Origin of the sequence: Bradyrhizobium cosmicum, from assembly GCF_007290395.2 — a bacterium.
Taxonomy (GTDB): domain Bacteria; phylum Pseudomonadota; class Alphaproteobacteria; order Rhizobiales; family Xanthobacteraceae; genus Bradyrhizobium; species Bradyrhizobium cosmicum.
This window is the reverse complement of sequence record NZ_CP041656.2, coordinates 225,433-337,332: the sequence shown is the minus strand read 5'-3', so window position 1 is coordinate 337,332 and position 111,900 is coordinate 225,433. Positions and strand designations below refer to the sequence as shown.

Here is a 111,900-nt window from a genome sequence, read left to right as displayed (position 1 = left end):
AGAAGCCGTAGATTCGCATCAAGGGCCCCTTCGGCAGATCATCACCAAGCTTCCAGGTGTCGCGGGCGAAGATCAGCCGCACGGCGGCGGACCAGGCGACGCAGACGAACACGATCTTGAACAGCCGCTCCGGCGCGTAACGCGCGACCACGCTGCCGACGACGACGCCGATCAGGATCGGCAGCCACCAGACGCGCAGGATGCCCAGGTCGACGGCGCCGCGCTTGTAGTGCGCCTGAAACGAGCGGATCGAGGTCGGGATGATCACGGCAAGCGAGGTGCCGACGCAGAGCGGCATGCGTACCTCGAGCGGCACGCCGGCGATCCGGAAGCATTCGTAGAACACCGGCACCAGGATCGCGCCGCCGCCAATGCCGAACACGCCGGCCAGGAATCCGGAGAGCGCGCCGGTTGCGATCAGCAACAGCGCGAGCTCGACGATCTCCCTGATATCAAGACCTGCAATCACCCCTGACCTGCCCCGGCGACTGGTCGCAACCTCTCCGATTCGTCGATCCCGGGGCTGCGCGTGGAGCTTTAGGCGATCTGATTCCCGCGGTCGACACGCTCCACCTCCCGGCTGGGGTGGATTGCAGGATGCGCATATCCACCATCGGGCAGACGGGATCGGCAGGAGGCAAGCTCAGCGCCATTCGACAGGCCGGCGTGGTGACGGACGGCCGCTCTCAACCTGCCTGGACGGCGTGGTCCGTTTAGAGGCGTTCCAATAGTAATTTCAATGCATCGGACGCCAATGGAACCTATGAATTTAGATTCCTTACTTGGTTGGCGGGCCAGCCTGCTGGTATACCAAGCCTCTGATTGGGCTTGGTTCATCAAGGCTGTAGTGCTGAACCATCGTTCGATTTATGGCGAATTGGTGATTGCGCAGGCGAAATCGACTCCGTAAATAGAGCCGACCTTCCGCGATCCCCATGTGCCCCACGCTGGGCCGCAATAAACATCAAAAGCCCATGACCGCACGGATCGAACGACCGCTTTCACCCCATATGCAAGTCTACCGCTGGACGCTGACGATGGCGCTGTCCATCGTCCATCGCGCCACCGGCGTCGCCCTTTATGTCGGAACCCTGCTGCTGGTCTGGTGGCTGGTTGCTGCGGCCTCAGGCCCCGCCGCCTATGCCCATGTCCAGGCCTTCACCGGCAGCATCATCGGGCGCCTGATCGTGTTCGGCTACACTTGGGCGCTGATGCACCACATGTTGAGCGGCATCCGGCACTTCGTGTGGGACCTCGGCTACGGCTTCAAGGCCAACGAGCGCGAGGCCCTGACCTGGGGCGCAGCGATCGGCGGCATCGCGCTGACGGTGCTGGTCTGGATCATCGCCTACGCGGTCGGAGGTGGAAAATGAGCGCAGCCGATACGCCGAAGCGCAGCATGCGCACCCCGCTCGGCCGCGTCCGCAATCTCGGCGCCGCCCATTCCGGTACATCCGACTTCTGGCGCCAGCGCCTGACGGCGGTCGCGATGACGCTGCTGATGATCCCGGTGATCGTGGTCATCATGATGCTCTTCGGCCGCAACCAGGCCTTCGCGGCGCAGACCCTCGGCTCGCTGCCGATCGCCATCATCATGCTGCTCTTCATCGTCGCCAGCACCTGGCACATGAAGATCGGCATGCAGGTCGTGATCGAGGACTACGTTCACAACGAGAAGCTGAAGCTCGTGTCGATCATGCTCAACAATTTCTTCTCGGTCGCCGTCGCGCTCGCCTCGACCTACGCGATCGTGAAGCTTTCTTCCGGAGTGTAACCCATGGCCGCTGAGACAAATGGCAAGGGCAACGGCGCTCCCGCCACCAACGGAAAAGCCTATCCGATCGAGGACCATACGTATGACGTCGTCGTGGTCGGCGCCGGCGGCGCGGGCCTGCGCGCCACCGTCGGGTGCAGCGAAGCCGGCCTGAAAACCGCCTGCATCACCAAGGTGTTTCCGACCCGCTCGCACACGGTCGCGGCGCAGGGCGGCATTTCCGCCTCGCTCGGCAACATGCACAAGGACGACTGGCGCTGGCACATGTACGACACCGTGAAGGGGTCGGACTGGCTCGGCGACCAGGACGCGATCGAATACATGGTGCGCAACGCGCCCGACGCGGTCTACGAACTCGAGCATTGGGGCGTGCCGTTCTCGCGCACCGAGGACGGCAAGATCTACCAGCGTCCGTTCGGCGGCATGACCATGGACTTCGGCAAGGGCCAGGCGCAGCGCACCTGCGCCGCCGCCGACCGCACCGGCCACGCCATGCTGCACACGATGTACGGCCAGTCGCTGCGCCACGCGGCCGAGTTCTTCATCGAGTTCTTCGCCATCGACCTGATCATGGACGACCAGGGCACCTGCCGCGGCGTCATCGCGCTCAAGCTCGACGACGGCACGCTGCACCGCTTCCGCGCCCAGACCGTGATTCTCGCCACCGGCGGCTACGGCCGCGCCTACGCCTCCTGCACCTCGGCACATACCTGCACCGGCGACGGCGGCGGCATGGTGCTGCGCGCCGGCCTGCCGATGCAGGACATGGAGTTCGTTCAGTTCCACCCGACCGGCATTTACGGCTCGGGCTGTCTCGTCACCGAAGGCGCGCGCGGCGAAGGCGGCTATCTCGTCAACTCCGAGGGCGAGCGCTTCATGGAGCGTTATGCGCCCTCCGCGAAGGATCTGGCGTCGCGCGACGTCGTCTCGCGCGCGATGACCATCGAGATCCGCGAAGGCCGCGGCGTCGGCAAGAAGAAGGACCACATCTTCCTTCACCTCGACCATCTCGATCCCGCGGTGCTCGCCGAGCGCCTGCCGGGCATCTCAGAATCCGCGAAGATCTTCGCCAATGTCGACGTGACGCGCGAGCCGATTCCGATCGTGCCCACGGTCCACTACAACATGGGCGGCATCCCGACGAACTATCACGGCGAGGTGCTGACCAAGAAGGACGGCGACGACAACGCCGTCATCCCCGGCCTGATGGCGATCGGCGAGGCCGCCTGCGTGTCCGTGCACGGCGCCAACCGCCTCGGCTCCAACTCGCTGATCGACCTCGTCGTGTTCGGCCGCGCCGCGGCGCTGCGCCTCGCCGAAAAGCTCACGCCCAATGCCAAGCAGCCGGAGCTGCCGGCGAACTCGTCCGAGCTCGCGCTCGGCCGTCTCGACCGTTACCGTTACGCCTCCGGCGGCACGCCGACCGCGAAGCTGCGCGAAGGCATGCAGCACGTGATGCAGAACAATTGCGCGGTGTTCCGCACCGGCGACATCCTGAGCGAAGGCCAGAACCTGATCGAGAAGGTCCACAGCGGCATCACCGACATCGGCGTCTCGGACCGCTCGCTGGTGTGGAATTCAGACCTCGTCGAGACGCTGGAATTCGACAATCTGATCGCGCAGGCGGTGGTGACGATGAACTCCGCCGCAAACCGCACCGAGAGCCGCGGCGCGCATGCGCGCGAGGACTTCTCCGATCGCGACGACAAGAACTGGATGAAGCACACGCTGGCCTGGCTGGATGATGCCGGCAAGGTCAAGATCGAGTACCGCCCGGTTCACGACTACACGATGACCAACGACGTGCAATACATCCCGCCGAAAGCGCGCGTGTACTGAGCGAACAGCGAAGGCCTTAATCGAATGGTTGAATTCGCACTTCCGAAGAACTCCAAGATCACCGGCGGCAAGACCTGGCCGAAGCCCGCGGGCGCGACCGACGTGCGTGAATTCCGCGTCTACCGCTGGAATCCGGACGACGGCAAGAATCCGAGCGTCGACACCTATTACGTCGACACCAACGACTGCGGTCCGATGGTGCTGGACGGCCTGATCTGGATCAAGAATCACATCGATCCGTCGCTGACGTTCCGCCGCTCCTGCCGCGAAGGCGTCTGCGGCTCCTGCGCCATGAACATCGACGGCCAGAACACGCTGGCCTGCACCCGCTCGATGCACGACGTGAAGGACGGCGCGGTCAAGATCAATCCGCTGCCGCATCAGCCCGTGGTGAAGGACCTCGTTCCCGACCTCACCAATTTCTACGCGCAGTATGCTTCGATCGAGCCGTGGCTGAAGACGACCTCGCCGACGCCGCAGAAGGAATGGCGCCAGAGCCACGAGGACCGCGAGAAGCTCGATGGCCTCTACGAGTGCATCCTCTGCGCCTGCTGCTCGACCTCATGCCCGAGCTACTGGTGGAACAGCGACCGCTATCTCGGCCCCGCCGCGCTGCTCCAGGCCAACCGCTGGGTCTCGGATTCGCGCGACGAAGCGACCGGCGAGCGCCTCGACAATCTCGAGGACCCGTTCCGCCTCTATCGCTGCCACACCATCATGAACTGCGCCAAGGCCTGCCCGAAGGGCCTGAACCCGGCGGAAGCCATCGCCGAGCTCAAGCTCAAGATGGTCGAGCGGCAGATCTAGACGTCGCTCACACTTCGACGCCGGTCTTGGCTGGCCTGGGAATAACCTCCCGCTTGCCGGCCGGTGGAGGCGCTGCCGCCGCGCCGCCTCTTGGGGTCCCGTGATCGATGGCCCAGCGCAATTGGCGGTCCGTCGCGCGCAGCTTGATCTCGCTCGAAGCGAGCGCAGCGAGATTGGCCAATATCTGCTTCTGGGTGTCATCCAGCGTGCGCGGCCGGGTATCGATCACGCAGAGCGAACCTAGCGTGAAGCCGTCCGGATCGATGACCGGGCAGCCGGCGTAGAACCGAAACCCCAGTTCGCCAGACACAGCCGGATTGTCGGCGAAGCGCGGGTCGGTCGCGAGATTCTCGGCGACCATGATATCCTTCTGCAGAATGGTGTAGTTGCAGAACGCCCAGCCGCGCGGCGTCTCGACCAGATCGAGCCCGTAGCGCGACTTGAACCATTGCCGGGTCGGCGTGAGCAGCGTCAGCAGTGCGACCGGAGCGTCGAGGCTGCGGGCAGCCAGCCAGGTCAGGCGATCGAAAGAATCCTCCGGCGGCGTGTCGACAAGGCCGGAGCGTTCAAGCGCGAGAAGACGCTGGCCCTCATTGTCCGGAAAGGGAAACGTCGGCTGCGTTTCGAACGGGACCGGGTGCTCGACGGCGCCCCGAAGCGCGGTTTCGATCGCCGCCGGTAACGCGGGTAATCCGTCGACGAACACCGTCGTCCCGGTGTCGAGGCCGGCTGTGCCGATCTTCCACTCTGCCGCCGAGCGGCCGACAACCAGAATCTGGGTGCGTCCGAGCGCTGGATCGGAGCGCAGACTCTCCAGCACGTCCAATCTGGCGGAGCCCGACTGTTCGGCTTCGATCACGACGGCGGCCGGCGACCGAGAGCCGATCGCGAGCAGCGCCGCGTAGACGTCCGTGTAGCTCTCGACGACACAATCATTCACCTTCGCCAGAGCCGCTTCGTAATCGGCGATGCGTTCCGGGCGCGCGATGGTGATCACCCGCGCGGAAGCAAACATCGGCGGGTGGCTGGGACCGGATATCACCGCGAGAACGTCTCGGCGGTAGACCCGGCGATGCCCTCCCGGGGTTTTCCAGGAAGGGATCGTACCGCCTTCGATCAGAAGCTGCGCGGTGCGAATCGAGACGCCCAGGATCTTGGCAGCCTCCGCCGTCGTCAGAATTTCCTTGTCCATCCAGTCCCATCTCCGCCCACGACCGTGCGCCGGCCGCCTCGTCCCAGGCCTCACAATGTCGTGCTCCCGCTCCTGTTGACAAGAGGGAGCGGCTCCTATTTTGATAAATTTGATGATAATGATAGATTTGATACATTTGATACACTGCCTTCGCGCCGCTTGGCGGATGCGAAGGGCCGTGGCTCACCCTTCTATTAAGAAGAGAGCATGCCCCAGGCCAAATCCTCCCTGCCAAGACGTGGAACCGTCCGAGCCCGGGAAGACCTGCGCCTCGGCCGAGAAGCCCCCGAAACATCAATCGCGGAAACCGCGCGATCCATGACGCCCTTCGCCGGCGTCAGCTTTCCCCGCCGGCGGCGAGCCTTTTCCATTTCCCCATCGGCGCCCGCCCGGAACATCGCGTTCCCCGGCGCCGCCCACTGCCCTGGAGTATCCCCGTGAACGACTCTCTCCCCTCAGATCTGCCGGAATTTGCGGACCGCGTTGCCGCCAATCAACATCGGCTCAACGAAAATCCCCGCGGCAGCTACGACTTCATCGTCTGCGGCGCCGGCAGTTCCGGCTCGGTCGTCGCAAGGCGACTTGCCGAAAATCCGTCCGTCGAGGTCCTGCTGATTGAAGCCGGCGGCGGCGACGAGGTGCCGACCGTCATGGAGCCGGCGGCCTGGCCAGGCAATCTCGGCAGCGCGACCGATTGGGGTTTTGTTGCGGAGCCCAACCCGCATCTGAACGGGCGCGCGCTTCCGATGTCGATGGGCAAGGTTGTCGGAGGCGGGTCGAGCATAAACGTGATGCTGTGGGCGCGCGGGCACCGCAGTGATTGGGACTTCTTCGCCAAGGAAGCCGGCGACGAATCCTGGGGCTACGATGCCGTCTCGGACATCTTCCGGGAGATCGAGAACTGGCAAGGCACGCCCGATCCGCGCCATCGCGGCACCGGAGGCCCGGTCTACGTGCAACCGTCACCCGATCCCGGACCAGCGGCGATGGCGATGCTCGGCGCGGCGAAAGAGATCGGCATTCCGACTTTTGAGAGCAACAACGGCGAGATGATGGAGGGCGAAGGCGGCTGCGCCGTCACGGATATCCTTGTCCGTAACGGCAGGCGCCACTCCATCTTCCGCGCCTATACCTATCCATTCCTCGATCGGCCCAATCTCACATTGCTGACCGGCACGCAGGTCTCCCGCGTTCTGCTCGAGCGCGGGAGGGCCGTCGGCGTCGAGGCGGTGCGTAACGGTCGGACGCTGCGGTTCAATGCGGCCCGGGAAGTTGTGCTCTCGCTCGGAGCGATCCAGACGCCGTCGGTGCTGATGCGCTCCGGCATTGGCGATGAGAACGAGCTTCGACCGTTTGATATCCCCGTGGTCCGGCACCTGCCGGGTGTCGGTCGGAACCTGCAGGATCACGTGTCGTTCGGATGCATTTGGGAATATCGCGAGCCGATCGCGCCGCGCAACACCGCCAACGCGGCGACTCTGTACTGGAAATCCGATTCCGCGCTCAAAACCCCCGACCTGCTATTCTGTCAGGTCGAATTCCCGGTGCCGAGTCCCGAGACGGCTGACCGGGCGCCGGCCCACGGCTGGACGATGTTCGCCGGCCTCGCTTTGCCGAAGAGCCGAGGCAGGGTAAGGCTTCGAAATGCCGAACCGCTGGCAACGCCGCGGATCGAAGCCAACATGCTGTCACATCCTGACGACGTGAAGACGGCGATCGCCTGCGTCGATGTTTGCCGTGCGCTCGGCAATACCCGTGCCTTCGAGCCGCTGGTGGCGCGCGAGTCGTTACCCGGTCCTCTCGGCGCCGCCGAGATGGAGCGCTTCGTGCGCGACTCCGCAGTGACCTACTGGCACCAGACATGCTCGGCGAAGATGGGACGGGATGCAATGTCCGTGGTCGACAGCAAGCTCAGGGTGTACGGCATCGATCGGCTTCGCATCGCCGACGGCTCGGTGATGCCGCGGATCACCACTGGGAATACGATGGCGCCGTGCGTCATCATCGGAGAGAACGCGGCCCGCGCGCTCCGCGACGAACACGGCATCTGACCGCAGCACGTCGGTAGCGCGTCCGACAGCGGATGTTCCGGCGTCCACTCCATCGCTCTGTATGCGAATTGCGCCCCTTGCCGAAAGATGCAAAGGGCGTCGCCCCGGAACCGAAGGGAACCGTTTGATTTCCTTTACGTTGTCTGCTCATGCAAAAGCCGGCCGGAAAGCGCGAACAGGGCAAGAAGCCGCCCATCGTTGAAATCAAGGGTGAGGACGGCGACGAGATCACGCCGCCGCCGCCGGAGCTGGTCGACCCCGACCCGGAGCTGTCGCCCGAGGAGGCCGAGCAGGCGCGCAAGGATTATCTGCTGACGCGGTTCTGGATCAGCGCACGCGGCTTCTGGGGCCGCCATGGCGATCGGCTGGCCTGGCCGTTCTCGATCGGCCTCGCCGCACTGATCGTCCTGACCGTCGCCTTCCAGTACGGCATCAATGTCTGGAACCGCGCGATCTTCGACGCGATCGAGAAGCGCGATGCGTCAACCGTGTTTCATCTCACCGCGGTGTTCTTTCCGCTCGCGATCGGCAGCATCGTGCTGGGCGTCGCGCAAGTGTTCGCGCGGATGGGCATCCAGCGGCGCTGGCGCGCCTGGCTGACCAACAGCGTGCTGACGCGCTGGCTCACGAACGGGCGCTACTACCAGCTCAACCTCGTTGGCGGCGATCACAAGAACCCCGAATACCGGATCGCCGAGGATCTGCGCATCGCGACCGACTCGCCGGTCGATTTCCTCGCCGGCGTCACCTCGGCAATGCTCTCGGCCGCGACCTTCATCGTGGTGCTCTGGACCATCGGCGGCGCGCTCACCGTCACGCTCGGCGGATCCACCATCACCATTCCCGGCTTCCTCGTGATTGCCGCGATCCTCTATGCTGCGATCGCCTCCGGCTCGATCTTGGTGATCGGCCGCCAATTCGTGCAGGTCTCCGAGGACAAGAACCAGGCCGAGGCGGATTTCCGCTACACGCTGACGCGCGTGCGCGAGAACGGCGAAAGCATCGCGCTGCTCGGCGGCGAGGAGGAAGAGCGCGACGGCATCGACCGCAATTTCACCGGCGTGCTGCGGCAATGGGCGCGGCTCGCCGGGCAACACATGCGCACCACGCTGGTGTCGCAGGGATCGAGCCTGGTTGCGCCGGTGGTGCCGCTATTGCTCTGCGCACCCAAATTCCTCGACGGCAGCATGACGCTCGGACAGGTGATGCAGGCAGCCTCGGCCTTCACCATCGTGCAGAGCGCGTTCGGCTGGCTGGTCGACAATTATCCGCGGCTGGCCGACTGGAACGCCTGCGCGCGCCGCATCGCCTCGCTGATGATGTCGCTCGACGGTCTCGAGCGCGCCGAGCAGGGTGACGGCCTCGGCCGCATCAAGCGCGGCGAGACCAGCAATGAGACGATGCTGGAACTGAAGGACCTCTCGGTCACGCTCGACGACGGCACCGCCGTGGTCGGCGAGACCGAGGTCGCGATCGAGCCCGGTGAACGCCTGCTGGTCGCCGGCGAATCCGGTACCGGCAAGAGCACGCTGGTGCGTGCCATCGCCGGTCTCTGGCCATGGGGCGGCGGCAGCGTCAATTTCCATCCGGACCGGCGACTGTTCATGCTGCCGCAGCGGCCCTACGTGCCGTCCGGCAGCCTGCGTCGCGCCGTCTCCTATCCCGGCGCCGAAGACGACTGGACCGTCGAGGAGATCGGTAAGGCCCTGCACAAGGTCGGGCTCGATCATCTCAAGGAGAAGATCGAGGAAGAAGCGCCGTGGGACCAGACGCTGTCCGGCGGCGAGAAGCAGCGCCTCGCCTTTGCGCGGCTGCTCTTGCACAACCCTGATATCGTCGTGCTGGATGAAGCGACCTCTGCGCTCGACGAGAAGAGCCAGGACAAGATGATGCAGATGGTCACCGACGAGCTGCCGAAGGCGACCATCGTCAGCGTCGCGCACCGCGTCGAGCTGGAAGCCTTCCACAGCCGCAAGATCGTGCTGGAGCGCCGCAAAGGCGGCGCCAAGCTCGTCAGCGACATCGAGCTGATCCCGCGCAAGGGCAAGCGCAAGCTGCTCGGGCGATTCCTGCGGCAGCGCAAGGCGCCGCCGAAGAAGGTGGCGTGACGCTGTAGCCCGTTGGAGTCCCCGGCAAAACCGGCTATGCATTCGCCGCTTGCCGTGAGGACCCTTGCTTGACGCCCGACAACGCCCCTTCATCCGCGCCATTCGGCGCGTTTGCGCCGAACGCGGCGCAGGCTGCGATCATTCGCCTCGCGACACAGTCGGGCTTGAAGCGCGGCGCATTCCGCCCGTGGATGTCGCGGCTGGTCAATCTGCTGCGCGGCGGTCCGGTCGACGTGGATTATCAGGGCGCCTCATTTCGCTTCCATCATCAGGGCAGCGCGACCGAGCGCGGCGCGCTGTTCAACCCCCGCTACAATCTCGACGAGCTCGACTTCCTGCGCCAGCACACCCCGGCGGGCGGCACATTCGTCGACGTCGGCGCCAATGTCGGCACTTTTGCACTGGTAATGGCACGGCAGGTCGGGCCATCAGGCAAGGTGGTCGCGATCGAGCCGCATCCGCTGACGTTTGGGCGGCTCGCGTTCAATCATGCCGCATCGAAGGCAATTCAGGTGCGCCTGGTGCAGGCCGCAGCCGGCGACAGCGACGGCGAGCTGATGATCGAGAGCGGCGGCGGCAATCTCGGCGCCACGCATGTCGTCACCGGCACGGCGAGCACCGATGCCATCAAGGTCCCGTCGCTGCGGCTGACGCGCATCCTCGACGAGGCCGGCGTGACCCAGGTCGATTCGCTCAAGATCGACGTCGAGGGATTCGAGGACCGTGTGCTGATCGGCTTCTTCCGCGATGCGCCGCAAGCCCTGTGGCCGCGCGCGGTGGTGATCGAGCATCTGTCACAAGACGAATGGCAGCAGGATTGTATTGCCGACATGGTCGCGCGCGGCTTTACGATCGCGCGCAGGACGCGGAGCAATACGTTCCTGTCGCGCTGACGGCGGACAAGGGAGATTTGCGATGATCGACCATCTTGGTATTTCCGTCTCCGACTATGAGCGCGCGAAAGCTTTCTACGCCAAGGCGCTGGCGCCGCTCGACTACGGCCTGATCATGGAAGTGACGGCGGAGCAGACCGGCCACGTCGCGTCCGCGGGCTTTGGAGCCAACGGCAAACCGGACCTCTGGTTCAGCGCCGAAGGCGCGATGAACAGGCCGGTGCACATCGCGATTCTCGCCAAGGACCGTGCCACGGTCGATGCCTTCTACAAGGCGGCCATGGCGGCCGGCGGCCGCGACAATGGCGCGCCCGGCATCCGCCCGCACTATCATCCAAATTATTACGGCGCGTTCGTGCTCGATCCTGACGGACACAACATCGAGGCCGTCTGCCACGCGCCGGAATAGATTGGTTCATCTTCCGGCAGGAACATCGTTCCGCCGACGCCGTTATCGTTCCTTGCAAGAAGGAGCACGATATGGCCAACGACAATGCACGCGACACGGATCGCGTCTGGGATCTGATGAAGAAGATCGGGTTCGCGATGCTGGTGACGCGCGACGGCGACAAGTTGCGCGCGCGGCCGATGAGCGCCTATCTCGACCGCGACGCCAACACGATTTTCTTCCTCACGGACGCACGGCGACACAAGGACGAGGAGATCGAACGCAATCCGTCGATCAATCTGTCATTCGCAGATGCCGGCAGTCAGAAGTATGTGTCGCTGACGGGCACGGCGGTGGTGTCCAACGACCGCGCCAAGATCAAGGAGCTGTTCTCGACACCGGCGAAGGCCTGGTGGGACAGCGCGGAAGATCCCAACATCCGCGTGCTCAAGATCACGCCTGACGACGCTGAATATTGGGATTCGCCGGGAACGGTGATTTCCTACGTCAAGATGGCGGCTGCGGCGGTGACGAACACGCGTCCCGACCTCGGCGAGAACCGCAAGGTGTCGCTGTAATGCCGATCGAACCGCCCGAGATTCCGCCCTCGACGCCCGGCACACCGACCGAGCCGCCACCCGGGATCCCGCCGGGAAATCCGCAGCCGGAAATCCCGGCGCCGGTGCGCGAGCCCGGCGAATCACCGCAGCCCGACGAGCTGCCGGGACGTGGACCAGAGGAGATTCCGTCGCGCGGGCCGAACGGGCCGCTGACGCCGAATCCGGCGACGGATGCCGGATTGTCACAGACGCGCGCGTGAAGCGATTGCAAGATTCATCTGAATGCGTAATGAACAGCGATGTTTTAAGTAACTTCGCATGAAGAAATAAATCGAGCAGCGTCGCGCCCCACCGCCACAATCCGGCCTAACGCGTATCCGTTCATCGTCGAGCGACTATTCACCCGACTTCGTTCAAGAACCTTCCGGGGATTCACTCTCATGACTCATCTTCGCTTCGTGCTGCTTGCCACGACGGCTCTCACCGCGATGCAATTCGTAAGCTCCGCATCGCATGCACAAGGCACCGCAGCGCCGATCGTGATCGCGCAGGGCGGCCCGGCAGGCGAAGTCGGCCCTGACGGAAAACCGAAGCAGCCACCGAAGGGACCTGCAGCACCGCCGCCGCCCGCGGCCAGGCCGCCGGCTCCACCGCCGCCGCCCGCTGCAGCTCCGCCGCCGCCTCCCCCGCGACCGACCGCGCCGCCGCCCGCGGCTGCACCAGCTCCGCGCCCGGCCGCGCCGCCTCCGCCGCCCCCGGCACCGTCACGTCCAACGCCGCCACCCCCGCCCGCTGCGACGCATCAGGCACCTCCGCCGCCTCCGCCCGCGGCTGCACCGAAGGCACCGCCTCCGGCCGCGGCTCCGCAGCAGCATGCACCGACGCCTCCTCCGGCGCCTTCCTCGGCGCCGCCGGCACGCGTTGCTCCGGCGCCCACGCCGGCAGCTCCGCCACCCCCGCCGCCGACCACGCGCGCGACACCGACCCCACCGCCGCCCCCGGCTTCACCGCCGCCGGGACGAACGCCGCCTGCGCCGACGCCGGCGCCGAGTGCTGCGCCCGCTCCAACGGCAACACCGGCTCCGGGAGCTACGCCGCCGGGCCGCTCCGGTCCGCCGCCGGCCGGTGCACCGACGACCGTTCCGGGCGCGACGCTGTTGCCGACCGGCACGCCTCCGGCTGGCGCCGGTGGACCGCCTCCCGCACGTCCTGGCCAACCGCCTGCTCCCGCGGGATCACCGACGCCTGCCCCGGGCGCAACACCCGCACCTGCGGGCACGCCGCCTGCTGGTGGTGCTCCGACCCCGCCACCAGGACGTCAGGGTGGTCCTGGTACGCCGCCGCCCGGCGGGCCCGCTGCCGGTGGCCCCGCAGCCGGACCTGCTGCCGGCCTCCCGCCCCGGCCGCCGGCGCCTCCCGCTGGTGCCGCAGCGCCGGGTACCGTGCCCGGTTCGGCGGCGGCAACGCCGCCGCCCGGCAGGACCCAAAACGCTCCGCCGACCGTTTCGTCGGCCTTCCGCGCCGCGCCGACAGTCACTGCGCCGCTGCCACCCCCGCCGCGTCCGCCGCAGCGTGACCTGACGCCGCTCGCGATCGGTGCAGGCGTCGTCGCCGGCGCCGTGATCGGCGCGACCATCGCCGACTACCGCAACCAGCGCCGCGAGACCGTCGAAGGCGGCCGCACCGTCTACACCGAGCCGGATCGCATCATCATCCGCGATCCGGGCGGGCAGACCTATGTCCGCGGCAACGATCTCTATCGCTTCCGCTATGGCGCTCGCGACATCCGCACCGAGACCATCGGCGCCGATACCCGCACCGTCGTGATCCGTCCCGATGGCAGCGAGATCATCACCGTGGTCGGTCCGGACGGGCGGTTGCTGCGGCGTATTCGCAGGGACCCTGCCGGCCGCGAGATCATCATCATCGACAACAGCTATCGTGATCCGCAGTCGGTCGGCGGCTTCTATGTCGACGCGCCGCCTCCGGTCGTGAACATTCCCTATGATCGCTATATCGTCGACGCCCAGGAGGCTTCGCCGGAGGTGATCTACGAGACGATGGTGGCTCCGCCGGTGCAAAGGATCAATCGTCGCTACACGCTCGACGAGATCCGCTACAGCCCGAATGTTCGCATGCAGATGCCGAGCATCGATCTCAACACGATCAACTTCGAGACAGGATCGTGGACCATCCCGCCGGACCAGGCGGCAAAGCTGCAGTCGATCGCGGACGGTCTCAACCGTGCGATCCAGGCCAACCCGCGCGTGGTGTTCCTGATCGAAGGTCACACCGACGCGGTCGGCAACGACGTCGACAATCTGTCCTTGTCGGACCGTCGTGCGCAGTCCGCGGCCGAATTGCTGACCCAGCAGTTCGGCGTGCCCTCGGAGAACCTGACCTCGCAAGGCTACGGCGAGCAGTATCTGAAGGAGCAGACGCAAGGGCCAAGCCTGATCAACCGGCGTGTTACGATCCGCAACATCACGCCGCTGCTCAATGGCGGACAGGCCTCGCTACCGCCGCCCCCGCCCGGCACCGCGCCGCCGCGCTGAGGCGAAGCACACGACTACAAATGGCCGGGAGCAATCCCGGCCATTTTCGTTTGAGCCGCACGTGCTACTGCCCGGCGGCGAGGCCGAGCGCTTCGACCATGACGCGGAAGACTTCGGTATTGTCCATCGAGCCGTGCACACGCTCGCTGCCCGGCCCGGTCGCCGTCAGGATGACGTCCTCGCCCGAATGCACGCTGGCACCGATCATTGCCGACAGATTGCCGGGACGCAGCACCGCTCCCGGGACATCCCTGTATTTGTCGTTGGCCTTGAACGACCCGTCGTCGGCGGACTTGATGGTCGGCTCATTGGGATTGTCGAGCTTCGGGCGGAAGGTCTCGTAGTGGTCTGGCAGGCTGGCCGAGAAGATGGCGAGCCGGCGGCTCACATCGACGCGTGAGGGATAGCCTTCCGCGTCCGGAGCCGGATAATTCGGGAATCCGGCCTGCTCATAGACGCCGACGCGCTCCCGCAGCGGCACGTTGGGGGTCGTGCCCATGTCGTCGTTGACGGTGCCGACCAGGCTGTTGGGGTGATTGTGGTCCGCCAGCACCAGGATGAGAGTGTCGTCGCCGCGCGCACGCGCCCAGTCGCGCGTCTGGCGCACCGCATTGTCGAGCATAATGGTGTCGTAGACCGCCCGCTCCATGTCGAGCAGATGCGCGTATTTGTCGATTAGTCCTGACTCGACCATCAGGAAGAAGCCGGTCTCGTTTTTTGAGAGGATGGTCAGCGCCGCCTGCACCTGCTCGGTCAGGTCGGGCTGCTCCGGAAACTTCTTCACGCCGCCGCCCCTAAGGAATTTGCGGTCGAGCACGCCATCCATGTTTCCAGTAGCGAACAGCCCGAGCAGCCTGCCCGCCTCCGGCTTTGCGGCAGCAGCGCTGAGCTCGCTTGCGGTCGTCGCGACCTGATAGCCTGCGTCGCGGAACTTCGCGATGTAGTCGGCCTCGTCCTTGCGTTTGGAGCCCGCCGCCGACTTCGGCAGGAAATTTGCGCTGCCGCCGCCCATCAACACATCCGGCTTCGCGGTAAAGAACTGTTCGACGATCTCGTCATAGGCGGCGCGACGGCGCGTGTGCGCGACCATCGCGGCCGGCGTCGCGTCTTCGATCTCGGTGTTGGTGACGATGCCGATCGCCATGCTGTGCCGCCGCCTGGCAAGGCTGGTGATGGTTTCGACCCTGGGATCGTCGAACGGGCTGGCGGTGCGGTCCGCATAGACACCGAGCGCGTTGACGGCGCTCTTGTGGCCGGTCGCGTAGGCACTGGCCGAGTTCGCGGAGTCCGTGATGATCGAGTCCGAGCCAGCGGTCGCCACCAGCGCCATATGGGGCATGTCGTCGATCGCGAGCTTGCCGCGGCTCTTGCCCTCCACGATGCCCTTGGACAGGATTCGGGCCGCGACCCGATGCGCCGGCGACATGCCGTCGCCGATGAACAGGATGACGTTCTTCGCCTTGCGCGGCCCGGTCTCGTAAACCGTCCATGCGATACTGCGCTGATGCGTGCCGTCGCTCACGTCCACCGTGACGCTGCCGGGCCTGGTCAGCGTGACGTCGCGCAGGATCAGCGCCGACTGGTCCTTGCCATCCTCGCGCTCGACGAAGGTCCCGGCGCGGCCGAACACGCCTGCATAGTCCGCGCCGTTCACCGTCACTTTCAACCTGGCCGGATCGACCGGCCCCGGAAATTCAACCTTGAAGTCGAATTGCGCGCCGGCCAGAATCTCGGCGCGATCGATCGGATAGACCGTCTGCGCCGATAATGACGACGTCCAACAGAGGACGATGAGAGAGGCGAGTGCCGATCCCTTGACCATGCTCGATGCTCCGCGATTCCGTTCCGGATGGGAGCGGAAGCCTAGCGATCGCGCATGACACCGTCATTAAGCCGAGCGTCGCCCGGTCGGGCGACGAAAGCCTCAGCCCTTGTCGTTCTCGAGCCGGAAGATCTGCGAGCCTTCGCTGCCCGACAGCAGGCCCGTGTCGGTGTAGAGCTTCAGCTTGGTGCGCGTGTCGGCGATGTCGAGGTTGCGCATGGTGAGCTGGCCGATGCGGTCGGCCGGCGTGAAGGCGGCGTCCTCGACCTTCTCCATGCTGAGCCGCTCCGGCGCATAGGTCAGGTTCGGGCTCTCGGTGTTGAGGATCGAATAGTCGTTGCCGCGGCGCAGCTCGAGCGTCACCTCGCCGGTGACGGCGCGCGCGACCCAGCGCTGCGCGGTCTCGCGCAGCATCAGGGCCTGCGAATCGAACCAGCGGCCCTGATAGAGCAGGCGGCCAAGACGCATGCCGCTGATGCGGTACTGCTCGATGGTGTCCTCGTTGTGGATGCCGGTGACGAGGCGTTCATAGGCGATGTGCAGCAGGGCCATGCCGGGCGCTTCATAAATGCCGCGGCTCTTGGCCTCGATGATGCGGTTCTCGATCTGGTCGCTCATGCCGAGGCCGTGACGGCCGCCGATGGCGTTGGCTTCGAGGAACAGCGCGACGGGATCGGCGAACGTCTGGCCGTTCAGCGCGACGGGCTGGCCTTCCTCGAAACGCACCACGACCTTCTCGGCCTTGACGTTGCAGTCGTCACGCCAGAACGGCACGCCCATAATCGGGCTAACGATCTTGATGCCGCTGTCGAGGCTTTCGAGATCCTTTGCTTCGTGCGTGGCGCCGAGCAGATTGCTGTCGGTCGAATACGCCTTCTCGGCGCTCATCTTGTAGGCAAAGCCCTGCGCGGTCATGAAGGCCGACATCTCGGCGCGGCCGCCGAGCTCGTCGATGAACTGCTGGTCGAGCCAGGGCTTGTAGATCTTCAGGCCCGGGTTGGTGAGCAGGCCGTAGCGGTAGAAGCGCTCGATGTCGTTGCCCTTGAAGGTCGAGCCGTCGCCCCAGATGTTGACGCCGTCTTCCTTCATCGCCGCGACCAGCATCGTGCCGGTGACCGCGCGCCCGAGCGGCGTGGTGTTGAAATAGGTGATGCCGCCGGTCGAGATATGGAAGGCGCCGGACTGGATCGCAGCGATGCCTTCGTGGACGAGCTGCGTGCGACAATCGACGAGGCGGGCTTTCTCGGCACCGAACTCCATCGCCTTGCGCGGGATCTCGTTGTAATCGGCCTCGTCAGGCTGGCCGAGATTGGCGGTATAGGCGTAGCAGCGCGCGCCCTTCTGCTTCATCCAGAGCAGCGCCGCGCTGGTATCGAGACCGCCGGAAAAAGCGATGCCGACTTTCTCACCCTTGGGCAGGCTTTTCAGGATCGTGGTCATGGCGCTTCCAATCGGGTCTCAAAGGGCTGATGTCAGGGCGGGTTTGACCGCGCGAATATCAAATTTCGCGGGGCTCGGCACGCATTTAATGCCTCAGACCGAGGGCTCGGCGCCCGTCTTGCGGCCGAACAGGCGCTGGCGGAGCCGATAGGTGGGCATGTTCAGCCGGGTCAGGGCGGCATCGACCGCAGCGTCCGAGAACCGGGTCCGCGGCCAGCGGTAAATCAGCGCGTAGGCAAACCAGATCACGACGAAGGTGACGAGGCCGGCGATCGACACGTCCGTAAAGAAATGCCCGCCGAAGGCCATGCGGAGCCCGCTGGTGACGAGACCGAACACCACGGCTGCAGCATAGGCGAGTGGCCGCCAGGCCGGCGGCGCCAGCGCGGCCGGCGCCAGCGTCCAGAACGCGGTCGCGCCCTCGCCCGAGAAGAACGAGCAGTTGCGTGCGCAGTCGCCGCGCGGATCCCACCACGGCACGAACTGCTGGTCGCCGGCAAACTGCGTCACCACCACCGGCCGCGGCCGGCCCCAATAGGTCTTGAAGGTGAGGTTGGTGAGAATGCCGGCCGACAGGATGATCGTGACCAACAGGAACACGATCGCGCGTCCTGATACCATCAGCGGCCGGTCGGGCCGGATCATCTTGACCACGAGCGCGACCAGCGGCGGCAGCACGAACGCCCAGGCGACCCACATCGCAGCATCACGCGCAAAGCCCGCCCAGCCATTCAGCTTGAGCGGAAACGTCTTCGTCTCGGGGTCGAAGAACAGCGCGGCGAGCTTGAGGTCCAACTCGGGATAGAGGCCGAAAACGATGCCGATCACGAGCCACAGCGCCAGGGCGATGAAGAGTCCAGTCCGGTTCATGGCGCGCGGTTTAGCGGAGTGAAGCGAAGATGAAAACCCCGGGAGAAGTGCCCATCCTCCCCTGGAGGGGGAGGATCGATCGCGCGGAGCGCGAGCGAGGTGGGGTGATTTCTCCTCTCGGGCAGTGTTCGACGCGGACAGACCGTCACCCCACCCCGCTTCACATTTCGCTTCGCTCAATGTGAAGCGACCCACCTCTCCAGCGGAGGGTAAGAAATCACCGCGCATCGCGCCTTGAATTCGACGGCAGCGGCGGAGGCGGCTTGAGTGGCGGCAGCGGGATGCGCCAGGCCCCCGCATTGCGGCCGGCAATCAGCCAGTAGACCACGCCGGCGACGATGCCGGCACCGGTCATGATTTCGAGGTGACGCCGCACGATGCCTTCGAACTGAAACGTATCGGGGTGGAAGGGGACGAGGCCGAGATAGCAGGCGAGCCCGACGACGCCGCCGCCAAGGGCATAAGCGAGCGCGCTGCGGATGTAGAACGCCTCGGTGATCGCCACGACCACCATCGCCGGTACCAGCGCAAAGCCGGAGACGAAGATGAAGCCAAAGCCGAGCAGGATGTCGATCGTGCCCTGATCGACGGGGCCTGCGCCGAGATCGGCGAATTCAGGAAACAGCAGCGCCACGACGACGATCATGCCGCCGACGAAGCAGGCGGCGAGAAAGCCGATGAAGATGACGATGAGGCGACCGATCAGGGACATGACGGGAAAGCCAATTCAGCCGTCATTGCGAGGAGCGTAGCGACGAAGCAATCCAGACTGCCGCTGTGGAAATAGTCTGGATTGCTTCGCTGCGCTCGCAATGACGAGGAGGCGAGAGCGCATTGTCAATCTGTCATCGCCATGGCGCGTAGCGCCTGGCGTTCGCGGACGCTGAGCTTTTCGGTCTCCGATTTGAGCTGGCCGCAGGCGGCGAGGATGTCGCGGCCGCGCGGGGTGCGCACCGGCGAGGAATAGCCGGCGTTGAAGATGTATTCGGAGAATTTTTCGATCTGGTCCCAGTCCGAGCATTCATAGGCGGTGCCGGGCCAGGGATTAAACGGAATCAGGTTGATCTTGGCGTGAATGCCCTTGAGCATCTTCACCAGCAGCTTGGCATCGTCGAGCGAATCGTTGACGCCCTTGAGCATCACATATTCGAAGGTGATGCGGCGGGCGTTCGAGGCACCGGGATAATCGCGGCAGGCCTGCAGCAATTCCTTGATCGGATATTTGCGGTTGAGCGGCACCAGCTCGTTGCGCAATTCGTCACGCACGGCATGCAGCGAGATCGCGAGCATGACGCCGATCTCCTCGCCGGCGCGCACGATGTTCGGCACCACGCCCGAGGTCGACAGCGTGATGCGGCGGCGGGAAATGCCGATGCCTTCATTGTCGCCGACGATCAGCAACGCATCGCGCACCGCATCGAAATTGTAGAGCGGCTCGCCCATCCCCATCATGACGATGTTGGTGACGCGGCGCGTGCCGTCCTCGCGATCGGCCCAATCGTTGAGACGATCCCGCGCGACCATGATCTGACCCACGATCTCGCCCGCCGTGAGGTTGCGCACCAGCCGCTGCGTGCCGGTGTGGCAGAACGAGCAGTTCAGCGTGCAGCCGACCTGCGAGGACACACACAGCGTGCCGCGATCGGTCTCGGGGATGTAGACGCACTCGACTTCGTGCGCCTTCTGGACATTGTCGCCGCTCGGCAGCCGCAGCAGCCATTTGCGGGTGCCGTCGTTGGAGATCTGCTCGGCGACGACTTCGGGGCGGTCGACGGTGAAATGCTGCGCGAGCTCGGCGCGAATGCCCTTCGAGACCGACGTCATCTCGTCGAAATTCCGGGCGCCGCGGAAATACATCCAGTGCCAGAGCTGCTGCACGCGCATCTTGCGTTGCGCGGGCCCGACGCCGATCTCGCCGAGGCGATCGGCAAGCTCGGTACGCGACAGGCCGATCAGCGACGGCTTGGCCGGCGGCACATAGGTTTCGAGCGGAGTCTTCTCCACCAGGATTGCGTTGTGCGGCTCGGTCGTTGGTTGCATTGGTTGCCTGAGATTGCTGCTGTTCGTCATGCCCGGGCTTGTCCCGGGCATCCACGTTCTTCTTAGCGCGTGGATGGCCGGGACATCAGGTGCGAAGACGCGCTTCGCGCTTTAGCCCGGCCATGACGACCGAAATTGTGGAACCGGCCCTATATAGCAATCGAAACTGTTGATTGCGACCTTCTCGACCGCAGCCTTAACGCCGGCAATCCTGCGAGATCCGGTCCAGCGCCTGGGCAAGACCCTTCAGCGAGAAGGTGTCGGTCGTCTCCGTGCCCTTGGCCGAAACGCCCTTGACCACGAGATCGGCGGATTTGCGCATGGCCTCGACCATCCGTTCCTCCTCGGCGGCGTTCTTGATCCAGAGCCCGTCGCCCTGCGTGTACATCGCGAAGGCGGCGCCCCCGACCTCGACCGATGATTCCGAGCCCGGCTTCAGCGCGTAGCCGATCATGACCGAGACTTCATTGTTTACCTTCTCCGACGGCCGGGTGGAGACGAAGGCATAGGCGGGATCGCGCGGCCGGTTCGGCGGGTTGGTCTTCGATGACGACGGCTTGGCCAGCGCAAAGCAGACTTTCTTGCCGTTGGGCGTCGCCGAATAGGCGCCCCAGGTGCCGAACTGGCCGATCAGGGTCGGCTCGGCACCGCCCGCAACTGCCGCGGGTGGGGCTGCCGGCTTGCTCTCCGGTTTTGCGGCGGTCTTTGGTGCCGTATTGGCCGCCGGCGCGGAGGCCTTCGGTGCGGCTTTTGGCGCCGGCGGCGCCGTCTGTGCTCGCGCGGAATCGATGATTCCGACGGCTGTCACGCCAGTCATCAAAGCTAAAATCAGCACCCGCCACATGCTCGAGTGGTTCCCTCAATATTGTGACTGGAAGATGGCCCGACCGCGCGTTGTCCCCGGAGCAGGGATAACCGGGAAAGCCCAATTTGGGAAGGCAGTTAGCGGGTCAGCCCGTCCGTCATCCCTTGGATCGCACGGCGCGCTGCTCGGACCATTGCGCGTCGGTCCAGCGCAACAGATCCTCGGCGCCGGAACTGCGCAAATGCGCGCCACCGTCGATGACCACCATCTCGCCATTGATGTAGCCGGCGCGGTCCGAAACCAGGAAGCTGGCAAGGTCGGCGAGTTCGCCGTGCTCGCCGGTACGGCCCATCGGGTTACGCGCGGTCCAGCCTTCGTCGCGGCCCTCCGGGCGAAGCTGGCCGGATGCGCCGGCTGTCGGGAACGAACCCGGCGCGATCGCAACGGTGCGGATGCCCTTCGGACCCCACTCGACCGCGAGGCTCTTCGTCATCGCCAGCACCGCCGACTTCGCCATTGCCGACGGCACGGTGAAGGCGCGGCCGGTGATGGTCGAGGTCGAGAGGATCGAGAGCACGACGCCGTTGTGCTCGCCGTCGATCCAGCGCTTGCCGGCGGCGAGCGTGCAGTACATCGCGCCATGCAGCGTCGGCGCGAGGATCGCGTCGGCCGCGCGGAAGGACAGGTGCTCGCTCTGCGCGATGAAGGTCGCCGCAGCATTGTTGACGAGAATATCGAGCGGCGCCTCGCGCCAGATCGCGTCCATCATGTTCTCGACGGCAGCCCCGTCGCGAACATCGCAGGCGATGGTGGTGACCTTGCCGCCGGTCTGCGCGCGCATCTCGCTCGCCGTGGCCTCGAGCCGATCGAGCTTGCGACCGCAGATCACGAGTTCGGCGCCAAGCGCGAGGAAGCGCGTTCCCATCGCCGCGCCGAGACCCGAGCCGCCGCCGGTGACGAGGATGCGCTTGTCCCTGAGCAGACCTGTTTCAAACATCGTTTGAATCCCTTGTTTTCTTCTTGTTACGTTGTTGCGAGCAGCGAAGCGACCCGGACTATTTCCGCAGGGCGGATTCTGGATTACTTCGCTGCGCTCGCAATCACGCGAGGATAGGCCTGCGCGTCGCTTTGGGCAAAGAATCCGGATTGTCGCCCGGGCCTAAATCCGGCAGAAACGAGCCAACTATAATTCCACTCGAAACGCCCAGTACTTCTCAAGAAGGTACCGCCATGAAAGCCATCCTCTGCTCGCAATATTGCCAGCCCGACGACCTCGTTCTGGCTGACATCCCGGATCCGGTGGCAGGCCCCGGCGAAGCGGTGATCGCGATCAAGGCGGCGGCGCTGAATTTCTTCGACATCCTGATGATTCAGGGCAAGTACCAGATCAAGCCGCCGTTCCCGTTCTCGCCGGCGGCCGAAGTCGCCGGCGTGATCGAGAGCGTCGGTCCCGGCGTGACCGAGGTGAAGGTCGGCGACCGCGTCGTCGCCTCCTGCGGCCACAACGGCGCGCGCGAGAAGATCGCGCTGCCGGCGGCGTCGATCGTGAAGATCCCCGACAATCTCGACTATGACCGCGCGGCCGGCATCATCATCATCTACGGCACCGCGCTGCATGCGCTGGAAGATCGCGCCAGCCCCAAGCCCGGCGAGACGCTCGCGGTGCTCGGCGCGGCCGGCGGCACCGGACTTGCCGCCTGCGAGCTCGGCAAGCTGATGGGCTTGAAAGTCATCGCCTGCGCTTCGTCGGACGAGAAGCTCGAATTCGCGAAAGCACATGGCGCCGAGCTGACTCTGAACTACGGCAAGGAAGACCTGAAGGAAGGCCTGCGCAAGCTCACCGGCGGCAAGGGCGTCGACATCATCTTCGATCCCGTGGGTGGCACGTATGCCGAGCAGGCGCTGCGCTCGATCGCCTGGGAAGGCCGCTTCCTCGTGATCGGCTTTGCCGCCGGCGACATTCCCAAGATGCCGCTCAACCTCGCGCTCTTGAAGGGCTGCGACATCCGCGGCGTGTTCTGGGGCGCCTGGACCCGGCAGAATCCGGAGAAGAACCGCGCCAATCTCGAGAAGCTCGTGAAGTGGACCGCGGAAGGAAAGATTTCCTCGCATGTCGACCGCACCTTCCCGCTGGCGCAGACCGCCGACGCCCTGAAGGTGCTGGCGGGACGCCAGGCCATGGGCAAGGTGATCCTGCATCCGTGATCGCGAAGCCATCGCGACGCGGCTTCAACACACGCAACTGTCGTCGCCCGGCTTGACCGGGCGACCGAGTATTCCAGAGATACCCGAGATTTAACCGATGGCCCGCGGCGTACTGGATTCCCCGCCTTCGCGGGGAATGACGGTGAGTACGGGACGCGCAGTCGTGCCCACCGTCGCCCGGTAGAATTCCCCTCAACCATCGCCGCTGAAATTGCGGTGCATTCCGCCGCGTCGCCGTAATCAAACCCAAATATCTCCAGATTCGCGCAAACGGCCGTCGTCTTTTGGGCTGAATCGGACGGCGATTTACCGGTTCCAGTTTGCGGGGCGCTTCTGGACAACAACAAGAAGACTGAAGCCGGGACTGCCCCTGCGTTGCGTCAGTAATGGGGAGCATCACCATGGAGACGACGGCATTCCGTCCGTCCAGGGAGTCGCGGGCGTTCGACTCCGATCAATTCGCATCACGTCCGCCTGCCAAATCCTATATCCGTGCGCGGGCCGCACGGGCCGATCTATCCGACGATCCAATGCCACTGTTCCTGTCCGATCCGCTGGGCGAGCCGGATCCGCGGGAATATGCGCCGCTGGGGCTGCGTTCCAGAACAGGGATGCTCCCGCGCCTTTTCGCGGCTGCGCTCGCGATCTCCGCCACGGCAATCCTGACCGTCCTGTTTCAGGCCGATCTGCGAAATCTCATCGCCGACAACACCGGCAAGGCTTCCGAGCAGGCCGCCGCTCCGGTCAATCCACCCGTCGCGCGGCAGGCCCCGCTCAAGGATCCCGCTCGCGTGACCAACACGAAGCTGGCGAGCGCCGATACACAGAACCACCCTGCACCGCCGGCGCCGAGCCGCGAGGCGATCGCAAGCGCCTATCAGATTGCGCTGCAAGCCCAAGCGCCAATCCCCGTGCCTGCGGTCGCACCTGTCGCAGCACAGCCGGCACCGCCCGCGCCTGTGAGGACGCTCGACGCCGACACGCTGACAGGGCTGATGACGCGCGCCAGGAGCATGATCGGCGTCGGCGACATCGTCGCGGCGCGCCTGCTGCTCGAGCGCGCGGCCAACGCGAACGACGCAGCGGCCGCGCTGCTGCTGGCGCAGACCTATGATCCCGCGGTGCTGGGGATCAGCGACGCGCGGAGCGTCATCGCCGACGCGGCTGTAGCAAGCGACTGGTACCAGCGGGCCGCAACGCTCGGATCGGCGGAGGCGCAGCAGCGCCTTGCCCGGCTTTCGAACTAGACATTTCCAGGGGACACATCATGCGTAACGCTTTGAGCATGGCGCTTGCCGCCATCATGACCATCTGCGCCTTCGCAGCGCGTGCCGAGCAGACCGAATACGATCCGGCCAAGGTCTCCGACAGTTTGAAGGCGATCTTCCAGTTCGGATCGACCTCGACCAAACAGGCACTGAACGCCAACACCGTCACGCTGATCACGGGCACGATCGGCGGCACCTATGTGCAATTCGGCGCCGATCTCGCCTCCGTGCTCGACGACGGCAACAGGATCCGCGTGCTGCCGATCGTCGGCCGCGGCTCGGTGCAGAGCGTCGCCGACATCCTGTTCCTGCAGGGTGTCGACCTCGGAATCGTCCGGGCCGATACGCTCGACTATCTCGAGCGCAAGGGCTTTGCCAAGGACATCAAGCGGCAATTCACCTACGTCACCAAGCTCTACAACGAGGAGATGCAGGTGATCGCGCCGAAATCGGTGGCGACGCTGAAGGACCTCGAGGGCAAGACGGTCAGCGTCGACCTGCCGAACGGCGGCACCTTCGTCACCGCGCTCACCGTGTTCGAGCGTCTCGGGATCAAGGCGAAGTTCGTCTATGTCGAACAGCGCATCGCGATGGAGAAGCTGAAGGCCGGCGAGATCGACGCCGTCATCGTGGTCGGCGGCAAGCCGTACAAGTCGGTCTCGACCTTCGGCAATGACGGCCGCTTCCATCTCGCGAAGGTCGACTATGCCAAGCCGCTCCAGAGCGATTATCTGCCGGCGACGCTGACGGCCAGGGACTATCCCAACCTGATCCGGGAGGGCGAGAGCGTCGACACGATCGCGGTGCCCGCGGTGCTGGCGGCCTACAATTGGGCGCCGAACACCGAGCGCTACCGCAAGCTTGCGCTGTTCGTGGACGCGTTCTTCACCAAATTCCCTGCGCTCCAGAACCCGCCCTTCCATCCCAAGTGGAAGGAGGTCTCGCTCTCGGCGCCGCTGTCCGGCTGGAACAGATTGCCGGTGGCGCAGCAATGGCTCGACAAGCACGGCGTCGAACCGGTGACACGCCAGCGCTTCGAGGCGTTCTTGAAGCAGAGCCCCACGGCCGCCAAGGTGACCGATACGGACAGGGAGGCGCTGTTCAGGCAATTCCAGGCGTGGGACGCGGAGAAGGCGCGGGCGCAGGCGGAGAAGAAGTGAGGGTTGTCATTGCGAGGAGCGAAGCGACGGAGCAATCCAGTCTCTTTCCGGGGAGGCAGTCTGGATTGCTTCGCTGCGTTCGCGATGACGAGCAGCAAGCAACTACGCGACGTCCGAATCGCCCTCATCCACCCCGCGCTTCAGCGCGGCGCGGGCGGCTTCGCGGTGCTCCGACGTGATGTGGCTGGCGACCATGCGGAGCGCGGTGGCGAGCACGGCGGCGTCATCGGTGAAGCCGAGGATCGGCATGACGTCGGGGACGAAATCGAACGGCAGGATGAAATAGGCGATCGCGCCCAGCAGCGACGCCTGGACATGACGCGGCGTCTGCCGGTCGAACGCACAGTAATAGGCGGCGAGCAGATCTTCCGCGAAGGGCAGTTGCGAAGCGACGCGCTTCAGCTTGCGCCAGAAGCGGCGGCGCACGCTCTCGCGATCTTCCGCGAGCCGATCGGCCGGCTCGAAACCGACGCTGTGTTCGGCTGCCATGGTCCAAGACTCTCCGTTCGGCCCGGCGGCCGATGGCCGCAGCGAGCGCTGATCACAACATGGGGAGGCGGCCGCTCTCCGCAAGATGTCAGCCTGGTGTCAGCTTGGCGAAGGCATTCATGGCCTGGGCGAGCGCGATATCGAGCTTGGTGACGCCGCCGGCGTCATGGGTCGACAGCACCACCTCCACCGTCTTGTAGACGTTACGCCATTCGGGGTGATGGTCCATCTTCTCGGCAACCAGCGCCGCGCGGGTCATGAAGCCGAAAGCCTCGTTGAAATCCTTGAAGACAAAGGTTTTCCCGATGGCGTCCCGGCCCTGAATGTCAGTCCAGCCCGGGATGGCGCCCAGTGCCTGCTTGCGTGAGTCCGCCGTCAGCCGCTCTGCCATGATAGCCTCCGTTTTCAGGGGAACTTTACCCTAACACCGTGCGTAGGGCCCGGGTTCAACCGGGATTTCGTCCATCCGCTAACCATGACGGAGATGTAACCCCGCCGGACAAGAAATTTGCTACAATTGCGGGCGTAAATCGCCGGCCAAGATGAAACTGAGCCTGAAGCGCCTGTTTGGGAGATCGATGACCGGGGGATTGGACCTGGCCGAAACGCCCTCTCCGCCTTCGCCGCGATCCGCGGCGCGGAAGACGGCACTCGTGTCTCTGGCGCTGGTGCTGGCCATCATCGGCGCGCTGGTCGGCGGCTACTACTTCGCCATGCGGCCGGTGTTTTTGAAGATCGCGGTCGGTCCTGCCAACAGCGACGACGTCAAGGTCGTGCAGGCGCTCACCCAGGGGTTCGCGCAACACAAGAGCTACGTCCGACTGCGCCCGGTCCAGACCGACGGCGCCACCGCCAGCGCCGATGCGCTCGCGGAAGGCAAGGTCGATCTCGCCATCGTGCGCGGCGACGTCGACGTGCCCAAGAATGCGCAGGCGGTCGCGACCCTGCGCAAGAACGTCGTGGTGCTTTGGTCCGTGCCCGCCAAAGGCAGGAAGAAGGGCGCGAAGATCACCAAGATCACGCAGCTCGCCGGCCATCGCATCGGCGTGGTCGGCCGCACCCAGGCCAACGTCAACCTGCTCAAGGTGATCCTGCAGCAATACGGCGTCGATCCCGCCAAGGTCGAGATCGTGCAATACCCGGCCAACGAAGCCGCCGAGGCGATCAAGGCCCAGAAGGCCGACGCCTATCTCGCGGCCGGCCCCGTCAACAGCAAGATCACCGCGGATGCGATCGCCGCCTCGGCTAAGGATGTCGGCACGCCGAATTTCCTTGCGATCGATTCGGCGGATGCGATCGCGCAGAACCATCCGGTCTACGAGGCCGCGGAGATTCCCGCAGGCACCTTCGGCGGCTCGCCGGATCGGCCGGACGACGAGGTCAAGACCATCAGCTTCTCGCACCACATCGTGGCGCGCAAAGGCCTGTCGGAGACGACGGTCGCGGCATTCACGCGGCAGCTCTTTGCGGTGCGCCAGCAGCTGGTGACGGAATTCCCGCTGGCCGCGAAGATCGAGACGCCCGACACCGACAAGGATGCGGTGATTCCCGTGCATCCCGGTGCCGCCGCCTTTGTCGACGGCGAGGAAAAGACCTTCCTCGACAAATACAGCGATTACATCTGGTGGAGCCTGATGGCGCTCTCCGCGATGGGCTCGATCGGCGCCTGGTTCGCGGGTTATCTGAAGAAGGACGAGCGCGACAACAACAGTCATCTGCGCGAGCGCCTGTTCGACATGATCGCAGCGGCGCGCAAGAGCGAGACGACGGACGAGCTCGACCAGATGCAGACCGAAGCCGACGAGATCCTGCGCGACACGCTGCGCTGCTACGATCACGGCGCGATTGAAGAGGGTGCGCTTACAGCCTTCAACATCGTGCTCGATCAGTTCCACGCGGCCGTTGCCGACCGCAAGGCGGTGCTGTTCACCATGCCGCAAAACCCGCAGCGCACAGGCCCGCAATTCAGGGCCGCCGGCAACGCGTAACCGCCGCGTCACATTGTCCTAATATAGCTTTCTCCGTCATGCCGGGGCGCAAAGCGCGAGCCCGGAATCCATCTCACGCCGCACGCTTGGAGGAATGGATTCCGGGCTCGCGCCTGACGGCGCGCCCCGGAATGACGGCGCACCCTGCAAGCTCAACCTCGAAACAGAATTGCCATGAAGATCAAATTCTCCCGCCGCCGCTTCCTCACCACCAGCGCCGGGGCGCTTGGCGCGATCGCGATGCCCTATCTCTCGCGTGCGGCGGACCGGCCGGCGGTGACACACGGCGTTCAGTCGGGCGACGTCACCGTCGACGGCGGCGTGGTCTGGGCGCGCGCCGACAGGCCCGCGCAGATGCTGGTCGACGTGGCGACGACGGAGTCGTTCAAGGACGCCCGCGCGCTGCCGCCGATCGCCGCGCTGCCCGAGAGCGACTTCACCGCAAAGATGCTGATCGAGAACCTGCCGGGCGGACAGGACATCTTCTACCGGATCCGCTTCCGCGACCTCTCGCACACCGCGGTCGAGGGCGAGCCGGTGATCGGACGCTTCCGCACTGCTCCCGCCGACCGCCGCGATGTCAGCTTCGTCTGGGGCGGCGACGTCGCCGGACAAGGCTGGGGCATCAATCCGGAAGACGGCGGCATGTTCACCTTCTCCGCGATGCGCAAGCATCGTCCGGATTTTTTCCTGCACTCCGGCGACACGATCTACGCCGACGGCCCGATTGCATCCGAGGTGAAGCTCGCCGACGGCAAGATCTGGAAGAACGTCACGATCCCGGAGAAGGCCAAGGTGGCCGAGACGCTGGACGAGTACCGCGCCGCGCACAAATACAATCTCACCGACGACAATCTCCGCGCCTTCAATGCCGAAGTGCCGATCTTCGTGCAGTGGGACGACCACGAGGTGACCAACAACTGGTCGCTGTCGAAGGAGCTGCCGGCGACCTACAAGGAGCGGGACATCGCGCTGCTCGCCGCGCGCGGCGCGCGCGCGTTCCACGAGATGTATCCGATGCGTGACAGCATCAGCGAGCCAGGACGCGTCTATCGCCAGATTTCGTACGGGCCCCATCTCGACGTGTTCATGCTCGACGAACGCAGCTATCGCGGCCCGAACGGCCCCAATCTTGAAACCGCTTACGGTCCCGCGAGCTATTTCCTCGGCCCGGACCAGATCGCATGGCTCAAGCGCGGCCTGCTGAATTCGCGCGCGACCTGGAAGGTGATCGCCTCCGACATGCCGCTCAGCCTCGTCGTCTCAGACACGCCGAAGGGCGGATCTGAAGCATTCGCGCAGGGCGACGGCCCGGTGCGCGGCCGCGAGCTCGAGATCGCCGACCTCCTGCGCTTCATCAAGATGGCGCCGATCAGCAACACGGTATGGCTGACCGCGGACGTGCACTACGCCGCCGCGCATTATTACGATCCCAACAAGGCGCAGTTCCAGGATTTCGAGCCGTTCTGGGAGTTCGTCTCGGGCCCGCTGCATGCGGGCACCTTCGGCCCGAACGCGCTCGACAACACCTTTGGGCCGGAGGTGCGCTTCATCAAGGCGCCGGGCAAGGACAACCAGAACCTGCCGCCATCCGCCGGCATGCAGTTCTTCGGCCACGTCAAGATCAACGGCGCCTCCGGCCAGATGACGGTGACGCTGCGCGACCGCGCCGACGTCGCGCTGTGGTCGATCACACTCGATCCGAAGACTGCCTGACGCTCGAGGGAGCTCAGCCGCCCGTAACGGCCGATCAGGCGCCTCGCCTGCGTAGCGCGGTCTCCAGAGCGTCGCTCGAGCAGGGCTTCTGCAGCCGCGGCCGCGCCTTGAACGCGGCCGGGATGCTGGTCTCGGCGCCGTAGCCCGTCACGAACACGAAGGGAATTTGCGCGGCCGTCAGCCGTTCGGCAACGGCAAAGCTCTTCTCGCGGCCAAGCTCGACGTCGAGCAGCGCGAAATCCGGCGCACGCGCCGCGATCGCGGCCAGCGCCTGCGCCACCGATCCCACGGTGCGCACACTGGTGACGCCAAATCCGAGCAGGCGATCCTCGAAGTCGATCGCAATGATCGGATCGTCCTCGACGATGAGAACATCGGCGGGGACATCGGCCAAGCCGTCCGGGGAAGCAGGTATCATGATCCTGGCTATCGAGGTCTGCATCATTTTCCGATCAGGACCGCCTCAGTCCGACGCCTGCGCCCAGCGCATCGGAGGGTTCCCGGAACGAAACTCACCACACAACAGTTTTGACGTCTGTCCACTTGTGCACACAGCGGACGAACCGACCTCGTTAGTGTCCAAGGGAGAGCAGGGGATTTACGATGGACGTGCGCACCAGCAAGACAACCGAGGTCGACAACCGGCCGGCCAACAATCTGCTGCGACGTTTGAACCCCGCGGACTACGCGCTGCTTGCGCCGCACGTCACCGTGGACGACGCGGCGGCCAACGAGCTGCTCTACAATCCCGGCGACGATGTCCAGGTCGTGCACTTTCCCTGCGGACCGGCGCTCGCGACGTTCCTCGTGCCCAATGAAGACGGTCGCGACGTCGAAACCATTCTGGTCGGCCGCGAAGGCGCAGTGGGCGGAATCGTCAGCGAGGGATTTCTGCCGGCCTACACCCGCATCTGCGTCAAGTTCGGCGGCCCGTTTGCGCGCGTCAACGTCGCCAAGCTGGAAGCGGCAAAGCTTCGCTCGCCCTCGCTGCGCAACATCTTCGCCCGCTACGCGGACTGCATGCTGGCGCAGATCTTCCAGTCCACCGCCTGCAACGCCATCCACTCGATCGAGCAGCGCACGGCGAAGTGGATCCTGGCGGCTATGGAGCGCACCGGCGACGAGAGCAGCGTGCCGCTGACGCATGAGCAGCTCGCGACATTGCTCGGCGTCGGCCGCAGCTATGCCAGCCGCGTGCTGCAGTCGTTCAAGGCCGAGGGTGTGCTCGACACGCGGCGCGGCTCGATCCTGGTCCGCAACCACGATGGCCTGCGCCTGCGGGCCTGCCTGTGCAACGACGCCGTGAAGATGCATTTCGAGGAGGTGCTGCGGGGGGTCTATCCGACCGACGAGGCGACAGACAGAACGCTCTAGTTGCTCCAGCGCGCTCCCTGCTTCATCTATGGAAGGATGCCGGCGTTCGACGCCGCACGTCCACCGTGTTAGCCTCGCCGCGCATGAGCGGGGCATTCCTTCACACGAGCTTCGATATCGCCGCGTGGCTGGCGGCGGGTGCGGCGGCATACTGGGTTACGCGACGGGATTTGCGGTTTCCGGCGCAATCTTTCGAGCTGCCCTATGTCGCTACCCTAATGTTCGGTGCCGGCGTTGGCGCCTATCTGTTCGGCTCCGCCAATCTGTGGCTGTCTGGCCAAGCCGGCATTGCCCGCTCGGTCGAGGGCGCTCTGGCCGGAGGTATAGCGGCGATCGAGCTCTACAAGTGGTCGGCAGGCATCCAATTGCGCACCGGCGCGCGGTTTGCGCTGCCGCTGGCCCTCGGCATCGCGATCGGACGGTTCGGTTGCTATCTTGCCGGCCTCGCCGACTTCACTTACGGCACACCGACTTCATTGCCCTGGAGCCATGATTTCGGCGACGGCGTTCTTCGCCATCCCGTGCAGCTCTACGAGAGCGCAGCAATGGGCCTGTTTGCGCTGTTCTATGTGCTGGCGGTCTTGAACCGGAACGCGTTCGCGATCACCAATGGTTTCTACCTGTTTCTCCTCTACTATGGAGCGCAGCGCTTCCTGTGGGAATTCCTCAAGCCCTATGGCGCGCTGATCGGCCCCCTCACCCTGTTTCATCTGCTGTCGCTGTCCATCCTGCTCTACGCCGCGGCCATGCTGGCAACGGCGCCCAAAGCGAGACCGTTGCATGAACGCGCCGTTGCGTAAGTCCCGCCCCTACATCTTCTGGGGCCAGACCCAGTCGCTTTGCGAGATCTGCCTGAAGCTGGTGCCGACCAAGATCCAGATCCTCGACGACCAGGTCTGGTACGAAAAGCGATGCCGGGAGCACGGCGTCCAGTCGACGCTGGTGTCCACCGACGCGGCCTATTGGCGCCTGTGCAAGGATTTCATCAAGCCGGGCGACCGCCCGCTGCAATTCCAGCACCGCACCGAATTCGGCTGCCCCTATGATTGCGGCCTCTGCCCCGACCACGAGCAGCATTCCTGCCTCGCGCTGATCGAGATCACCGAGCACTGCAATCTTACCTGCCCAGTCTGTTTCGCCGAATCCGCGCCGACGCGAACCAGATTCACCCCGCTCGCGACGGTCGAGAAGATGCTCGACGCGCTGGTTGCAAGCGAGGGCGAGCCCGATCTCGTGCAGATTTCCGGCGGCGAGCCGACGCTGCATCCGGACTTTTTCGCGATCCTGGACGCCGTGCGCGCCCGCCCGATTCGCCATGTCATGATCAACACCAACGGCCTGCGCATCGCTCGCGACAAGGATTTCGTGGCACGGCTCGCCGAGAACAGACGCGGGCTGGAGGTCTATCTCCAGTTCGATTCGCTCCAGCGCGACGCGCTGGTCAATCTGCGCGGCGCGGACCTGCGAAAGATCCGCCAGCAGGCACTGGAAAATCTCGAGCATTTCGGCGTGTCGACCACGCTGGTGGCGACCATCAAGCGTGGCGTCAATGATGCGGAGATCGGCGATATCGTGCGTCACGCGCTGACCTGGACATGCGTTCGCGGCGTCACGCTCCAACCGGTGCAGGATGCCGGCCGCAACGAGAATTTCGATGAGAAAACCGACCGCATCATGCTGTCGGAAATTCGCAAGCGCGTGGTCGAGACGGGCGTATTCGGCGACAAGGACATGATCCCGCTGCCCTGCAACCCCGAGAGCATCTCGATCGGCTACGGCCTGCGCAATGGCGAGAAGGTGCTGCCGCTGACCTCGCTTATCCCGCAGGAGCAGTTGGTCGCGGTGATGCCCAACACCATCAGCCCGGAAAAATATCCGATGCTGCGGGAAAAGTTCGTCGACCTGTTCTCGCTGTCGTCAGGCCCGCTCAACACCTCCGAGCGTATCTGCGAATTGCTGTGCTGCCTGCCGAGCTTTCAGGTGCCGGAAGGGCTCTCTTACGAGAACGTTTTCCGCGTCACCATCGTGCAGTTTCTAGACCGCTTCAACTTCTGCGTCGGCAACGTCAAACGCAGTTGCATCCATTTCGTCACGGAAGAAGGCGCGATCATTCCGTTCGACACCTACAATCTGTTCTACCGGAACGGAAAGATCGACGGTATCCGCGCTGCGCTGGCAGGGCAGACCTATCGGGAAGCGGGGCAAGGTGAGGAGGTGCTGCGATGAGCGACGCGACCCAGCCCCCCGTGCCCCCTCCGTCGACGGAACCGCCCTATAAATATGTTCCTCCGCCACCGGATCAGCGAAGCGGTTGCGCGACGGCGATCATGGTCGTGTTCGGCGTGATCCTGCTGCTGCCCGGCCTCTGCGCCCTGATTTTCGCCGCCGGTTCAATCCAGTCCTCAAACTTCGATACCGGCCTCCTGCCCTACCTCGTCATCGGACTGCTGGTGGCATTTGTCGGCATCGTGCTGATCCGGACGGCGACTAAAAATCAATGAGCAATTCTGACCACGCCCCCGACAAGCCGCCGGCCCTCCCCCGGCAGGAGCCGCCCCAACGCAGCGGCTGCCTTACCGCCCTCATGGCGATCTCGGGGGTAATCCTGTTGCTGCCGGGCCTCTGCGCGCTCCTGTTCGGGGGTCTCTCGATCTCCGACCGAAGCCAGATTGGTTCCGACATCGCGCCGCTGATCTTTCTCGGTCTGGCGGTGGGAGCGGGCGGAGTCGGCCTGATTTGGGCGGCGATCAGGAGGCGACGCAGCTAAGTCCCGGGGATTCCCGGACAAAATTCAATCAACCAAGGCCCAAAGAACGCATTGTTTTTTGGCGGTTTTTGCCTATATTGCGCCGCAACGCATAGGGTGCCCGGTCGATATGGCCGGGCTTCCTTTTTGGGCGGAAAGCGCCCCGTTTCCAGTCTTCCAGCGTTGTTTCGAAATAAGGTCCCGGCTTGACCGGCGAGATCGCGCTTAACCCATTGTCCGACCGCAAAGAAGCTCACCCATGAACCTTCGCAACATCGCCATCATCGCCCACGTCGACCACGGCAAGACCACTCTGGTCGACAAGCTGCTGCAGCAGTCCGGCACCTATCGCGACAACCAGCGCCAGGTCGAGCGCGCGATGGATTCCAACGATCTGGAACGCGAGCGCGGCATCACCATTCTGGCCAAATGCACCTCGGTGCATTGGGAAGACACCCAGATCAACATCGTCGACACTCCCGGCCACGCCGATTTCGGCGGTGAGGTCGAGCGTATCCTGTCGATGGTCGACGGCGTGATCGTGCTCGTCGACGCCGCTGAAGGCCCGATGCCGCAGACCAAATTCGTGGTCGGCAAGGCGCTCAAGCTCGGCCTGAAGCCGATCGTCGCCATCAACAAGGTCGATCGTCCTGACGCCCGCATCTCCGAAGTCGTCAACGAGGTGTTCGACCTGTTCGCGGCGCTGGACGCTACCGACGAGCAGCTCGACTTCCCGATCCTCTATGGGTCGGGCAAGAACGGCTGGATGGCTGACTCGCCGGACGCATCCCATGACGTCGGCATGAAGCCGCTGTTCGATCTCGTCATCAAGCATGTGGCGCCGCCGGTGGTCGAGGAAGGTCCGTTCCGGCTGCTCGGCACGATTCTCGAGGCCAACCCCTATCTCGGCCGCATCATCACCGGCCGCATCACATCCGGCACAGTGAAGCCGAACCAGGCCGTGAAAGTGCTGTCGCGTGACGGCAAGCTGGTGGAAACCGGCCGGATCAGCAAGATCCTGGCGTTCCGCGGCCTTGAGCGCCAGCCGGTCGATATCGCCGAAGCTGGCGACATTGTCGCTATCGCCGGACTGCCCAAGGGCACCGTGGCCGACACGTTCTGCGATCCGTCCGTCGAGATCCCGCTGCAGGCGCAGCCGATCGATCCGCCGACCGTATCGATGTCGTTCATCGTCAACAACTCGCCGCTCGCCGGCACCGAAGGCGACAAGGTCACCAGCCGCCTGATCCGCGATCGCCTGTTGCGCGAGGCCGAGGGCAACGTCGCGCTGCGCGTGGTCGAGTCCCAGGACAAGGACGCGATGGAAGTATCGGGTCGCGGCGAATTGCAGCTCGCGATCCTGATCGAGACCATGCGCCGCGAGGGCTTCGAGCTCTCCGTGTCGCGCCCGCGCGTCGTGTTCCAGAAGGACGAATCTACCGGCCAGACCCTGGAGCCGATCGAGGAAGTCGTGATCGACGTCGACGAGGAGCATTCCGGCGTCGTCGTGCAGAAGATGAGCGAGCGCAAGTCCGAGCTGATCGAGATGAGGCCGTCCGGCGGCAACCGCCTGCGCCTGGTGTTCTACGCGCCGACCCGCGGCCTGATCGGCTACCAGGGCGAGCTGATGACCGACACCAAGGGCACGGCGATCATGAACCGCCTGTTCCACAACTACCTGCCCTACAAGGGCCCGATCCAGGGCCGCCGCAACGGCGTCCTGATCTCCAACGACCAGGGCGAAGCGGTCGCCTATGCCATGTTCAAGCTGGAAGACCGCGGCCCGATGATGATCGAGCCCGGCTGGAAGGTCTACAAGGGCATGATCGTCGGCGAGCACACCCGCGACAACGATCTCGAAATCAACGTGCTCAAGGGCAAGCAGCTCACCAACATCCGCACGACCTCAAAGGACGAGGCTGTGCGCCTGACCCCGCCGATCCGCATGACGCTCGAAAAGGCGCTCGCCTATATCGAGGACGACGAGCTGGTGGAGATCACGCCGAAGTCGATCCGCCTGCGCAAGAAGCACCTCGACCCGAACGAGCGCAAGCGCGCGGAAAAGTCCAAGGAAGCAGTGGCGTAAAGCCACTGTCTCGTGCCCCGGACGCAGCGCAGCACGCCAGTGATGCGCTGCTGAGCCGGGGTCCAGTATTCTCACCACCTGCACATCACCTTGGGTCCCGGCTCTGCGGAGCGGCGTTACGCGCCGCACCGCGTCCGGGACACGAGAGCTGTGTATTTGGCCCGCTTCAGCACACCCCGCGAACGTGCTAGAGCCCGCCCATGGGCTCCCTCCCCTCATCCGTTGACGTCGCCATCATCGGCGCCGGTGCCGCCGGCATCGGAGCGGCGCATGCGCTGGCTGGCTCCGGTCTTTCCGTGATCGTGCTGGAGGCCCGCGACCGCCTCGGCGGCCGGGCCTGGACCGTGCAGGCCTCGCCGGACGTCACCTTCGATGTCGGCTGCGGCTGGCTGCACTCGGCGGACAAAAATTCCTTCGTCGCTATCGCACGAAAACTCGATTTCGAGCTCAACAAGGACCTGCCGCCCTGGCGCGAGCGCGCCTTCGGCAACGCGTTTCCGAAAGAGAAGCGCGACGACTTCATGCGCGCAATGGACGCGTTCTATCAGCGTCTCTGGCAGGCCGCGCAAAACGGCAGGGACGAGCCCGCGAGCCGGAGCCTGGAGCCCGGCAATCGCTGGAACCCGATGATCGACGCGATCTCGACCTACATCAACGGCTGCGAACTCAAGGACATGTCGACGCTGGACTGGGACGCCTATGAGGACAGCGACCTCAACTGGCGCGTCCGCCGCGGCTACGGCGCCCTGATCGCCGCCTATGGCGCGCCCTGCCCGGTGGCGCTGAATTGCAACGTCACGCTGATCGATCATTCCGGCCAGCGCATGCGTCTCGAGACATCGCAGGGCACGCTGATCACGGACAGGGCGATCGTGACGGTGCCGACCAATCTGATCGCGGACGAAGCCATCCGTTTCTCGCCGCCGCTCCCGGCGAAAGTCGATGCGGCGGCCGGCCTGCCGCTCGGCGTCGACGACAAGGTGACACTGGCGCTTGGCGACGCCGAAGCTTTCCCGAAAGAAGGCAACCTGCGCGGTGCCACCATGCGCACCGAGATGGGCACCTATCACATCCGCCCGTTCGGACAGCCCTGCATCGAAGGTTTTTTCGGCGGCAGCTTTGCCCGCGCGCTGGAAGATGCCGGCGCGGGCGCCATCGCCGCGCACAGCATCGACGAGATCGCAGGCTTTCTCGGCAACGACATCCGCAGCAAGCTGAAGCCTCTCTACGAGTCGCGCTGGGCCCATGATCCGTTTGCGAGAGGATCGTATTCGCACGCCCTGCCTGGACACGCCGGCGACCGCGCCGTGCTGGCCGCGCAGGTGGATGGACGGCTGTTCTTTGCCGGCGAAGCGACGTCGCCAAATTTCTTCACGACGGCGCATGGGGCGCGGGATAGCGGCGAGCGGGCGGCCAAGGAAGTGCTGGCGGCTCCAGGCAAGCCGTAACCACGCACTCCGTCATTGCGAGCACAGCGAAGCAATCCAGGGTCTTTCCGCGGAGACACTCTGGATTGCTTCGTCGCTTCGCTCCCCGCAATGACGGGCTACTCGATCACCCGTGACCGCAAATCAGCATCGGGCACGAAGCACGCGTCGTACTTTCCAAAAATGCGATAGCGGTTGCGCGCGATGAGATTGTACACGAGGTCCCGCAGCGGCTTCGGCGCGGCGAATAATGCGCGCGTCCAGGCCCATCCCGGCAGATTCGACAGCACCCTCAACGCTGCGTCCGACTTCGTGTACGCCTCGCCGCCGTGGACCACGGCATTGGTGTCGGGGTCATCGGGATCGATACCGAGGTTGCGCGCGAGCTTCGCACCGTAGTCCGACTGGATCGGCGTGAAGCGAAACCGCTTCGCTGTGTCGCGTTGTGCAACGAACCGGACCCAGCGCGAGCAGAAGATGCAGACACCGTCGAACAGGATCACGTCATCGTCGGGCCATTTTTGCATCATGGTTTGTGCGACCTGGCAGACTTGGTTTGGTTGAGGGCGGCGTCGAGCGCGCCGCCGGCGGCTTTGACGCCGGCATTGCTCTCGATCATCCAATGGCCCTCGCTGCCTGCGGTTGGGATTGTACGGAAATCGACCTTGCCGCCACCGCCGCGAAACGCATCCGCCAATTTTTGCGAGAACGCCGGCGCAAAATAACTGTCATTGGCCGCAACAAGCCATGTGACCGGAATGCGCGCCGCCTTGCCGAACCCGGCCGCAGCCGCAAGCAGCGTCTGCGGCGCGCAGATCCGGTTTGCCTCGTCATTGGCATGGCCGCCGCGTCCCGGCGCAAACGCGATAATCGCGGAGATCACCTTCGGATCGGCGCCGGCAAGCGCCAGCGCGCCCCAGCCGCCGGCTGAATGGCCGATCACGACGGCGGCATCCTTGCGAACAAAATCCTGCTTTTGCAAAAACTCCAGTGCGCGCGAAATCTCGTCGGCGGTGGCGCGCGCAGAACGCGCGTAATCCGCTTCGTCGCAACCGCCCTGATCCTCGACATAGCGCCCGCCGGTAGAGCCATGGCCGAGCCGCTCCGGCACCAGCACGGCGAAACCGCGCGCGACCAGAAACGCTGCGAGCGCGCGGTATTCCGGCTGCGGCATTTGCGCGCGACGCAGCACGTTCTGCGTCGAGGCATGCGCGATGACAGCGAGCCGAAACGGACCCGCGCCGGGCGGGCGGAACAGCAGCGCATGCGCGGCGGTGTCGGTATCAGGTGACGGCACGCGCCACTCTTGCCGGCGAAACGGTTCGCCCTCCGCTCCCGATGACCCAAGCGTGACCTGTGCGCACAGAGGCGGCGCATTCAGCAGGAACAGCAGAAGCAGGAGCACGAGGGCGTTGAAGAGCCGCATAAATTGCCGAAGGCGAACACGGACAGCGACAACCAGACTAGTCGGAACGAATCAATCCGGGCGGACTTTCTGCGCTGTCATCGCCGTCCATTCGTTGTCGCAAGGCAGTTTTGCACCGACGCATGGCAGGCAGGTACCCTTCGAAACGGCGCGCTGTCTTTTTTCGGTACAACATGGCTAAAAGACTGATGCAGAAAGTCCACACGTTAACCGATAATTAACGATAGGTCTTGCCGCCGGCGCGGCGACTTGGTTTGATCACGCCCATGAGCACAACCCTGATCGAGGTCCGGCCGGCCAAAGCTGCAGATGCAACTGCGGTGGCGTCCACCCATGACGAAGCCTGGCGTTCCGCCTATCAGGGCATCATTCCCGGCGGCGAACTGGAGAAGCTGATCAACCGCCGCGGTCCGCAGTGGTGGGACAGCGCCATCCGCAAGGGCAGCCGCGTCAGCGTGCTCGTGTTCGGCGACAAGATTGCAGGTTACGCCAATTACGGCCGCAACCGCGCCCGCAGCCTGCATTTCGACGGCGAGATCTACGAGCTGTACTTGCGTCCCGAATTTCAGGGTCTCGGCTTCGGCCGCCGCCTGTTTACGGCTGCGCGCCGCGACCTGATGCAGAGCGGGCTCAAGAGCATGGTGGTGTGGGCGCTCTCGGACAACGATCCCGCCACCGAGTTCTATCGGGCGCTCGGCGGCCGCATGGTGGCGCGCTCCTCGGAGCGGTTCGGGCCGAAGTCGCTCGACAAGGTTGCCTTCGCCTGGACCAATTGAGCTGCTGAAGCTCTGGCCGGCAGTGTTCCCCATCTGTCGATACCGTTGCCTTTTGCGCCGGTGATCGCTGGATTCATTATTTCACAAAAACGCGATGGATTGGCCGGCCAAGCCCGCGTATGACAGCGCCAAAATCGCTGCCGGGCGCGATTTAACCTCGGCAACAACGGAGCCTTGAATGCGTATCGATGCGGTCTCGATCGGGAAAAATGTCCCCCACGACGTCAACGTCATCATCGAAGTCCCCGTGGGCGGCGAACCGATCAAATACGAGATGGACAAGGAAGCCGGTACGCTGGTGGTCGACCGCTTCCTCTACACGCCGATGCGTTACCCCGGTAACTACGGCTTCATCCCGCACACGCTGTCCGATGACGGCGACCCCTGCGACGTGCTGATCATCAACACCCGCGCCATCATTCCCGGCGCCGTCATGAGCGTGCGCCCGGTCGGCGTGCTGTTCATGGAAGACGAAGCCGGCGGCGACGAGAAGATCCTGGCGGTGCCGTCGTCGAAGCTGACGCAGCGCTACGACAAGGTGAAGTCGTACTCCGATCTGCCCGACATCACGCTGCAGCAGATCCAGCATTTCTTCGAGCACTACAAGGATCTCGAGCCAGGCAAGTGGGTGAAGATCCTGCGCTGGGGCGGCCCGGAAGATGCGCAGAAGCTGATTCTCGAAGGCATCGAGCGCGAGAAGAAAAAGAAGGGCTGAGCTTTGGTGTCCCGGACGCGATACGGCACCACAAGCGCGTTTACGCGCGTCTTCGACGCGCTATGGTGACGCGTCGCAGAGCCGGACCCAGAATGCCGCGAGCATGGGCCCCGGCTCTGCAGCGCACCGTTTCACGCTGCGCTGCGTCCGGGGCACGAGAGTTTGCTTACACCGCCGGCTTCGGCAGCCCCGCGATCGCGCAGGCCGCGCGCAGCGTATTCACCAGCAGGCACGCCACGGTCATCTGGCCGACGCCGCCCGGCACCGGCGTGATCGCGCCGGCGACGGCGAGTGCTTCCTGATAGGCGACATCGCCGACGAGGCGCGTCTTGCCATCCTCGTTCGGAATACGGTTGATGCCGATATCGATCACGGTCGCGCCCGGCTTCAGCCAGTCGCCACGCACCATCTCAGGCTTGCCGACCGCGGCATAGACGAGGTCGGCGCGCTTCACGAGCCCGGGCAGATCGCGTGAGCGCGAATGCGCGATGGTCACCGTGGCGTTCTCGTTCAGCAGCAGCTGCACCAGCGGACGGCCGACCAGATTGGAGCGGCCGATGACGATGGCGTTCATGCCTTCGAGCGAAGCGTGAACGCTCTTGGTCAGGATGATCGAGCCGAGCGGCGTGCAGGGCGACAGCGCCTCGAAGCCGCCGGCGAGCCGGCCGGCATTGTTCGGATGCAGGCCGTCGACATCCTTGGCGGGGTCGATGGCGTTGATGACAGCCTCGGTGTTCAGCCCCTTCGGCAACGGCAGCTGCACCAGGATGCCGTGCACCGCCGGATCGCGGTTGAGCGTTGCGACAACGGCCAGCAGGTCCGCTTGAGACACGTCGGCCGGCAGCTTGTGCTCGAACGAGGCCATGCCGGCGGCCTGGGTCTGGGTGTGCTTGGAGCGGACATAGACCTCGCTGGCGGGATCATTGCCGACCAGCACCACCGCGAGGCCCGGCACCAGATTGTGCTCGCGCTTGACGCGGGCGACCTCGTCCGCGACGCGGCCACGGAGCTCCGCGGCAATGACTTTTCCATCGATGATCTTGGCGGTCATGTCAGTTCCCTCAGTCGGTCGATTTGGCTGATGCGAGCTGGCGCAGGGCTTCGCCGAGCCGCACCGGATCTCCGTCGACCGCGATCTGCTTCAGCCGCGAGGTCGCCCCGGACAGCAGTCTTACAGCGGCCTTGGGGACACCGAGCGATTTCGCCAGCAGCACCAGAACGGCCTTGTTGGCTTCGCCGCCATCGGCGATCGCGCGCACCCGCACCTTGAGCACGCTGCGGCCATCGGCCAGTTGCTCGATCCCGTCGATGGCGTCGCGGCCGCCGCGCGGCGTCACCCGCAGCGCGATGCTGATTCCTGTGGCCGCATAGCGCCAGGGCTCTTTCGCAACCAAGGCGCTCCCGCCTGCTTAGATCACGTTCGGGTAGATGTAATACAGGATCACCCGCTCGATGAACATGATGAGCAGGATCAGGATGATCGGCGAGATGTCGAGGCCGCCGAGGCTGGGCAGGAAATTGCGAATCGGCGCCAGCACCGGCTCGGTGATCCGGTACAGGAACTCCGCCACCGCCGAAACGAACTGGTTGCGGGTGTTCACCACGTTAAAGGCGATCAGCCAGGACAGGATCGCGGAGGCGATCAGCAGCCAGACATAGAGGTCGAGCACGATGATGACGATGTCGAGAACGGCACGCATGATTTTTGCAGACTCTGGCTTTTGAACGCTGTCGGCGGTCCGGGATTGACGCCTTTTGCTAGATATCGGTTCCGTCAGGCCCAAACAAGGGAAGTCGGTGCCGGGATGGCTAAAACCGCCTTTACACCCGTCCTTGACTTGACCTTGCCGGGGACTTAAATGGCGCCCGGTTGTCGGCCGCATTAACCAGAGCGGCCAGCAAAGGGGCCATAGCTCAGCTGGGAGAGCGCGTCGTTCGCAATGACGAGGTCGGCGGTTCGATCCCGCCTGGCTCCACCAGCCTTCGCAGGCTACGCCTGCTTCGGCTCGGCAAGCCGCTTCGTAGCGAAGGCTGCCGCGGCGTAGCCCGAAGGGCGAGGCCGGGCTACCTCCTCAGATCCCCGCCCCCTACTTCCCCGTAAACCTTGGCGGCCGCTTCTCCATGAAGCTGGCGACGCCCTCTCGGAAATCGCTGCCGTTCAGCGCCACCATCATCTCCCGGTTCGCCTCGATCGTGGCCTCGGCCAGAGTCTGGAACGGCACTTCGTAGAGCTGCCGCTTGATCACGGCCATGGCGCTCGGGGACACCATGTCCGCGAGGTCGCGCGCATAGGCATAGGTCTCCTCGCGCAGCTTCTCCGGCGAGCAGAGCCGGTTGACCAAGCCGATCCGCAGCGCCTCGTCGCTTCCCACGCGGCGGGCCGAGAGCAACAGGTCCATCGCATTGGCGTGGCCGACGATGTGCGGCAGCATCCAGGACATGCCGTGCTCGGCGATCAGGCCGCGCCGCGCGAAGGCTGTCGTGAACACGGTATTGTCGGCGGCAAAGCGCAGGTCGCAATAGAGTGCGTGGACGAGGCCGATGCCGGCGGTGGCACCGTTGAGCATGGCGATGACGGGTTTTCCAATCGACGGATAGAAGCCATAGCGCGTCTGCCAGTCCGGACGGCGGTTCATGTCGAAGGGCGGCAAATTCGACGCGCGCCTGACGTCATTGGGATCGAGCCCCTTCAGTGCATCCATGTCGGCGCCGGCACAGAAGGCGCGGCCCGCGCCGGTGAGCACGATGACGCGGACATTGTCGTCTGCGCTCGATGCTTCCATCGCGTGACGCACGTCGCGCTCCATGATCGGCGTCCACGCATTCATGCGATCGGGGCGATTGAGCGTGATGGTCGCGATCTTGTCGCTCACCTCATAGAGAATGTGTTCATAGGTCATGACGCTCTCCCTTTGGCTGCCGGCACGCGTTCGCGCGCGCTCGTTAGGAATGAGCCTAGCATATCCGGGGAAGGAGCAAGGGCTTGCGCCAGGAGCCTGCGTGAAATCGCGACTATTCGGCGGCTTGGGCCAGCACCGGCCGGCGCGCCAGCCAGCCGTCGATGAAATGAGCGAGCCAGGCGCGTTCGGCGGCATCGTAGACAGCACGATCCGCGAAATGATGATGCCGCTGCCGCGCGCCCGGCGCGCTGAGACCGTCATAGCCGCGCGTGGTCCAGCGATGCATCATCGCGTAGGTCACATCAGGATGAAACTGCACGCCAAAGGCATTGCTCGCGCGGAATGCCTGAACCGGAAAATCATCGCCCTCCGCAAGCAGCTCAGTGCCAACGGGCAGCTCGAAGCCTTCGCGATGCCAGTGGTAGACCTGCGCCGGCCAGGCCGGGCAGAGCGCGTGCCCCGCGGCAGTCGGGCGGATCGGGTAGTAGCCGATCTGGGTCAGCGCCTGCGCATGCGGCGCGACGCGGGCGCCTAACTGCATCGCCAGCATCTGCGCGCCAAGGCAGATGCCGAGAAATGGCCGCTGTTCGCGAAGCGGAATTTCGATCCAGTCGATCTCCCGGCGGACGTAGTCGTCGGGATCGTTGGCGCTCATCGGGCCGCCGAAGACCACGGCGCCGGCATGCCGGTCGAGTGTCTCTGGCAGAGCATCGCCGAAGCGGGGACGGCGGATGTCGAGGCGATGGCCGAGCGCGCGGAGCGCATTGCCAACGCGGCCGGGGCTCGAAGATTCCTGATGCAGAATGATGAGAACCGGCAACTTCGTTTCGGAGGCGGCCGTGCCCGGCGTCCTTCTCGTGAAGGGCACCACCTCTGCGCCACCAAACCTGTTCGTCCGGAACGACATGGCCTCTGCGAGTGCTATCGGTTCAGACCATCAGCATAGCTAAGTGATGGTTAACATCGTGTGAGTTCGCGCACACACGCATCCGCATGAAGCAAGCTCCGGGCCACTACGGACGCTTTAGTGTCTCTGCCGCTGGAACCGACTGGTGGCGGACAGGATGAAGCCGCGCGGAAAGAAACGCAGCGCGAACGGCACGATCTTGATGCCGAGACCGGGCAGCACCGCCCGTTTGTTGGCCATCAGCCCACGATAGGCCTGGCGCGCAACATCGGCGGCGGGAACGTTGAGAAGGGCCGTATTGTGTCCGGACCCGACGCGGGCGCGGGCCTGGAATTCGGTGGGCACCGGACCCGGGCAAAGCACCGTGACACGAACCCCGCGCGGCGCGAGCTCCGCCCGCAAAGCCTCGGTGAGAGAAATCACATAGGCCTTGGACGCGTAGTAGACCGCCATGCCAGGGCCGGGCAGAAAGCCGGCGACAGATCCGACGTTGAGAAGACCGCCCTTGTTCCTGATAAGCTGATCGGTAAATCGCAGCGACAGATCCGTCAGAGCCCGGACGTTGACATCGACGATGCCAACCTGTTCGGCGCGATCGCACTCGATTGCATCGCCGAACACGCCGAAGCCGGCATTGTTGACGAGATGATCGAGCTCGACGCCTTCGGCGGCGAGCGCGGCGGCGATCTTCTCGCCGGCGTCGGCTTGCTGGAGATCGCAGGCGATCACGATCGGCTTCTTGCCGCCCTTGGCAGCAAGCTCGTTCGCGAGCGTCTCCAGACGGTCCGCCCGCCGCGCCGTCAGCGCCAGACGGTGTCCGTTCGCGGCGAACACACGCGCCAGCTCCGTGCCTATGCCCGCAGAGGCACCAGTGATCAACGTTACCCGTTCAGTCACGATCGAAGTCTCTTGAATTGAAGTTTTTTCGCCCGGCAATGGTGGAACGAGAGCATAGGCCGTGCGCGACAGGCAAGCGGCGCTGACAGCATGGCGGCTTGAGCGGGCGACAGGGAAAGCAGGAAAACCGCGGATTCGACGGGGAATCCGGAAGCCGGGCGGCCCGAGCTACATTAAAGTTTCGTCATGTGGTCCGCACAACCGGCAATATCGCTGGGGTGGCGGGGTTCAGCCGCCGACAGCGCCGTCCTTGACCTGGCCACCGACCCGGTCCGCGACCGCATGCTTCAGGTCGATCCGGTCGCGCTGCGAAATCCCCAGCAGGTCGGACGCCCGCCAGACCACGTTGTCCTCGAACTCGGTGACCTGGCCGTCGGCATAGACCAGCTCCCACATCATCTGGACGATGCGCTTGCGGCCCTCTTCGTCGAGCGAGCGCATGATGACGCTGGTGAAGTGATAGAGGTCGACGGCCTCGCCCTCCACCTGGGTCGCATCCGCGATCAGCCGATCCGCAGTGCCGCGATCGAGCCCGAAATGGCTTTCGATCAAATTGTGCAGCTTCCGCTGCTCGGCCGCCGTCGGCTGACCGTCCAGCGAGACCACGTGAACCAGCAGCGCGGTCGCCGCCAGCCGGTAGTCGCTGTCGCCGAATGCGCGGTCCCCGGCCTGGGGCGCAACAATGTCGGCGATGAATTGGCGCAAGCCGTCGAGCATAGGGTCCTACCGAAGTCGATGAAGCCGCTGGGGTGCGGCGTTACCAGCATTATATGAGCAGGAAACTCAACCGGCGCAACGTGCGTCAGTTCCGCGCGCTGCATTACGTTTCGGCAATCCGGGCGCCGGCATTCCGGGGCGCGCAAAGCGCGAATCCGGAATGACCGGTTAAGGCTCACCGGATCTCGTACACCACCATCTTGTCGGCGATGCCGCGCAGCGCGGCCTGCTTCTGGATCGGCCTGATTTCGTGCTGCTTCAGCACCTCCGCCACGGCCGGTGCATCCAGCACCGGGCCGGTGATGTGGATCTCCTGCGCGGTCGACAGGCTCTGCACGCGGGCGGCGATGTTGACGGTCTGACCGAAATAATCCTGCCGCTCGTTGAGCATCACAGCGAGGCAAGGACCTTCATGAATGCCGATCTTGACGATGAGATCGTCGGTGCCGCGCTTCTTGTTGAGCTCGTCCATCGCCGCGCGCATCCGCAAGCCGGCGACGATCGCGTGCTCGGGGCGAACGAAAGTCGCCATCACGGCATCGCCGATCGTCTTCACCACCGCGCCCTTCTCGGAAGAGATGATCTCGAGCAGCGCGTGGAAATGCGCGCGCACGAGATCGAAGGCGGCAAGATCACCGACGCGCTCGTAGAGCGCGGTCGAGCCCTTCAGATCGGTGAACAGGAAGGTCAGCGACGTGATCTGCAGACGCTGGTCGAGGCTGAGATTGTCCGCCTTGAACACGTCGCGAAAGGTCTGGTTCGACAGCATCCGCTTGGCGGTGAGGAACGGCTTGCGCTTGCCGATGAGGTGATGAAGCGCCTCGGCCGCGATGAACACCGACGGCAGCACGCGTACGCCGGCCTGGTTCTCCAGCGACAGCCGCAACGGTCCCGGCCGCATGGTCGTGGTCCCCGTCGGCGCCTGCACCCTGTTGTACATGATGGCGAGCTGCTGACGGTCCTTGGTCGGCTCCCCCTGAACGTCGATGAAATGAGCGGCGTGCGTCACCGGCTCGAAGATGATGATGAAGTCGTTCGGCAGTTGCAGCGACATGGTCGCCTTTTCACCCGCCGGCAGCTCCATCGTATCGAGCGTCACCTCGTTGGCGAGCGTCGCGAACGATTCCTTGTTGAAATCGACGCCGGAACTCCAGAACACCTGCCTGAAATAGTCCCACACGGGAAGCGTATCAGGATCGTGCGCCGCGATGCGCCGCACGCGCGGATTTACGGTGAAGGACACCTCGACCTGATCGTCGACCGAGGCCTTGTAGCCACAGGCGCAGAGCGCGCAGTGATAGTCGTCGGGCTTGAGCGCCTTCAGGGTCGAATGCGCCCCCAGCACGCCCCCGCAGCCCGGGCACAGCACATTCCAGCCGAGATCGAACAACCCGAGCCGCGCCGAATGCAGGAAGCCCGAGATCGCCCGCTCCTCGTCCAGACCGTGCTCCCTGGAAAAATCGAGGACATTGACGCGGTTGAGCTCGTGATCCTCGCCATCGTCGATGAGACGCGCGATCGCATCGACCACCTTCGCGTCGGCGGTCTGCTTCAGAACGGAGAACTGGGCCTGGATGTCGCTCATGGCGTAACTCTATCAGGATCGATCGCGCCATCGGCCAGACCAACGTCTGTCACCGACGCGTGATGCGAAAGAGGGGTGAACGATCCGGCTGGGTCGTGACGACGCCATGCGGGACCACGGGAATGCTGTCGGCAAGCTCGACGCGGAACGCGCCGATCAGCCGCGCCAGCGCCAGCACGGATTCGGCCTGTGCGAACGGCGCGCCGATGCAGACGCGCGGGCCAGCGCCGAACGGCAAATAGGCAAAACGATCGGGCGCCTCTTTCGACATGAAACGCTTCGGAATGAACGCGTTCGGCTGGTCCCACAGCTTCTCGTGCCGGTGCAGAAGCCAGGGCGCGATCATGACGATGTCGCCCTTGCCGATCTCGACGCCGGCCGCGTTGTCCTTCTCGCGCGCGGCTCGCGCGACCAGGAAGGCGGGCGGATAGAGCCGCATCGTCTCGTCGATCACCGCACGGGTGAATTTCTGGCGATCGATGTCGGCCATGCTGTCGAGATGTTCGCCGCGCGTCTCGGACGCCACCTCTTCCTGCGTGTGCGGATCGAGCGCGAGCAGATAGAGCGCCCAGAACAGCGCCGTCGCGGTGGTCTCGTGACCGGCGAGAATCATGGTCGCGACCTCGTCGACAAGCTGTTCGTCGGAAAAGCCCTTGCCGGTTTCGGGGTCACGCGCCGCGTCCATGAGATCGAACAGGTCGCGCGGCGGTGCGCCGTCCTTCTTGCCCATCGCCCGCCGCTCGGCGATCAGCATCGCAACGAATTCGGTCCAGCGCTTGCGGAAACGGGCGCGCGGAAAATCCATCGGGCTCGGCCAGGACACCGGCAACAGCATGTCGAGGAAATACGGCCGACCGAGCCGCTCGCCATATTCCACGACGAAGTTGCGCAGGGTCGGGCCGTGCCGGTCCATGCCGAAGGAGAACATCGTACGCCCGGCGATCTCGAGCGTCATGCGTTGCATGATTTCGCGCAGGTCGACCGGCGCGCCCGACTGCGCATCGAGCTTTTCAATGGTCTCGTCCAGCACCGCCGTCATGTGCGGAACGAGGTTCGCGGTCGCTCGCGGCGTGAAGGCCGGCGCGAGCGTGCGGCGCTGAAAGGTCCAGGCCTGGCCTTCCGCGATCAGGAGGCCTTCGCCGAGCACGGGACGCAGCATGCGGATGCCGGCCGGCGTGCGCGTGTAGTTCTCATAGTTGCTGAGCAGCACATGCCGGATCGCATCCGGACGATTCAGGATGAAGCTGTGTTGCAGGAAGAAGCGTCCCTTGATGACGTCTTCCTCATAGGCGCGCTGCCCCCAAGTCGCGATCATGTTCTGCCGGAGGAGCGCGACCCGGCCGAGGAACGACATGTCATCGGGCGCACGCGGCGGGGTCGGAGGGACGATGGGCCGACGCACACTGGCAATATTCATGGCTCCCTCCCGAGAGATGTGACGCAGGCAAATAGCTAATAAGTCAGTTCGGCAATCGCAATCCTGTTTTCGGACGCAGGCCAGAGACGTGCCACAATTCGTTCTTCGCCGAACTGGGCCACGATGTTACGCCCGACCTCGCTCGCCGGAAGGCGCAGGGTCGTTGCCGAATCCGTGGGCACGCCCGGCTTGACGTCCTTGGGCTCCTTGCCGTCCAGCAGCACGACGTCTCGCGGCAGCCCGAAATAGCCCCGCGGCCGCGACATGATCACGACCGCCCCGGCGTCCTTGTCCGCCGGCCCGAGCGGGCGCGCGGCGCGCAGATGGACAATTTCAGACGAGCGCGCAAAGGGCGAGCGGTAGATATGCGTGATCGGCGCATCCGGCGACGCGAGGACGAATTCGAGCGACCAGGACGGCTCGACCTGCGCAGGACCCCAGCGGCCGTCCGCGCCTGTCTTCGCGCTATGCAGGGCATTGCCCATGCGCTCACCGGTTTCGGGGTCGACGCGGAAGATATCGACGGTTGCACCCGCCACCGGCCGATTGGTCGACACGCCACCCGGCGTGCCCGAGACGAGACCGCTCAGCCGGACGCTCTGCTCCGGCATAATCGCGATCCGTGCAGGCTCGCGTCCCGCGATGAACTTGTAGATCTCGCGGAAGGCTCTGGGGTGGAACGCCACCTCGCGATGATCAAGCGCGCCGAGCACCAGATTGGTCGCGCCCTTCAGTTCGGGGCCTTCAACGGTGACGCCGGTCGACGTGCCGGGCTTGCCGATGAAGCGGCCGTCGGCCTGCGCATATTTGTCCATGCCGTCGCTGCGCAGGGTGAGAAAGGCCGTGCCCGGCGTCACCTCGCTCTCGCCCTCGTTCAAACCGCGCAGGAACCCGCCGCGGCCATTGAATTCGCTGTTGGGCTGATCGTCGGTCGCGAACACGCCGTGATTGGGCGTGCCGCACAAGACGGCGTGGCTGACATCCACGGCACCGCCGTTCTTGATGACGTTGCGAATGGCATAGCCGCCGCGCGAACTGCCAACCAGCGCCACGCGGGACGCGCCCGTGCGCCGCTTCAACTCGACGATGGCGGCGGCGAGCTCGCGGCGCTGGTCCTCGGTCGAGGAGCGGTTCGCCTGCTCGACCTTGTCGTCGCTGCGCGCATTGGGATCGGTGAAATTGATCGCCATCATGCGATCGCGCGCAATGCCGTTGGATTCCATCCGCCACAGCGTCGTCATCCAGAGCGCATCGTAATCGCCATTGCCGTGAACGAACAGGACGGGAGACACCTCGGCGCTTTGCGCCGCGGGCGCACTCTGGGCAAGCGCGCCCGTCCGCAAGCTCGCAATTGCGAAGGGCAGGCTGCCCGCTCCTTGCAGAATTGTGCGTCGCGACAGCTTCATGTGTTCCTCCCGGCAAAACCTCGAGTCTTTGCACCGCTTATACCGGCCTAACCACTGGACAGCGAAGGACTTTCACAGGCATCACTGGATTCGCCGGAATCACCCAAGGACCGCTCCCAGAGCACTTCTGCCATCCGATATGGAAGGGGATATGACCGAGCAGACGAACCGTCAGAAAATTGCGGCCGACGGCATAACCGCCCCGCTGCGGTACACCCTGTTCCGGCGCATCTGGCTCGCCAGCCTGCTCTCCAATCTCGGCCTGCTGATCCAGGGCGTGGGCGCGGCCTGGGCGATGACGCAGATGGCGGCCTCGGCCGACAAGGTCGCACTGGTGCAGACCGCGCTGATGCTGCCGATCATGCTGATCTCGATGCCGGCCGGCGCCATCGCCGACATGTATGACCGCCGTATCGTGACCCTGATTTCGCTCGCGATCGCGCTGATCGGTGCGACGGCGCTGACGGTGCTGGCCTGGCTCCAGCTGACTACCCCGGAAACGCTGCTCGTCTTCTGCTTCGTGGTGGGCAGCGGCAATGCGCTGTTCGGACCGGCGTGGCAATCCTCGGTCAGCGAGCAGGTTCCGCCCGAAGCCCTGCCGTCGGCCGTCGCGCTGAACGGCATCAGCTACAATATCGCACGCAGCTTCGGTCCCGCGGTCGGCGGCGTCATCGTCGCCTCGCTCGGCGCGGTGGCCGCCTTCGCCTGCAATGCGATCCTCTATTTGCCGCTGCTGGTGGTGTTGCTGCTGTGGCGGCGCAACACCGAACCGTCACGCCTGCCGCGGGAAAAGCTCAACCGCGCCATGGTCTCGGGCTTCCGCTACATCACCAATTCGCCGCCGATCAAGATCGTGCTGTTGCGCACATTGGTGATGGGGCTGATCGGCGGCGCGGTGATGGCGCTGATGCCGCTGGTCGCGCGCGACCTGCTCCATGGCGGCGCGCAGACTTACGGCATCATGCTCGGCGCCTTCGGCATGGGCGCGGTCATCGGCGCGCTCAACATTCACGAACTGCGCAAGCGCATGAGCGGCGAGGCCGCGATCCGCGCCTGCACCATCTCGATGGCGTTCGCGATGGCAGCGCTCGCGGTCAGCAACGAGCCGGTGCTCACTGCAGCTGCGCTGGTGCTCGCGGGCGCGGTCTGGATGGCCGCGATCGCACTGTTCAATATCGGCGTGCAGCTCTCGGCGCCGCGCTGGGTCGCCGGCCGTTCGCTCGCAGCGTTCCAGGCCTCGATCTCCGGCGGCATCGCGATCGGCGCCTGGGGCTGGGGCCATCTCACCGATTATGCCGGCGTCGAAATCGCGCTGTTGACGGCCGCCGGTCTGATGCTGATCTCGCCGGTGCTCGGACTCTGGCTCACGATGCCGCGCGTCGGCGCCCGCAACGAGGACGCCGACGTGCTGGCCGATCCCGAGGTGAAGCTGTCGCTCACCGGCCGCAGCGGGCCCCTGGTGGTCGAGATCGAATACCGGGTGTCTCAGGAGAACGCGCGCGCCTTCCACAACGTGATGCAGGACGTGCAACTCTCCCGGCAGCGCAACGGCGCCTATGGCTGGTCGATCGCGCGCGACATCGCCGATCCCGAATTGTGGACCGAGCGCTATCACTGCCCGACCTGGTTCGACTATCTGCGCCAGCGCAACCGTTCGACCCAATCCGAGCGCGCGCTGCATCAGCAGGCGATCGATTTCCACGTCGGCCCCGATCCGGTGCGGATCCGCCGCATGCTGGAGCGGCCGTTCGGCTCGGTGCGCTGGAAGGAAGAGACGCCGGATCGTGCCAGCGCCGAGGTGCTGCCTGTGGTCGCGACCGCGGCGGGAAGCAGCACCTAATTTGGATCGTCATTCCGGCGCCGTCAGGCGCGAGCCCGGAATGACGACGGTGCGTTTACTGCCCGTGATCGGTCAGCACCTTTTCGCAGCCCTTGCTCAGCTTCGCGCGATTCTGCTTCAGGCAGGCGAGCACGGCGCCATCGCCATTGTTCATGACCGGACGGCAGAAGCGCGTGACATCGCGCGCGCAGGCGTCCTGTCCGGGCTGATGCTGCGCCGATGCGCCCGATGCGCACAGGAGCAGAGGAAGAATGAAAAGGAATTTGGTCATCGCGTAATGCCTCTTACCCGGAAGATGTGCGGGCGAAGCTAGTGCGACGATCTCTCAGCCGCAACGGCTTTATTGGCGGGCTACAGGGCGCCGCCGCGTGGCCCCGGCTTGACGCCGGGGCACATCGCGAGGGGAGCTCGATGACGACGACGCGCGATGCGCCGCGCGCGCTTACTGACTGTCTCTTACTGGCTGTCTCTTACTGGCTGTCCTGGGCGTCAGCGACCTTGCGTGAGGCGCCCTTGGCGAGATCCTTGTCCATCACGGCGCGGCAGCCGGCGCTCAGATCCGAGCGGTGCTTCATCATGCACGCCGTGATCTTCGGGATGTTGGGGATTTCCGACGAGCACAGGCGGAAGGCGTCGCCTGTGCACTGCTGCTGTGCTTCGGCCGAGAAGGCGAAGCTCGAGGTCGTCGAGACGATCGAGACGATCGCGGCAAAGCCCAGAGCCAGGCTGGTGTCGCGGATCTTGCTGGTCAGGGACCTGGTAGAGAACGACTTGGTGTTCAGCGAGGTGGTCATTTGAAGCTCCCATTGGCGCCGCCGTGGCGAACGCCCGTTGTTGATGGGACTGACGATGCTCCAGCAAAACACTTTCTACTGTGATGACGGTCACGGGCCGCACCCGAACTGTGACATCGGTCACGTTGGCGCACCCTGCTGAAAAACCGGCGCAAACGCTGTCGTGTTGGTGTCACGTTAACTGTTCCTTCGCATTAATAACCGGGCACGCGGGGAAATCCGCCGGTTTGGTTGCGTAATTGGAAAGAGTAACGATGCGTAATGCGTTGGGCCTGATGCTGGCCAGTGTAGTTGCGGCGGTCGTGATCGCCGCCGGCGGTTGGTTTTATTATTCCTCGATCGCCGATCAGGGCGCTCCCAAGACAATTGCCGCCCGTGCCGCCGATCCATTGCCGGCACCGGCCAAGCTCGCCGCCAAGGATGACGTCTCAACGACCGCGACGATCGCGGCCAAGCCGACGGCAATGGCTCAGGCAGCGGCCCCTGCGCCCGCTCCGGCGATGCCGGTTCAGCCGAAGCAGGCTTGCGCCAATCCGAACGCGCTGGGCGTTTCCCGCGTGGTCGAGATCGACACCACCGGCGGCCCCGGCTTCGGCTTCGAAACGTTCAAGCAATTCGACTTCCTCACCGACAAGGAGGTCGTGCTGACCTTCGACGACAGCCCCTGGCCGGTCAACACGCCCGCGGTGCTGAAGGCGCTCGCGGATGAATGCGCCAAGGGCCTGTTCTTCTCGGTCGGCAAGCACGCGAGCTGGCATCCGGAAATCCTGCGCCAGGTGCTGGCCCAGGGCCACACGGTCGGCACGCACACCTGGTCGCATCTCAATCTCAACAGCAAGAAGTTGACGGAGCAGCAGGCCAAGGACGAAATCGAGAAGGGCTTCAGCGCCGTGAAGCTCGCGCTCGGCACCAACCCGGCGCCGTTCTTCCGCTTTCCGCAGCTTCAGCACAATCCCGCCATGGTGAGCTATCTCGGCACCCGCAACGTCGCGATGTGGTCGACCGATCTGGATTCCTTCGACTTCAGGAAAGGCGCCACCCCGGAGAAGATCGTCAACACGGTGATGACCAAGCTCGACAAGCTCGGCAAGGGAATCATCCTGATGCACGACTTCCAGAAGCACACGGGCGAGGCGCTGCCGACCCTGCTCGCGCGGCTGAAGGCCGGCGGTTACAAGATCGTGCAGATCAAGGCCAAGACGACCTTCCAGTCGTTGCCGGAATATGACGAGGCGGTGCTGAAGGATATGAAGGTGCCGACTGCCAGCACGACCACGCGTCCGATCTCGAGCGTGGTGCAGACGGTTTCGCAGTAAGCGCGATCACCGCTTCGATACGCGCATGGCCGGGCTTTCGCCCGGCCGTTTGCTTTGGGAGGAAGCGACGGCTTACCAGTAGATGCCGTGGCGATGCAGCTCGCCGATGATGCGGCGCTCGGTCCAGGCGCGCTGGTGCTTCGGCTTGCTCGCTTTCGCCGTCGTCTTTGCCGCAGGCTGGGTTGCGACCGGCGCTGACGCCGTCGTGGTCACGACAGGCGCGGTCGCTGCGGCGGGCGCGGGAGCGGGGGCAGCGGCGGGAGCCGGAGCAGCCGGGATAGCCGGCGGGCGATCGACATATTTCGGAGCCTCGACGACCGGCGCGACATCGCTGATTTGCGTCGTCGGGGCCGTGGTCGTCGTGGCTTGTGGAGCGGCCGTTGCCGTGGACAGCGACAGGCTGCGGTCGCCCGCATGGGCAGACGCGGAAGCCAGGACCATGGCGGCAACCAGAATGATCTTGCGCATGTGAAATCTCCCCGTGTTTGCGTAACCAGGACATTACGGGAGATGCGGCCGGGATTATGTGATCAGCCTCACACGGACTGCCGGTCCGTTCGAACCGGCCCGCCGCGGTCAGCATCCGCGCCGATAGACCCGCAGCGTCACGTCCGGAAATGTCATGGTCTCCAGCACGCAGACACTCTTGTCGGCATCCATGCGGGCCATGAGCTCGTCACCGACGCGCGGCCCCACCAGCGTGTGCGGGATCGAGCTCGAGAGCACGAGGATCTCCGACTTCAACAGCGCATCTCCTGTCGCCTGCGGGCTTCGGTGAAACAGCTCGTTGCGTATGACGAGATTCATTTTCGCCTGCGCGGCATAGAGGTGAATGGTCGCTGACGTGACCGGATAGGGGCTCGAGAAGCCGACGGTGAGAGGGCCGGGCTGCTCCGGCTTCATGTCGCGCAGTAACGACCAGAGCCGTTCGGTCGCAACGCGTATGCTCTCCTGCTGCTGAACGCTCAGCGGCGTCGCCGTACTGATCTGGCCGATAACCACGTGCCGGACGAAAAGCTGGGCAACAAACGCCAGCATCAGCACCCGGGCGGCCGTGAGCGTGGTGCGGCGGATGTCGTTGTGGAGACCGAAGCGGGCAAGAAGCTCTTCAACAAGCGCGAAGCTCACGCAGCCATTGAGCACCATGGCGACGATGAACAGGCCATAGAACATCGCGCCAAAATAATAGGTCTTGATCTCCGCAACGGACGGAATGGCGTAGGCGATGAGCACGGTCGCCAGTAGAACGACGGCGTCAAGCAGCGCGGCCTTGCCATGAATGGCCGCGAGCACGAGACGCAGCAGCATCAATGCCAACCCGATGGCGAACCAGTAACGCAGGCCAAACTGTCCCTCGCCGCCGATCGAAAAGCGTAGCAGTCCGGGCCAGAAGCTTTCGCCCGTGGACCAGAGGTCGCGCTGACCGACGAATACGTTGAAGATGTAGGTGACGGTCTCGACGAGGGCGGGCCCGATCAACGCCGCGATGGTCGCAATCAATGGCAACATGAACCAAAGCAGCGCGCTGAACGCAGCACGGAACGACAACCGCAATCCCCCGGCCTGGATGCAATCGGCGAACAGCCGGATCGCAAAGGCGCTGCCGAGCAAGACGAGTGCGGCGGGAAATGCCGTCGGCTTGATGCTGGCGGCGAGTGCGCAGGCAACGCCCAGGCCCGCCAGCGAACGCACGCTGCGATCAAGCACGCCACGATCGACAATGGCTCCAGCCATAAGACCGATGGCAAGCCCTGAGGGCAGATCGGGCCGCGCTTCGGTGACCGTGTGCCACAAAACCGGTACGCAAGGCACCGCAATCAGGCACGCCGCGATCTCGAGCACCGGCCGGCGCCAGAGCAGCCAGACGATCCCAAGCAGGAATGCGAAGACAACCACGGCGTTAACGAGATAAGGCCCGATGAAGCTGCCGGGAAACAGCGTAAATCCGATGGCAGCAACCAGTGTCGAGAACGGTGCGTGATGATGCAGCAGACCCCAAGCACTGGCCAGGATGCTTTGGCCTTCTGCCGCATTCATCCACCCGATGGCGTCGAGGAAATAGGAGACGTCGTCATAGAGCGGCGGAACGGAGAGCCGGCTGTGCAGGCGCGAGATTTCGAGCGATCGCGCAGCGACGATCGTGGTCATGCCTGCGGCGAGAATCACGAGACCGGCCAACCGCACCCATGCGCTCTGGTCCGTTTTCCTGGCCCCGTTCTCCGTGTCCACCGCTTGGCCCCGTCACGCGCACGCGTCAGTGGCGCATCGTAGTGGCGCCCGCGCGAAGCACAACGCGCGCAGTCTTCGGGAGGCAAACCGCAGGCCTGTGACGATCGGATGAATTGGGGCGCTGGTGCCGCAAGAGGGATTCGAACCCCCGACCCCGTCATTACGAATGACGTGCTCTACCAACTGAGCTATTGCGGCTAACCCTGCCGGGGCCCGGGCGATGCCGGCCCCGATACGCGCGCTTCTGATATCGGGCATGGCCCGAATTGGCAAGGACAAGCGGGGCGCGAAATGCGGCTCACGCGCCCCAGCGGGACCAGAATCCACGCCAGCCGCCGGCCTGGGCTTTGGGCGTGCCGATTTGTTCCGTAAATTCATCGCTCGGCCCCTCGTCATCGATCCCGGGATCATCTGGAGCTCGGACGATCGGGAGGACGGCGGAAATCGGGGCAGGCGCGGCCTTGCCGAGGTCGGCACGGGTCCTGAACACCGGGGTTGCCGCCGCGGGCGATGATTCGGCGGGCGCGGGGGCCGGCTCGGCCGGCGTGACCGCCGGCTCTTCCAGGACGGCCAGCGGTGAATTGTCCTGCGCGGCGGGCGTCGACGCAGCCGAAGCCGGTTCCACCGGATTGTCGCTCGGGGCCGCCGTCACCCGTTTCGGCGGCGGGGCCGCCAGCATCGCTTCCTCGAACGCCGAGGATTCGATCGTCGTCCCCCTGTCCGAGGGCAGGCTTGCGACCGGCGTCTGCCACTGGAAGGCATCGAGCCGGCCGGTGACAGGCGACACCGGACGCCAGCGGTCGCTGACATAGCCGTCCGCGGTCCAGGCCGGATCGTGGCGGGCGCGCACGGCCCGCAAGGTCCAGGCGCGGGCGCGGCCGCCGTCGCCATGCTCGGTGCGCTCGATCTCGGCCATCAGAAGCGCAACGCGCTGGGTCGGATCGTTGACGTAAGGCGTCAGCACCGCGCGAGCGCGGGCGAACTCGGAGGCATCGATCGCCGCGCGCGCGATCGCAAGCTGGCCCTCGACATGGCCGGCCTTGTCGGCCGGCGTCTTCGCCGCAAGCGTCTCGACCCGCTGCAGGCGCTGCCGCGCGGAATCGCCGAGCTTCACATGCGCGTAGGCGTCCGCGAGATCTGGATGCGGGTTGGCGAGCCAAGCGGCTTCGACCAGCTTCATGGCGCGGCGCACCTGATGCGCCTCGCTCTCGAATTTTGCCGCGAGCACCGCGGCCGGCACCAGGGTCGGTGCCAGCTTGATCGCTTCCATCACGCTCTCGCGCGCGACGTCGCGATCCATCGTCTCCAATTCCAGCGCCCGTGCGGTGAGCAGCACGCCGCGCTGGCGGCGATAGGCCTGCTTGTCGATTAGGCCAGCGGCCAGATTCGAATCGAGGATCGCGAGCGCGCCGCTCCAGTCGCCGCGCGCGCAGCGGAAACCGAGCACCGCATGCGAGGCCCAGGTCGAGGACGGCGACAGCCTGATCGCTTCCTCGGCGATCATGACGGCGCCGACCGCATCGTCGGCGCGCTGCGCCTCGATGAACAGGCCGCGCAGACCAAGCAGCCGCGTGTCCTCGCGCTCGGCCATGACTCGGAAGACCCGCTGGGCCTCGTCGCGATTGCCTTCGAGCTGAGCCGACTGCGCGTGCAGGAGCAACGCGAGCGGATCGTTCGCGGCAAGGCGCCGCGCGGTATCGGCGTGACGACGGGCGAGCGCGGCATCGCCATGACCGATCGCAAGCAGGCCGTGGGTGATGGCGTGGCGCCCGCGCGCGTGGCGCTTCTCATGACGACGGCGGCGCAGACGGCCCGGCGTGCGCCAGAGCGTCGTCAGGATGCTCCAGGCCAGCACGACGGCCACGGCAAAGAGGCCGAGCAGGAACACGAACCTGGGAAGTGTCGTCGAGGCGCGGAAGCCGCCCGCAGTGAGGACGAGATCGCCAGGCTGATCGGCAATCCAGGCCGCGCCGGCGCCCGCCAGCGCGATCAGAACGAGGAAGAGGACGATGCGAAGCATGACGATCCCTATACGCGCAGATTGTTGCGCGAACCTTTATTGAGCGGGCTTTGCGAGATCCGCCATGGCATCGTCGGCGAATTTACGGGACGCGGCGAGCGCGGCGTCGCGGGCATCGGCCTTGTCGAGCCAGGCCTGCGCCGGCGTACGATCGGCCTCGGGCAACGTCTTGAGCTCGCGCCGCGCTTCGACGAAGTCATTGCGCAGCGCCGCGGCCGTCACCCGCGCGACGATGGCGCCGCGGTCGTTGCCGACCCCATCGGTGCGCTCGATGCGGACGAGTTTCGACGCGCCTGCCTGGAGCCGCTCGACGATGCCGGCATTGGCGGCGGGAGCTTCCGGCGGCGGAGAGAGTTTCGGCACGATGTTGAGCAGTTCGCGGCTCAGCGCGACCGGCGTCGGGATGCCTGACGATGCGAAGCCGTCGAGCGGCTTCAGCACATCGGGCTTGCTCGCCAGCGACCGCGCCGCGGACAACTGCGACTGATAGGGATCGCCATGGCGAACGGCAACGTCGAGCAGGGTCGCCGCCACCACATGCCGCAGCGGCTTGTCGTCCATCTTCTCGCCCTGTTGTGCGAGCTCGGCCCGTTCGGTCTTGCTGGCGCGCTCAAGCTGCGCGACGCGGTTGGCGAGATCGGACGATGTTGCAACATCGCGCGGCGCCGATTTCGCATCGTTCAACGCGCTCGCGGTCTTGTCGGATTGCGCCCGCAGATTGGCGATGTCGCCGCGCAACGCGCCGGCCAATTTTTCCAGCGCGTCGATCCGCGCCACCATGGCCGGATCCGCCGCGGGCTTGCCAATTCTGGTTTCGAGTGCGGCGACGCGTCCGCTCAGCGCCTCCACCGTCGCGCTCGTCACCTGCGGCGCGGCGGGCGGCGCCTGCACGGCCGGCCAGCCCAGCATCCAGCCGACCGCGATCACGATCGCAGCTCCGGCCGCTCCGGCGAACGGGGCGACGACCCAGGGTGACACCGGCGCGGACGCGGGTGCAGCGGCGGCGGCCGCCTCGGCGTGATCGGACTGCTGGTCAGGCTCGGCAAGGTCAGGCTTGGCCGGATCAGGCTTGGTCAAGTCAGGCTGGGCTTCGTCGGCACCAACCTGCTCGTGCGCGCCCTGCCCGGGCGACGGCTGAGCCTCGGGCTCGGCCGCCACCTCCCGCGGCTGGGTGGAAACTTCGGTCGCCTCAAGCTCGATGGTGGGCGGCGTGCGCTTGGCGCGGCCGGATTCGGGAGCCAATCCTGCGTCTTCAGGCTTGTCGTCGGCCATCGTGACGGTTCCTCACACTTACATGCCCTAAACGGACCCGATTGCGTCGGATTCGGCCCGACCTCTTACGCCAAACGGGTGCGCAAAGCACGCTCCAAGGCATCGAACAGGGCATTTTCGTCCGGGCTCGCGGCCACCAGAACCTGTGACGCACCGGCATCGCGCAGCACGCTGGCGACCGTCTCGGACAGGCAGCATTGCGGGATCGCCAGCGCCGAGATTTCGACGCCTTCGTCCCGCGCGGCATCCAGGAAGGCGCGCGCGCTGCGCCGGGAGTAATGCAGCACCGCCTCGATCCCATGGTTGGCAAAGCCGTCGCAAACCTCGCGCGGCAGCACCCTGACCGGAGCCATGCGATAGGTCGTCTGCGTCACCACGTTGAATCCTTCGGCGCCAAGTTCCGCGCCGAGATCGCGCGACAGATCAGCACCCGCCAGATACAGCAGCGTGCTTTTCATCTTCAGCACCTTGTCGCGCGCGCTCTGCATCACTCTGTCACGCAAGGCTGCGGCATCGCCGGCCGCGACGATCACCTCGGTAAAGCCGGCGGCGCGGGCCGCCGCAGCCGTATGCTCGCCGACCGCGAACAGCGGCAGCTTCAGCAGCCCAAGGTTCTTCAAGCCAAGGTCCTGCAATTGCGGCGCGACGGCCCGGATCGCATTGCCCGATGTCACGATGATGGCGCTGTAGTTCGCTTCACTCTCGTCATGGAAGGCGACCGGCTCGAACTTGAGCACCGGCGCGAGCAGCACCACATGACCCCGCGCGCGCAAATTCTCCGCCGTCGCCTCGTTGTCGGGATGCGGCCGTGTGACAAGAATGGACATCGCAGGTGTTCCGGAAACCACGTGGCGGTGACGCATTGACGAGGATCGATGCGCGTGACGATTGCGCAGGCCGACCCCGGAATGCTACCGGACGTACCAGAACTCTGCTTTACGGATGAGCGCAAGGCGCAAATTGGATAACGATTCGCCAATGCTGGTACTGGGCATCGAGACCACCTGCGACGAGACCGCCGCAGCCGTGATCGAGCGCGCGCCTGACGGCAGCGGGAAGATCCTGTCCAACATCGTCCGGTCGCAGGTCGAGGAGCACGCCCGCTTCGGCGGCGTCGTGCCCGAGATCGCCGCACGCGCGCATGTCGACCTGCTCGACGGCATCATCGACCGCGCGATGCGCGAGGCCGGGATCGGCTTCGCCCAGCTTGATGGCGTCGCGGCGGCCGCAGGGCCGGGGCTGATCGGCGGCGTCATCGTCGGGCTCACCACCGCGAAGGCGATCGCGATGGTTCATGACACCCCGCTGGTCGCGGTGAACCATCTCGAAGCGCACGCGCTGACGCCGCGCCTGACCGACGGGGTTGAATTTCCCTACTGCCTGTTCCTCGCCTCCGGCGGCCATACCCAGATCGTCGCAGTCACCGGCGTCGGCCAGTATGTGCGACTCGGCACCACGGTCGACGACGCCATCGGCGAGGCCTTCGACAAGGTCGCGAAGATGCTGGGCCTGCCATATCCCGGCGGTCCGCAGGTCGAACGCGCCGCGGCCGGCGGCGACGCCACGCGCTTTGCATTTCCGCGGCCCATGCAGGGGCGCCCCGATGCCAACTTCTCGCTATCAGGGTTGAAGACAGCGGTGCGCAACGAAGCGAGCCGCCTCGCCGAGATCACGCCGCAGGACATCAGCGACCTCTGCGCAAGCTTCCAGGCTGCCGTGCTGGACTCCACCGCCGACCGGCTACGGGTAGGCTTGAGGCTTTTCCGCGAACGGTTCGGCGCACCGCATGCGCTGGTGGCGGCCGGCGGCGTCGCCGCCAATCAGGCGATTCGTGGCGCGCTCTTTGACGTGGCGCGGCAAGCCGGGACGCAGCTGATCATGCCGCCGCCCGCGCTCTGCACCGACAACGGCGCGATGATCGCCTGGGCCGGCGCCGAACGCCTCGCACTCGGCCTGACCGATACGATGGAAGCCCAGCCCCGCGCGCGCTGGATGCTCGACGCGAACGCCAAGGCTCCGGCGGGCTACGGCAGAACGCGGGCGGGATACTGACGATGGCTGCCTTCGACTCGGTCACGGTGATCGGGGCGGGTGCCTGGGGCACGGCGCTGGCGACAGTGGCGGCGCGTGCCGGGCGGAGCGTAACGCTGTGGGCGCGCAATGCGGAGCATGTGACGCGGATCGCATCGACCCGCGAAAATCCACGGCTGCCCGGCGTTCGGCTGGCGCCGGAGATCATCATCACGCACGAGCTCGCGGAAGCCGCGCGCGCGGACATGTTGCTGATCGCGACGCCGGCGCAGCATCTGCGCGGCGCGGTCAACATGCTGGCCTCGCATCTGGCAAGGCCGGTGCCGATCGTCGCCTGCGCCAAGGGCATCGAGCACGGCACCCACAAATTCATGACCGACGTGATCGCCGAAGCCGCACCGCACGCGCAGCCGGCGATCCTGTCGGGCCCCAGCTTTGCCGACGACGTCGCGCGCGGATTGCCGACGGCGGTGACGCTGGCGGCCAAGGATGACGCGCTGGCAAGCGCGATGGTGAAGGCGCTGGGCTCGCCCACGTTCCGGCCGTATCATTCGACCGACATCCGCGGCGTCGAGATCGGCGGCGCCGCCAAGAACGTGCTGGCGATCGCGGTCGGCATCGCCGTCGGGCGCAAGCTCGGCGCCTCCGCGCAGGCCGCACTCACGACCCGCGGCTTCGCCGAGCTGACGCGGCTCGGCCGCGCACTGGGTGCGCGCCACGAGACACTCACCGGCCTGTCCGGTCTTGGCGACCTGATCCTGACCTGCGCGAGCCCGCAATCACGCAATTTCGCACTCGGCCTCGCACTCGGCCGTGGCGAGCAGCCGCCCGCCGGCAAGCTTGCCGAGGGCGAGTTCACCGCGCCGGTGCTGATCGAGCTCGCGGCTTCGCAAGACATCGAGATGCCGGTATCGGAAGCCGTCGCCTCGATCCTGGGCGGCCGGAGCACGATCGATGCCGCGATCTCGGGGCTGCTGACGCGGCCGTTCAAGTCAGAGGAATGAACATGGCGTACTGGCTGGTGAAATCCGAACCGTCGGTGTGGTCCTGGGACCAGCAGGTGGCGAAGGGCGCCAAGGGCGAAGCCTGGACCGGCGTGCGCAATTACACCGCGCGCATCAACCTCGTGAACATGAAGAAGGGCGACAAGACGTTCTTCTATCATTCCAACGAGGGCAAGGAGATCGTCGGCATCGCCGAGATCATCAAGGAAGCCTACCCCGACCCGACCGACAAGACCGGGAAATTCGTCTGCGTCGACATCAAGGCCGACAAGCCCTTGAAGACGCCGGTGACGATGGCCGCCATCAAGGCCGAGAAGAAGCTCGCCGACATGGCGCTGGTAAAATATTCGCGGCTGTCGGTGCAGCCGGTGACGGCTGAGGAATGGAAGCTCGTCTGCAAAATGGGCGGGGTCTAGTTTACCGCAGCTCGCCTACACCGCCGCGGTCGCAACCACCTGCTGCAACAACTGCTCGCGCCTCGCCTGCGAGCGCTGGCCCTTCATGGTCGCGGCAAAGCGCTCCAAAATGCCGTCCTCGAAGGCGGTGACGATGGTGTCGTGAACGTAGCTCTTGCGGCAGATCGCTGGCGTGTTGGAGAGCTTGTCGGCGGCGGCGCGGATCGCATCCAGCACCTGCTTCTTGCGGCCGCGCTGGCTGGTCGCCGGCGTGATCCGCGACAGCGATTCGACGACGACGGCAGAGGCCATCAGGGTGCGGAAATCCTTCAGCGAGATCTTGATGCCGGCGATCTCGCGCAGGAACGCGTTCACCTGCGTGGTGCTGACCGCGCGCACGATGCCGTAGGCGTCGCGGTATTGGAACATGCGCTTGCCGGGAACGCCCTGCAGAATGCCGATGGCGCGCACCAGCTTGGCGGCGTCGCATTCTTTCCGGACCGCCTTGCCGCCCTTCGCCTTGAAGGTCAGCACGAAGCAATCGTCTTCGAGTGTGACGTTGGACTTCAGCAGCGTGGTCGCACCACGGGTGCCGTTGAGGCGGGCATAGGATTCATTGCCGGGACGGATCGCGGTGCGCGCGATCAGCTCGATCACGGCCGAGAGCGCGAACTCGCGCGTCGGCTCGTCGCCCGACAGGAACGCGGAAACCTTGCGCCGGATCTTTGGCAGCGCGCCGACCAGCTTCTCCAGGCGATGCGCCTTGCGGTGCTCGCGGACCTTTTCCCAGTCGGCGTGATAGCGATATTGCAGCCGGCCCGCGGCATCGCGTCCCACCGCCTGCAGATGCGAGCTTGGATCGGCCGAGTAGCGCACCTCGCGATAGGCCGGCGGCACCGCCATGGCGTGCAGCCGCCGGATCGTGCGGGCGTCGCGGATATGCGCGCCATTGGGGCGGACGAAGGCATAGCCCTTCCCGCGCTTGATGCGCCGGATCTTAAGCTCATTCTGGTCGCCCAGCCGCAGGCCCAGTTCCTTGGCGATCGCTTCGACCGAGGTCGGGGGCGCCGTGTCGAACACCTTTTTCGGGCTGAGACGGCTGGAACCGGCCGGTTTCGGCCATTGTCCGAGGGCCTTGGCCAGGGCGACAGCAGCAGGATCGGCCGAAGCGGGCCGTATCGTCCCGAGATTCTGCTGATCCATCATGGTCTTAAGCCTTAGCCCTGTCTGTTGTCGGTCAATGCCGCTGTTCTGATTTTTGTTCCAAGGGGTCCTCGGACGGTCCCTTGGGACCCGGGTTGGCCATTTAGGGTGTTCCGAACAGCATTGCGAGTCCCGAATCAGTGACAGACGGTCTCTGGATACCGCATACGGCGCATGGGGCCTCTGCGCCGGCCCATTCCCAGCATCTCGGTAAAGACCCCGAGGCCCTCCCCTCAGGCTCTTTCAGATCTATGACAGCCACACCCGGTGCCTTGATCCTCCGCATGGCCGGCTGCCCGCCGAAGGTCCAGCTTGTGCTCCTTGTCGGGTCCGGTTAGCCCGGCACATAATCGGTTCAATGATCAAGTCGGCTCGCCGGCGGCCTGCGCCCGGCTTGCCGCAGGTGGAGGGAAACATGTCCGAGAAGATCTACGACGTCCCCGCGGAATGGGCCAAGCGCGCCTGGGTCGACCAGGCCAAGTACAAGGACATGTACGCGCGCTCGATCTCGGACCCGAACGCGTTCTGGGCCGAACAGGCCAAGCGCATCGACTGGATGCACGCGCCGACCAAGATCGAGAACGTCTCGTTCGCGCCCGGCAACATCTCGATCAAATGGTTCGAGGACGGCATCCTCAACGTCGCCCATAACTGCATCGACCGGCATCTGCACAATCGCGCCAACCAGACCGCAATCATCTGGGAAGGCGACGATCCCTCGCAGTCGAAGCACATCACCTATCAGGAGCTTCACGACGAGGTCTGCCGGATGGCCAACATCCTGCGCACCCGCAACGTCAAGAAGGGCGACCGCGTCACCATCTACCTGCCGATGATTCCGGAAGCGGCCTACGCGATGCTGGCCTGCGCACGGATCGGTGCGATCCATTCCGTGGTGTTCGCGGGCTTCTCGCCCGATAGCCTCGCCCAGCGCATCAACGACTGCCAATCCAAGGTCGTCATCACGGCGGACGAAGGCCTGCGGGGCGGCAAGAAGGTGCCGCTGAAGGCCAATGTGGACGCGGCGCTCGCCAAGGCCGACGGCGTCGACTGGGTCGTCGTGGTCAAGCGCACCGGCGGCAAGGTCGACATGAACCCCACCCGCGACCTCTGGTATCACGAGGCGGCGGCGATGGTGACGACGGAGTGCCCCGCCGAGCACATGCACGCCGAGGATCCGCTGTTCATCCTCTACACTTCGGGCTCGACCGGCCAGCCCAAGGGCGTGCTGCACACCTCGGGCGGCTATCTCGTGTTCGCGTCGATGACGCATCAATACGTCTTCGACTATCACGACGGCGACATCTACTGGTGCACGGCCGACGTCGGCTGGGTCACCGGCCACAGCTACATTCTGTACGGACCGCTCGCCAACGGCGCGACCACGCTGATGTTCGAAGGCGTGCCGAATTACCCGGATAATTCGCGGTTCTGGAACGTCATCGACAAGCACAAGGTCAACATCTTCTACACCGCCCCGACGGCGATCCGCGCGCTGATGCAGAGCGGCGACGAGCCCGTGAAGAAGACCTCGCGCGCGAGCTTGCGCCTGCTCGGCTCGGTCGGCGAACCCATCAATCCGGAAGCTTGGGAATGGTATCACCGCGTCGTCGGCGATGACCGCTGTCCGATCGTCGACACCTGGTGGCAGACCGAAACCGGCGGCATCCTGATCACGCCGCTGCCGGGCGCGACGAAACTCAAGCCGGGTTCGGCGACGCAGCCGTTCTTCGGCGTGGTGCCCGAGATTGTCGATGCCGACGGCAAGACGCTGGAAGGCGAGACCACCGGAAATCTCTGCCTCACGCGCTCCTGGCCGGGCCAGATGCGCACCGTCTATGGCGATCACGCCCGCTTCGAGCAGACCTACTTCTCGACATACCCGGGCAAGTATTTCACCGGCGACGGCTGCCGGCGCGACGCCGACGGCTATTACTGGATCACCGGCCGCGTCGACGACGTCATCAACGTCTCCGGCCACCGCATGGGGACGGCCGAAGTCGAGAGCGCGCTGGTCGCGCATGAGAAGGTCTCGGAAGCCGCCGTGGTCGGCTTCCCGCACGACATCAAGGGCCAGGGCATCTACGCCTACGTCACCCTGATGTCCGGCATCGAGCCGACCGACGACCTGCGCAAGGAGCTCGTCACCTGGGTGCGCAAGGAGATCGGACCGATCGCCTCGCCCGACCAGATCCAGTTCGCGCCCGGCCTGCCCAAGACCCGCTCCGGCAAGATCATGCGCCGCATCCTGCGCAAGATCGCCGAGGACGAGCCGGGCAGCCTCGGTGACACCTCGACTTTGGCCGATCCCGGCGTCGTCGATGATCTCGTCAAGAACCGGCAGAACAAGAAGCCGGCGTAAGCCAAGGCCTCGTACCCCGGACGCAGCCCAGCGCGCACTCCTGGCGATGCGAAGCATCGTCGAGTCGCGGTTCGCTGCAGATCCGGGGCCCAACTCTCCACGCGCAAAGAGCGGGGTCCCGCTCTGCGCCGCGTCACTTCGTGCCGCGCCTTGTCCGGACACGAGACCGGGCTTCAAAGCCCCCTACAACAACCGCGGTTCACACCCTCACGCTCTTGTCAGGACGCAGGCGGCTACGGCCGCACCTTTCCCGCCGAGTGTTGTTTTCAGGTCATTTACTTTATTTCGAACATTTCCTTTGTTCCCCGTGCTGGCGGCCCCTTGGCGGCCGCGTGTGGAAACCATCCGGTTAACAGGCGCGGTTAAGAATGTCGGGGCAAGCCGGCAATTGCCGGTTCTGCGTGAATTTGGACGACCCGTTCGGGCGAGGGGGAAAATTGATGTCGATGAGGATTGCAGTGGCGTTTGCCGCCACCATCGGGGCCGGGATCTTGATGTCGACGGCGGCGCAGGCGCGTCCGGAAATGGTGGGGACGCACCTGGCCGATTATTCGCCGGGCACCATCGTGGTGAAAACCAACGAGCGGCGGCTTTATCTCATCCTCGATAACGGCCACGCGGTGCGCTATCCGGTCGGCGTCGGCAAGTCCGGCAAACAGTGGGCCGGGACCACCCGCATCGACGGCAAGTATCGCAACCCGGCGTGGGCGCCGCCCGCCGAGGTGAAGCGCGACAAGCCGAGCATTCCCGACGTCATTCCCGGCGGCTCGCCGCATAACCCGATGGGCGTTGCGGCGATGACGCTGGCCGGCGGCGAATATGCGATCCACGGCACCAACGTGCCGGGCTCGATCGGCGGTTTCGTCTCCTACGGCTGCATCCGCATGCTCAACGACGACATCACCGATCTCTACAGCCGCGTCTCCGTCGGCACGACGGTTGTCGTGACGCGCTGATCGCCGGCATCGGCACGGAGTTGCAAAGGCCGCGTCCGACGACGCGGCCTTTCTTGTCACCAGAAGCGCCAGCCCCGCGCGCACCAGCCGTCGCGGTGACCGCCATTGTAGCTGCGCACGTGACCGCCCGCGAGCAGCGCCGCCGAGACATTGGCGGTGCGTCTGGTCGCAACGTCGGCGAGAACGCGACCGTATTTGTCCTGGCCAAGATTGAAGATCGTGACGCCGCCCTGGCCAAGCAGGTTGCGCAGCGCGTCGCTGGCGGCTTCGGCCTTGTCCAGCTCATCCTGGCAGGACGCCTTCATCTCGGGCGCATCGATACCCCGCAGCCTGACACGCGCGACCAGGTCGCGGCCGTCGCGCTGGTGCACACGCGCGAGGAAGGTGTCGCCATCGATGGTGCGGACGACGTCGACCGGGTGACGCGTGTCGGAGCTGCCGGACTGCTGCAGGATGATCTCGGCATCGCGCGATTGTCCGTCATTCGCATACGGAATGGGCCAGCTGGCCCCGTGCCGGAAGACCAGCACGATCGCCACGATGACGCCGACCACGAACATCCACGGCAACAGTCCTGCGAAGTGGCGGCCGAATGGCGAACCACTATAGGACGGCCGATAGGGATGGCTGGGGTCGAAACGCGGCATCCGCGCACGCTAGGGCTGAGTCGGCCGGGCGGGCAAGGGTAGCGAGAGCCGGTGCCTCAAAAGTCCGAGGCGATGCCCTTGCGTTCCCAGTCGCCATAGCGCGTCGGTTCGGGGCCCTTCGGTCCCTGCAATTCCTTCGGTGCCGCTGCGGCATGCGCCGCCGCGGCCTGCCGGCGCGCCTCGGCTTCGGCCAGCGCGCGCTGGGCGGCCGGCGGGAGCTGCTTGCGATCGGGAACGGAGGGCTCGTCACTCATCGTCCGGGTTCCTAGCGCAGGATCGGAAAACCTGCGACGTCCAATAACGCATTGCTGAAATGGTCCCGACGGGATGTAAACGCGGCAGGCCATTCTTACATTTGGCATATTCGCGTGCCACATCTGGTTTGTTAAGGCATGCGCCCCCTCGGCGGAACTGCCGCTCGCTAAGAACCTTAAGCCGCATGCCATCTCAACGTTTCGCTCCTCCGTCCGAAGTGCCCGGTCTCGCGGCGCGGCGGATTGCTGCTGACATCATCGACGGCGTGCTGCACAAGCACCGCACGCTCGACGACCAGCTCGACGGCAGCGGCGCTCATCCCGGACTGAAGACGCTGGCCGACCGCGACCGCGCGCTGATGCGGCGCCTGGTCGCGACGGTGCTGCGCCGGCTCGGCACGCTCGGCCATGTGCTGTCCCGCCTGCTCGACAAGGGCATTCCCACCGACGCGCCGCGCGCGCAGAGTGCGCTCCTGATCGGTGCCGCGCAGATTCTCTGGATGGACGTGCCCGATCACGCCGCCGTTGATCTCTCCGTCCGCCTCGTGCAATCCGACCGGCGCGCCGCGCGCTATGCCGGCCTCGTCAATGCCGTGCTGCGCCGCTGCGCGCGCGAAGGCAAGGCGCTGGTGGACGAGGTCGCTGCGCAATCGCTGGACCTGCCGCCCTGGATGGTCGCGCGCTGGAGCGCGCATTACGGCGAGGCCACCGCAAGAGACATGGCGCTGGCCCTCGGCCATGAGCCTTCGCTCGATCTCACCGTGAAGTCGGACCCCGCGCAATGGGCGAGCCGGCTGCATGGCGAGGTGTTGCCGACCGGATCGGTGCGTACGGTGCTGCACGGCTCGGTGACGGTGCTTCCTGGCTTCGCCGAAGGACAATGGTGGGTGCAAGACGCCGCCGCCGCGCTGCCGGCGCGACTGTTCGGCGACATCAAGCGCAAGTCCATCGCCGATCTCTGCGCCGCCCCCGGCGGCAAGACCGCGCAACTGGCGCTGGCCGGCGCGCATGTCACGGCGCTCGACCGCTCACCGGCCCGGGTGGCACGTCTGCGCGAGAATCTGGCGCGGTTGTCGCTCCAGGCCGAGACCGTCGTCGCTGACGCCGTCGACTGGGCCGGCCCGGCTGAAGGTTTTGACGGCGTCCTGATCGACGCGCCCTGCACCTCGACCGGCACGATCCGACGACATCCCGACGTCGCATGGCTGCGGCAGGAATCCGACATCGCCCCCCTGACCGCGCTCCAGCAGCGTCTGCTCAGGAAATCCGTCTCGCTGCTCAAGCCCGGCGGCACGCTGGTCTATTGCACGTGTTCGCTGGAACCCGAAGAGGGCGAGCAGGCGATCGCCACGCTGCTGCAAGCGGAGCCTGGCCTGCGCCGCGTCCCGATCGACGCTTCCGAGGTGTCCGGGCTCGGCGAGATCATCACCGCTGACGGGGACCTGCGCACCCTGCCCAGCCACCTTCCGAACGCAGATCCCAAGCTCGGCGGGCTCGACGGATTCTACGCGGCCCGGCTCGTTAAATCCTGATTTTGCACCGGTTTTTGCGGCGGCGCTGATTCGCACCCGTTCAAGGTGGTGTCAGCCGTCCGATTTTGGGATTAATAAGGATTCGTCGCTAATCCTCTCCCCCTTCAAGGCAAGGCGTGTCGGTCGCTCAACGCAGACGTATCTCGACGCTGGTGATGAACCGCTTCGCGCGGAACATGCTCGCGCGCGCGAGCGGCGGTTCTGTTGCGCTGTCGCGGGTCTGGCCGGGACGCACGGACAGGCTGATCATCGCTCCGCACGATTTGCGCACCGCGGATGCGACGCGGGCCGCCGAGATCTATGCCGGCCGCTTCGTCTTCGCCGGCAAGATCGTCAATTGCCACGGCCGCTCGATCTTCGATCTCGAACCGCCGTCGGAGGACTGGGAAGTCGCGCTGCTCGGCTTCGGCTGGCTGCGCCATTTGCGTGCCGCCGACACCGCGCTGACGCGCGCGAATGCACGCGCGCTGGTCGAGGACTGGATCTCCAATCCGAGCAACAAACGCCGCGCCGTCGCGCGGCGCGCCGACGTGCTGGCACGGCGCGTGATCTCGCTGCTGTCGCAGGCACCTTTGGTGCTCAACGACACCGACAACAAATTCTACCGTCGTTATCTGCGCGCGCTGGCGCGCGAGATCCGCTTGCTGCGCTACACCATGGTCGACATTCCCGATGGTGTGCCGAAGCTGCAGGTTCTGATCGCGCTGTGCTATGCTTCACTGTGCCTCGCCAACCAGGCGGGACAGATCCGCAGCGCGTCGAAAAAGCTTTCGGACGAGTTGCAGCGGCAGATCCTGCCCGACGGCGGACACATATCCCGCAATCCCGGTGCGCTGATCGAGCTCCTGATCGACCTGCTGCCGCTGCGGCAGACCTTTGCCGCACGCAACATCGCGCCGCCGCCGGCGCTGCTCAATGCGATCGACCGCATGATGCCGATGCTGCGCTTCTTCCGCCACGGCGACGGCAATTTTGCACTGTTCAACGGCATGAGCGCGACACCGTCGGACCTGCTCGCGACGCTGCTCGCCTATGATGACACCCACGGCGCGCCGATGGCGAACATGCCGCATACCGGTTTCCAGCGCCTCGATGCCGGCCAGACCACCGTGATCATCGACACGGGCCCACCGCCGCCGGCCGGAGTCAGCCACGACGCCCATGCCGGCTGCCTGTCGTTCGAACTGTCCTCCGGCATCAGCCGCATCGTCACCAATTGCGGCATGCCGACCACCGGCCGCGACAATTGGCGGCCGTTCGCGCGCGGCACCGCGGCGCATTCGACGCTGACCTATCACGAGACGTCCTCGTGCCAGTTCGTCGAGATGTCGGCGATGAAGCGCCTGTTGCACGGCTCGCCGGTCACCAGCGGCCCGGTCGAGGTCGAGAGCTATCGCGAGATCGTGCAGAACGGCACGCTGCTGACGACGTCGCATGACGGTTATCTCGCCAAATTCGGCGCGATCCATCGCCGCGTGCTGATGATCGCCAATGACGGTGCGCGCATCGACGGCGAGGACACGCTGTCTCCGCCGCAAGGCGGGCGCTTCAAGGGCGCCGACGCCGATTACGCGCTGCGCTTCCATCTGCATCCCGCGGTGAAGGCGAGCCGGCTGTCGGATGCCCGCGGCGTCATGCTGGTGCTGCCGAACCGCGACGTCTGGACCTTCGAGGCGCTCGACGACAAGGTCGACCTCGAGGACAGCGTGTTCCTGGCCGGTAACGACGGGCCGCGCCGCACCGCGCAGATCGTGATCCGGCAGGATGCCCGCCAGGCGCCCTCGATCCGCTGGAGCTTTGTCCGCTCCACCGCGTCGCCCGCGGTCACCAACGCCCGCCGCAACGCCCGTCGTGAGCCGGAACTTCCGCTGTAGACGCGCTCGATTCGGCCTCATCTCGTCGTTGTGAAAACGGCCAAAAGCTGCTATCGAGCCCTCGTTCGCGCGACTGGCGACCTTGGATGGAGCACCATCGGGAAGCGCGACACATATCCGCCGCGCGCCTGGGCATAGACACTCCTTAATACAGAGGATCTTGCTCATGACTGACCATCCCCGCCGCGTCACCCGTGCTCTGCTTTCCGTTTCCGACAAAACCGGCCTGATCGAATTCGCCAAGGCGCTTGCCGGGCATGATGTCGAGCTGGTCTCGACCGGCGGCACTGCCAAGGCGATCGCTGCGGCGGGCTTGAAGGTGAAGGACGTTTCCGACCTCACCGGCTTTCCGGAGATGATGGACGGCCGCGTCAAGACGCTGCATCCCAAGGTGCATGGCGGCTTGCTTGCGATCCGCGACAACAAGGAGCATGCGGAGGCGATGAAGGCGCACGGCATCGCGCCGATCGACCTTCTCGTCGTCAACCTCTATCCGTTCGAGGCCACCGTCGACAAAGGCGCCGGCTTCGAGGACTGCATCGAGAACATCGACATTGGCGGCCCCGCGATGATCCGCGCCGCCGCCAAGAACCATGACGACGTCGCCGTCGTGGTCGAGGCACAGGACTATCAGGCCGTGCTCGACGAGCTCGCCGCCAACAACGGCGCGACCACGCTGAAACTGCGCCGCCGCCTTGCCGCAAAGGCCTATGCGCGCACCGCGGCCTATGATGCCGCGATCTCGAACTGGTTCAATCGCCAGCTCGAGATCGACGCGCCGGATTTCCGCGCCTTCGGCGGCAGGCTGATCCAGCCGCTGCGCTATGGCGAGAACCCGCACCAGACCGCGGCGTTCTATGCGACGCCCGACAAGCGCCCGGGCGTCTCCACCGCACGGCAACTGCAGGGCAAGGAGCTCTCCTACAACAACATCAACGACACCGATGCGGCCTATGAATGCATCGGCGAGTTCGACACCAAGCGCACCGCGGCCTGCGTCATCGTCAAGCACGCCAATCCCTGCGGCGTCGCCGAAGGCGCGAACCTCGTCGATGCCTATCGCAAGGCGTTGGCCTGCGATTCCACATCCGCGTTCGGCGGCATCATCGCGATGAACCGCGCACTCGACGCCGAGACCGCGCGCGAGATCACGAAGATCTTCACCGAGGTGATCATCGCGCCCGACGCGAGCGAGGAAGCCATCGCCATCATCGGCGGGAAGAAGAATCTGCGCCTGCTGCTCGCCGGCAGCCTCCCCGATCCGCGCGCACCCGGCCTTACCGCCAAGACGGTGGCCGGCGGCCTGCTGGTGCAGAGCCGCGACAACGCCGTGGTCGATGACATGACGTTCAAGGTCGTGACCAAGCGTGCACCCACGGATGCCGAGATGCGCGACCTCAAATTCGCCTTCCGCGTGGCAAAGCACGTCAAGTCCAACACCATCATCTATGCCAAGGATCTCGCCACCGTCGGCATCGGCGCGGGCCAGATGAGCCGGGTGGATTCAGCCCGGATCGCGGCACGCAAGGCCCAGGACGCGGCCGCCGAGCTGAAGCTCGCCGAGCCGCTCACCAAAGGCTCGGTGGTGGCGTCGGACGCATTCTTCCCGTTCGCCGACGGCATGCTCGCCTGCATTGAAGCCGGCGCCACCGCCGTTGTGCAGCCCGGCGGCTCGATGCGCGACGACGAGGTGATCAAGGCCGCCGACGAGCACGGCATCGCCATGGTGTTCACGGGCACGCGGCACTTCAGGCATTGAGTCTGTCGGCGTAACGGGCTGCAAGAGCGACGACGATCCCATCGACCTCGTCATTGCGACGAGCAAAGCGACGAGGCAATCCAGACTTCCTCTGCGGAACGATTCTGGATTGCTTCGCTGCGCTCGCAATGACGGCGGTGAGATCGCGTGGTGCGGCTAATCCCGCACCCGCATCAGCAGTCCCAGCCCCGCAACGAAAAACACCACCAGCACGGCCATGCCGGCTTTCTGGCTCGCCGTCACCGCGGTGATCATTCCGATCAGCAGCGGGCCGATGAAGGACGTCACTTTCCCCGTCAGCGCGAACAGGCCAAAATACTGCGCGATGCGGTCTTTCGGCGCGAGCCGGATCAGCAGCGTGCGCGAAGCCGCCTGCAATGGCCCGCCGGCGGCACCGATCAGGCAGCCCAGCACAAGATAGGCGCGTTCGGCCGCGCTCGAGAACAGGGGAGCGCCCTGTTGAGGCGGTGCGACCGCGACGAACAGCACGCTGTCCTTGTCGACCAGAAGGATCGCCGCCACAGCGAGCAAGAGGAGCAGCAAGCTGCCGGTGATCACGCGCCTCGGCCCCAGCGAATCGTCGAGCTTGCCGCCCAGCCATGCGCCGAACGTGCCGGCGATCGCCAGCATGATGCCGAAGCTGCCGATCTGGATCGTGTGCCAGCCGAACGTGCCGGCGGCATAAATGCCGCCGAACGCGAACAGCGACACCAGGCCGTCGGTGTAGATCATGTTGGCGAGCAGGAACGCCGCAAGCGATTTCTGCTGCGGCAAGCTCCTGATCGATCGCTTCAGCTCGGACAGTCCCTCGCGCAGCGCCTCGCGCACCGGGCGCTTCGCCGGATAATCCGGCGTGAACAGGAACAGCGGCATCACGAAGATGATGAACCACAGCCCGGTCAGCGGTCCGACGATGCGATCGCCCTGATGGCTGACCGGATCGAGCCCGAACAACGGCTTGAATCCGAGCAGCGTGCGGCCGGTCTCGGGATTGGCTGCGAGGAAGCCGAGCACGATGATCAAGCTGACGATGCCCCCGATGTAACCGGTGGCCCAGCCGGTGCCCGAGAGCCGGCCGATCCGTTCCGGCGGCACCAGGGTCGGCATCATCGCGTTGTTGAAGACGGTGGCGAATTCGGCGCCGACGCTGGCGAGCGCGACGGCCAGCAGCAGAGGCGCAATGATGGAGGGATCACCGGGCTTGCCGATCCACAGCGTGCAGGCGGCCAGCACCAGCAGCGCACCAAATCCTGCGATCCACGGCTTCCTGCGGCCCGACGCATCCGCGATGGCCCCGAGCACCGGCGACATCAGCGCGATGGCGAGACCCGCTGCCGCCATCGCGAAGCCCCACAGCGACTGGCCAGTGGCGGGATCTGGCGCAATGCTGGTGGCGAAATAGGGCGCGAACACGAAAGTCGTGATCAGCGTGAAATAAGGCTGTGCGGCCCAGTCGAAGAAGATCCAGCTGACGACGGCCGCGCGCGGCGGATAGGTGCGCTGCACGCCGGCCATGCGCACATCCGGGGCGATCGACGTCATCATGCAGTCCTTTTCACGAACAGTTTTGCCTGTCTCGGGGCAAACCGTATAGCATTGAAGCGACGCGTGTGAACTGGCCCGAGGCCACGGCGGAAGCTTGATGATGTCGACATATTCGACAAGGCGTGCGTTTTTCGCCTTCATTGCCACTCTGGCGTTTGGACTTGCGCCGGCGTCCGCACAGGATGCGCGGCGGGCCTATGTCCCGCCCGCGCTCGACAGCGTGCATGCGGTTCCCTCTGAGCACGGCATGGTGGTGGCGCAGGAGAAGATCTCCGCGCAAGTCGGCGCCGACATCCTCAGGCGCGGCGGCAATGCGGTCGACGCCGCAGTCGCCACCGGCTTTGCCATGGCGGTGACCTATCCGCGCGCCGGCAATATCGGCGGCGGCGGCTTCATGGTGATCCATTCGGCCGAACGCAACGAGGACGTCACGATCGACTATCGCGAGACCGCGCCGGCGGCGACCACACCGCAGATCTTCCTCGGGCCCCACGGCAAACCCGACGCCGCGAAGTCGCGCGATTCCGCGCTCGGCGTTGGCGTGCCCGGCACGGTGGCAGGTCTCACTCTGGCGCTGGAGAAATACGGCTCGGGCCAATTCACGCTGGCGCAATTGCTCGAACCCGCGATCTCGCTTGCTCGCGATGGTTTCATCGTCAGCGACGACTTGGCTGATACCTTGCCGGGCTGGCATCGCCGCCTCGCGCGATGGCCGTCCTCGGCAAAAATCTTCTCGCGTCCCGATGGCACGCCGCTCGGCGAAGGCGACAGGCTGATGCAGAGCGATCTCGCCGAGACGCTCTCGGCCGTCGCGGCGCAGGGCGCGCGCGGCTTCTACGAGGGCGCGGTCGCGGACAGGCTCGCCAAGGCCGTCTCGGATGCAGGCGGCATCATGACGCCGGCGGACTTGAAGGCGTATCAGGCGGTGATCCGCGCGCCGGTGCGCGGCACCTATCGCGGCTACGACATCGTCTCGATGCCGCTACCTTCGTCGGGCGGTGTGGTGCTGGTGGAGACGCTCAACATCCTCGAGGGATTTCAGCTTGCAGACCTGAAACAGGGCTCGCCGGTATCGCTGCATCTGCTGATCGAGGCCATGAAGCGCGCCTATGCGGACCGCGCGCGCTATCTCGGCGACCCCGCTTTCGTCAATGCGCCGATCGAGACACTCACCGCGAAGGACTACGCGGCAAGACTGCGCGCCGGCATCTCCACCGCTCGCGCCACGCCATCGAAGGATCTGGTTTCCGCTCCGGCTGCGCCGCGCGAGGGCACCAACACCACGCATTTTTCCGTCGTCGACAGTCGCGGCAACGCCGTCAGCAATACCTACACGCTGAACTTCAGCTACGGCGTCGGCCTCGTCGCGGAGGGTACCGGCGTTTTGCTCAACAACGAGCTCGACGATTTCACCGCCGCGGTCGGCGCCTCCAACGCCTATGGCCTCGTCGGCTTCGAGCCCAATCTGCCGGGGCCCGGCAAGCGGCCACTGTCCTCGATGTCGCCAACCATCGTGCTGAAGGACGGCAAGCCCGTGCTGGTGACGGGATCGCCCGGCGGCAGCCGCATCATCTCGACCGTGCTCCAGGTGATCGTCAACGTGCTCGACTACAGGATGGATGTGGCCGCCGCCGTTGCTGCGCCGCGGCTGCATCACCAATGGCTGCCGGACGAGGTGCGCATCGAGCGCGGTTTCCCGGAGGACGTGCTGGTCGAGCTGAAGGCGATGGACCATCTCATCATCGAGCCGATGGGACAGACATCCGCCAATTCGATTCTCGTGACGCCGAACGGGCCGCTTGGGGCGCCCGATCCGCGCACGCGCGGCGCGGAAGCCGCGGGGCAGTAACCCGGATGCTGCATAGCTAGAGCGCGCGCGCCGCCTTGCTCCGGCTGCCGCGCGTGCTACGACCGCGCGGGCTTAAAGTACTGCCGGGGAAACGCACATGACCGATCCGACCGGGCGCATCGAACGCGCCGAGATCGAAGACACCAGCCTTCTCGCCTTCTATCGCGACATGAATCCGCCGGAGCGCCGGACGTTCTGGGCCTGCGCGGCCGGGTGGGCGCTCGACGGCATGGACTTCATGATCTATCCGCTGGTGATCGGCACCATCATCACGCTGTGGAAGGTCGATGCGGCCTCCGCCGGTCTCGCCGGCACGGTGACGCTGCTGGCCTCCGCGATTGGCGGCTGGCTCGGCGGCTATCTCTCCGACCATATCGGCCGTGTCAGGACGCTCCAGATCACCATCATCTGGTTCTCGTTCTTCTCGCTGGTCTGCGCCGTCGTGCAGAATTTCGACCAGCTTCTGATCGCACGCGCCGTGCTCGGTCTCGGCTTCGGCGGCGAATGGGCCGCGGGCGCGGTGCTGATGGGCGAGGCGATCCGGCCGCAATATCGCGGACGCGCCGTCGGCTCGGTGCAGTCGGGCTGGGCCGTCGGCTGGGGCCTCGCTGTGCTATCGCAGGCGATCCTGTTCTCGGCCTTGCCGCCGGAGACAGCGTGGCGCTGGATGTTCGTGATCGGTGCGCTGCCGGCTCTGCTGGTGTTCTATATCCGCCGCTCCGTCACCGAACCCGAGGTCGCGGCCGAGGCGCGCGCCAAGCAGGCCGCGAGCGGCGATCGCCCGGCGCTCTGGGAGATCTTTTCGGGCCCGATCCTGAAGACCACGATCCTGGCGTCGCTGATGGCGACAGGCTGCCAGGGCGGCTATTACGCCATCACGTTCTGGGTGCCGCAATTTTTGACCAAGGAGCGTCATCTGTCGATCGTCGGCTCGACTGGCTATCTCTCGACGCTGATCATCGGCTCCTTCATCGGCTATCTCACCGGCGCCTGGCTCGCCGACCGGATCGGACGGCGCAATCTGTTCCTGATCTTCTCGATCGGCGCGATGGCCGTGGTGCTGCTCTACACGCAGCTGCCGCTGACCAACGAGATCCTGTGGGTGCTCGGCTTCCCGCTGGGTTTCTTTGCCTCGGGTTACTTCTCAGGCATCGGCGCATTCCTGACCGAGCTCTATCCGACGCGGCTGCGCGGCTCCGGCCAGGGCTTCTGCTACAATTTCGGCCGAGGCATCGGCGCGCTGTTTCCGTTCCTCGTCGGCGCACTGTCGGCATCGACGTCGCTTGCGAATGCAATCGCGATGTTCGCGGTGGCGGCTTACGCGCTGTTCTTCATCGCAGCCTTCGCGCTACCGGAAACGCGCGGCCGCGTCTTGCACGCAGACTAGTCCTATCCCGGGGGCGGTGAGGAAACTTACCGCCCCACCTGATACGGCCCGCCCTTCTCCAACGCGCGCGCATAGGCCGGCCGCGCGTGGATGCGTTCTAAAAACGCCATCGCCTTGGGATGACCGAGCTCCAGTCCGCCACGCGCTTGCGCGGCCTCGAGCGGAAAGCTCATCTGGATATCGGCGGCGGTGAACTCGTTGCCGGCGAACCACTCGCTCTTTGCAAGCTCGCCTTCCCAATAATCCATGTGCTGCTTGAGCTGCGGATTGACCAGCGCGGTAAGCGCCTGGTTCGAGACCTTGCGCACCAGCGGGCGCAGCAGCGCCGGCGCACGCTTCGGCATCAGTGTGAACAGCAGCTTCAACAGCAGCGGCTGCATCGCGGAGCCTTCCGCATAATGCAGCCAGTAGGTGAAGCGCAGCCGCTCCGGCGTGTTCGGCGGCGGGATCAGCCGGCCGTTGCCGTAGGTTGCGATGAGATATTCGATGATGGCACCTGACTCGGCGATGGTGTTGCCGTTGTCGGTGATGACGGGGGACTTGCCGAGCGGATGGATCGCGCGCAGTTCCGTCGGCGCACGCATGTCCGGCTGGCGCTGATAGCGGACGATCTCGTAAGGCACGCCCAACTCTTCGAGCAGCCACAGCACACGCTGCGAGCGGGAATTGTTGAGATGGTGGACGGTCAGCATCGGTAGGGTCCCCAGGCTAGCGTGGTCGATCAGCCGCGCGTTCGTGCCAGCCCGGGACCGCAATGTCGAGCCATCCGCCCGGATAATTTCGCCCGGGTATATTGACGGCAGCAATTTACCCGGATATTAAAGCGTCCAACGTCGTCAATATGGCAATCATTCCAATGCAAAGGTCTTTCACCGCCTTCCAGGGCTACCGCCGCCTCGCGTCCGGGGCTGCAGGTGAGGTCGCGCTGGTCGTCAAGCGGATGGCGCCGCGGCCGGACGAGCCCATCATCATTTTCGAGGACGCCACGGGCCGTTCGATCGACTTCGATCTGCGCGGCGGGGATCGCGAGGTGCTGACGCGGTTGGCGAAGCTTGTCCCGCCTCCGGTCGAGGAGACCGCGCCTCCGAACGAACCGCGCGGACGCGGCCGGCCGAAACTCGGCGTGGTCGCGCGCGAAGTGACGCTGCTGCCGCGGCACTGGGAGTGGCTCAATGCGCAACCGGGCGGCGCCTCGGTCGCGCTGCGAAAGCTCGTCGAGGAAGCCAGGCGCGCCAGCGGCGACAAGGACCGCGAGCGGCAGGCACGCGATGCGGCCTATCACTTCATGTCGACCATGGCGGGTAATTTGCCGCAGTTCGAGGAAGCCTCGCGCGCCCTGTTTGCGGATGACCGGCGCCGCTTCACCGCGCTGATCGCCGAGTGGCCGGCCGACATCCGCGACCACATCGTCAAGCTCGCCTACAGCGACCGCGCTTAAGAGCGCGGCGCTCTCCAACAACCCTATCGACGGCCAAGCCGCGCGTGCGTCGCGCGGCAACGGCTTCGCACGTCCTCATGAAAGGCACATCCATGTCCGCTCCAGGGCCGCTCTGGCAAACATTCTTGCGCTTCCTCGCACCGCTCATGTTGAGCAACGCGCTGCAATCGCTGTTCGGCACCGTCAGCAACGTCTATCTCGGCCAGATGATTGGCGTGAATGCGCTGGCAGCGGTCTCGGTATTCTTTCCGGTGTTCTTCTTCCTGTTCGCCTTCGTCATGGGCTTGAGCACCGGCGCCACCGTGCTGATCGGCCAGGCCTTTGGGGCGGGCAAGCACGGCAAGATTAAAAGCGTCGTCGGTACGACGCTCGCCGTCGGCATGCTGCTCTCGATCTCTGTCGGGTTGATCGGCGGCCTGTTCAGCCGGCAACTGATGATGCTGCTCGCAACGCCCGCGGACATTCTCGACCAGGCAAGCCGTTACGCGCGCATCATGCTGCTCACGATGCCACTCGGCTTTGTGTTCCTGCTGATGACGGCGATGATCCGCGGCGTCGGCGACGCCGTGACTCCGCTGCTGGCGCTGGCTTTGTCGACGGTGATCGGACTGATCCTGACACCGATACTGATCCGCAGCGAAGTCGGCATCACCAGCCCGGCCTGGGCGGCGGCGATCTCCAACGCCGTGACGCTGATCATTCTCGCAGTATACTTGCTGCGAAAGAAGCACGCGCTCGCACCGGACATCGCGCTGCTGCGCCATGTCCGGCTCAACCGCGCGCTGCTCGGACAGATCCTCGGCATCGGCTTGCCGAGTGCGGTCGGCATGGTGGTGATGGCGATCGCAGAACTCGTGCTGCTCGGCCTCGTCAACGGCTACGGCTCCGACGCCACCGCGGCTTACGGCGCCGTCAATCAAGTGATGGGCTACACGCAGTTCACGGCGATGTCGATTTCGATCGCGGTCTCGATCCTCGGTGCGCAGGCGGTCGGCGGCGGGGACAGGACACGGCTCGACGGCATCGTCCGCACCGGCCTCGCATTCAACCTCGTGTTGACCGGCGGGCTGGTGGCGCTGATCTACCTGGCACCGCGCGCGGTCCTCGGCCTCTTCATCACCGACGGCGCCGTGCTCGATCTGGCGAAGGAGTTGCTCTTCATCGCCCTGTGGAGCTCGGTGCCGTTCGGCATGGCGACGGTATTTTCCGGCGCCATGCGGGCTGCGGGCGTGGCGCTGACGCCGATGCTGCTGGCGATCTTCGCGATTGTCGTGATCGAGCTGCCATCCGCGGTGATCCTGAGCCGCGCCATCGGCCTTGAAGGTGTATGGGCCGCCTATCCCATCGTATTCTGCGCCATGTTCGTTTTGCAGATGGGCTATTACCTCCTGGTGTGGCGCAAGCGGGCGATCCAGCGCCTGATCTGATCATCAAGATATTATGACCATCATTAAACGGTGGACCTGTGGCGTACCCTGCGCCACAATGCGTGAAAAGCCAGACTGAAAAGCCAGGTCAGGGAGAACGATTTTGACCCGCACAGCCCCCCAATTCCTGTTCGATTTCGGCAGCCCGAACGCCTATCTCAGCCATCTCGCGATTCCGGCGATCGAGCAGTGCATCGGCGTCAAATTCGAATACGTGCCGATCCTGCTCGGCGGCATCTTCAAGTCGACCAACAACAAGTCGCCGGCCGAGACGCTGGCCGGCATCAAGAACAAGCGCGAATTCCAGACGGTCGAAACCGAGCGCTTCATCAAGCGCTTCAAGGTCAAGCCTTACGTCATGAATCCCTTTTTCCCGGTCAACACGCTGAACCTGATGCGCGCCGCAATCGCGGCGCAGGCCGAGGGCGTGTTCGAGACATATGTCGAGGCCGCCTTCCACCACATGTGGCGCGAGCCAAAGAAGATGGACGACCCTGAAGTCGCCGCGAAAGCACTGGCCTCCTCCGGCCTCGATGCCCAAAAATTGTTCGCCAGGGCCCAGGAGCCGGACGTGAAGGGCAAGCTGATCAAGAACACCGAGGAGGCGGTCGCCCGCGGCGCGTTCGGCTCGCCCACCTTCTTCGTCGGCAACGAGATGTTCTTCGGCAAGGAGCAGCTGCGCGAGGTCGAGGAGATGGTGCTGGGCGCATAGCCCCCTCGTTCTCCGGCGACAGAATGTGATCGCGGCAACATTCCGGATTGCTTCGCTTCGCGCGCTAGGGCGACTATAGATGGGCCGCCAACAGCAACAATAAGGACAATCCCATGCGTATCCTCGTGGTCGGCGCCGGCGCCATTGGCGGCTATTTTGGTGGCAGGCTATTGCAGGCCGGCCGCGACGTCACCTTCCTGGTCCGTCCCAGGCGCGCCAGCGAACTGGCAAGCGCCGGCCTCGTCATCAAGAGCCCGAACGGCGACGTAACGCTGAAGAATCCTCCGACGGTGCAGGCCGACAAGCTCGCGGAAAAATTCGACGTCGTGCTGCTGAGCTGCAAGGCGTTCGACCTCGACGACGCCATCAAGTCGTTGGCGCCGGCGGTCGGGCCGAATACGGCCATCATCCCCATGCTCAACGGCATGAAGCATCTCGACACGTTGGATGCCAGGTTCGGCAGGGAGCGCGTGCTCGGCGGCCTCTGCGCCATCGCCGCGACGCTGAACGAGCAGCGCGAGGTGGTGCAGCTCCAGCCGATGCAATCGCTCAATTTCGGCGAGCGCGACGGGCAATTGTCGGACCGGGTCAAGGCGATTGATGAGGCCTTCAAGAACGCCATCAAGGGTGCCGCCGCCAGCCAGAACATCATGCAGGACATGTGGGAGAAGTGGGTGTTCCTCTCCTCACTCGCCGCGAGCACCAGCCTGATGCGCACCTCGGTCGGCAACATCCTCGCCGCTCCCGGCGGCAGGGACTTCCTGCTCGGCATGCTCGATGAGACCAGCGCGATTGCCACCGCATCAGGCTATACGCCGGGCGGACCGTTCTTCGAGCGCGTGAAGGGCAACCTCACCACCGAAGGCTCGCCGATGACGGCCTCGATGTTCCGCGACATCAAGGCGGGACTTCCGGTCGAGGCCGACCACGTCATCGGCGACCTCATCGCGCGCGCTGACGAGGCCAAGGTGCCGGTGCCGAAGCTGCGCATCGCGTACACGCATTTGAAGGCGTATGAGAAGCAGCGGGCGGGGTAGCCGCGCGCCATACTCCACTGTCGTCCCGGACAAGCGCAGCGCAGATCCGGGATCCATAACCACAGGGAGTGGTCATGGAGCGAGGTGGTCACTCCAAGTCTTCGCCAAACTCGATCCTGTGATTATGGGTCCCGGGTTCGCGCTGCGCGCGCCCCGGGACGACAGTAGTGCTCGGAGCACGCGCTATTTGTAATGCGCCAGATAATGCGCGACCGCGGTGATCTCTTCGTCACTCATCGCGTAGGCGACGTCCGCCATCGCGGCGACGCCGCCGCCGACACGTTGGCCTGCCTTGTAGTCGTGCAGCGCCTTCACGAGATATTCCTCGCGCTGGCCGGCGATGCGCGCCACCGCCTTGGTGCCGGCGAAACTATCGGTGTGGCATGAGGCGCAGCGGCGGCCGACCGCGACCTGCGCGCCCTTCTTCGACAGATCGGAGTCCTTGTCCTCCGGACCTTTCGGCGGCGTGAGCGACGAAAAATAGGCGCCGAGATTGCGGATGTCCTCATTGCTGATCTCCTCGGCGATCGGCTGCATCTGCTCGTTCTTGCGCGAGCCGGCGCGGAAGAACACGAGCTGCCATTGCAGGAATTGATCGGGCTGGCCGGCGAGCGAGGGGATATTCTCGGTCTGCGAGATGCCGTTCTCACCATGGCAGCCGGCGCAGACTTCCGCCTTGGCCTTACCGGCGGCTATGTCGGCCGCGCTGGCGGGGAGGGATCCCAGCGCGAGGAGCGCAGCCGCGACCATTGCGTGCGAGATGAACTGCCGGCGCATAATGGGAATTCCGATCTGTCGAGCTCGTCATTCCGGGGCGCGCCACTTGGCGCGAGCCCGCAATCCATAACCACCAATCAAGGTTACGGGTTCCGGACTTGCGCGCAAGTCGCGCGCAACCCGGAACGACAGCAGGAGATTTTGAAATGAAAGAGGCTGCGGCGCCTCGCGGCCACCGCAGCCCCGGATCGTCGTGCGCTACTTCTTGCTGTAGCTGATGCGATAGATCGCGCCGGCCCAGTCGTCGGCGACGAGGATCGAACCATCCTTGGCGAGGATGATGTCGTTGGGACGGCCGAGATAGCCCTGGTCGCCCTCGAGCCAGCCGGAGGCGAACACCTCCTGCTTGGCGTTCTTGCCGTCGGGGCCGACCATCACGCGCATGATGCGCGCGCCCTGGTATTTGTGACGATTCCAGGAGCCGTGCTCGGCGATCAGGATGTTGTTCTTGTACTCGGCGGGGAACTGGTCGCCGGTATAGAACTTCATGCCGAGCGGAGCGACGTGCGCGCCGAGGTTCAGCACGGGCGGCGTGAACTCGGAGCATTTGTGGCCCATGGCGAACTTCGGATCGGGAAGGTCGCCCTGGTGGCAATAGGGATAGCCGAAATGCTCGCCCATTTTCGAAATCATGTTCAGCTTGTCTGAGGGCAAATCGTCGCTGACCCAGTCGCGCGCGTTCTCGGTAAACCAGTACTTGCCGGTGCGCGGATCAACGTCGCCGCCGACCGAGTTGCGAACGCCGAGCGCATAGACCTCGGCATTGCCGGTCTTGGGATCGACGCGCCGGATCTGCGACACGCTGGTCGGGGGAATGCCGACGTTGAAGGGCGGTCCGAACGGCAGATAGAACCAGCCTTCCTTGTCGACCGCGATGTACTTCCAGCCATGCGCGGCGTAGGACGGCATGTCGTCATAGACGACCTTGCCCTCGCCGAGCTTGTCCAGGTTGGCTTCGGCGTTGTCGTAGCGGATCAGCTTGTCGACCGCGATGACGTAGAGCGCGCCATCCCGGAAGGCGAGACCGGTGGGCATGTTCAGCCCCTTCAGGATGGTCTTGACCTCCTTCTTGCCGTTGTTGTCCTTGATGGCATAGACGTTGCCGAGGCCGAACGAGCCGACAAACAGCGTGCCCTTGTCACCCCAGGCCATCTGCCGCGCCGCGAGAACGCCGGGCGCATAGACTTCGATCTTGAAGCCGGCCGGCAGCTTGATCTTCTTCATCATCGCCGCGAGTTCGGCCTCCGACGCACCTGTCGGCGGACCCGACGGCGGCGCGAGGCCCTTCTGCGCCTCGGTCTCGTCGCCGAGGAACCAGTCATCCGGCGGATGGGTCCAGAACTCCTTGGTACCGGATTCGTATTTCTTCAGCGGTTTGCTTTTGTCCTGCGCATTGCCGACGCTGGTCCCCGCAAGAAGGGCTACGGCCGCAAGCGCCAACACGGATCGATGGAACATCGATGTCATCGCGTCACTCCCCTAAGGCAGCCGTCAGGGCTGCAAATTATTTTGTTATGGTTCGTCGAGAGGCGAAGTCTGGGGTCTGCCCGTGAGGCAGACGCAAAAAGGTTAGCACATCTGCGGGCGGTGAGAAGCGCGTCGCGTTCGCCGCGGTCGCACTCGGTAAAAGTTGAGACGGATTTTCTTTCGACCCGAGACCGGCGACGACAACGATCTCGCTGCAACGCGGAATCAGGATCCTGCGCAGTTGATTTGCAGGCAGCAGAGGCAGGCGTCGCGCAAGAAACGCGAAAACAACCCCATGCACAGTAGAACGGGTCAAGTGGCGTTGCGCCCGGTGAACCCGGCTAGACATTTGACGTGTCGAGCAAAACCGCAATTGCGGCGCTTACGGGACGATGGGGTAGGGCCCGTCGTCAAACACGGCGTCATGATAGCCTTTCGATCCGACCTCGCGCGCCAGTGCACTGCGAAAGTCGCGACCCTCGCGAAGGCAGTTCAGCACATGCGCGAAGTCGAATTCGGGCCGCCAGCCGAGTTCGCGCCGCGCGCGCCCATTGACATAGACGCGGTCGATCTCGGGAAAGAGCCGCCAGCCACGCGCGGCATAGAGCTGCGCGCAACCCGGATAGAGCTCGCGCACGACGCCGGCCGCATCCCGCGCCAGCGCCGCGAGATGACGTTGTTCGAACGGGCTCGTCGCGGAGACGATGTAGCGGCCGAAACCGATCTTCGGCGCGCGTTCGGCGGCGAGCAGATGGGCGCCCACCGCGTCCGCTATATCCAGCCGGCGATAGAGCAGCTCGTTGGCCTGCGCATTCTCCAGCGGGTAGGCCGACCGCATCGCGGGATCGTCATCGTCCTCCGGAAAGAAGCGCGAGGTCCGCAAGACCACGACCGGCAGCCCACGCTCGCGGAAGAATAGCTCGCAGAGATTTTCGGCCATCAGCTTGGTCGTGCCGTAGATGTTCTTCGGCACCGGCGGCAGGTCCTCGGTGACCCACACCGCCGCCTGTCCAGCCTCCGGCCTGAGCTGCGAGCCGAACGCGCTGGTGGTGCTGGTGAAGACGAAGCTGCGCACGCCGGCGGCGACGGCCGCCTCGAGCAGATTGAGCGTGCCGGTGACGTTGGTGTCGATGAAATCCTGCTTGCCGTGGGTCGCGACATGCGGCTTGTGCAGCGTCGCGGTGTGGATCACGGCAGTGACGCCGTCCATCCGCTCCCGCACGAAATCGGGATCGACGATCGAGCCGACAGCATCGGTGAAGGGCGATGGCTTCAGATCGATCCCGCGCACAGGGGAACCGCGCCCGCAGAGCGTCCGGACAATCGCCTCGCCGAGGTGTCCCGCACTGCCTGTAACCAGGATTGTCATGTCGGACCCAATTCAGCCGCCAGCGGCGTGGAAGACCACGACCTGACCCGGTTTGGCTGGATGCTCTGGGAAAAATTGGAGCGGGCGAAGGGGCTCGAACCCTCGACCCCGACCTTGGCAAGGTCGTGCTCTACCACTGAGCTACACCCGCATCCTGTGTCGGTCGCATGACTGCGCCGGCAACGGCTGTCGTATGCCAAAAGCGGACGCCGAATGCAACAGCTACCGGCGGCATAGATTCGCATCTTCCGGCCTATATGGACCCCAAAACCGGCCCAATCGGCCAAAAATGCCGCGGAACCCCCGAATCAACGCCCATGGATTGAAATTCGGCCGGCCCGGCCCAATTTTAGGGCGACAGCAACGCATATGAATTGGCGACGTGCTAAAGAGCCGCCATTCCAGACATGAGACGAGGGGATGCCGTGACGATCATCGACCAGGGTAACGGAGCGCCGGGCCCGGCTGCGGCCGATCTGATCAAGGACACCACCACCCAGACCTTCGTGAAGGACGTCATCGAGGAATCGAAGCGCCAGCCGGTGCTGATCGACTTCTGGGCGGAGTGGTGCGGTCCCTGCAAGCAGCTCACCCCGATCCTCGAAAAGGTCGTCAAGGCGGCCAAGGGCAAGGTCAAGCTGGTCAAGATGAACATCGACCAGCACCCGGCCATCCCGGGCCAGATGGGCATCCAGTCGATCCCGGCCGTGATCGCCTTCGTCAACGGCCAGCCGGCCGACGGTTTCATGGGGGCGGTGCCGGAGAGCCAGCTCAACGCCTTCATCGACAAGCTGACCAAGGGCGTCACCGCGCCGGGCGAGGTCAACATCGCCGAGATCGTGCAGGAGGCCGACGCCGTGCTTGCCGAGGGCGATGCCGCGGCGGCTGCGCAGATCTACGCCGAAGCGCTGCAGCACGACGCGACCAACATCGCGGCGCTTGCGGGCCTTGCGAAATGCTACACCGTTTCCGGCGCGATCGAGCAGGCCAAGCAGACGCTGGCGATGGTGCCGGAATCCAAGCGCAACGATCCCGCCGTGAAAGCCGTGCAGACCGCGATCGATCTTGCCGAGCAGGCGGAGCAGCTTGGGCCGGTGGCAGAGCTGGAACAGAAAGTCGCCGCAAACCCGCTCGATCATCAGGCCCGCTTCGACCTTGCGACCGCACTCAACGCGCAAGGCAACCGCGCGGCGGCCACCGAGCAGCTGCTCGCGATCATCAAGCGCGACCGCAAATGGAACGACGACGGTGCCCGCAAGCAGCTCGTGCAGTTCTTCGAGGCCTGGGGCGGCGCGGATGAGGCGACGGTCGAGGGACGCAAGCGCTTGTCGATTATCCTGTTTTCATAAGGCGTCTGCTGGAGCCGATCTTTCGGGAAACCGCTGCGGAGTTTCCCGTATCTCGCTATAGCAGGGGCTGATCACGTCAACCGGGGACCGCGCACCAGATGCCGATCAACATCGAATATCGCGGGCCCGCCGACCTTCCGGAGATCATTCCGGTGTTTCCGCTGCCCGGCGCGCTGCTGCTGCCGCGCGGCCAGATGCCGCTCAACATCTTCGAGCCGCGCTACCTTTCAATGGTCGACGATTGCTTCCGCGACGGCCATCGGCTGATCGGCATGATCCAGCCCGACACGACGCATTCGCCGAAGGACTCCGACAAGCCGGCACTGTTCCGCGTCGGCTGCGTCGGTCGCATCACCCAGCTCGCCGAATCCGGCGATGGCCGCTACATCCTCGAGCTGACCGGCGTCTCGCGCTTCAGGGTGGTCGAGGAACTCGAGGTGCTGACCGCCTACCGGCAGTGCAAGGTGGATTTCTTTGCCTTCATCGACGACTTCACCGCGCGCAAGGGCGAGGACGAGGTTGATCGCGAGGCGTTGCTGACGGTGCTGGCGGATTTCCTGAAAGCCAACAATCTCAAGGTCGACTGGGAGGGCGTCGAGAGCGCGCCCAACGAGGCGCTCGTCAACGCGCTGGCGATGATGTCGCCGTATGGTCCCGCGGAAAAGCAGGCCATGCTGGAGGCGATGGATTTGAAGACCCGCGCCGAGATCCTGATCGCGGTGACCGAGATGGACCTCGCCAAGAAGCGCACCAGCGGCGATCCGCCGTTGCAGTGAGGGTGCCTGCCCTTCGTCATTTCACAAACGTCGTCATGCCCGGGCTTGTCCCGGGCATCCACGTTCTCATGACCGTACTCAAGATCGTGGATGGCCGGGACAAGCCCGGCCATGACGGCAGGAGTATCGCCTCAAAGACTACAAATGGCCGCGGATGCGCTTGCGGCCGGTGAACATCGACCGGATCAGGTTCTCGCGCTGGAGCAGCCCCATCAGCACGACGCCCACGACGTGCAGTACGACCAGCACCATCACGGCGTCCGATGCATACACGTGGGTGTCCTCGATCCACCACACGCCGAAGAAGGTGACGGTCACCGACAACGCACCTGATATCGCCGACACCGCGAGCGACAGCAGCAGCGCCACCAGCATCAAGGTGCCGGCGGGATTGAGCCCGATATAGCGGCCGGTCATGCCGCGGCGCAGATTCCAGAGATAACTCGGCGCGGCACGAAGCCTGACGCCGACCATGCGGAAGCGCGAATAGCGGCTTCCCCGGACGCCCCAGACCAGACGGAAGGCCAGAAGCGCGAGCACGGTGTAGCCGACGATGCGATGAACGCTGTCATAGACCGTCGGGGTGAACCACGCGGCCAGAACGCTGGCGGCGAGAGTCCAGTGCCAGAGGCGCAGAGGGAGGTCCCAGACCGTGACTGTCCGCGAAACGGTTCGATCCGCGGGGGTCCCGTCGGACACCCCGCGTGCGTCTGGCGCCGCTTCGTCGATCAAGCGAGGACCACCCTCAATTCCTGCCTGCCTGGCAATCGTTCCTTGACGATCGTTACGATCGTTACTTGGCGATCGTGTGCTTCAGGCTGAGATCTTCGGGGCTGTAGAACAGCTCGTAGAGCTTGCCTTCCTTGACGCCGTAGACCTCATAGCATGAGCCCTCGATCTTGGAGCGCCGCACCTCGTAGCCGAGAGCCTTGGCCTTGGCTTCGGCTTCGCTCGCCGGCTTCCACGACGCCTTGTCGAGCTTGGTGCAGTCCTTGAAGCCGTCGGCCATCGCCGCCGATCCCATGCCAATCCCGATCGTCAGTGCAACGGCAACAACACGCATCACCTTCACGAGCATCTCCCCTTCTGTCCTTCGCGCGACATCTCGCGCGACGGAGAGTGAAGGATGGGATCGAGAGAGTGAAGTCAATCCGCTACGCGCGGGCGAAGCTTTAGAGTTATTCTAACGGTCCGAAAAAGATCAGCGCTGTCCGAATACAGTGCGCATTTGTAGGCCGGCTGCGGCCTTACGCCTCACGGTTTGCCACGGCGTGCTAATAGCCGGCAACCGCCATCGCGACGACGGCGCTGAGCGCCATCCAGCCGAAGTGCCGGCCGCGTGTCGCCCACGCGTTGGCGCAGGCGGACAAGCCGAACACACTGGCCATGGTGATGACGATCCAGTGGCGCGCAGGTGCCGAGTCCATCCAGGGCGCCGCGATCAGGAGCACGCCACCGCCGATCCAGGCGACGGTCGAGGCCTGCCAGACCAGGCGGACCAGGATACGAAGCCGTTCCGGTTCGATGCGGGCGCGGGGAAAGACCCTGGTCTCGCCGAGGACGCCATGGATCAGGGCCACGGCAATGGCAGCAACGCCGGCACATTGGAGCAAGAGATCGCGCATCGACGCCTCCATACAGTTGTGTATGGCGTATTAAGCGCTGGCCCGCCGCCTGTCAATACACTAGTGTATGGTAGATTTCCGGAACCCGCCGTGACCGAGCAGCTCTCCGCCGACGACTGGATCAAGCAAGGCCTGAAGACGCTCGCCAACAGCGGCTTCACGGCGCTGAAGGCCGATCCGCTCGCAAAGGCCATGGGGGTTTCGCGCGGCAGCTTCTATTGGCATTTCGCCGATCTTGGCGCGTTCCACGCCGCCATCCTGAAGCGCTGGCGCGAGATCGCGGCCGAGCAGATCATCGCAGATGTCGAGGCCGGCGGCGGCGAACCGCTCGCGGCGCTGCTGCGGCGAAGCTTTGGCGCGCGGCTCGATCTCGAGCGCGCGGTGCGCAACTGGGCGGCGTTCGATTCGGCAGCGCAGGTCGCGGTCCGCGCCATCGACCGCCGCAGGATCGACTATATCGAGACGCTGCTCACGATGCGCGGACTTGCGCCGGCGATGGCGCAGGCGCGGGCGCAGATTCTGTACTGGACCTTCCTCGGCTTTGCCCTGTCGGGCACGCCGGTGCCGGCCGCACGGCTGCAGCGCCTGCTCGACGAGATCCTGCAGATGGTGTCGGGCTAGAATCCTATTTTGACGCGATTTTCTATGCTAGAGGCAGGCGATTGCCGGAGACAAAAATGAACACGACCACCGAACGCCCCGAGAACAGCGTCGATCCCAAACTGCTGGAGATTCTCGTCTGCCCCTTGACCAAGGGTCCGCTGGAATTCGATTCCGCGCGGCAGGAGCTGATCTCGCGCAGCGCCAAGCTCGCCTATCCGATCCGCGACGGCATCCCGATCATGCTGCCGGAAGAGGCGCGCAAGATCGATTGAGGGGGGTCGTTTTACGCAAAGGCCGGGCACCACTCTCGGCGTCATCCCGCGAACGCGGGCATCCATAACCGCAGAGAGTGGTTATGGAGGGAGCTGATCACTCCGAATCCTCGCAAAACTCTTGCTGCGGCGTATGGATCCCGGATCTGCGCTTCGCTTGTCCGGGATGACAGTGGAGAGTTTGACAAAAGCTCCCGCTACAACGCCTCGCCCTTCAACAACCGCGGCACCTCGCCGGTCAGTCCGGCGGCCTGGCGGATGAAGAGATTCTTCAGCGGCGGGGCGCGGTCGACGAGGCCGAGGCCGATGTCGCGGACGGTGCGCAGCAGCGTCGACTGGTTGGAGAACAGGAAGTTCAGCGAGTTGGTGGCAACGCCCATCGCCATCGTGTCGAAACGGCGCCAGCGCTGGTAGCGCTCCAGCACGTCGGCTGCGCCGAGATCCATGCCGAGCCGCGCGGCATCGACGACGACTTCGGCCAGCGCGGCGACGTCCTTCAGCCCCATGTTGAGACCCTGGCCCGCGATCGGATGGATGACATGCGCGGCATCGCCGACTAGCGCGAGGCGCTCGGCAATGAAGGAGCGCGCGACGAAATAGGACAGCGGAAACGCGCGCGGCTTGTCGAGCGCCTTCACCTCGCCGAGATGCAGACCGAAGCGCTGCTCCAGCTCGCCGTGAAACTCCTCGTCGCTGAGCGCAATGATGCGCGCGGCCTCAGCCCGGCGCTCGGTCCACACCAGCGAGGAGCGTTTGCCCGTGAGCGGCAGGATCGCGAACGGGCCCGCGGGCAGAAAATGTTCTTCAGCGCGGCCTTCATGATCGCGCTCGTGGCTGACGGTGACGACGATACCGGACTGATCATACTCCCAGCCATGGGTGGCGATGCCGGCGCGCTCGCGCAGCTTCGACCGCGCGCCGTCGGCGGCGACCAGCAGGCTCGCCGCGATGACGCTGCCGTCGCCGAGCGTCACGTCGATGCCCTCGCTGCGCGAATCGTAAGACGACACAATGGTGGCGCGAAGATCGATGCCTTCCGCCTCGGCGCGCGCCACCAGCGCATCGATCAGACGGCGGTTCTCGACCATATGCGCAAAGGACTCGCCCGGCGCGACATCGCCGGCGAAGTTCAGGAACACCGGACGGGTGGCGTCTTCGAGCTTGGAATCGGTGACGACCATGTCGAGGATCGGCTGCGCCTCGTCCCTGACGTCGTCCCAGACGCCGATCGCCTCGAACAGGCGGCGGCAGGCGGCCACGATCGCAGTGGCGCGCGGATCGCGGCTCGGCCTCGTGGCGAACGCGGGATCGGCGACGATGACGGGAATCTCGGGGCCGAGCCCCTGACGCAACGCCAGCGCCAGTGCCAGGCCCGCAAACGCGCCGCCGCCAATGACAATGCTACCCTGTACCGACATACCCAATCCCTAGCTCACTCTTGGTCTTGCTAGCAGACTTGAGGTGGGCGAAACAGTGCAGTGAAACAAGGGCGGAACTCGCCCACCATGTCATTCCGGGGCGCGACCAGGTCGCGAGCCCGGAATCCATAACCACAGGCCGGGGTTATGGATTCCGGGCCTGCGCCGTTCCGGCGCATCCCGGAATGACGACCAGAGACATTCCGGAGCGGTGTCATGTCCAAGAGCCTGATCGACCTGATCTCGATCCTCGACCTCGAACAACTCGAGGTGAATCTGTTCCGCGGCAACAGCCCAAAGACGAGCTGGCAGCGGGTGTTCGGCGGCCAGGTGATCGGGCAGGCGATGGTGGCGGCCTGCCGAACCGTCGAGGGCCGGCTGCCGCATTCGCTGCATTGCTATTTCATCCTGCCCGGCGATCCCCAGATCCCGATCATCTACCAGGTCGAGCGCCTGCGCGACGGCAAGAGCTATTCGACCCGCCGGGTCACCGCGATCCAGCACGGCAACGCGATTTTCTCGATCATGGTGTCGTTTCATACCGATGAGGAGAGCGCATTCGATCATCAGGACAAGATGCCCGAGGTGCCGCCGCCGGAAAAGCTCACGGCGGAAGAGGTGGCAAAGCAGCCGATGTTCAAGGAGATGCCGGAGTTCATCCGCCGCTACTACGAGTCGGATCGCCCGATCGAGTTGCGCCCGGTCGAGCTCAGCCGTTATTTCGGCGAGAAGATCGAGGACGGCCGCATTCACGTCTGGATCAGGACCGCGGCGAAGCTGCCCGACGATCCGGCGCTGCACATGTGCGCGCTGGCCTATGCCTCGGACTTTTCGCTGCTGGATGCGATCATGGCGCGCTACGGCCGCACCCTGTTCGACAAGCGCATGATGCCGGCGAGCCTCGACCACGCGATGTGGTTTCACCGCCCGTTCCGCGCCGACGAATGGTTGCTCTACGCGCAGGATTCGCCGAGCGCGCAGAGCGGCCGCGGCCTGACCCGCGGTTCTATCTTCAAGCCCGACGGCACGCTGGTGGCGTCCGTCGCGCAGGAAGGGTCCGTGCGCGAGCGGAGGAGCTGATCGTCAGAGCGATCCGCGCGGTGCAAGCGCGAATTGCGACACGTACCAGCGGCCGTACCAGCGCAGCATCCATGGAATCGGGATGATCAAGCTGCAGGCCAGCGAGAACACCACTGTGCGCCACAGCACCTGCCAGCCGCTGCCAGTGAACACGATCTCGCGCCGAGTACCCTCGGTATTGCGGCAGATCCAGCGCATCCAGTACGCCAGCACCCAGGCCCAGCCGATGATGGTGATGGTCGAGATGAGCATCAAGAGATACCAGCCGACATAGCCGATCGCGCTGCCCTGGAACGAGATCGGCAGCCGCTCGCCGTTCGAGGTGAGATTGGCTACGATCCAGCGCATGATCACCCAAGCGAAGAAGGCATTGGCGATCGTCGCGAGAAGGGGCGCGTACGAAATGCCGGTCGCACCGGCATAAGTCAGCAGCGCGTTGCCCATCAGCGCCCACCAGATATCCATCGGCTCGCCGGCAAAACCAAAATTCGGGCGGCCCGGTACCTGGATGTGCGACGTTATGTATTTGTAGAACCAGACGGTGACCCATGGTGCGGGGATCACCAGCAGCATGCCGATGATGAACACGATGCTGCGGCCGAGAAGACCGAAGGCGCTGAAATCAGCCGACAGCGATCCACCGCCGCCGCCCGCATAACCACCGCCGCCCATCATCGGCGGACCGCCAGCCGGGACCATCGGGGGCGCGCCGCCGCCGATCAGGCCGGGGATTTCGGCGGCCTTCTGCCAGCCGGCCATGCCCTCGGACCACACCAGCGTATCCGGACGCACGATCCCTTGCGAAATCAGGTCGCGGAATTGCCCTTCCGGATAGGGCCCCTGCTGCTTGCCCTCGGATGCGTAGAACCAACTCGCCATGAAGCGTCCCCCTCGAACATACTTTTGTACCAGCCGGGACGCTTGGGTTCACCGCATCCATGCCAAAAATGCATTGTGAAGGATGAACAGATGCCCTGTACAGAGGCGGCCGTTCACACGCGCAGACGTTTTTCCGCTTCAACCTGCAAGTTTTTTATGCCATGTGCCCGGAAAGATGCCAGATTGACGCTGCGCCGGGGACATACGGCGCGGCGTATCCCCGGGGAACAGGCCTGACCATGAAACTCGTCGTCGCGATCATCAAACCCTTCAAGCTGGATGAAGTCCGCCAGGCCCTGACAGCGATCGGCGTCCACGGCATGACCGTGACCGAGGTGAAGGGCTATGGCCGCCAGAAGGGCCACACCGAGATTTATCGCGGCGCCGAATATGTCGTGAACTTCCTGCCAAAGCTGCGGATCGAGATCGCGGTTGCCTCCGACATCGCCGAAAAGGCCGTCGGCGTGATTACCGCCTCCGCGCGCACCGGGCAGATCGGCGACGGCAAGATCTTCGTCACGCCAATCGACCACGCGCTGCGCATCCGCACCGGCGAGACCGACAGCGACGCGCTCTAACGCTCTAATAAGTCTTCGACGATCGCACCGGGCAACGACGCCACAGCGTGCGACGTCATCACTGCTGGGGGAAACGACATGGCGGGATTGTTGCGCCGCGCAGCCTGTATGGCTGCGGGAATCGGATGTGTGTCGGCCGTTGCAGCGCCGGCACATGCCGCAAGCTCCGAGATCAACACCGCCGACACCGCCTGGATGATCGTCGCCACCGCGCTGGTGCTGATGATGACGATCCCGGGGCTCGCGCTGTTCTATTCCGGCATGGTGCGCAAGAAGAACGTGCTTGCGACCATGGCGCAGAGCCTTGCCGCCGTGACGATGATCTCGATTCTCTGGGTCGCGTTCGGCTATTCGCTGTGCTTCGTCGGCGACGGCCCCTGGATTGGCACGCTCGACCGCTGGTTTCTCGCGGGCATGACGATGGACAGTGTCAACCCGGCGGCGAAGACCATCCCGGAAGCGCTGTTCATGCTGTACCAGATGACGTTCGCGATCATCACGGTAGCGCTGGTGGCAGGTTCGGTCGCCGACCGGATGCGGTTCTCCGCCTATCTTCTGTTCTCGGTCGCCTGGTTCATCTTCGTCTATATTCCGCTGGCGCACTGGGTGTGGGGCGGCGGCTTCCTGGCCAGCATGGGCGTGCTGGATTTTGCCGGCGGCCTCGTCGTGCATCTGTCGGCGGGCACCGGCGGCCTCGTCGCCGCCAAGGTGATGGGGCGCCGTCACGGTTACGGTACCGAGAATCTTTCGCCGTTCGACCTCTCGCTTGCCGTGATGGGCACCGGCCTGTTGTGGGTCGGCTGGTTCGGCTTCAACGGCGGCTCGGCCGGCGCCGCCAATTCGCGCGCCGTGCTGGCGATCATCGCAACACATCTTGCGGCCTGCTCCGGCGCGCTGACCTGGGGCGCGATCGAATGGTCGACCCGGCGCAAGCCGTCGGTACTCGGCATGATCTCCGGCGCGGTGGCCGGCCTCGGCACCATCACACCCGCCTCGGGCTTCGTCGCGCCGTGGCACGGCATCGTCATCGGCATCATCGCCGGGGCGGTTTGCTACTGGGCCTGCACCTGGCTGAAGCACCGCTTCGACTACGACGATTCACTCGACGTGTTCGGCGTTCACGGCATCGGCGGCCTGACCGGCACGCTGCTGGCCGGCGTGTTCGCGACCTCCGCGATCGGCGGCACCGCCGGCCTGCTCGAGGGCCATCCGCAGCAGCTCCTGATCCAGCTCTACGGCGTCGCCGTCACCTTCGTCTGGTCGGCCGGGGTGAGTTTCATTCTGCTCAAGCTGGTCGCGCTGTTCGTGCCGTTGCGCGTCTCCCGCGAGCATGAACTCGAGGGGCTCGATATCTCGCAGCACGGCGAGGCGCTTCAGTAATCGGGGCTTGAACAACACATAAGTGTGTGCTTATGTGTTGCCATGATCGAAGCCGACATCTTCAAGGCGCTGGCCGACCCGACCCGCCGCAAGGTCTTTGAGAAGCTGGCCGGCGGCAGCCAGAATGCCAGCGCTTTGCGCGAGGGGTTGGAGATCAGCCAGCCGGCGATGTCGCAGCATCTTTCGGTACTGCGGGCGGCAGGCCTGGTGCGCGAGCAGCGGCAGGGCCGCTTCGTGAATTATGAAGTCGACCCGGACGGAATCGTCGCCATCGGGGCATGGCTTGCGCGCTACCGCGCCTATTGGCCGAAGCGCATGGAAGCACTCGCCGATCTCTTGAAGGACATGGATCAATAAGGATCTGGATCAATGAGCGACGAATTGAAGCCCGATTCCCCCGACGCGGCCCTGGTGCTCGAATTTGAATTCGATGCGCCGCCGGCAAAGGTCTGGCGCGCCGTGACCATCCCGGCCCTGCGCGAACGCTGGCTGCCGGATTGCGATCTTGCGGACGCCGAGCCGGAATCATCGATCGCGGGCGAAGAGGTGCGGTACCGGCTTCGCGAGTCCGAACCGCCGTTTCGCGAGAGTCACGTCATCTTCCGGATCGAACCGAACGAAGCCGGCGGCACCCGCTTTCGCATCATCCAGCAAACCTCGGACGGTCAAACGAAGCTGCCGCAGGCCGCCAACAGCAATCGCTGCTTGATGCGCGCGGCGGCCTGACGACAAAACCACTTCACTATCCATCATCTGCAGACATGGAGGTCGCCGATGCGCGACATGCTTCAGCTCGTCCCTATGGTCGTCGAGCAATCCGCCCGCGGCGAACGATCCTTCGACATCTATTCGCGGCTCTTGCGCGAACGCATCATCTTCCTCAATGGCGAGGTCAACGATGCGATGTCGGGCCTAGTCTGCGCCCAGTTGCTGTTCCTGGAGGCGGAGAATCCGAACCGGCCGATCAACCTCTACATCAACTCCTACGGCGGCGTGGTCACCTCTGGCCTCGCGATGTACGACACCATGCAGTTCATCAAGGCGCCGGTCCACACGCTGTGCATGGGCACGGCGCGCTCCATGGGCTCGTTCCTGCTGATGGCCGGCGAGCCCGGGCACCGCGCCGCGCTGCCCAATGCCAGCCTTCACGTGCATCAGCCCCTTGGCGGCTTTCAGGGGCAGGCGTCCGACATCCTGATCCATGCCAACGAAATGCAGGAAACCAAGCGGCGCATCATCCGGCTCTACGCGCGACATTGCGGACGCCGCGAGGACGAGGTGGAACGGACCCTGGACCGCGACCACTTCATGACCGCCCAGCAAGGGGTCGAATGGGGACTGATCGACCGGGTCTATGCGGAGCGCGACGCCGCCTGACAGCTCCAACGGCCCTCAGCCGGATACCGTCTGGCGGCCTTTGTCCTGCTCAAGCGGGCAGGCTTACCGCGCGTAACCCGTAAGCAGGAGCCGGCGGGCTCGATATTTCGCGGCGCGGCAAGGCCCTCCCATTAGGCCTAGTACGTAATTAGATACCTTTCCGCTGCCCGACGCGTGAGCACCATTGTGTCGGCAGCCTGTCATGCACGTTTTTTGAGCAGCCATGGTCACGCAATGAGCGCGACGTAATAGCGCAGTGCACCACGATACCCGTCAAACGCGAAAACACCCGTTTTCATAGTCCGTTAGGCAACACGGCCGATCTGGCACGGCATTTGATTCTAAGGGTCCTGGCTGTGCCCGCGTAGTGAACTTCTCCCTCGTGGCGAACCAGTCGAGAAACGCCCGGCCACGTCCGGACCGGGCCCAAGCGGGGATAGGACCCATGAAAATTGTTATGGCGATTATCAAGCCATTCAAGCTGGAAGAAGTCCGGGACGCCCTGACCGCCATCGGCGTTCACGGTCTCACGGTGACGGAAGTCAAGGGATATGGCCGCCAGAAAGGCCATACGGAAATCTATCGCGGTGCTGAATACGCCGTGAGCTTCCTGCCCAAAATCAAGATCGAGGTCGCGGTCGCCTCCGACCAGGTGGACAAGACCATCGACGCCATCACGTCCGCCGCGAAAACCGGGCAGATCGGCGACGGCAAGATCTTCGTCATCAACCTCGACCATGCGGTTCGCATCCGCACCGGCGAGGCCGATGCCGCGGCCCTCTGATTTCGCGCTCAACCTTTACCAATCAGGAGTAAATAAAATGACGTTCAAGCGTCCCTATGGCGCGGGATTGGCGGCTCTCGCAGTCGGCATGTTCGCTGCGACCGCGGCCTATGCCGAGCCAACGGTCAACAAGGGAGACAACGCCTGGATGCTGACATCGACAGTGCTCGTGCTGTTGATGACGATCCCGGGTCTCGCGCTGTTCTACGGCGGCCTCGTCCGCTCCAAGAACATGCTCTCCGTCCTGATGCAGGTGTTCTACACCGTCTGCGTCGTCACCGTGATCTGGGCCGTGTACGGCTACAGCCTCGCCTTCACCGGCGGTTCCGACTTCATCGGCGGCTTCTCCAAGGCCTTCATGATGGGCGTCACCACCGACTCGAAGGCCGCAACCTTCTCGGTCGACGCCAACATCTCGGAGCTCATCTACATGTGCTTCCAGATGACCTTCGCGGCGATCACGCCCGCCCTCATCGTCGGCGCCTTCGCCGAACGCATGAAGTTCGCGGCGCTCGCCTTGTTCGTTCCGCTCTGGGTCACGCTGATCTACTTCCCGATCGCGCACATGGTCTGGTACTGGCCCGGCCCGGACATGATCCAGGACGCTGCCAAGGCCCTGGCTGCTGCCACTGACGCGGCGGCGAAGACCGCGGCGCAGGCCAAGCTCGACGAGATCAACGCCGACGCCGGCTGGATCTTCAAGAAGGGCGCGATCGACTTTGCAGGCGGCACCGTGGTGCACATCAACGCCGGCATCGCAGGTCTCGTCGGCGCTCTGCTGATCGGCAAGCGCGTCGGCTATGGCAAGGAGCTGATGGCTCCGCACTCGCTGACCATGTCGATGATCGGCGCCTCGCTGCTCTGGGTCGGCTGGTTCGGCTTCAACGCCGGCTCCAACCTCGAAGCCAACGGCGGCGCGGCCCTCGCCATGACCAACTCCTTCGTCGCCACCGCAGCCGCCGCGCTGTCGTGGATGTTCGCGGAGTGGATCGTGAAGGGTCATCCGTCGGTGCTCGGCGTCATCTCCGGCGCTGTCGCAGGCCTCGTGGCGGTGACTCCCGCGGCCGGCTTCGCCGGCGTGATGGGTGCGATCGTCCTCGGCCTCGTGGTCGGCGTGGTCTGCCTGTTCTTCTGCACCGTCGTGAAGAACGCGCTCGGCTACGATGACAGCCTCGATGTGTTCGGCGTGCACTGCGTCGGCGGCATCGTCGGCGCCCTCGGCACCGGCATCCTCGTCAACCCGGCGCTCGGTGGTGCGGGCATCATCGACTACACCGCGATCCCGCCGAAGGTTGCCGATTACGACTTCGCGGCGCAGATGATCTCCCAGCTCTGGGGCGTCTGCACCACGCTGGTGTGGTCGGGCGTCGGTTCGGCGATCCTCTACAAGGTCGTCGACGTGATCGTTGGCCTCCGTGCCAATGTCGAGACCGAGCGTGAAGGCCTCGACATCACCGAGCACACCGAGCGCGCCTACAACATGTAACTCTCCTCCCGGACGCGATCTCCTCGGGGATCGCGTCCACAACTACGGTTTGGGCACATACCCGGCAATGCCCAGACTGTTGAGGGGCTCCAGCGCAAGTTGGAGCCCCTTTCTTTTCGTCCCCGTGCCGAAGAAAAAGATTGCCATTCCAGATTGCCGGCGCAGAAATATCGACCACAACGAAAACAAATCGGGAGGTCGTCATGCGTTTGGAAGGCGGATGCTATTGCGGCGAAGTGCGCTACGTGGCCGAGGGCGATCCCATGATGCAGGCCCAGTGTCATTGCCGCGAGTGCCAGTACATCTCGGGCGGCGCGCCCAACACCTTCATCGCGATGCCGGTCGCCGGCTTCAGCTACATCATCGGACAACCCAAGCAGTTCACGCGCAAGGACCTCGAGCGCGCCGTGACACGCGAGTTCTGTCCCGAATGCGGCACGCATCTGGTGACCAAGGTTCCGGGGTTGCCGGCCGCAATCCTGAAGGTCGGCACGCTGGACGAGCCGGAACAGTTCCATCCGCAGATGGCGATCTACACCTGCGACAAACAGGAGTTTCATGCGATCCCGGCGGGCATGGCGACGTTCGAGAAGCTGCCGGCGCACTGAGGCGCGCCTATATCGCCAAGCTCGTCGTGCCCGGCCTTGTCCCGGGCACCCACGTTCCTGGAGTCGGCGGAAGGGGCGTGGATGGCCGGGGCAGGCCCGGCCATGACGGGAGCTTGGCGGCCCAGGCATCCCATTGCTATCCGGTCTCATAATTCCCGGTCTGGACGGACCTGCCGACCGATGGTTAATCGCGTCTTAACCTCGCCCTATCTATGGTGAACTGAACCGCTTCCCGCCGGCGCCCTGGTGCGACCGGCTGTTCAAAGAGTGCTGGCGTCCAGAATGGCTATGACCGCTTCATCCAGTGCGCCGCAGGGCGGTGGTAGCTCCGATTCCGCACGCTCGCCTTTCGTCCGGCTGAACGAGCTGCTGGCTCCCCATCAGCCCGGCAAGCCCCTGATTTCGCTTGCGGTTGGCGAACCCCAGCATCCCGTGCCCGACTTCGTCGGCCCCGTGCTCGCCAAGCATATCGCCGATTTCGGCCGCTACCCGATGAACCAGGGTACGGAGCCGTTCCGCGCGGCGGCCAGCGCCTGGCTGTCGTCGCGCTTCAAGCTGCCGCGGCCGCTCGATCCCAAGACCGAGATTCTCGTCCTCAATGGCAGCCGCGAAGGGCTGTTCCTCGCCGCAATCGCGGCCGCGCGCTATGTCGGTCCGCGCCCGGGCAAGCCCGCCATCCTGATGCCGAACCCGTTCTATCCGGTCTATGGCGCCGGCGCCTCGGCTGCCGCTTGCGAGCAGATCTATCTGCCGACCACGAGCGAAAACGGCTTCCTGCCCGATCTCGATGCCATCGACGAAGCAACGCTGGCGCGCACGGTGGCGTTCTATCTGGCCTCGCCCGCCAACCCGCAGGGCTCGGTCGCCAAGCCCGACTATTTCAGGCGGCTGAAGCAGCTCGCCGACCGCCATGGTTTCGTGATCCTCAGCGACGAGTGCTACTCCGAGATCTATACCCGCGAAGCCCCGGGCAGCGCGCTCGAATGCGCCGGCCCCGACTTCACCCGCGTGGTCGCATTCCAGTCGCTGTCGAAGCGCTCCAACCTGCCGGGCATGCGCGTTGGTTTCGCCGCCGGTGACAAGAGGTTCATCGGCATGTTCCTCGAGCTCCGCAACATCGCAGCTCCGCAGGTGCCGGTGCCGCTCCAGCATGTCGCGATCGCCGCCTATGGCGACGAAGCGCATGTCGAGGAGAATCGTCGGCTCTACCGGACCAAGTTCGATCTCGCCGACCAGATCATCGGCAATCGCTACGGCTATCGCCGGCCCGATGCGGGCTTCTGCGTCTGGCTCAACACGTCCGACATCGGCGACGACGTGTCGGTGTGTCTGAAACTCTTCAAGGAAGCAGGCGTGCGCGTGGTACCCGGCAGCTTTTTGGCGCGGCCCCAGCCCGACGGCTTCAATCCCGGCGCGGGCTACATTCGCCTCGCGCTGGTGCAGGATGGCGAGACCACGGCGCAGGCGCTGCACCGGCTGGTCGAGACTCTGGGTTAGGCGGGGCCCATGAGCATGTCGGCGATCGAACGTGTCATTCCCCTGGTCGGCCATCTGCCGCCCTCGATCCGCGAGGCGCTGGGCCGGCGCGTACGCGAGCTCGCCGGCTTCGGCCTGATCACGCTGTCTGGCGTCGCCTCTGCCGCGCTGATGACCTGGTCGGTGCAGGATCCCAGCCTCAGCCACGCCACCTCGCGGCCGATCCGCAACATCCTGGGCTATGCCGGCGCGATCGGCGCCGACCTTGCGATGCAGATCCTCGGGCTCGGCGCGATCATGCTGATCCTGACCGTCGCGGTCTGGGGCTGGCGCATGCTGACGCATCGCCCGTTCGACCGCGAAGCGCTGCGGCTCGGCTCCTGGATCCTCTGCACGGTGATCGCAGCGGGCTTCGTCAGCTGCTGGCCGCATGGCGGCGCCTGGCCGCTGCCGACCGGCCTCGGCGGCGTGGTCGGCGATGCGCTGGTGCGCGCGCCCGCGGTGATCTTCGGACCCGCCGGCACGATCTATCGCATCGTGCTCGGCACGATCCTGTTCGCCGCGATGGCCGCGACCTTCCTGGTCGCCTGCGGACTTGGCGCACGCGAGCATGACGATGAACTCGCGGAGATCGAGGATGACGACAAGCCGCTCGACGAGGACGAAGAGGGCGATCGCGGTTCGGTGTCGCTGGGCTGGCTGTTCCACGCGCTGATGAGCACCAAGGCGCGGCTGATCTGGCTGTGCGGTGCCGCTTACCGCTCGCTGGTCTCGAGCGGACCGAAGACCAAGGCCGTTTCGTTCAGCCGCCAGGAACCGAATCTCGGAGGCGGCCGTGCCGCGCCGTCGATCTCGCCGCAGTCCCAGGACGAAGACGACAAGGACGAGCCCGAAGAAGTGGAAGACGAGGAGGAGGAAGAGGAAGAGCCCGCCGCGCGCGCCCCGCGCAAGAAGGCCGCGCCGAAGTCCGCTTCCAAAAAGTCCTCCGACAAGTTCGAGCTTCCGTCCGTGTCCGTGCTGGCCGCGCCGAAGGCCGGTGATCGCCAGCCGCTCAGCAAGGCCGAGCTGGAAGCCAATTCGCGCTCGCTCGAAGGCGTGCTGCAGGATTTCGGCGTGCGCGGCGAGATCGTGAAGTCCAATCCGGGTCCTGTCGTCACGCTGTACGAGCTGGAGCCCGCGCCGGGCATCAAGTCGTCGCGCGTGATTGGACTTGCCGACGACATCGCACGTTCGATGAGTGCGCTGTCGGCGCGTGTCGCGGTCGTGCCGGGCCGCAACGCCATCGGCATCGAGCTGCCGAACGCACATCGCGAAAAGGTCTATCTGCGCGAGCTGCTGGTCGCCAAGGAAACCGTCGACTCGGTTGCGAAGCTGCCGCTCTGCCTCGGCAAGACCATCGGCGGCGACCCCGTCATCATCGACCTCGCGCGCACCCCGCACATGCTGATCGCCGGTACCACCGGCTCCGGCAAGTCGGTCGCGATCAACACCATGATCCTCAGCCTGGTCTACCGGCTGCGCCCGGACCAGTGCCGCCTGATCATGGTCGATCCGAAGATGCTCGAACTCTCCGTCTATGACGGCATTCCCCATCTGCTCACGCCCGTCGTGACCGATCCGAAGAAGGCGGTGGTCGCGCTGAAATGGGCGGTGCGCGAGATGGAAGAGCGCTACAAGAACATGGCCAAGCTCGGTGTGCGCAACATCGACGGCTACAACACGCGCCTGCTCGAATTGAAGGCCAAGGGCGAAGAGCCGACGCGCACGGTGCACACCGGCTTCGACAAGGAAACCGGCAAGGCGATCTACGAGGAAGAGAAGCTCTCGCTCGACCCGCTGCCCTACATCGTCATCATCGTCGACGAAATGGCCGACCTGATGATGGTCGCCGGCAAGGATATCGAAGGCGCGGTGCAGCGCCTCGCGCAGATGGCCCGCGCCGCCGGCCTGCACGTGATCCTCGCCACGCAGCGTCCGTCGGTCGACGTCATCACCGGCACCATCAAGGCGAACTTCCCGACCCGCATCGCCTTCCAGGTCACATCCAAGATCGACAGCCGCACCATTTTGGGCGAGATGGGCGCCGAGCAGCTGCTCGGTCAGGGCGACATGCTCTACATGGCCGGCGGCGGCCGCATCAGCCGCGTGCACGGACCGTTTGCCTCGGACGAGGAAGTCGAGAAGGTGGTGCGCCACCTCAAGACCCAGGGCCAGCCGGAATATCTCGAAGCTGTTACCGCCGAAGAGCCCGCCGAGGACGAGGACGGCGCGGTGTTCGACGCCAGCGGCATGGGCGCGGATGGCGGCGGCGACCTGTTCCAGCAGGCTGTTGCCATCGTCAAGCGCGACCGCAAGGCCTCGACCAGCTACATCCAGCGCCGCCTGCAAATCGGCTATAACCGTGCCGCGTCCTTGATGGAGCGCATGGAACTGGAAGGCATCGTCGGACCCGCCAACCACGCCGGCAAGCGCGAGATTCTGGTCGAAGAAGAAGACAGCCATATGTGAGGCGAGCCGCCTCAGAACACTATTTCACGCAAAAACGTTATCTGCTTTTGCCCGAAATCACGCTAAAAAGACGCCCAGCCAACCAGGACGACGCGTTGATCAGACATCCGGACATTCGATTCGCTGCCACCCTCGCTGCGCGAGGCGCGCGCATGGCCGGCGTGCTTCTCGTCACCGCCGCGATGGTGACCGCAGCGTCCGTTGCGCAGACCGTGCCTGTGCCGAAACCAGCGCCGAAGGGCCGCGACGGTGGCGCGCCCACCGGCGGACCTGCCGTCACCGGCGCGACGCAGACGCCGCCGAATCCGATCATCCCTGATCCGCGCCGCAACGTGCCGAGCAGCATCTTCCAGACCTTCGACGCCAACCAGAAGGCACAGGCGGCCAAGGTCAGCGCCTACCTGTCCTCGCTGTCGACGCTGGTCGGGAATTTCGTCCAGGTCGGCCCCGACGGCAGCAAGACGCAAGGCGACTTCTACATTCAGAAACCCGGCAAGGTGCGCTTCGAATATGACGCGCCGAGCCCGATCGACATCGTCGCCGATGGATCGTCGCTGGTGGTGCGCGACCGCAAGCTGGCCACGCAGGACGTCTATCCGCTGTCGCAAACGCCGCTGCGCTTCCTGCTGTCCGACCGCATCGACCTGATGAAGGACACCAACGTCGTCAACGTCTCGGCCGACGACGTTTTCGTCAGCGTCACCATCGAAGAGAAGCAGGCGCTGGTCGGCACGAGCCGCCTGATGCTGATGTTCGGCGCCAAGGACGGCCAGTTGAAGCAGTGGACCGTCACCGATCCGCAGGGCTACGACACCACGATCGCGGTCTACAATCTCGACGCGACCAAGAAGCTCGACCCCGGCATGTTCAAGATCGATTTCACCAATTACGGCCAGTCGCCGGGTTAGCCCGGTCTCGTGTCCCGGACGCGACGCAGCGCGCAGCGGTGCGGCGCAGAGCCGGGACCCAGACTCCCTCACAGCTGGGCCCCGGCTCTGCATAGCGTCACTTCGTGCCGCGCAGCGTCCGGGGCACGAGATTGTCGTGGATGGCCAGAGTCAGCCTATCGCACGCAGATGCTTTCCCCACGCCAATCCATGCTAAGACGCATCTCTCATGCGTTTTTCCCTGACAACCTGGAACATCAATTCGGTGCGGCTGCGCATCGACCTAGTCGCAAAGTTTCTCAAGAGCGCGCGGCCGGACGTACTTTGCCTGCAGGAGACCAAGTGCATCGACGATGCCTTTCCGCTGAAGCGCTTCAAGCGGCTCGGCTATGAGCATGTCGCGCTGAACGGACAGAAAGGCTATCACGGCGTCGCCATCGTCTCGAAGATTCCGTTCGAGTCGACGGACATCCGGACCTTCTGCGACAAGGTGGATTCGCGCCATATTTCCGTATCCTTCGGAAGCAAGGCCAACATCGCAAAGCCGCTGGTGCTGCATAATTTCTACGTGCCCGCCGGCGGCGACATTCCCGATCCCGCGCTGAACGAGAAGTTCGACCACAAGCTCCGCTTCCTCGACGAGATGAAGGCCTGCGAGCCGTTGCATCCGCGCGGCGAGGATCGCCACATCCTGGTCGGCGACCTCAACGTCGCGCCGCACGAGAACGACGTGTGGTCGCACAAGCAGCTCTTGAAAGTCGTCTCTCACACGCCTGTCGAGACCGAGAAGCTAAAGGCCGCGCTCGAAGCCGGCGAGTGGGTAGACGTCGCACGCGATCGCATCCCGATGTCGGAAAAGGTCTACACATGGTGGAGCTACCGCTCCGCCGACTGGACCGTCGGCGACCGCGGCCGCAGGCTCGACCACATCTGGGTCTCGCGCGCGCTGAAGGATGCGGTCAGCGATTTCAGGATCTTGCGCGACGCGCGGAGCTGGGAACGGCCGTCAGACCACGTGCCTGTCACGGTGACGCTGGAGGTTTGAGTCCCGTCATTCCGGGACGCGACGAAGTCGCGGGCCCGGAATGACGACGGGAGAGAGCTACGAGGTCAGCTTCGCGCCCGCCATCAATATATCGCTCGCAATCTGACTCGACCGCACCGCGAATTCGTCGCGCAGGCGAACGGCCGCCGCGGGGTCGCTTTCGAGCACGCGTTGAAACAGGCTGCGCGCGACGCGGATGACGGAGGCGTGCTCGATCGCGATCGCGCTCGACGGCCGCTTCATCGGCACCACCAGCGCGAGCTCGCCGATCAGCGCGCCGGGACCCGCGATCATTTCGGCACCGGCGCCGTCGTCGACCCGGAAGGCGCCGCGCTGGACCACGTAGCCGGCATCGGCATCGTCGCCGAGATTGAACAGGACGTCGCCGCGGACGAAGTTACGCTGCTCGGAGCCGATCGCCAGCATGCGCAACGAGGCGTCTCCCAACAGGCGCAGTGTCGGGACACGCTCGAGAAGCGCTACGTCGTCGTCGATTGACATTCAGGTCCGGGGCTCTAAGGGCATGCGATCTAAAACGATTCGCACGCCCTTGAAGCTATCACGGCACCAGCTTGTAGCCACCGGCTTCCGTGACCAGGATTTCCGGGTTGGCGGCGTCCTTCTCGATCTTCTGGCGGAGACGGTAGATGTGGGTTTCCAGCGTGTGGGTGGTGACGCCGGAATTATAACCCCAGACCTCCTGAAGCAGGGTCTCGCGCGAGACCGGCATCTGGCCGGCCCGGTAGAGGAAGCGAAGGATCGCCGTTTCCTTCTCGGTGAGGCGGACCTTACGCGCATTGGCCGCTGTCAGCATCTTCGAGCCGGGGCGGAAGGAGTAGGGGCCGACCGAGAACACCGCGTCCTCGCTGGCCTCGTGCTGGCGGAGCTGGGCACGAATGCGCGCCAGCAGCACGGCGAAACGGAAGGGCTTTGCGACATAGTCGTTGGCGCCGGATTCCAGCCCCAAAATCGTGTCGGAATCGGTGTCATGCCCGGTCAGCATGATGATCGGGGCCTTGAAGCCGCCTTTGCGCAGGGAGCGGACAACCTCGCGGCCGTCGGTGTCGGGCAGGCCGACATCCATCAGAACGAGATCGGGGGAATTGGCCTTCGCGGCGCTCGCGCCCTTGGCGCCGGTATCGACGGCGGAGGCTTCGAATTCTTCGTGCAGCGATAATTGCTCCACCAACGTATCGCGCAGATCGGTATCGTCATCCACGATGAGGATCTTGCGGGCATTGGCCATAGGGGGTCATCCTTTTGGAGTCCGACTCGGCGCGCATGCATGCTGCACCCAGCCGCGAGGGAAAGTTAGGGGTCGCCGTTATATTTTTGTTCGTGTTGAAGTAGTGGGCTGTTACCGATTCACAAGCCAGAACCACTCTAACCCAGAATAGCAGGCCGTTTTGATGAATGTCCTGTAATGAATTCGACATCGCACGCTCATATGAAAAAGAAAGCTGCGTCAGTTGGTTACACCAGGAATCGGACCTTGGGGCCGCTTCCGGCGATCCGCGTTAAGCCTGCTGCGGGGAATCCGCGCCGGGGTTGGTTGACGGCAGGGTCGTTGACGATTCCGGTGGCGCTGGGGAGAGGCGGCATCCTGGCCAACAAGCGCGAGGGCGATGGCGGCACCCCGAGGGGCAGCTTCCGTCCCAGGCAATTGTGGTGGCGGGGCGACCGGCACCGCCGCCCGCAGACCTTCCTGCCGGCACGGGCCATCGGCGACACTGACGCCTGGTGCGAGGACCCCAAGGACCGCCATTACAATCAGCCGATCCGGCTCGATCGGGAGCAGGGCGGCGACCGGCTCAAGCGGGCCGACCAACTCTATGACTTCATCATCGAAATCGACCACAACACCCGGCCGCGGATCGCCGGCCGCGGCAGCGCCGTGTTCCTTCATCTGGCGCGCGACAATTTCGGCCCGACCGCGGGCTGCGTCTCCATGACCAGGGCGGCGATGCTGCAATTGTTGCGACGGCTTGGGCCAAGAACAAAAATCATCATCGGGTGAGGACACATGCTCGACAAGGACCAGATCGCCGCCGCATCGCGCCTGCTCGTCCAGCACTGGCGTGACGGCACCAAGCTCGACTCGCTGGAGAGACATTTGCGGCCGCAAAGCCGTGCTGACGGTTACGCCATCCAGGCTGCGCTCGAAACGCAGTCGCTTGGAAACCTGGTCGGCTGGAAGATCGCGGCGACGAGCGAGGCCGGACAGAAGCATATCAATGTCGCGGGCCCGCTGGCCGGTCGCATCATGAGCGACACACTGATCGCCGATGGCGGCACCGCGTCGATGAAGGGCAACGAGATGCGCGTCGGCGAACCGGAATTCGCCTTCCGCATGGGCCGCGATCTGCCGCCGCGCGCGACCCCGTACAGCGTCGACGACGTGCTCGCCGCCGTCGATACCCTGCACCCCGCGATCGAGATTCCCGATTCGCGCTTTGCCGACTTCGTCAGCGCGGGTGAGGCGCAGCTCATCGCGGACAATGCCTGCGCGCATCAGTTCGTGCTGGGCTCGCCGACGACCGCGAACTGGCGCGCGATGGACCTCGTCGAGGAGCGGCCGCAGATCACGCTGCACGGCAAGAACTACACCGGCCACGGCAGGAACGTGCTGGGCGACCCCCGTGCTGCCTTGGCGTGGCTTGCCAACGAGCTGCGCGGACTCGGCATCACCTTGCGGGCAGGGGAGGTGGTGACGACAGGCACATGCCATCCACCGCTGCCGATTCAAGTCGGCGATCATTTTGCGGCGGACTTTGGCGTGCTGGGGAAGGTATCGGTGGGGTTTGTGTAATCACCACCGTCATTGCGGTTGCTTGGCGCAAGCCCGCCCCAACGACAACTACCGGTGCCCGAAGATCGCGCTCCCCACGCGGACGTGGGTGGCGCCAAGCATGATGGCTGTGGCGAAGTCCGCACTCATGCCCATCGAGAGCTTCTTCAGTCCGTTACGCTCCGCGATCTTGGCGGTCAGCGCAAAATGCGCAGCCGGCGGCTCGTCGACCGGCGGAATGCACATCAAGCCGGAAATCGTCAGCCCATAAGTGTCGCGGCAGCTCGCGATGAAGGTGTCGGCCTCGCCGGGAGCGATGCCGGCCTTCTGCGGCTCCTCGCCGATATTGATCTGGACGAACAGCTCCGGATGCCTGTTCTGGGATTCGATTTCCTTGGCTAACGCCTGGCAAATGCTCGGGCGGTCAACCGAATGGATGGCATCGAACAGCGCGACCGCCTCCTTCGCCTTGTTGGATTGCAGCGGCCCGATCAGATGCAGTGCGATATCCGGGTGAGCAGAGATTAACGCAGGCCACTTGCCCTTGGCCTCCTGCACGCGATTTTCGCCGAATACGCGCTGTCCGGCGGTGATGACCGGCATGATTGCATCTGCCGCGAACGTCTTGGACACTGCGATCAGGGTCACCGAGGCGCGCTCGCGCCGCGCGTCCTTGCAGGCGCGGGCGATTTCGGCTTCGACCGCGGCGAGCGCGTTTGGTGAATGGCCGGTTACCGGCGCGGCGTTGGCTTCTGTCATGAGGGTCGATTGTTTGCGCTCGTTACCGCGGTAAGTCCAATTTTACCGAGTTCAAGAAAGAGTTTTTGAACCCTTCGCTTTACCTTGGCCCGCGGGGTGGGTAGCGAAGATGGCCAACGTCAGTTTCAACCGCAAACGAGCGAAACTCAAGCAGGTTCTCGGAATCCGGGCCCGGCTTGCGTTGCTCGCGTTGATTCTGGTGACGCCCTTGATGCTGGAGCGCATCCGTTCGCTCGAGGACACGCGAGCCCGGCAGATCGCGCAGGCCACGGCCGAGTTCACGACCGTCGCAAGGCACAGCGCCGACGCGCAGCGCGAGGTGATCTCGTCGGTCGAGACCATCCTGAAATCGGAAGCTTTCATCCGGGCATCCGCCGGCGGCATCAGCAAGAGCTGCGACGTGCTGCGCGCGAGCCTGCCGTCGAACCTTCCCTGGATCCGCACGCTGCTGATCGCGGGCCAGGACGGCCGCATCCAGTGCGCCACCAACAACATGTATGTCGGCCTCGACCTCAGCGACCGGCCCTACTTCCAGCAGGCGCAGGAGACCGGCCGCTTCGTGCTGAGCGACTTCATCCTGTCGCGGCCCGTGTTGTCGCCGACCGTCATGGCGGTCTATCCCGTATCCGCCTTCAGCGGGACGGCGGATGCCGTCGTGCTTGCGACCGTCAACCTCGACTGGATGTCGAAGGTGATGAACAATCTCGGCGGCCGCGCCGGCATCACCGCCGTGCTGGTCGACAGCGCCGGTACCGTGCTGGCGGCGCCGGCCGACCAGCATGGTGCGATCGGCCGCCCCCTCGACAACATGCCGCTGATGTCCGCGATCGCCGACAAGGCGCTGCGGTCGAACCAGGATGAAGGCTCACTCTCTTTCCTGGCCGCCGACGGCTCCCGCCGCGCGGTCAGCTACATCCGCATTGCCGGCACCAATGCGCGCCTGATCGCAAGCATCGACGAGGACAAGGTGTCCGCGGCGGTCAGCCGCGACATTCGCACGGCCTATCTCCAGCTCGCTTTCGTCGTTCTGTTCGTCCTGCTCGGCGCGCTGATTGCCGCCGAGAAGCTTGTGATCAAGCCGATCGAGATGCTGGCCGACATGGCCAAGCGTCTTGGCGAAGGCGACCTGTCGGCGCGCGCGGCGCGCAACCGCCTGCCGGCCGAGTTCGTGCCGCTGGCCCGCGCGTTCAATGCGATGGCCGCGCAGCTCAGCCAGCGCGAGCGCGAGCTGATCGCGAGCAACGACCGGCTGACCGTGATGGCCTCGATCGACATGCTGTCGGGACTCGCCAATCGCCGCGGCTTCCAGAGCCGGCTCGACTTCGAATGGATGCGCGCGCAGCAGTATAACAGCGACCTCGCGCTGCTGATGATCGA

The 111,900-nt window shown here is 64.9% G+C and carries 108 protein-coding genes, 3 tRNA genes and 1 riboswitch (2 of these 112 cut by a window edge); of the genes, 62 read left to right on the top strand and 49 right to left on the bottom strand.

What is annotated here, in order from left to right; translation table 11 throughout:
• Positions 1 to 469, bottom strand: partial view of a sulfite exporter TauE/SafE family protein gene (locus FNV92_RS01590; RefSeq protein ID WP_143842504.1) — the 5' portion only. Its footprint begins 392 nt before the window's first position; only the first 469 of its 861 coding nucleotides appear in the window; its start codon is at positions 467 to 469; its stop codon lies beyond the left edge, outside the window.
• Positions 470 to 974: 505 nt separating this feature from the next.
• On the opposite strand from FNV92_RS01590, the gene sdhC reads away from it, so the two are divergent.
• The 4 genes from sdhC to FNV92_RS01570 are packed head-to-tail and all read left to right on the top strand — an operon-like array spanning position 975 to position 4,420.
• Entirely contained in the window at positions 975 to 1,373 is a 399-nt protein-coding gene (gene sdhC / locus FNV92_RS01585) for a succinate dehydrogenase, cytochrome b556 subunit (protein WP_041747965.1), read from the top strand.
• Positions 1,370 to 1,774: a succinate dehydrogenase, hydrophobic membrane anchor protein gene (gene sdhD / locus FNV92_RS01580; protein WP_014438959.1), complete on the top strand. Its 405-nt coding sequence runs from the start codon at positions 1,370 to 1,372 to the stop codon at positions 1,772 to 1,774. The genes sdhC and sdhD overlap by 4 nt, the downstream gene beginning before the upstream one ends.
• Positions 1,775 to 1,777: 3 nt before the next feature.
• On the top strand, positions 1,778 to 3,613 hold the full coding sequence (gene sdhA, locus FNV92_RS01575) for a succinate dehydrogenase flavoprotein subunit (RefSeq protein WP_014438958.1): 1,836 nt from the start codon (positions 1,778 to 1,780) through the stop codon (positions 3,611 to 3,613).
• A gap of 24 nt (positions 3,614 to 3,637) precedes the next feature.
• Entirely contained in the window at positions 3,638 to 4,420 is a 783-nt protein-coding gene (locus FNV92_RS01570) for a succinate dehydrogenase iron-sulfur subunit (RefSeq protein WP_014438957.1), read from the top strand.
• A 7-nt stretch (positions 4,421 to 4,427) separates the two neighbouring features.
• Here the strand turns inward: FNV92_RS01570 and FNV92_RS01565 are convergent, their stop codons facing one another.
• On the bottom strand, positions 4,428 to 5,612 hold the full coding sequence (locus FNV92_RS01565) for a GAF domain-containing protein (protein ID WP_143842505.1): 1,185 nt from the start codon (positions 5,610 to 5,612) through the stop codon (positions 4,428 to 4,430).
• A gap of 437 nt (positions 5,613 to 6,049) precedes the next feature.
• Between FNV92_RS01565 and FNV92_RS01560 the strand changes: the two genes are divergently transcribed.
• The 7 genes from FNV92_RS01560 to FNV92_RS01530 all read left to right on the top strand — a co-directional run bounded on the left by FNV92_RS01560 (position 6,050) and on the right by FNV92_RS01530 (position 14,167).
• A complete protein-coding gene (locus FNV92_RS01560; protein ID WP_143842506.1) occupies positions 6,050 to 7,663 on the top strand; it encodes a GMC family oxidoreductase in 1,614 nt (537 codons plus the stop codon).
• Between the two features lie 149 nt (positions 7,664 to 7,812).
• Entirely contained in the window at positions 7,813 to 9,771 is a 1,959-nt protein-coding gene (locus FNV92_RS01555; RefSeq protein WP_143842507.1) for an ABC transporter ATP-binding protein/permease, read from the top strand.
• A 68-nt stretch (positions 9,772 to 9,839) separates the two neighbouring features.
• A complete protein-coding gene (locus tag FNV92_RS01550; protein WP_014438953.1) occupies positions 9,840 to 10,664 on the top strand; it encodes an FkbM family methyltransferase in 825 nt (274 codons plus the stop codon).
• A gap of 22 nt (positions 10,665 to 10,686) precedes the next feature.
• Complete coding sequence (locus FNV92_RS01545) at positions 10,687 to 11,073, top strand: VOC family protein (protein ID WP_143842508.1); 387 nt, start codon at positions 10,687 to 10,689, stop codon at positions 11,071 to 11,073.
• A gap of 71 nt (positions 11,074 to 11,144) precedes the next feature.
• Positions 11,145 to 11,630, top strand: coding sequence for a pyridoxamine 5'-phosphate oxidase family protein (locus tag FNV92_RS01540; protein ID WP_143842509.1), 486 nt, complete (start codon positions 11,145 to 11,147; stop codon positions 11,628 to 11,630).
• A complete protein-coding gene (locus FNV92_RS01535) occupies positions 11,630 to 11,872 on the top strand; it encodes a hypothetical protein (RefSeq protein WP_014438950.1) in 243 nt (80 codons plus the stop codon). The genes FNV92_RS01540 and FNV92_RS01535 overlap by 1 nt, the downstream gene beginning before the upstream one ends.
• 180 nt (positions 11,873 to 12,052) lie before the next feature.
• Entirely contained in the window at positions 12,053 to 14,167 is a 2,115-nt protein-coding gene (locus FNV92_RS01530; protein ID WP_143842510.1) for an OmpA family protein, read from the top strand.
• A 64-nt stretch (positions 14,168 to 14,231) separates the two neighbouring features.
• On the opposite strand, the gene FNV92_RS01525 is transcribed toward FNV92_RS01530, so the two are convergent.
• The 7 genes from FNV92_RS01525 to FNV92_RS01495 all read right to left on the bottom strand — a co-directional run bounded on the left by FNV92_RS01525 (position 14,232) and on the right by FNV92_RS01495 (position 22,141).
• The gene (locus FNV92_RS01525) at positions 14,232 to 15,989 is read right to left on the bottom strand and encodes an alkaline phosphatase (RefSeq protein ID WP_143842511.1); all 1,758 of its coding nucleotides are present in this window, start codon (positions 15,987 to 15,989) and stop codon (positions 14,232 to 14,234) included.
• 102 nt (positions 15,990 to 16,091) lie between these two features.
• Positions 16,092 to 17,429 (bottom strand): argininosuccinate synthase, encoded by a 1,338-nt coding sequence (gene argG, locus FNV92_RS01520; RefSeq protein WP_143842512.1) that lies wholly within the window; start codon positions 17,427 to 17,429, stop codon positions 16,092 to 16,094.
• A 93-nt stretch (positions 17,430 to 17,522) separates the two neighbouring features.
• Positions 17,523 to 18,299 (bottom strand): phosphatase PAP2 family protein, encoded by a 777-nt coding sequence (locus tag FNV92_RS01515; RefSeq protein WP_143842513.1) that lies wholly within the window; start codon positions 18,297 to 18,299, stop codon positions 17,523 to 17,525.
• A gap of 217 nt (positions 18,300 to 18,516) precedes the next feature.
• On the bottom strand, positions 18,517 to 19,011 hold the full coding sequence (locus tag FNV92_RS01510; RefSeq protein ID WP_143842514.1) for a hypothetical protein: 495 nt from the start codon (positions 19,009 to 19,011) through the stop codon (positions 18,517 to 18,519).
• A 125-nt stretch (positions 19,012 to 19,136) separates the two neighbouring features.
• Positions 19,137 to 20,339 (bottom strand): dual-specificity RNA methyltransferase RlmN, encoded by a 1,203-nt coding sequence (gene rlmN, locus FNV92_RS01505; protein ID WP_143842515.1) that lies wholly within the window; start codon positions 20,337 to 20,339, stop codon positions 19,137 to 19,139.
• 196 nt (positions 20,340 to 20,535) lie between these two features.
• Entirely contained in the window at positions 20,536 to 21,183 is a 648-nt protein-coding gene (locus tag FNV92_RS01500) for an invasion associated locus B family protein (protein WP_014438940.1), read from the bottom strand.
• Between the two features lie 118 nt (positions 21,184 to 21,301).
• Positions 21,302 to 22,141 carry an SDR family oxidoreductase gene (locus FNV92_RS01495; protein WP_143842516.1) on the bottom strand — a complete coding sequence of 280 codons (840 nt, stop codon included), beginning with the start codon at positions 22,139 to 22,141 and terminating at the stop codon, positions 21,302 to 21,304.
• A gap of 233 nt (positions 22,142 to 22,374) precedes the next feature.
• Between FNV92_RS01495 and FNV92_RS01490 the strand changes: the two genes are divergently transcribed.
• The 3 genes from FNV92_RS01490 (at position 22,375) to FNV92_RS01480 (ending at position 25,777) form a co-directional block, all read left to right on the top strand.
• Positions 22,375 to 23,349, top strand: a complete 975-nt coding sequence (locus tag FNV92_RS01490) for an NADPH:quinone oxidoreductase family protein (RefSeq protein ID WP_143842517.1) — start codon at positions 22,375 to 22,377, stop codon at positions 23,347 to 23,349.
• Positions 23,350 to 23,879: 530 nt separating this feature from the next.
• Positions 23,880 to 24,596, top strand: a complete 717-nt coding sequence (locus FNV92_RS01485) for a hypothetical protein (RefSeq protein ID WP_334266085.1) — start codon at positions 23,880 to 23,882, stop codon at positions 24,594 to 24,596.
• Between the two features lie 20 nt (positions 24,597 to 24,616).
• A complete protein-coding gene (locus FNV92_RS01480) occupies positions 24,617 to 25,777 on the top strand; it encodes a TAXI family TRAP transporter solute-binding subunit (protein ID WP_014438936.1) in 1,161 nt (386 codons plus the stop codon).
• 102 nt (positions 25,778 to 25,879) lie between these two features.
• On the opposite strand, the gene FNV92_RS01475 is transcribed toward FNV92_RS01480, so the two are convergent.
• Complete coding sequence (locus tag FNV92_RS01475) at positions 25,880 to 26,266, bottom strand: YkvA family protein (protein WP_143842519.1); 387 nt, start codon at positions 26,264 to 26,266, stop codon at positions 25,880 to 25,882.
• Between the two features lie 88 nt (positions 26,267 to 26,354).
• Complete coding sequence (locus tag FNV92_RS01470) at positions 26,355 to 26,657, bottom strand: 4a-hydroxytetrahydrobiopterin dehydratase (protein ID WP_143842520.1); 303 nt, start codon at positions 26,655 to 26,657, stop codon at positions 26,355 to 26,357.
• Positions 26,658 to 26,808: 151 nt separating this feature from the next.
• Here FNV92_RS01470 and FNV92_RS01465 point away from each other — a divergent pair, with 151 nt between their 5' ends.
• Positions 26,809 to 28,254, top strand: a complete 1,446-nt coding sequence (locus FNV92_RS01465) for a TAXI family TRAP transporter solute-binding subunit (RefSeq protein ID WP_143842521.1) — start codon at positions 26,809 to 26,811, stop codon at positions 28,252 to 28,254.
• A 174-nt stretch (positions 28,255 to 28,428) separates the two neighbouring features.
• Positions 28,429 to 29,970, top strand: coding sequence for an alkaline phosphatase D family protein (locus FNV92_RS01460; protein ID WP_143842522.1), 1,542 nt, complete (start codon positions 28,429 to 28,431; stop codon positions 29,968 to 29,970).
• Positions 29,971 to 30,004: 34 nt separating this feature from the next.
• Here FNV92_RS01460 and FNV92_RS01455 read toward each other — a convergent pair whose 3' ends face one another.
• On the bottom strand, positions 30,005 to 30,388 hold the full coding sequence (locus FNV92_RS01455) for a response regulator (RefSeq protein ID WP_240536117.1): 384 nt from the start codon (positions 30,386 to 30,388) through the stop codon (positions 30,005 to 30,007).
• A 185-nt stretch (positions 30,389 to 30,573) separates the two neighbouring features.
• Here FNV92_RS01455 and FNV92_RS01450 point away from each other — a divergent pair, with 185 nt between their 5' ends.
• The 7 genes from FNV92_RS01450 to FNV92_RS01420 all read left to right on the top strand — a co-directional run bounded on the left by FNV92_RS01450 (position 30,574) and on the right by FNV92_RS01420 (position 37,624).
• Entirely contained in the window at positions 30,574 to 31,344 is a 771-nt protein-coding gene (locus FNV92_RS01450; RefSeq protein ID WP_143842523.1) for a Crp/Fnr family transcriptional regulator, read from the top strand.
• Between the two features lie 83 nt (positions 31,345 to 31,427).
• A complete protein-coding gene (locus FNV92_RS01445; RefSeq protein WP_143842524.1) occupies positions 31,428 to 32,144 on the top strand; it encodes a prolipoprotein diacylglyceryl transferase in 717 nt (238 codons plus the stop codon).
• Positions 32,125 to 33,570 carry a radical SAM protein gene (locus tag FNV92_RS01440; protein WP_143842525.1) on the top strand — a complete coding sequence of 482 codons (1,446 nt, stop codon included), beginning with the start codon at positions 32,125 to 32,127 and terminating at the stop codon, positions 33,568 to 33,570. The genes FNV92_RS01445 and FNV92_RS01440 overlap by 20 nt, the downstream gene beginning before the upstream one ends.
• On the top strand, positions 33,567 to 33,845 hold the full coding sequence (locus tag FNV92_RS01435) for a hypothetical protein (protein ID WP_143842526.1): 279 nt from the start codon (positions 33,567 to 33,569) through the stop codon (positions 33,843 to 33,845). The genes FNV92_RS01440 and FNV92_RS01435 overlap by 4 nt, the downstream gene beginning before the upstream one ends.
• Positions 33,842 to 34,111, top strand: coding sequence for a hypothetical protein (locus FNV92_RS01430; RefSeq protein ID WP_143842527.1), 270 nt, complete (start codon positions 33,842 to 33,844; stop codon positions 34,109 to 34,111). Before FNV92_RS01435 ends, FNV92_RS01430 begins: the two co-directional genes overlap by 4 nt.
• Positions 34,112 to 34,349: 238 nt before the next feature.
• The gene (typA, locus tag FNV92_RS01425; protein WP_014438925.1) at positions 34,350 to 36,176 is read left to right on the top strand and encodes a translational GTPase TypA; all 1,827 of its coding nucleotides are present in this window, start codon (positions 34,350 to 34,352) and stop codon (positions 36,174 to 36,176) included.
• A gap of 200 nt (positions 36,177 to 36,376) precedes the next feature.
• Positions 36,377 to 37,624: a flavin monoamine oxidase family protein gene (locus FNV92_RS01420; RefSeq protein WP_143842528.1), complete on the top strand. Its 1,248-nt coding sequence runs from the start codon at positions 36,377 to 36,379 to the stop codon at positions 37,622 to 37,624.
• Between the two features lie 98 nt (positions 37,625 to 37,722).
• Here FNV92_RS01420 and FNV92_RS01415 read toward each other — a convergent pair whose 3' ends face one another.
• Positions 37,723 to 38,130, bottom strand: a complete 408-nt coding sequence (locus tag FNV92_RS01415) for a thiol-disulfide oxidoreductase DCC family protein (RefSeq protein ID WP_143846119.1) — start codon at positions 38,128 to 38,130, stop codon at positions 37,723 to 37,725.
• On the bottom strand, positions 38,130 to 39,029 hold the full coding sequence (locus FNV92_RS01410; protein ID WP_143842529.1) for a dienelactone hydrolase family protein: 900 nt from the start codon (positions 39,027 to 39,029) through the stop codon (positions 38,130 to 38,132). The genes FNV92_RS01415 and FNV92_RS01410 overlap by 1 nt, the downstream gene beginning before the upstream one ends.
• Before the next feature lie 266 nt (positions 39,030 to 39,295).
• Here FNV92_RS01410 and FNV92_RS01405 point away from each other — a divergent pair, with 266 nt between their 5' ends.
• Complete coding sequence (locus FNV92_RS01405; RefSeq protein WP_014490714.1) at positions 39,296 to 39,805, top strand: GNAT family N-acetyltransferase; 510 nt, start codon at positions 39,296 to 39,298, stop codon at positions 39,803 to 39,805.
• Positions 39,806 to 39,983: 178 nt separating this feature from the next.
• Positions 39,984 to 40,520, top strand: a complete 537-nt coding sequence (gene ppa, locus FNV92_RS01400; protein ID WP_014438919.1) for an inorganic diphosphatase — start codon at positions 39,984 to 39,986, stop codon at positions 40,518 to 40,520.
• Between the two features lie 166 nt (positions 40,521 to 40,686).
• Here the strand turns inward: ppa and folD are convergent, their stop codons facing one another.
• The 3 genes from folD to FNV92_RS01385 are packed head-to-tail and all read right to left on the bottom strand — an operon-like array spanning position 40,687 to position 42,220.
• Entirely contained in the window at positions 40,687 to 41,571 is an 885-nt protein-coding gene (folD, locus tag FNV92_RS01395; protein ID WP_143842530.1) for a bifunctional methylenetetrahydrofolate dehydrogenase/methenyltetrahydrofolate cyclohydrolase FolD, read from the bottom strand.
• 10 nt (positions 41,572 to 41,581) lie between these two features.
• On the bottom strand, positions 41,582 to 41,914 hold the full coding sequence (locus FNV92_RS01390) for a DUF167 domain-containing protein (RefSeq protein WP_014438917.1): 333 nt from the start codon (positions 41,912 to 41,914) through the stop codon (positions 41,582 to 41,584).
• A 15-nt stretch (positions 41,915 to 41,929) separates the two neighbouring features.
• Positions 41,930 to 42,220: a YggT family protein gene (locus tag FNV92_RS01385; RefSeq protein ID WP_007598721.1), complete on the bottom strand. Its 291-nt coding sequence runs from the start codon at positions 42,218 to 42,220 to the stop codon at positions 41,930 to 41,932.
• A gap of 203 nt (positions 42,221 to 42,423) precedes the next feature.
• Between FNV92_RS01385 and FNV92_RS01380 the strand changes: the two genes are divergently transcribed.
• Positions 42,424 to 42,499 (top strand) — tRNA-Ala (locus FNV92_RS01380).
• A gap of 108 nt (positions 42,500 to 42,607) precedes the next feature.
• Here FNV92_RS01380 and FNV92_RS01375 read toward each other — a convergent pair.
• The 7 genes from FNV92_RS01375 to FNV92_RS01345 form a co-directional block, all read right to left on the bottom strand.
• Positions 42,608 to 43,420, bottom strand: a complete 813-nt coding sequence (locus FNV92_RS01375; RefSeq protein ID WP_143842531.1) for an enoyl-CoA hydratase — start codon at positions 43,418 to 43,420, stop codon at positions 42,608 to 42,610.
• A gap of 112 nt (positions 43,421 to 43,532) precedes the next feature.
• Positions 43,533 to 44,327: a glutamine amidotransferase gene (locus tag FNV92_RS01370; RefSeq protein WP_014438915.1), complete on the bottom strand. Its 795-nt coding sequence runs from the start codon at positions 44,325 to 44,327 to the stop codon at positions 43,533 to 43,535.
• Between the two features lie 117 nt (positions 44,328 to 44,444).
• Positions 44,445 to 45,224: an SDR family NAD(P)-dependent oxidoreductase gene (locus FNV92_RS01365; RefSeq protein WP_143846120.1), complete on the bottom strand. Its 780-nt coding sequence runs from the start codon at positions 45,222 to 45,224 to the stop codon at positions 44,445 to 44,447.
• Between the two features lie 228 nt (positions 45,225 to 45,452).
• On the bottom strand, positions 45,453 to 45,941 hold the full coding sequence (locus FNV92_RS01360) for a tellurite resistance TerB family protein (protein ID WP_014438913.1): 489 nt from the start codon (positions 45,939 to 45,941) through the stop codon (positions 45,453 to 45,455).
• Between the two features lie 175 nt (positions 45,942 to 46,116).
• Entirely contained in the window at positions 46,117 to 47,526 is a 1,410-nt protein-coding gene (locus FNV92_RS01355; protein ID WP_014438912.1) for an adenylate/guanylate cyclase domain-containing protein, read from the bottom strand.
• 49 nt (positions 47,527 to 47,575) lie between these two features.
• A complete protein-coding gene (locus tag FNV92_RS01350; protein WP_143842532.1) occupies positions 47,576 to 48,943 on the bottom strand; it encodes a cytochrome P450 in 1,368 nt (455 codons plus the stop codon).
• A 35-nt stretch (positions 48,944 to 48,978) separates the two neighbouring features.
• Positions 48,979 to 50,349, bottom strand: coding sequence for a hydrolase (locus FNV92_RS01345; RefSeq protein ID WP_143842533.1), 1,371 nt, complete (start codon positions 50,347 to 50,349; stop codon positions 48,979 to 48,981).
• Between the two features lie 151 nt (positions 50,350 to 50,500).
• Between FNV92_RS01345 and FNV92_RS01340 the strand changes: the two genes are divergently transcribed.
• Positions 50,501 to 52,189: an MFS transporter gene (locus tag FNV92_RS01340; RefSeq protein WP_143842534.1), complete on the top strand. Its 1,689-nt coding sequence runs from the start codon at positions 50,501 to 50,503 to the stop codon at positions 52,187 to 52,189.
• 55 nt (positions 52,190 to 52,244) lie between these two features.
• Here FNV92_RS01340 and FNV92_RS01335 read toward each other — a convergent pair whose 3' ends face one another.
• Complete coding sequence (locus FNV92_RS01335) at positions 52,245 to 52,460, bottom strand: hypothetical protein (RefSeq protein ID WP_143842535.1); 216 nt, start codon at positions 52,458 to 52,460, stop codon at positions 52,245 to 52,247.
• Between the two features lie 199 nt (positions 52,461 to 52,659).
• Positions 52,660 to 52,983 carry a hypothetical protein gene (locus FNV92_RS01330; protein WP_014438907.1) on the bottom strand — a complete coding sequence of 108 codons (324 nt, stop codon included), beginning with the start codon at positions 52,981 to 52,983 and terminating at the stop codon, positions 52,660 to 52,662.
• A 254-nt stretch (positions 52,984 to 53,237) separates the two neighbouring features.
• Between FNV92_RS01330 and FNV92_RS01325 the strand changes: the two genes are divergently transcribed.
• Positions 53,238 to 54,299 (top strand): polysaccharide deacetylase family protein, encoded by a 1,062-nt coding sequence (locus FNV92_RS01325; RefSeq protein WP_143842536.1) that lies wholly within the window; start codon positions 53,238 to 53,240, stop codon positions 54,297 to 54,299.
• A gap of 72 nt (positions 54,300 to 54,371) precedes the next feature.
• Here the strand turns inward: FNV92_RS01325 and FNV92_RS01320 are convergent, their stop codons facing one another.
• From FNV92_RS01320 to FNV92_RS01295, 6 genes are all read right to left on the bottom strand, one after another.
• Positions 54,372 to 54,767 carry a hypothetical protein gene (locus FNV92_RS01320; protein ID WP_014438905.1) on the bottom strand — a complete coding sequence of 132 codons (396 nt, stop codon included), beginning with the start codon at positions 54,765 to 54,767 and terminating at the stop codon, positions 54,372 to 54,374.
• Positions 54,768 to 54,875: 108 nt separating this feature from the next.
• On the bottom strand, positions 54,876 to 56,483 hold the full coding sequence (locus FNV92_RS01315; protein WP_143842537.1) for a hypothetical protein: 1,608 nt from the start codon (positions 56,481 to 56,483) through the stop codon (positions 54,876 to 54,878).
• Positions 56,484 to 56,650: 167 nt separating this feature from the next.
• A tRNA-Thr gene (locus FNV92_RS01310) sits at positions 56,651 to 56,726 on the bottom strand.
• A gap of 100 nt (positions 56,727 to 56,826) precedes the next feature.
• Positions 56,827 to 58,548, bottom strand: coding sequence for a heme biosynthesis protein HemY (locus FNV92_RS01305; protein ID WP_143842538.1), 1,722 nt, complete (start codon positions 58,546 to 58,548; stop codon positions 56,827 to 56,829).
• 36 nt (positions 58,549 to 58,584) lie between these two features.
• Positions 58,585 to 59,820, bottom strand: coding sequence for a COG4223 family protein (locus FNV92_RS01300; RefSeq protein WP_143842539.1), 1,236 nt, complete (start codon positions 59,818 to 59,820; stop codon positions 58,585 to 58,587).
• Positions 59,821 to 59,885: 65 nt separating this feature from the next.
• Positions 59,886 to 60,647, bottom strand: a complete 762-nt coding sequence (locus tag FNV92_RS01295; RefSeq protein WP_143842540.1) for a uroporphyrinogen-III synthase — start codon at positions 60,645 to 60,647, stop codon at positions 59,886 to 59,888.
• Positions 60,648 to 60,798: 151 nt separating this feature from the next.
• Here FNV92_RS01295 and tsaD point away from each other — a divergent pair, with 151 nt between their 5' ends.
• The 3 genes from tsaD to FNV92_RS01280 are packed head-to-tail and all read left to right on the top strand — an operon-like array spanning position 60,799 to position 63,271.
• The gene (tsaD, locus tag FNV92_RS01290; RefSeq protein WP_143842541.1) at positions 60,799 to 61,872 is read left to right on the top strand and encodes a tRNA (adenosine(37)-N6)-threonylcarbamoyltransferase complex transferase subunit TsaD; all 1,074 of its coding nucleotides are present in this window, start codon (positions 60,799 to 60,801) and stop codon (positions 61,870 to 61,872) included.
• 2 nt (positions 61,873 to 61,874) lie between these two features.
• Positions 61,875 to 62,855 carry an NAD(P)H-dependent glycerol-3-phosphate dehydrogenase gene (locus FNV92_RS01285; protein ID WP_143842542.1) on the top strand — a complete coding sequence of 327 codons (981 nt, stop codon included), beginning with the start codon at positions 61,875 to 61,877 and terminating at the stop codon, positions 62,853 to 62,855.
• 2 nt (positions 62,856 to 62,857) lie between these two features.
• Positions 62,858 to 63,271, top strand: a complete 414-nt coding sequence (locus FNV92_RS01280; protein ID WP_143842543.1) for an EVE domain-containing protein — start codon at positions 62,858 to 62,860, stop codon at positions 63,269 to 63,271.
• Between the two features lie 15 nt (positions 63,272 to 63,286).
• On the opposite strand, the gene FNV92_RS01275 is transcribed toward FNV92_RS01280, so the two are convergent.
• Positions 63,287 to 64,456: a DNA topoisomerase IB gene (locus FNV92_RS01275; protein WP_143842544.1), complete on the bottom strand. Its 1,170-nt coding sequence runs from the start codon at positions 64,454 to 64,456 to the stop codon at positions 63,287 to 63,289.
• 412 nt (positions 64,457 to 64,868) lie between these two features.
• Here FNV92_RS01275 and acs point away from each other — a divergent pair, with 412 nt between their 5' ends.
• Both acs and FNV92_RS01265 read left to right on the top strand, forming a co-directional pair.
• Positions 64,869 to 66,815: an acetate--CoA ligase gene (gene acs / locus FNV92_RS01270; RefSeq protein ID WP_168213396.1), complete on the top strand. Its 1,947-nt coding sequence runs from the start codon at positions 64,869 to 64,871 to the stop codon at positions 66,813 to 66,815.
• Positions 66,816 to 67,255: 440 nt separating this feature from the next.
• Positions 67,256 to 67,771, top strand: a complete 516-nt coding sequence (locus FNV92_RS01265; RefSeq protein ID WP_143842545.1) for a L,D-transpeptidase — start codon at positions 67,256 to 67,258, stop codon at positions 67,769 to 67,771.
• 56 nt (positions 67,772 to 67,827) lie between these two features.
• Here FNV92_RS01265 and FNV92_RS01260 read toward each other — a convergent pair whose 3' ends face one another.
• Together FNV92_RS01260 and FNV92_RS01255 are read right to left on the bottom strand one after the other, a co-directional pair.
• Positions 67,828 to 68,418: a thermonuclease family protein gene (locus FNV92_RS01260; protein WP_143842546.1), complete on the bottom strand. Its 591-nt coding sequence runs from the start codon at positions 68,416 to 68,418 to the stop codon at positions 67,828 to 67,830.
• Between the two features lie 56 nt (positions 68,419 to 68,474).
• Entirely contained in the window at positions 68,475 to 68,672 is a 198-nt protein-coding gene (locus FNV92_RS01255) for a DUF1674 domain-containing protein (protein WP_143842547.1), read from the bottom strand.
• A gap of 185 nt (positions 68,673 to 68,857) precedes the next feature.
• Between FNV92_RS01255 and FNV92_RS01250 the strand changes: the two genes are divergently transcribed.
• From FNV92_RS01250 to purH, 3 genes are all read left to right on the top strand, one after another.
• Entirely contained in the window at positions 68,858 to 70,204 is a 1,347-nt protein-coding gene (locus FNV92_RS01250; protein ID WP_143842548.1) for an RsmB/NOP family class I SAM-dependent RNA methyltransferase, read from the top strand.
• A gap of 155 nt (positions 70,205 to 70,359) precedes the next feature.
• Positions 70,360 to 72,078, top strand: a complete 1,719-nt coding sequence (locus FNV92_RS01245; protein ID WP_168213776.1) for a heparinase II/III family protein — start codon at positions 70,360 to 70,362, stop codon at positions 72,076 to 72,078.
• Between the two features lie 59 nt (positions 72,079 to 72,137).
• Positions 72,138 to 72,219, top strand: a riboswitch (ZMP/ZTP riboswitch).
• Positions 72,220 to 72,244: 25 nt separating this feature from the next.
• Positions 72,245 to 73,837, top strand: a complete 1,593-nt coding sequence (purH, locus tag FNV92_RS01240; protein ID WP_143842550.1) for a bifunctional phosphoribosylaminoimidazolecarboxamide formyltransferase/IMP cyclohydrolase — start codon at positions 72,245 to 72,247, stop codon at positions 73,835 to 73,837.
• Positions 73,838 to 73,993: 156 nt separating this feature from the next.
• Here purH and FNV92_RS01235 read toward each other — a convergent pair whose 3' ends face one another.
• Complete coding sequence (locus FNV92_RS01235) at positions 73,994 to 75,379, bottom strand: MFS transporter (RefSeq protein ID WP_143842551.1); 1,386 nt, start codon at positions 75,377 to 75,379, stop codon at positions 73,994 to 73,996.
• A 100-nt stretch (positions 75,380 to 75,479) separates the two neighbouring features.
• On the opposite strand from FNV92_RS01235, the gene ggt reads away from it, so the two are divergent.
• Both ggt and FNV92_RS01225 read left to right on the top strand, forming a co-directional pair.
• Positions 75,480 to 77,231: a gamma-glutamyltransferase gene (gene ggt, locus FNV92_RS01230; RefSeq protein ID WP_143842552.1), complete on the top strand. Its 1,752-nt coding sequence runs from the start codon at positions 75,480 to 75,482 to the stop codon at positions 77,229 to 77,231.
• Positions 77,232 to 77,328: 97 nt separating this feature from the next.
• The gene (locus FNV92_RS01225) at positions 77,329 to 78,618 is read left to right on the top strand and encodes an MFS transporter (protein ID WP_143842553.1); all 1,290 of its coding nucleotides are present in this window, start codon (positions 77,329 to 77,331) and stop codon (positions 78,616 to 78,618) included.
• A gap of 26 nt (positions 78,619 to 78,644) precedes the next feature.
• On the opposite strand, the gene FNV92_RS01220 is transcribed toward FNV92_RS01225, so the two are convergent.
• Complete coding sequence (locus tag FNV92_RS01220; RefSeq protein ID WP_143842554.1) at positions 78,645 to 79,310, bottom strand: glutathione S-transferase family protein; 666 nt, start codon at positions 79,308 to 79,310, stop codon at positions 78,645 to 78,647.
• Positions 79,311 to 79,459: 149 nt separating this feature from the next.
• Here FNV92_RS01220 and FNV92_RS01215 point away from each other — a divergent pair, with 149 nt between their 5' ends.
• The 4 genes from FNV92_RS01215 to panE all read left to right on the top strand — a co-directional run bounded on the left by FNV92_RS01215 (position 79,460) and on the right by panE (position 83,232).
• Positions 79,460 to 80,056, top strand: coding sequence for a DUF2239 family protein (locus tag FNV92_RS01215; RefSeq protein WP_143842555.1), 597 nt, complete (start codon positions 79,460 to 79,462; stop codon positions 80,054 to 80,056).
• Between the two features lie 92 nt (positions 80,057 to 80,148).
• On the top strand, positions 80,149 to 81,483 hold the full coding sequence (locus FNV92_RS01210; protein WP_210248045.1) for an MATE family efflux transporter: 1,335 nt from the start codon (positions 80,149 to 80,151) through the stop codon (positions 81,481 to 81,483).
• Between the two features lie 103 nt (positions 81,484 to 81,586).
• The gene (locus tag FNV92_RS01205) at positions 81,587 to 82,195 is read left to right on the top strand and encodes a 2-hydroxychromene-2-carboxylate isomerase (protein ID WP_143842557.1); all 609 of its coding nucleotides are present in this window, start codon (positions 81,587 to 81,589) and stop codon (positions 82,193 to 82,195) included.
• Positions 82,196 to 82,308: 113 nt separating this feature from the next.
• Complete coding sequence (gene panE / locus FNV92_RS01200) at positions 82,309 to 83,232, top strand: 2-dehydropantoate 2-reductase (protein ID WP_143842558.1); 924 nt, start codon at positions 82,309 to 82,311, stop codon at positions 83,230 to 83,232.
• Between the two features lie 183 nt (positions 83,233 to 83,415).
• On the opposite strand, the gene FNV92_RS01195 is transcribed toward panE, so the two are convergent.
• From FNV92_RS01195 to FNV92_RS01180, 4 genes are all read right to left on the bottom strand, one after another.
• On the bottom strand, positions 83,416 to 84,009 hold the full coding sequence (locus FNV92_RS01195) for a c-type cytochrome (protein ID WP_143842559.1): 594 nt from the start codon (positions 84,007 to 84,009) through the stop codon (positions 83,416 to 83,418).
• Positions 84,010 to 84,207: 198 nt separating this feature from the next.
• Complete coding sequence (locus tag FNV92_RS01190; protein ID WP_143842560.1) at positions 84,208 to 85,476, bottom strand: PQQ-dependent sugar dehydrogenase; 1,269 nt, start codon at positions 85,474 to 85,476, stop codon at positions 84,208 to 84,210.
• Between the two features lie 382 nt (positions 85,477 to 85,858).
• Positions 85,859 to 86,845 (bottom strand): NAD-dependent epimerase/dehydratase family protein, encoded by a 987-nt coding sequence (locus FNV92_RS01185; protein ID WP_143842561.1) that lies wholly within the window; start codon positions 86,843 to 86,845, stop codon positions 85,859 to 85,861.
• 76 nt (positions 86,846 to 86,921) lie between these two features.
• A tRNA-Gly gene (locus FNV92_RS01180) sits at positions 86,922 to 86,996 on the bottom strand.
• A 274-nt stretch (positions 86,997 to 87,270) separates the two neighbouring features.
• Here FNV92_RS01180 and trxA point away from each other — a divergent pair.
• Positions 87,271 to 88,194, top strand: coding sequence for a thioredoxin (gene trxA, locus FNV92_RS01175; RefSeq protein WP_014438878.1), 924 nt, complete (start codon positions 87,271 to 87,273; stop codon positions 88,192 to 88,194).
• A gap of 98 nt (positions 88,195 to 88,292) precedes the next feature.
• Positions 88,293 to 88,970 (top strand): LON peptidase substrate-binding domain-containing protein, encoded by a 678-nt coding sequence (locus FNV92_RS01170; RefSeq protein ID WP_014438877.1) that lies wholly within the window; start codon positions 88,293 to 88,295, stop codon positions 88,968 to 88,970.
• 138 nt (positions 88,971 to 89,108) lie between these two features.
• Here FNV92_RS01170 and FNV92_RS01165 read toward each other — a convergent pair whose 3' ends face one another.
• The 3 genes from FNV92_RS01165 to FNV92_RS01155 all read right to left on the bottom strand — a co-directional run bounded on the left by FNV92_RS01165 (position 89,109) and on the right by FNV92_RS01155 (position 90,595).
• Positions 89,109 to 89,702, bottom strand: coding sequence for a cytochrome b/b6 domain-containing protein (locus tag FNV92_RS01165; protein ID WP_143842563.1), 594 nt, complete (start codon positions 89,700 to 89,702; stop codon positions 89,109 to 89,111).
• A 61-nt stretch (positions 89,703 to 89,763) separates the two neighbouring features.
• A complete protein-coding gene (locus tag FNV92_RS01160) occupies positions 89,764 to 90,042 on the bottom strand; it encodes a PepSY domain-containing protein (protein WP_041748648.1) in 279 nt (92 codons plus the stop codon).
• 202 nt (positions 90,043 to 90,244) lie between these two features.
• A complete protein-coding gene (locus FNV92_RS01155; RefSeq protein ID WP_143842564.1) occupies positions 90,245 to 90,595 on the bottom strand; it encodes a hypothetical protein in 351 nt (116 codons plus the stop codon).
• Between the two features lie 90 nt (positions 90,596 to 90,685).
• On the opposite strand from FNV92_RS01155, the gene FNV92_RS01150 reads away from it, so the two are divergent.
• Together FNV92_RS01150 and FNV92_RS01145 are read left to right on the top strand one after the other, a co-directional pair.
• Complete coding sequence (locus tag FNV92_RS01150; protein WP_143842565.1) at positions 90,686 to 91,216, top strand: TetR/AcrR family transcriptional regulator; 531 nt, start codon at positions 90,686 to 90,688, stop codon at positions 91,214 to 91,216.
• Between the two features lie 56 nt (positions 91,217 to 91,272).
• Positions 91,273 to 91,470, top strand: coding sequence for a Trm112 family protein (locus FNV92_RS01145; RefSeq protein WP_014438872.1), 198 nt, complete (start codon positions 91,273 to 91,275; stop codon positions 91,468 to 91,470).
• A 197-nt stretch (positions 91,471 to 91,667) separates the two neighbouring features.
• On the opposite strand, the gene FNV92_RS01140 is transcribed toward FNV92_RS01145, so the two are convergent.
• A complete protein-coding gene (locus tag FNV92_RS01140) occupies positions 91,668 to 92,888 on the bottom strand; it encodes a ubiquinone biosynthesis hydroxylase (protein WP_143842566.1) in 1,221 nt (406 codons plus the stop codon).
• Between the two features lie 216 nt (positions 92,889 to 93,104).
• On the opposite strand from FNV92_RS01140, the gene tesB reads away from it, so the two are divergent.
• Positions 93,105 to 93,968 carry an acyl-CoA thioesterase II gene (gene tesB / locus FNV92_RS01135; protein WP_143842567.1) on the top strand — a complete coding sequence of 288 codons (864 nt, stop codon included), beginning with the start codon at positions 93,105 to 93,107 and terminating at the stop codon, positions 93,966 to 93,968.
• Between the two features lie 3 nt (positions 93,969 to 93,971).
• On the opposite strand, the gene FNV92_RS01130 is transcribed toward tesB, so the two are convergent.
• On the bottom strand, positions 93,972 to 94,847 hold the full coding sequence (locus FNV92_RS01130; protein WP_143842568.1) for a DUF4339 domain-containing protein: 876 nt from the start codon (positions 94,845 to 94,847) through the stop codon (positions 93,972 to 93,974).
• Positions 94,848 to 95,086: 239 nt separating this feature from the next.
• On the opposite strand from FNV92_RS01130, the gene FNV92_RS01125 reads away from it, so the two are divergent.
• The 12 genes from FNV92_RS01125 (at position 95,087) to xth (ending at position 106,976) form a co-directional block, all read left to right on the top strand.
• Positions 95,087 to 95,425 (top strand): P-II family nitrogen regulator, encoded by a 339-nt coding sequence (locus FNV92_RS01125; RefSeq protein ID WP_014438868.1) that lies wholly within the window; start codon positions 95,087 to 95,089, stop codon positions 95,423 to 95,425.
• A 78-nt stretch (positions 95,426 to 95,503) separates the two neighbouring features.
• Positions 95,504 to 96,805, top strand: coding sequence for an ammonium transporter (locus FNV92_RS01120; protein WP_143842569.1), 1,302 nt, complete (start codon positions 95,504 to 95,506; stop codon positions 96,803 to 96,805).
• 42 nt (positions 96,806 to 96,847) lie between these two features.
• Positions 96,848 to 97,162 (top strand): ArsR/SmtB family transcription factor, encoded by a 315-nt coding sequence (locus FNV92_RS01115; RefSeq protein WP_143842570.1) that lies wholly within the window; start codon positions 96,848 to 96,850, stop codon positions 97,160 to 97,162.
• 12 nt (positions 97,163 to 97,174) lie between these two features.
• The gene (locus tag FNV92_RS01110) at positions 97,175 to 97,531 is read left to right on the top strand and encodes an SRPBCC family protein (protein ID WP_143842571.1); all 357 of its coding nucleotides are present in this window, start codon (positions 97,175 to 97,177) and stop codon (positions 97,529 to 97,531) included.
• Positions 97,532 to 97,579: 48 nt separating this feature from the next.
• Complete coding sequence (locus FNV92_RS01105; RefSeq protein WP_014438864.1) at positions 97,580 to 98,182, top strand: ATP-dependent Clp protease proteolytic subunit; 603 nt, start codon at positions 97,580 to 97,582, stop codon at positions 98,180 to 98,182.
• Between the two features lie 445 nt (positions 98,183 to 98,627).
• Positions 98,628 to 98,966 carry a P-II family nitrogen regulator gene (locus FNV92_RS01100; RefSeq protein ID WP_008142813.1) on the top strand — a complete coding sequence of 113 codons (339 nt, stop codon included), beginning with the start codon at positions 98,628 to 98,630 and terminating at the stop codon, positions 98,964 to 98,966.
• A 37-nt stretch (positions 98,967 to 99,003) separates the two neighbouring features.
• Positions 99,004 to 100,452 carry an ammonium transporter gene (locus FNV92_RS01095; protein WP_143842572.1) on the top strand — a complete coding sequence of 483 codons (1,449 nt, stop codon included), beginning with the start codon at positions 99,004 to 99,006 and terminating at the stop codon, positions 100,450 to 100,452.
• Between the two features lie 203 nt (positions 100,453 to 100,655).
• Positions 100,656 to 101,060 (top strand): GFA family protein, encoded by a 405-nt coding sequence (locus FNV92_RS01090; RefSeq protein ID WP_014438861.1) that lies wholly within the window; start codon positions 100,656 to 100,658, stop codon positions 101,058 to 101,060.
• 282 nt (positions 101,061 to 101,342) lie between these two features.
• Complete coding sequence (locus tag FNV92_RS01085; protein WP_168213398.1) at positions 101,343 to 102,557, top strand: aminotransferase class I/II-fold pyridoxal phosphate-dependent enzyme; 1,215 nt, start codon at positions 101,343 to 101,345, stop codon at positions 102,555 to 102,557.
• A gap of 9 nt (positions 102,558 to 102,566) precedes the next feature.
• Positions 102,567 to 105,044, top strand: coding sequence for a DNA translocase FtsK (locus FNV92_RS01080; protein ID WP_143842574.1), 2,478 nt, complete (start codon positions 102,567 to 102,569; stop codon positions 105,042 to 105,044).
• A 152-nt stretch (positions 105,045 to 105,196) separates the two neighbouring features.
• Complete coding sequence (locus FNV92_RS01075; protein WP_143842575.1) at positions 105,197 to 105,952, top strand: outer membrane lipoprotein carrier protein LolA; 756 nt, start codon at positions 105,197 to 105,199, stop codon at positions 105,950 to 105,952.
• A gap of 208 nt (positions 105,953 to 106,160) precedes the next feature.
• Positions 106,161 to 106,976, top strand: coding sequence for an exodeoxyribonuclease III (xth, locus tag FNV92_RS01070; protein WP_143842576.1), 816 nt, complete (start codon positions 106,161 to 106,163; stop codon positions 106,974 to 106,976).
• 57 nt (positions 106,977 to 107,033) lie between these two features.
• Here the strand turns inward: xth and FNV92_RS01065 are convergent, their stop codons facing one another.
• Positions 107,034 to 107,477 (bottom strand): cyclic nucleotide-binding domain-containing protein, encoded by a 444-nt coding sequence (locus tag FNV92_RS01065; protein ID WP_014438856.1) that lies wholly within the window; start codon positions 107,475 to 107,477, stop codon positions 107,034 to 107,036.
• Between the two features lie 58 nt (positions 107,478 to 107,535).
• Complete coding sequence (locus FNV92_RS01060) at positions 107,536 to 108,222, bottom strand: response regulator transcription factor (RefSeq protein ID WP_008142830.1); 687 nt, start codon at positions 108,220 to 108,222, stop codon at positions 107,536 to 107,538.
• Between the two features lie 201 nt (positions 108,223 to 108,423).
• Here FNV92_RS01060 and FNV92_RS01055 point away from each other — a divergent pair, with 201 nt between their 5' ends.
• Both FNV92_RS01055 and FNV92_RS01050 read left to right on the top strand, forming a co-directional pair.
• The gene (locus FNV92_RS01055; RefSeq protein WP_168213399.1) at positions 108,424 to 108,993 is read left to right on the top strand and encodes a L,D-transpeptidase family protein; all 570 of its coding nucleotides are present in this window, start codon (positions 108,424 to 108,426) and stop codon (positions 108,991 to 108,993) included.
• A gap of 6 nt (positions 108,994 to 108,999) precedes the next feature.
• The gene (locus FNV92_RS01050; RefSeq protein ID WP_143842578.1) at positions 109,000 to 109,785 is read left to right on the top strand and encodes a 2-keto-4-pentenoate hydratase; all 786 of its coding nucleotides are present in this window, start codon (positions 109,000 to 109,002) and stop codon (positions 109,783 to 109,785) included.
• Positions 109,786 to 109,833: 48 nt separating this feature from the next.
• Here FNV92_RS01050 and FNV92_RS01045 read toward each other — a convergent pair whose 3' ends face one another.
• A complete protein-coding gene (locus FNV92_RS01045; RefSeq protein WP_143842579.1) occupies positions 109,834 to 110,523 on the bottom strand; it encodes a YggS family pyridoxal phosphate-dependent enzyme in 690 nt (229 codons plus the stop codon).
• A 109-nt stretch (positions 110,524 to 110,632) separates the two neighbouring features.
• Here FNV92_RS01045 and FNV92_RS01040 point away from each other — a divergent pair, with 109 nt between their 5' ends.
• Positions 110,633 to 111,900, top strand: partial view of a diguanylate cyclase domain-containing protein gene (locus tag FNV92_RS01040; RefSeq protein ID WP_143842580.1) — the 5' portion only. The gene runs 430 nt beyond the window's last position; only the first 1,268 of its 1,698 coding nucleotides appear in the window; its start codon is at positions 110,633 to 110,635; its stop codon lies off the right edge, out of view.

Bases quoted from the DNA above. Each gene is read 5' to 3' on its own strand.
- sdhC (WP_041747965.1), top strand. From the start codon at position 975: ATGACCGCACGGATCGAACGACCGCTTTCACCCCATATGCAAGTCTAC.
- sdhD (WP_014438959.1), top strand. From the start codon at position 1,370: ATGAGCGCAGCCGATACGCCGAAGCGCAGCATGCGCACCCCGCTCGGC.
- sdhA (WP_014438958.1), top strand. From the start codon at position 1,778: ATGGCCGCTGAGACAAATGGCAAGGGCAACGGCGCTCCCGCCACCAAC.
- FNV92_RS01570 (WP_014438957.1), top strand. From the start codon at position 3,638: ATGGTTGAATTCGCACTTCCGAAGAACTCCAAGATCACCGGCGGCAAG.
- FNV92_RS01565 (WP_143842505.1), bottom strand. From the start codon at position 5,612: ATGGACAAGGAAATTCTGACGACGGCGGAGGCTGCCAAGATCCTGGGC.
- FNV92_RS01555 (WP_143842507.1), top strand. From the start codon at position 7,813: ATGCAAAAGCCGGCCGGAAAGCGCGAACAGGGCAAGAAGCCGCCCATC.
- FNV92_RS01545 (WP_143842508.1), top strand. From the start codon at position 10,687: ATGATCGACCATCTTGGTATTTCCGTCTCCGACTATGAGCGCGCGAAA.
- FNV92_RS01540 (WP_143842509.1), top strand. From the start codon at position 11,145: ATGGCCAACGACAATGCACGCGACACGGATCGCGTCTGGGATCTGATG.
- FNV92_RS01535 (WP_014438950.1), top strand. From the start codon at position 11,630: ATGCCGATCGAACCGCCCGAGATTCCGCCCTCGACGCCCGGCACACCG.
- FNV92_RS01530 (WP_143842510.1), top strand. From the start codon at position 12,053: ATGACTCATCTTCGCTTCGTGCTGCTTGCCACGACGGCTCTCACCGCG.
- FNV92_RS01525 (WP_143842511.1), bottom strand. From the start codon at position 15,989: ATGGTCAAGGGATCGGCACTCGCCTCTCTCATCGTCCTCTGTTGGACG.
- argG (WP_143842512.1), bottom strand. From the start codon at position 17,429: ATGACCACGATCCTGAAAAGCCTGCCCAAGGGTGAGAAAGTCGGCATC.
- FNV92_RS01515 (WP_143842513.1), bottom strand. From the start codon at position 18,299: ATGAACCGGACTGGACTCTTCATCGCCCTGGCGCTGTGGCTCGTGATC.
- FNV92_RS01510 (WP_143842514.1), bottom strand. From the start codon at position 19,011: ATGTCCCTGATCGGTCGCCTCATCGTCATCTTCATCGGCTTTCTCGCC.
- rlmN (WP_143842515.1), bottom strand. From the start codon at position 20,339: ATGCAACCAACGACCGAGCCGCACAACGCAATCCTGGTGGAGAAGACT.
- FNV92_RS01500 (WP_014438940.1), bottom strand. From the start codon at position 21,183: ATGTGGCGGGTGCTGATTTTAGCTTTGATGACTGGCGTGACAGCCGTC.
- FNV92_RS01495 (WP_143842516.1), bottom strand. From the start codon at position 22,141: ATGTTTGAAACAGGTCTGCTCAGGGACAAGCGCATCCTCGTCACCGGC.
- FNV92_RS01490 (WP_143842517.1), top strand. From the start codon at position 22,375: ATGAAAGCCATCCTCTGCTCGCAATATTGCCAGCCCGACGACCTCGTT.
- FNV92_RS01485 (WP_334266085.1), top strand. From the start codon at position 23,880: ATGCCACTGTTCCTGTCCGATCCGCTGGGCGAGCCGGATCCGCGGGAA.
- FNV92_RS01480 (WP_014438936.1), top strand. From the start codon at position 24,617: ATGCGTAACGCTTTGAGCATGGCGCTTGCCGCCATCATGACCATCTGC.
- FNV92_RS01475 (WP_143842519.1), bottom strand. From the start codon at position 26,266: ATGGCAGCCGAACACAGCGTCGGTTTCGAGCCGGCCGATCGGCTCGCG.
- FNV92_RS01470 (WP_143842520.1), bottom strand. From the start codon at position 26,657: ATGGCAGAGCGGCTGACGGCGGACTCACGCAAGCAGGCACTGGGCGCC.
- FNV92_RS01465 (WP_143842521.1), top strand. From the start codon at position 26,809: ATGAAACTGAGCCTGAAGCGCCTGTTTGGGAGATCGATGACCGGGGGA.
- FNV92_RS01460 (WP_143842522.1), top strand. From the start codon at position 28,429: ATGAAGATCAAATTCTCCCGCCGCCGCTTCCTCACCACCAGCGCCGGG.
- FNV92_RS01455 (WP_240536117.1), bottom strand. From the start codon at position 30,388: ATGATACCTGCTTCCCCGGACGGCTTGGCCGATGTCCCCGCCGATGTT.
- FNV92_RS01450 (WP_143842523.1), top strand. From the start codon at position 30,574: ATGGACGTGCGCACCAGCAAGACAACCGAGGTCGACAACCGGCCGGCC.
- FNV92_RS01445 (WP_143842524.1), top strand. From the start codon at position 31,428: ATGAGCGGGGCATTCCTTCACACGAGCTTCGATATCGCCGCGTGGCTG.
- FNV92_RS01440 (WP_143842525.1), top strand. From the start codon at position 32,125: ATGAACGCGCCGTTGCGTAAGTCCCGCCCCTACATCTTCTGGGGCCAG.
- FNV92_RS01435 (WP_143842526.1), top strand. From the start codon at position 33,567: ATGAGCGACGCGACCCAGCCCCCCGTGCCCCCTCCGTCGACGGAACCG.
- FNV92_RS01430 (WP_143842527.1), top strand. From the start codon at position 33,842: ATGAGCAATTCTGACCACGCCCCCGACAAGCCGCCGGCCCTCCCCCGG.
- typA (WP_014438925.1), top strand. From the start codon at position 34,350: ATGAACCTTCGCAACATCGCCATCATCGCCCACGTCGACCACGGCAAG.
- FNV92_RS01420 (WP_143842528.1), top strand. From the start codon at position 36,377: ATGGGCTCCCTCCCCTCATCCGTTGACGTCGCCATCATCGGCGCCGGT.
- FNV92_RS01415 (WP_143846119.1), bottom strand. From the start codon at position 38,130: ATGCAAAAATGGCCCGACGATGACGTGATCCTGTTCGACGGTGTCTGC.
- FNV92_RS01410 (WP_143842529.1), bottom strand. From the start codon at position 39,029: ATGCGGCTCTTCAACGCCCTCGTGCTCCTGCTTCTGCTGTTCCTGCTG.
- FNV92_RS01405 (WP_014490714.1), top strand. From the start codon at position 39,296: ATGAGCACAACCCTGATCGAGGTCCGGCCGGCCAAAGCTGCAGATGCA.
- ppa (WP_014438919.1), top strand. From the start codon at position 39,984: ATGCGTATCGATGCGGTCTCGATCGGGAAAAATGTCCCCCACGACGTC.
- folD (WP_143842530.1), bottom strand. From the start codon at position 41,571: ATGACCGCCAAGATCATCGATGGAAAAGTCATTGCCGCGGAGCTCCGT.
- FNV92_RS01385 (WP_007598721.1), bottom strand. From the start codon at position 42,220: ATGCGTGCCGTTCTCGACATCGTCATCATCGTGCTCGACCTCTATGTC.
- FNV92_RS01375 (WP_143842531.1), bottom strand. From the start codon at position 43,420: ATGACCTATGAACACATTCTCTATGAGGTGAGCGACAAGATCGCGACC.
- FNV92_RS01370 (WP_014438915.1), bottom strand. From the start codon at position 44,327: ATGTCGTTCCGGACGAACAGGTTTGGTGGCGCAGAGGTGGTGCCCTTC.
- FNV92_RS01360 (WP_014438913.1), bottom strand. From the start codon at position 45,941: ATGCTCGACGGCTTGCGCCAATTCATCGCCGACATTGTTGCGCCCCAG.
- FNV92_RS01355 (WP_014438912.1), bottom strand. From the start codon at position 47,526: ATGAGCGACATCCAGGCCCAGTTCTCCGTTCTGAAGCAGACCGCCGAC.
- FNV92_RS01350 (WP_143842532.1), bottom strand. From the start codon at position 48,943: ATGAATATTGCCAGTGTGCGTCGGCCCATCGTCCCTCCGACCCCGCCG.
- FNV92_RS01345 (WP_143842533.1), bottom strand. From the start codon at position 50,349: ATGAAGCTGTCGCGACGCACAATTCTGCAAGGAGCGGGCAGCCTGCCC.
- FNV92_RS01340 (WP_143842534.1), top strand. From the start codon at position 50,501: ATGACCGAGCAGACGAACCGTCAGAAAATTGCGGCCGACGGCATAACC.
- FNV92_RS01335 (WP_143842535.1), bottom strand. From the start codon at position 52,460: ATGACCAAATTCCTTTTCATTCTTCCTCTGCTCCTGTGCGCATCGGGC.
- FNV92_RS01330 (WP_014438907.1), bottom strand. From the start codon at position 52,983: ATGACCACCTCGCTGAACACCAAGTCGTTCTCTACCAGGTCCCTGACC.
- FNV92_RS01325 (WP_143842536.1), top strand. From the start codon at position 53,238: ATGCGTAATGCGTTGGGCCTGATGCTGGCCAGTGTAGTTGCGGCGGTC.
- FNV92_RS01320 (WP_014438905.1), bottom strand. From the start codon at position 54,767: ATGCGCAAGATCATTCTGGTTGCCGCCATGGTCCTGGCTTCCGCGTCT.
- FNV92_RS01305 (WP_143842538.1), bottom strand. From the start codon at position 58,548: ATGCTTCGCATCGTCCTCTTCCTCGTTCTGATCGCGCTGGCGGGCGCC.
- FNV92_RS01300 (WP_143842539.1), bottom strand. From the start codon at position 59,820: ATGGCCGACGACAAGCCTGAAGACGCAGGATTGGCTCCCGAATCCGGC.
- FNV92_RS01295 (WP_143842540.1), bottom strand. From the start codon at position 60,647: ATGTCCATTCTTGTCACACGGCCGCATCCCGACAACGAGGCGACGGCG.
- tsaD (WP_143842541.1), top strand. From the start codon at position 60,799: ATGCTGGTACTGGGCATCGAGACCACCTGCGACGAGACCGCCGCAGCC.
- FNV92_RS01285 (WP_143842542.1), top strand. From the start codon at position 61,875: ATGGCTGCCTTCGACTCGGTCACGGTGATCGGGGCGGGTGCCTGGGGC.
- FNV92_RS01280 (WP_143842543.1), top strand. From the start codon at position 62,858: ATGGCGTACTGGCTGGTGAAATCCGAACCGTCGGTGTGGTCCTGGGAC.
- FNV92_RS01275 (WP_143842544.1), bottom strand. From the start codon at position 64,456: ATGATGGATCAGCAGAATCTCGGGACGATACGGCCCGCTTCGGCCGAT.
- acs (WP_168213396.1), top strand. From the start codon at position 64,869: ATGTCCGAGAAGATCTACGACGTCCCCGCGGAATGGGCCAAGCGCGCC.
- FNV92_RS01265 (WP_143842545.1), top strand. From the start codon at position 67,256: ATGTCGATGAGGATTGCAGTGGCGTTTGCCGCCACCATCGGGGCCGGG.
- FNV92_RS01260 (WP_143842546.1), bottom strand. From the start codon at position 68,418: ATGCCGCGTTTCGACCCCAGCCATCCCTATCGGCCGTCCTATAGTGGT.
- FNV92_RS01255 (WP_143842547.1), bottom strand. From the start codon at position 68,672: ATGAGTGACGAGCCCTCCGTTCCCGATCGCAAGCAGCTCCCGCCGGCC.
- FNV92_RS01250 (WP_143842548.1), top strand. From the start codon at position 68,858: ATGCCATCTCAACGTTTCGCTCCTCCGTCCGAAGTGCCCGGTCTCGCG.
- FNV92_RS01245 (WP_168213776.1), top strand. From the start codon at position 70,360: ATGAACCGCTTCGCGCGGAACATGCTCGCGCGCGCGAGCGGCGGTTCT.
- purH (WP_143842550.1), top strand. From the start codon at position 72,245: ATGACTGACCATCCCCGCCGCGTCACCCGTGCTCTGCTTTCCGTTTCC.
- FNV92_RS01235 (WP_143842551.1), bottom strand. From the start codon at position 75,379: ATGACGTCGATCGCCCCGGATGTGCGCATGGCCGGCGTGCAGCGCACC.
- ggt (WP_143842552.1), top strand. From the start codon at position 75,480: ATGATGTCGACATATTCGACAAGGCGTGCGTTTTTCGCCTTCATTGCC.
- FNV92_RS01225 (WP_143842553.1), top strand. From the start codon at position 77,329: ATGACCGATCCGACCGGGCGCATCGAACGCGCCGAGATCGAAGACACC.
- FNV92_RS01220 (WP_143842554.1), bottom strand. From the start codon at position 79,310: ATGCTGACCGTCCACCATCTCAACAATTCCCGCTCGCAGCGTGTGCTG.
- FNV92_RS01215 (WP_143842555.1), top strand. From the start codon at position 79,460: ATGGCAATCATTCCAATGCAAAGGTCTTTCACCGCCTTCCAGGGCTAC.
- FNV92_RS01210 (WP_210248045.1), top strand. From the start codon at position 80,149: ATGTCCGCTCCAGGGCCGCTCTGGCAAACATTCTTGCGCTTCCTCGCA.
- panE (WP_143842558.1), top strand. From the start codon at position 82,309: ATGCGTATCCTCGTGGTCGGCGCCGGCGCCATTGGCGGCTATTTTGGT.
- FNV92_RS01195 (WP_143842559.1), bottom strand. From the start codon at position 84,009: ATGCGCCGGCAGTTCATCTCGCACGCAATGGTCGCGGCTGCGCTCCTC.
- FNV92_RS01190 (WP_143842560.1), bottom strand. From the start codon at position 85,476: ATGACATCGATGTTCCATCGATCCGTGTTGGCGCTTGCGGCCGTAGCC.
- FNV92_RS01185 (WP_143842561.1), bottom strand. From the start codon at position 86,845: ATGACAATCCTGGTTACAGGCAGTGCGGGACACCTCGGCGAGGCGATT.
- FNV92_RS01170 (WP_014438877.1), top strand. From the start codon at position 88,293: ATGCCGATCAACATCGAATATCGCGGGCCCGCCGACCTTCCGGAGATC.
- FNV92_RS01155 (WP_143842564.1), bottom strand. From the start codon at position 90,595: ATGCGCGATCTCTTGCTCCAATGTGCCGGCGTTGCTGCCATTGCCGTG.
- FNV92_RS01145 (WP_014438872.1), top strand. From the start codon at position 91,273: ATGAACACGACCACCGAACGCCCCGAGAACAGCGTCGATCCCAAACTG.
- FNV92_RS01140 (WP_143842566.1), bottom strand. From the start codon at position 92,888: ATGTCGGTACAGGGTAGCATTGTCATTGGCGGCGGCGCGTTTGCGGGC.
- tesB (WP_143842567.1), top strand. From the start codon at position 93,105: ATGTCCAAGAGCCTGATCGACCTGATCTCGATCCTCGACCTCGAACAA.
- FNV92_RS01130 (WP_143842568.1), bottom strand. From the start codon at position 94,847: ATGGCGAGTTGGTTCTACGCATCCGAGGGCAAGCAGCAGGGGCCCTAT.
- FNV92_RS01125 (WP_014438868.1), top strand. From the start codon at position 95,087: ATGAAACTCGTCGTCGCGATCATCAAACCCTTCAAGCTGGATGAAGTC.
- FNV92_RS01120 (WP_143842569.1), top strand. From the start codon at position 95,504: ATGGCGGGATTGTTGCGCCGCGCAGCCTGTATGGCTGCGGGAATCGGA.
- FNV92_RS01115 (WP_143842570.1), top strand. From the start codon at position 96,848: ATGATCGAAGCCGACATCTTCAAGGCGCTGGCCGACCCGACCCGCCGC.
- FNV92_RS01110 (WP_143842571.1), top strand. From the start codon at position 97,175: ATGAGCGACGAATTGAAGCCCGATTCCCCCGACGCGGCCCTGGTGCTC.
- FNV92_RS01105 (WP_014438864.1), top strand. From the start codon at position 97,580: ATGCGCGACATGCTTCAGCTCGTCCCTATGGTCGTCGAGCAATCCGCC.
- FNV92_RS01100 (WP_008142813.1), top strand. From the start codon at position 98,628: ATGAAAATTGTTATGGCGATTATCAAGCCATTCAAGCTGGAAGAAGTC.
- FNV92_RS01095 (WP_143842572.1), top strand. From the start codon at position 99,004: ATGACGTTCAAGCGTCCCTATGGCGCGGGATTGGCGGCTCTCGCAGTC.
- FNV92_RS01090 (WP_014438861.1), top strand. From the start codon at position 100,656: ATGCGTTTGGAAGGCGGATGCTATTGCGGCGAAGTGCGCTACGTGGCC.
- FNV92_RS01085 (WP_168213398.1), top strand. From the start codon at position 101,343: ATGGCTATGACCGCTTCATCCAGTGCGCCGCAGGGCGGTGGTAGCTCC.
- FNV92_RS01080 (WP_143842574.1), top strand. From the start codon at position 102,567: ATGAGCATGTCGGCGATCGAACGTGTCATTCCCCTGGTCGGCCATCTG.
- FNV92_RS01075 (WP_143842575.1), top strand. From the start codon at position 105,197: ATGGCCGGCGTGCTTCTCGTCACCGCCGCGATGGTGACCGCAGCGTCC.
- xth (WP_143842576.1), top strand. From the start codon at position 106,161: ATGCGTTTTTCCCTGACAACCTGGAACATCAATTCGGTGCGGCTGCGC.
- FNV92_RS01065 (WP_014438856.1), bottom strand. From the start codon at position 107,477: ATGTCAATCGACGACGACGTAGCGCTTCTCGAGCGTGTCCCGACACTG.
- FNV92_RS01060 (WP_008142830.1), bottom strand. From the start codon at position 108,222: ATGGCCAATGCCCGCAAGATCCTCATCGTGGATGACGATACCGATCTG.
- FNV92_RS01055 (WP_168213399.1), top strand. From the start codon at position 108,424: ATGAAAAAGAAAGCTGCGTCAGTTGGTTACACCAGGAATCGGACCTTG.
- FNV92_RS01050 (WP_143842578.1), top strand. From the start codon at position 109,000: ATGCTCGACAAGGACCAGATCGCCGCCGCATCGCGCCTGCTCGTCCAG.
- FNV92_RS01045 (WP_143842579.1), bottom strand. From the start codon at position 110,523: ATGACAGAAGCCAACGCCGCGCCGGTAACCGGCCATTCACCAAACGCG.